The organism is Streptomyces hiroshimensis (genome assembly GCF_014650335.1).
GTDB lineage: Bacteria > Actinomycetota > Actinomycetes > Streptomycetales > Streptomycetaceae > Streptomyces > Streptomyces hiroshimensis.
Genome location: NZ_BMUT01000002.1, coordinates 462140 through 573287, shown reverse-complemented (window position 1 = coordinate 573287; position 111148 = coordinate 462140). Strand labels below are relative to the sequence as shown.

The window sequence follows — 111148 nt, the reverse complement described above, 5'->3', positions numbered from 1 at the left end:
CCACTGGCATGCACCGGACCCACACCGGACCGCCCCACTGGCACACAGAGGGCACAATGAATCAAGAACTTGAACTTGCAAGTATCGATTAGGGGTACCTAACCTGGTCTCCTCATCGTTCCTGTCCCCGATACGAGGAGCCCCTGTCATGCCCCCCACGCCCACCGCCGCCTCCCCCTCAGCCCCGGCGCCCACCGCCCCCGAGAGAACCTCGGCGGCCGCGGTCCCGGCCCTGACGCAGCGGCTCGACGCGGCCCGCCCGTACGCCCTGTCCGCCTTCCGCGTCGTGGTCGGCCTGCTCTTCGCCTGCCACGGCATCGCCTCCCTCTTCGGCGTCCTCGGCGGCGCGGCCGGCACCAACGGCGGCACCATCGCGGTCGGCACCTGGCCGGGCTGGTACGCGGCCGCCATCCAGCTCGTCGCCGGCGTGCTCGTGCTGCTCGGCGCGGGCACCCGCACCGCGGCCCTGATCGCCTCCGGCTCCATGGCCTACGCGTACTTCGACGTGCACCAGAGCATGGCGCTGTGGCCGATCCAGAACGGCGGCGAGGCCTCCGCGATGTTCTGCTGGGCCTTCCTGCTCCTGGTCTTCACCGGCCCGGGCGCGCTGTCCCTGGACCGGCTCTTCTCCCGCCGCGGCTGAGCCCGCGGAGCGGGTCCGGACCGCTCCCGGACCCGCACGGGGACCCGCGTGACCCCGTGCGACCCCGCACGGCCCCGCGCACACACATGCCCGGACCCGCCCGGTGCGTGACCTGGCGTCATCGATGTCGTGATCCGTACCGTGATGCGCACAACATCACCACCCCCGCTCACACGTCACACGCGCCCCAGGCGTACGCTGTCCGGTTGTGAAGGCCGCCCCTGCCGCTCCCCTGCGACGTCGCGGCGGGGGACCGTACCGGGAGATCAGGACGTGCTGGAGAAGCTGGGGGCGTTGGCCGACACCCCATGGATCTACGTGATCGTCGGGATCTCGGTACTCCTCGACGTCTTCCTCCCGGTCCTCCCCAGCGGCGTTTTGGTGATCACCGCGGCGACCGCCGCCGCGGGCACCGCGGCCGACGCCGCCGTCGGCGGTGCGGCCCACGGCCACGCCGGCTTCTCCCAGATGCTGCCGCTGGTCATGTGTGCCGCGACCGCGTCCGTCATGGGCGACATGGTCGCCTACCGGCTCGCCTGGCGCGGCGGCGACCGCTTCGACCGGGCCATCGCCCGCTCGCGCCGGCTGACCGCCGCGCAGGCGAAGCTCGGCACGGCGCTGCTGCGCGGCGGCGGCCCCCTGGTGGTCGTCGCCCGCTTCGCCCCGGCCGGGCGGTCGGTCGTCAGCCTCGGCGCCGGTGTGATGCACCGCCGGGTCGCCGAGTTCCTCCCGTGGTCCGCCCTGGCCGGCCTGACCTGGGCCGCGTACAGCGTGAGCCTCGGCTACTTCGGCGGCCAGTGGCTCGGTGCCGGCTGGATCGGCACGGCCGTCTCCTTCTTCGCCCTCTTCGCCGCCGGCGCGGGCGCCGCGTTCGTCGTGAAGCGCCCCGGGGCGCAAGAGGCGTAGCAGGGAGCAAGAGGCGTGGCAGGGCTTGCGGCCCGGCCTCGCCCGCACCTTCGGTAGCACCTGTTACGGCAGCGACCGTACGTCCGGTCGGTGACGGACGGACGACAGGATTCCGCGGTCGCACGAGAGTTCGTACGCCCGGCCGTCCGCTCTTCTACGTCGCACGGCGGGTGGTCTCCGCGCGCAGGACCCGGGCGCAGTGGCGCGCGTACCTGCGCTGGAAAGCCGGCACCAGGGGCCCGGCGGCCCGGGTGAACCACCGTGCCGGGCGGCTGAACGCGGTCACGGCCAGGCGTACGTCCTGCGCGCCGTCGAGGGTGACCACGAAGGACTCCTCGCCGCACTCGGGATGGCCCGGCAGCGTGCCGTAGGCGAAGCCCGCGCGGCGCTCCTCCCGCACGGTCCAGACGACCGCGCACGCCCCCGAGGCCCGCAGGGGGCCGAGGCCGAGGGAGAGGTCCACGGTGACGCCGGGGGCGGCCGGGAGGGTGCCGGCGGGGATGCGGACGCCGGCGGCGCGGTGCATGCGCCAGGACAGGAGCGCGTCGGCCGCGGCCTCGAAGACGGGGCGGCCGCGGCCGATGTAACCCACCTCATACAGGTGGTGGTAGCCGGCGGGGAGCGGGCGGCGCCCGGTGGCGCCGGCCTCCGGGTAGGTGAGGCCAGGGGGCACGTGTGTCATCGGTTCCAGTATGGGCGCACGGGCCGGCCGGCCCGGAGACGGGCGGCGGCCCGGCTCCGCGAGGGAACCGGGCCGCCGGACGGGCAAGAGGCTTACCGAACGGTGGTGAACACTCCCTTGTCGTCCTTCTTGAAGGCCGACAGGCCGTTGGCCCACAGCTGGTTGACCCTGCTGCTCTCGGCGCTGTTCGGGCGGGTGTTCTGACAGGACGTGCCGGGGCCGCCGCCCGACATCAGCTCGCTGCACGGCCCGGAGTAGTGGTCCGGCAGACCGAGGACGTGCCCGGTCTCGTGCGCGGTGACGCGGGTGGAGTTGTACTGCTGGTTCTGCCGGTAGTCGAGGAAGATGTAGCCGCGCCCGTGGCCGTCGGTGCTCGCGTAGGAGCCGCGGGAGTCGTTGCCCTCGTAGTAGCTGAAGTCGGCGTTGCTGCCCGCGCGCAGCTGGACGTTGCGCACGGAGCTGTTCCAGATCTGGGCGCTGGCGGCTATCTGGGAGGCGAAGCTGGGCGCTCTGCTGGGGTCGTAGGTGACCGTGACGGTCTGCAGACCCGGCGACTTCGCGGCCTTGGCCTGCGCCGACTTCATCACCGCGTCGAAGAACGCCTTGTTGCCCGCCTCCTCGGCCGCCGAGCCGGCGTACGAGGACCGGACGGACTGCGTCGCCGTCTGCGATCCCGTGATCGCCGGGGCGGCGGACGCGGGCACTGCCGTCATGGCTGCCGCGATACCGAGGCCGATCGCCGCGGACAGCACAGTCGTGGAGCGTTTCATGTGGGGGACTCCATTCGTGCCGAGGACGTCCGGAGGCGTGGTGGGTACACCGGCCGGATGTCCGTCGGGTGAACTGCTGGTCCCGGAGAGTCTGTGACGAGTTATCAGCGGTGCGGATGATGCCAACTGGCCATAGCACCGTCCAATCACCTACCCTGCCCCGGCATGTGCCTGGTGTGACGTGCGAGGCACAGTTATGCTCCCCCCGTGGAGCTCGAGGTCAGGCACCTCCGCGCGCTTTGCGCCATTGCGGATGCGGGAAGTGTGCGGAAGGCCGCGCTGCAGCTGGGCATGACCCAGCCCTCGCTCACCACTCAGCTCCGCCGCATCGAAGGGGCCGTCGGGGGCCTGCTGTTCACCCGCGGCCAGACGGGCAGCCGCCCCACGCCCCTCGGCCACTCGGTGCTCTCCCGGGCGCGGCCCATCATCGCCGAGATGAGCGCCCTGATGGCGGCGGCCCGCGACGCGGCGGCGGGCGCGGGCGGGGCCCGGCTGCGGGTCGGCAGCATCGGCGGCCGCGTGGTCGCGGGATGGCTGCGGCGGCTGCACGCCCGGCTGCCCGATACGGACATCACCATTCATATCGAGGTCTCTGCAGGCACGTTGCTGCAGCTGCTCGCGACCAACCAGCTCGACGTCGCGTTCGTCCACGAGGCGGAGGGTTTCCCGCTGCACATACCGGCGGGCGTCGAGCAACGGGTCCTGATGGCGCGGGAGCCGAGGTTCGTCGCCCTGTCCGCCACGCATCCGGCGGCGGGCCGCCCGCTGGTCGGCCTCGCCGAACTCGCCGACGACGCCTGGATCGTGGACCCGGCCGCCGACCACGAGTGGTCGGCCCTGCAGCGGGCCTTCACCGAGGCCGGCACCGACCCGCGCCTGGTGCACGTGCGCGACGCCGCCACGGCCGCGGACCTCGTCGCCTCGGGCGAGGCCGTACGCGCCTGCCAGCCCACCGCGGAGGCCACGCCCGGCACGGTGCTCCGCCCCCTCTACGGCGACCCCCTGACCGCCGAACTCTCCCTGGCCACCCGCCCCGGCGCCCTCTCCCTCCCCGAACTCGACGCCGTCTTCGGTGACTTGGAGGACGCCTACCGGGCGCTGGCGTACGCCCACCCGTCCTACCGGTCGTGGCTGCACCGCAACGGCGGAATGCTGCCGGCGGCGTAAGCAGCGCAGGGCCCCGGGGCGGGCGTGACACGCCCGCGACACCCGGACTTCACGGATCTATCGTAATAAAGAGGACAGCTGCTCGTCCCGTCCGAAAGGGGTGGCCGCCATGGGAGAACGCAGCCGCAGTGAGGTCGAGTCGGAGATCAAGGAAGCGCTGGGGCTCGTCCCGCACTTCTTCTCCGGCATCCCCGACGACCTGCTCGAACACGAATGGGAACTCTTCAAGAAGCTCGAACTCGGCGAAACCCTCATTCCGAACAAGTACAAGGAGCTCATGGGAATCGCCCTGCACTCCGAGACCAAGTGCCGGTACTGCACGCTCTTCCACACCGAGGCGGCCAGGATCTTCGGCGCCACGGAGGAGGAGATCCAGGAAGCGGTGCACTACGCGAAGCACAGCCTCGGCTGGAGCGCCTACCTCAACGGCATCCGGGAGGACTACGACGACTTCGCCCAGGAGCTCGGCCAGATCAAGGGGTACCTCGCCTCGCGGGGCTGAGCCACGGGGAAGGACTGACCGATGCAGGTCGAATGGGCCCGCCCGGGCGTCCTGCGGGTGACCTCGCACGCCTACGAGTTCGCGGCGCTGATCGCCGCGGCCCGCTATGTGGCCGAGTCCGCTCCGGCGGACATCAGCGAGGAGGCGCTGGATCAGCTGAAAGAGGTCCTGAACGGCTACGACGCCCAGGCGTCGCGGCTGCACGGCCGTGAAGAGGGAAGAGGCCGTGAGGATGAAAGAGTGGGCACAGACGGATTTGAACCGCCGACATCTGCTTTGTAAGAGCAGCGCTCTACCGCTGAGCTATGCGCCCTGGCACGAGGTGACAGCCTACATGGCACCGCCCGGTTCCCCGCAAATGTCAGGGCGGCGGGGCGCCTGCGGGGGTTATCCCCACCCCCGGTCCGGTAGCAGGCTTCACCTCGGTTCGGTAGCAGGCTTCATCGTGCCCGGGAGAGATCCACTTCTACGCTGATCCCGTACGCACACCGCCCCGCCGACCTGCCTCCCGGAGTTCCGATGAAGCCGCGCTCCCGCGCCCGTTCCGCCGCCCGTATCTCTCTCGTCACGGCCGGTGTGCTGGCCGCCGGGGCGGCGCTGGCCGGCTGCGGGAGCGCCGATGCGAGCGAGGCGAAGCCCGAGCACAAGGCGTTCGCCCTGGCCGGCAAGGAGCTGACCGTCGAGTCCGACAACTCCGCCCTGGAGATCGCGCCCGCCGACGTCAAGGACGTGCAGGTCACGCGCTGGTTCTCGGGGTGGACCCTGGGCGGGACCACCAAGGTCACCTGGGAGCTGGACGGCTCCGTGCTGAAGCTGAAGGAGCAGTGCAGCGGGCTGAGCGCGGACTGCGAGGCCCGGCACAAGATCGAGGTCCCGCGCGGGGTGAAGGTGACCGTGAAGAGCGACAACGGCTCGGTCAGGACCCGCGGCTTCGACACCGACCTCAAGGTCACCTCCGACAACGGCGCGGTGCAGGTCGCCGACAGCAGCGGGGCCCTCGACCTCTTCAGCTCCAACGGCACCGTCCGCACCACCGGCACCACCTCGACCCGGGTGAAGGCCGGCTCGGACAACGGCGCGCTGCACCTCACCCTCGACCGCGTCCCGGACCGGGTGGAGGCCAAGAGCGACAACGGCGCGCTCACCCTCGACCTCCCCCGCGCCGCCTACCGGGTCGACGCGCGCAGCCGCAACGGCGCGGAGCACGTGGACGTGCCGCGCGAGGACGACAGCAAGCACGTCGTCTCCGCGCACACCGGCAACGGCGAGCTGAAGATCCGTACAGCGGGGTAGCGCGAACCAACCGTCCTGTGTGTTCGTCTTTACCGGGTGGGAGAATGGCATCCGGGCCAGGGGCGATCCATCGGGAGAAGGCAAGTGACGGCGACCTTCGCGCAGTCCGCACGACCGGCACACCGCCGTTTCCGGGCTGTCAGGGCCCTCACGGCCGCCGCCCGGGACACCCTCGCCCTCACGCTCCTGCCGCTCCCCCTGCTCGCCGCGGCCGCCGTCACCGCCGCGCCCGCCGCCTTCGCCGGCGGGGGCACGCGCCGCTGGGGCCGGGGCCGCGGCGAAGGACAGCGGGCGGACGCCCAGGCCGCGAAGGACGCCGCCGCAGCCGCCTTCTACGAGCTCGACACCGCCCAGCGCGAACTGCGCATCTCCATCGAGACGATCACGGCGGTGGACTCCTCCCCCGCCGCCCGCAAGGCCGAGGCCGGCTTCGCCGCCCTCGGGCAGCGCATCGACGAGGTCTCCCACACCTACATCTCCGCCGTCGACTCCCACGATATCGACCGCGAGGACCTCGACTCCGGCGCCGCCGCCCGGGCCCGCGCGGACCTCACCGCCGCCAAGGACGAGCTGCTGCGCGCCAAGGCCGAGCTGGAGCGCTTCGGGGAGGGCCTCGGCCCGCTGCTGGCCGCCGCCGAGACGCAGCTCACCCGGCTCGCCCCCGCCGTCGAGCGGGCCCGCCAGGGCCTCCTCGCCGCCACGGTCGCGCTCGACGCCGTACGGGACACGGGCCTCAAGGCGGACGGCCTCGCCGCACGGCTCGCGGCGCTCGGCCCCGAGCTCACCAGGCTCAACCAGGGCGCCGGGCAGCACGGCGTGCGGGAGACGCTGCAGCGCGCGGAAAGGGTCCTGCACGAGGCCGAGGCCGTGCGCGGCGAGGCCGAGGCGCTGCCGGCGAAGGTCGCCGAGATCGACAAGCGGCTGGTGTCCCTGCGCACGCGTGCGCAGGCGCTGACGACCCGCGCCTCGGGCGTCGCGCCGGTCCTGAGCGAGCTGCGCCGCCGCTACAGCGCCGCCTGCTGGCAGGACCTCCAGCAGGTGCCGGAGGAAGCGCAGCGGGCCGTCGCGGCGGCGGAGGAGAAGCTCGCCGAGGCGCGCCGGGCGCGGGACGAGCAGCGGTGGCCGGATGCGCTGGCCCTGCTGTCGACCGTGCGGGCCGTGCTGAGCACGACGGACGAGTCCGTCTCCGCCGCCGGGGAGCGGTTGCGGCGGCTGGACGAGGTGTCCTTCGACCACCAGGGGGAGGTCGAGCGCACGCGGTTCGCGATCCGGGACGCGCAGCGGCTCGCCATGGCCGGGCGCAGCACGCCCGATCCCCGGCATGCGCGGCCGCTCGACGAGGCGGTGGAGCGGCTGGAGCGGGCGGTGGCGGGGCTGGAGGGGCGGCATCCGGACTGGTGGCACTTCCTGACGGAGACGGAGGCCGTGCGGGGGTCTGTGGCCCGGGTGGTCCAGGAGATCCGGGAGGAGCTGGGGCGGTAGGGGGTTGGGCACAACCGCACCCGCCGGCGGCTACAGGGGCTGGCTATGCTGCCCCCATGCCTCGTTACGAGTACCGCTGCCGCGCCTGCGGAGACACCTTCGAGCTCAGCCGGCCCATGGCCGAGTCGTCCGCGCCCGCCTCGTGCCCCGCGGGGCACGAGGACACCGTGAAGCTGCTGTCCGCCGTGGCCGTCACGGGCGGCGGCTCCTCCTCCGCGCCGGCCCCGCAGGGCGGCGGCGGAGGGTGCTGCGGAGGCGGCTGCTGCGCCTAGCCGCTAGGCGCCCACGCGCCGCGCGAGGGTCAGTCCGTCGGCCACCGTGATCATCACGGACTCCATGCGCTTGTCGGCCGCCACGTGCGTGTTGAACTGCCGCACGGCGGCCCCCATGGGGTGGTTCCCCGGGTCGAGGACGGAGCCCATCATCAGCACGTTGTCGACCACGATCAGCCCGCCCGGCCGCATCCGCGGGACGAGCTCCTCCCAGTAGTTGATGTAGTTGTCCTTGTCGGCGTCGATGAACGCGAGGTCGACGTGGGCCTCCTCGGGCATGGCCCGCAGGGAGTCCAGCGCGGGCGCGATGCGCAGGTCGATACGGCCGTCGACGCCCGCCTGCTCCCAGGCCTGGCGTGCGTAGGCCGTCCACTCCTCGGAGATGTCCAGGGTGACGAGGCTGCCGTCCTCGGGCAGGGCCTCGGCCATGGAGAGCGCGGACAGGCCGGTGAAGGTGCCGACCTCCACGATGTGCCGGGCGCCGGTCAGCCGGACGAGGAAGGCCAGCAGCGGCCCCTGCTCCTGGGCGATCTGCTTGATCGCATGGGTGGGGAGAGCCCGCTGGGTGGTCTCGACCAGCCCTCGCTGCACGGGGTCGAGCGGGGGGTTGTGAGCGAGCACGTACGCGTGCAGCTCGGGCGTGACCGAAGTGCCTTTGAACTCTGCCACGGGGGTTCTCCTCGACTCGCCGACGACTTGCCGCAAAACCGCGAACGAGCCTACGCCGCCGCGCCCGTGAAAGCCCGCAGGATCTCCTCGCCCGCGGCCACGCCGCGCGTCTCCAGGGCCGTGACGTGCGGGGCGGACCAGCCGGAGTCGGCGAGCTCGCCGTGGCCGGGCCGCCAGCCGCGGCCGGCGGCCAGCAGCAGATCGGCGTCGAGCAGGGAGTCGCCGGCGGCCAGCACCTCGGAGGCGCCCGTACGCCGCGCGACCTCCGCGACCGCGGCGCTCTTGGTGAGCGGCCGGGGCACGGCGTAGAGCTTGCGGCCCTGCAGGGACACGCTCCAGCCGCGGGCCCCGGCCCACTCGGTGAGCTCCGTGACCCACTCCCCGGGCAGCAGGGAACGGTCCACCACCAGATAGGCGAACAGATCCTCGGCGGTGCGCTCCTTGAGCAGCCACACCGGGTCGGCGGTCCGCACCAGGCGCTCGCGCACCTCGGCGAGCGTGGCGCACTCGGCGGCGATCCGCCGCTCCACACCGGCCCGCCAGCCGCGGTCGGACTCGCCGTGGACGAGCAGTTCGCCGCCGTTGGCGCAGATCGCGTACGCGGCGGGCCGGCCGGGCAGGCTGATGCGCCCGTACTGCTCACGCGTCCGGGTCGTCGTGGGCACGAACGTGACGGAGGCGGTCAGCTCCGCCAGCATGCCGGCCGCGGCCTCGGTCATGTACGACAGCGGCTTGCGGTCGTAGACCTCGACGCACAGCAGCCGGGGCGCAAGGGCGTCGGGCCCGGCGAGATCGAGCGCCGCAGCCGAATAGATGAGGGTCCGGTCGAGATCACTGGCGACGATCACCGGCCCGTCACCGCCTTGCCGTCGGCGCCGGTGGCGCCGCGGGTGTAGCGGGGGTGGATGAGGCCGACGCAGCTGTACGGCAGCCCGTCCACCTCCTCGACGGGCACGCCCCGCTGCCCGGCGAGCAGCCGCACGTGGTCCAGATCCGCCCCGGCCCCGCGCTGGGCGAGGATCTTCCACGGGACACGGCGCAACAGCACGCGGGTGGTCTCCCCCACCCCCGGCTTGACGAGGTTGACGTCGTGAATGCCGTACTCCTCGCTGATCCGCTCCACGGCCGCCCAGCCCGCCCAGGTGGGCGTCCGGTCGGCGGCGGCCAGCTCCTTGGCGTCCCGCGCGACGTCCTCCCCCACCTCGCCGAAACGGCCGGCGACGACGTCGAGGAAGGCCCGGGACACATCGGCCCCGGCCAGCTCGCCGTAGAACTTCGCCCCGTGGAAGTCCTGCGGCCCCACCAGGTCGGCACGCAGGACGGTACGGGAGATCAGCCCGGAAACGGTCGAGTTGAGACAGGCGGACGGGATGAGGAAGTCGTCCCGGGTGCCGTAGGTGTCCACGCACTGCCCCGGGTCGGCCAGCACGGCGATCCGCGGGTCGAATCCGGGGAACTCCTCCAGCGCCTCGGCGAGTTCACGGGTGATCGCCCCCTTGCCCGTCCAGCCGTCCACGAAAACGACGTCACGGGGGTCGTGGTGCTCGGCCAGCCAGCGCAGGGCGACACGGTCGATGCCCCGGCCCCGCACGATGGAGACCGCGTAGTGGGGCAGGTCCAGACCGTGCGCGTGCCGCGCCCAGCGGCGCATCAGCACACCGACGGGCGTCCCGGCCCGGGCCAGCGAGACGAGCACCGGCCGGGGCGAACGCTCGGCGAGCACGGTCTCGGTGACGGCCCCGACGGCACGGGCCATACGCCGCGCCGACGTCTTCAGGGCGGCGTGGAAGAGCGCCTGGTACTGCTCGCTCGGCTGGTACTCGACGGGCAGCGACTCGGCGTAGTGCGCGCCACCGCTCTGAATGGCCTCCTCCCGCTCCTCGGTGGGCGCCTCCAGCTCGACACCGGACAGGTCCTGGAGGAGCCAGCCGACGTCCTCCGGCTCGTAGGAGGAGAAGGCGGGGCCTCTGAGCGGTTCGGGCATGGAGGAAGCGACCTCGGGAACGTAGGAGGGAACGACGGCCAGCAGCACCTGGCCGGTATGCGGGGCGACTGCGTCGAGCAGGCCGCCGGGGGCGTGGAGTTCGGGCGTATCGCCACGGGAGTCGACCACGACGACGACTGCGTCGAAGCCGGCGCCCGCCACGTTGTACGCGTAGCGGTCGCCCGGGCCGTCGTCCGGGGCGTCGTGTGCGGGGAAGGTGATCCGCGATCGGATCGCGTAGCCCGGGTCGTCCACGGGCAGGACGGGTGACCGGGTGGTCGTCGAGAAGAAGACCTCGGCGCCGTCGAGGACGTCGTCCAGCGCCGCGGCGAGGCGCAGGGGTACGTACATCAACTCCTCGTTACCGAGGACGAGGATGCGGCGCGGGGTGCCGCCGTTGTCGCCTGCGGGTGCGGCTTCCCTTAGCGGGGGCTGAGCACCATTGCCGTCTGCGGGTGCGGTTGTGCCCACCCGTGCCGCCCCAGCGGCACGATTGCCCACAACCAGGGTGGTGAGGTCGGCACGATTGCCCACAACCAGGGTGGTGAGGTCGGCACGATTGCCCACAACCAGGGTGGTGAGGTCGGCGCGATTGCCCACAACCAAGGTGGCGCCAAGGCGGGCGGCCATGGCCGGTAGGGCGGCTTCCAGCCTCTCCCTCTGTTCCGGGGTGAAGCCGTGGCGGGCGCCGTCCGGGACTCCGGGCGGCCAGGGGAGGTCTGCGCGGGAGGTGGCGGGGGCGCAGGGGTGGGGGTCCGGGGCGCTGACGTGTATTTGTGGGCCAATCGCCGGTGCCCGTGACGTCCGGGGCGCCGGCCCGTAAATATACGGCCCCGGACCCCCACCCCGGAGCCCCCGGCACCGGACCCCGGACGCACCCGCAGCCGCAGCCGCCTCCCGCTCCCACTCCGCAACCAGCTCCTGCCCCCGCTCCAGCACCCCCTCCGGCAGCCGCACCGTCCCCGAAGCCAGAGCGATCAGGTCCACCCGGGCACCCAGCTCCGCCGCGAAAGCCTCCAGCCGCCCCCGGTCCTCCGCCGACCGCATGTCGACCAGCGCAACGACCACGTACCGCGACCGCGGAAACCCCGCGTGCAGCGCCGCAATCGTGTTCAGAACCGTCCGCCCCGTGGAGAACTCGTCGTCCACCAGGACAAGCGGCCCGTCCCCGCCCAGCAACCCCGCATCCTCGGGCAGCAGCAGGTGCGACGTCGCGTGGCTGTGCTCCTCCTCGAAGCCCCCGACCGGGGCGACGCCCGCCACGGCCCGCCGCGTCGAGTGCAGATACGGCGCAAGCCCCAGCCCGTCCGCCACGGCATGCCCGAGCCCCGTGGCCGTCTCGGCGTACCCGAGGACGACGGCCCGCGCCGCCTCCGCCTCGCCCAGCAGCGCCCGCACCCGCCGCCCGAGCCCCGCTCCGGACTCGTACACCACCGCCGGACGCGCCGGCACGTGCTTGCCCAGCACGTTGGACACCAGCAGATGCGCCCGCTTCGGATTGCGCCGCAGCGCGAGCCCGAGAAGGCCTTCCAGCTGCGCGTCACCGTCCAGCGAGACCCCCAGCCGGTCCGCAACCCACCGCCCCGACCACACAGCGCTCACGCGCCCGCCCCCACACTCGCCGCCAGCAGCTCCACAAAGCTCACGTCCTCCCGCGCGACGCCGAACACCTCGGCGCGCAGCATGATCCGCTCGGCCCAGGCCCGGTGCGGCTTCACTTCGTTCATCTTGTTCGTGTAGGCGGACCGCAGCACTCCGCCCCCGTCCCGCTCGGGCCGCAAAATGTCCTGCGCATCGCTGAACTCCTCATGGCTCACCACAGACAGGGCATGCACAGGGGCAACATGCGAAGGATGAATGCACGTCTTGCCCTGAAGCCCGTTCGCCCGGTCGAGCTGGATCTCCCGCAGGAGCCCGTCCATGTCGTGCTCGATGAGGGCGGTGCGCAGCTCCTCCGCGGGCCCGGCGAAGGGCGTCCGCCGCAGCTGCGGCTTGAACATCCGCTCGTGCTGTCTGAAGTACTCCCACACAGGCCCTGTAACGGTGAACCCGCTGCCGTCCGCCCGCCCCAGCACATTCACCACATCGGCGATCACGGAGGCGACGAGCTGAACGTCGTAAGCGGTCATGTCAGGGGCCCGCCGCAGCCCGTACGCGGAGCAGAAGTCGGTCACGCCGAGCCGCAGCGCGAGCACGCGGCCGCGGTACTTGTCGACGGTGCGGGCGATCCCGGCGAGGGTCTCGCGCCGGGTCTCCAGGTGCAGCAGTCCGGGCGACTCCAGCACCGGCATGGCGAACAGCCGCCGCCCGCACTCCGCTTCGGCCTCGGTGAGCGCCTCAAGGAAGGGGACTCCCCGCTCCTCGGTGAACTTCGGCAGGACGAAGCCGGAGAGCAGCCGGACGGCGGGCCCGAGCCGCCGCACGAGATCGGTGATCTGGCCGGGCTCGCGGACCCGGATGAAGAGCAGGGGCACGGGACCGCCCGCCCCGTCCAGGGCGGCGAACTGCCGGACGAGGTTCTCCTCGGCGGCGACGACGTCGTGATCGCCTATGGAGTCCTCCAGGCAGAGGACCATGGACACGACACCGCGCTCGGCCTGCTTGGCGATGTCCGCCGCGAGGGCCGGCCGCGTGGCGGGGCTGTAGAGCGTGGCGCCGAGGGCGACGGAGAGCGTACGGGCCGGGGAGCCGGCGTCGAAGGCGACCGGCTCCCGGTGGAATAGTCCATTCCGCACTGAGGGCGCAAGGTGTTCGAAATGCCTCATTACTCTCCCCGCGTACCAGACCTCCCACCGGCTCGTCCGGGCAGAAGTGTGGCCGATTATCGTACGTCCGGCGACGGGTCAAGAGTTCCCCAAATGCATGAAAATCTGGGGCCCCACATGAGTCTCCAAAGTGTCAGCACGGGGATCCGGCAGGTGCGCCGTGTGCCGGTTTCGTGATCGTCGGCACCGCCACTGCCCCCTGCGTTGTCCCTCGCAGCCGTGGGAGGGCAGGATTGCGGACATGACGCACGCCATGCTGAAGGGGTCGAACATCCCGCTGGACGCCCGCGCCGTGCGGGCCGTACTGCGCTGGACCCCCGGCCCGGGCGTCCCGGACGTGGATGCCTCCGCCCTGCTCGTGGGCGAGGAGGGCCGCGTCCGCTCGGACGAGGACTTCGTCTTCTACAACCAGCCGCGCCACCCCTCCGGCGCCGTCCGCCATCTGCCCAAGAAACGACTGGTCGAGGGCTTGACGGACGCGATCGAGACCGACCTGACCGCGCTGGAGCCCTCGGTGCAGCGGGTCGTGCTGGCCGCCTCGGCGGACGGCGGCGACTTCGGCCAGGTACGGGACCTGTGCGTCCTGGTCTACGACGCAGCGGCGGTCCCGCCGGGCCAGTCCGGGGAGCCGCTCGCACTGTTCGAGGTCCAGCCGGAGACGGGCTCGGAGACCGCGATGATCTGCGGGGAGCTCTACCGGCGCGGGGAGGGCTGGAAGTTCCGGGCGCTGGGGCAGGGCTACGCCTCGGGGCTGGTCGGACTGGCCACGGAGTTCGGGATCTCGGTCGACGAGTCCGAGGAGGGGGCGTCCGCGCCCGCGCCGACGGGGGCGGCTGCGCCCGCGCCGACGAACGTACCGGGGCCGGCGCCGGCGTCCGAGCCGGTGCACACGTCTGAGCCGACGACGGCGCCGCAGCCGACGCCTCAGCCGCAGCCGCAGCCGCAGGGCGGATACGGCTACCCGCCACCGCCCCCCATCCCGCCGGTGGCACCGCCGCAGCCGGCTCCTCAGCCGACGCCCCAGCCGGCGTACGGCTACCCGCAGCAGCCCGCGCCCGCGGGCGCACCCACGGGCGCACCGGCCTACGGGTATCCGCCGCCGTACCGGCCGGTGCCGGATCCGGCCTTCCGGCTGCCGCCGCAAGGGCCGCAGTTCCTGCCGAACCGCTGACCGCAGCACCGTCCCGGGGCTCTGCCCCGGACCCCGGTCCTCAAGCGCCGGACGGGCTGAATTTTTTACGGCCCCCCGCACCGCGGGACGCCAGGCTCACACCTTCGTCTTGTACCCCCTCCCCCACTGCAACCCCCACCCGTACAGCCGGTCCAGCTCCGCCTGGAACCCATACACGTACTTCATCTCGCGCCGCAGCAGGATCTCGCCCTTGACGTTCTCCAGCATCACCACGGCGCACGACCGCGCCTCCGGCGCCCGCTCGTCGAGCGCGATCTCGATCCGGGGGCCGTTGCCGGGGTAGAGCGTCACCATGGCGTGCGTACGGTCGAACGCCGGGGTGCCGTCGTAGATGTAGACGAAGATCAGCAGTCGCTTGATCTCGGCGCGGTGGTCCATGTTGATGTAGATCGTCTCGCCGGACCCGGAGCCGAACCTGTCGTCGCCGCTGAGCTGGACGTACGGCGGGCTGTTGATGCTGCCCAGTATGTTCCCGAGGGGCTGCACCACGCCTTTGGCGCCGTCCTGGAGCTCGTACATGCAGGCGAGGTCGAGGTCGACGTTCACCATGGCCGGGCCCTGCGCCTGCACCATCTCGGGCCGGAATTTACGCATCGGGTGCCGCAGGCCCTGGACGCGGCCGGGACGGTCGCCGAAGTCCGAGGTGCGCATCCGCCAGGAGAGGTTGACCCGCAGATTGCCGGTGACGGCCCCCTGTTTGGTGAGCGAGAACGAGGGATGACGCTTGGTCAGCTCGACGGCGCCGTTGGCACCGCCGAAGTCGAGCTGCTGCGCGGCCGCGCGCCCCCAGTTGCTGAAGAACCTGTCCCAGACCGCCATGAGAACCAACCCCCACCCTTTTTGCACATTCCCGCTCAACTGCCGCGGGGCGGCCGTGAGGTGAGCCTCACGACCGCCCCGCTGAGAGCGTTCCTCAAATGTGCCAGGGTCACACCCCGGGAAGGGTGACACCCCGCAAAGGATGGGTCACACCCCGCAAAGCCGGGGCCCATCCCGGAGGGGACGGGTCACACCCCGGAAGCGACTTCCGACTTGGCGCCGGAGTCGCTGCCGCCCTCCGCCTCGCTGCGGTTGCGCACCACGGAGGAGAAGAACGACAGCCCGATGAGGACCACACCGATGAGACCGGTGACGACCTCGGGGATCTCGTACTTGATGCTGGCGATCAGGATGACGGCGAGGGCGCCGATGGCGTAGTGCGCGCCGTGCTCGAGATAGACGTAGTCGTCCAGGGTCCCCTTGCGGACGAGGAAGACCGTCAGGGACCGGATGTACATGGCGCCGATGCCGAGACCGAGGGCCATCACGAAGATGTCGTTGGTGATGGCGAAGGCGCCGATGACACCGTCGAAGGAGAAGGAGGCGTCGATGACCTCGAGGTAGAGGAACATGAAGAAGGCGGCCTTGCCGGCGAGGCCGACGACCGAGCCGCCGCCCTTCTTCGCGGCCTCGGCCCCGCTCTTCCCGCCCGCGCCCTCGTCGCCCTCGTCCTCGTCTTCGTCCTCTTCCAGGCGCTCCTCGAAGTAGCCGGAGATGCCGCCGACGATCAGATACGTCACCAGACCGCCGATTCCGGCGAGCAGGACCGTCGAGGCCTTGTCGATCGTGCCCTCACCGTCGTGCACCGGAACGGCGGTGGCGAAGGTGGTGGCGGCGATGATCAGGACGACCAGGGAGACGACGACGGAGAGGGTGTCCAGCTTGCCGAGCTTGGCGAGCGGCTTCTCCAGCCAGGCGAGCCACTTGATGTCCCGGTCCTCGAAGATGAAGTCCAGGAAGATCATCAGCAGGAACATGCCACCGAATGCGGCGATGGCCGGGTGGGCGCTGGTGACCAGCGCCTCGTACCGGTCGTGATCCTGAATGGCGACCTTGACCGCTTCGATCGGCCCCAGCTTCGCCGTGATGGCGACGATGACGACCGGGAACACCAGCCTCATACCGAAGACGGCGATGAGGATGCCCAGGGTCAGGAACATCTTCTGCCAGAACGGGTTCATCTTCCGGAGGATTCCGGCATTGATGACCGCATTGTCGAACGAGAGCGAGATCTCGAGGACGGACAGTATCGCGACGATCGCGAGCCCCTGCCACCCCCAGAGAACACCGGCCAAGGCCAGTCCGGCCGCCGTGATGGCGAACGACCAACCAAAGGTTTTCAGGAGCACTGGCTACCCAATCCTTCGTTATGGGGTTTCCCCCGCGCCGTGCGCGGCTTTACGAAACGTTGACCCCGAAGTCTAGGGCGATGCCGCGCAAGCCCGATGCGTACCCCTGTCCCACCGCCCTGAACTTCCACTCGCCGCCGTAGCGGTAGACCTCACCGAAGATCATCGCCGTCTCGCTGGAGGCGTCCTCGCTGAGGTCGTAGCGGGCGAGCTCGGTGCCGTCGGCCTGGTTGACGACACGGATGTACGCGTTGCTGACCTGGCCGAAGCTCTGGCCGCGGACATCGGCGTCGTGGATGCTGACCGGGAAGACGATCTTGTCGCAGGCGGCCGGGACCTGGGTGAGGTCGACCAGGATCGTCTCGTCGTCGCCTTCACCCTCACCGGTGAGATTGTCGCCAGTGTGTTCGACGGAGCCCTCGGGGCTCTTGAGGTTGTTGTAGAAGACGAAGTACTCGTCGCCGAGCACCCGGCCCGTGGCGCACAGCAGGGCGCTGGCGTCGAGGTCGAAGGGGGCTCCGGTGGTGGAGCGCGCGTCCCAGCCGAGACCGACGGTCACATTGGTGAGGTTGGGTGCGGCCTTGGAGAGGGAGACATTGCCTCCCTTGGCGAGCGTGACGCCCATGATCTTGTTTCCTCCCCGGTCGAGATCCGGCGCCCCCGGGCAGTGGGGGCACCGTGCACGTCCGGCGCCGCACTCCCGGGAAGCGGGGGTGCGGCGCCGGACGCGGATGGCCTGTCGGTCAGACGTTGACGCCGAAGTCCTGCGCGATGCCGCGCAGGCCCGAGGCGTAGCCCTGGCCGATGGCACGGAACTTCCACTCGGCGCCGTGGCGGTAGAGCTCGCCGAAGACCATGGCGGTCTCGGTCGAGGCGTCCTCGCTGAGGTCGTAGCGGGCCAGCTCGGTGTTGTCGGCCTGGTTCACCACGCGGATGTAGGCGTTGCGGACCTGGCCGAAGCTCTGCTGACGGGACTCGGCCTCGTAGATCGAGACCGGGAACACGATCTTGGCGACATCGGCGGGCACGCCGGCCAGGTTGACCTTGATGACCTCGTCGTCGCCCTCGCCCTCACCGGTGAGGTTGTCACCCTGGTGCTCGACGGAGCCGTCGGGGCTCTTGAGGTTGTTGAAGAAGACGAAGTTCTGGTCGTTGGCGACCTTCCCCTGGTCGTTCGTCAGCAGTGCGCTGGCGTCCAGGTCGAAGTCCGTACCGGTGGTGGTACGGGCGTCCCAGCCGAGACCGACGATGACCGCGGTCAGGTTCGGGGCCGCCTTGGTCAGCGAGACGTTGCCGCCCTTGCTGAGACTGACTCCCACGAGTCCTCCATTGGTTCGAGTTCGAGAGGGCAGGTCTCCGCCTGCGCCCCCGTGTGCGATGGCATCCGGTCAACGTGTGGATCCTAGTGACCGGTTCCCACCGATTACATGCTTCTTGCTCAGAGAGCCGCGAGCGCCTTGGTGTACTCGTCCAGGTCACGCGCGTCGGGCAGGCCGTTGACGACGGTCCAGCGCACCACGCCCTCCTTGTCGATGATGAAGGTGCCGCGCACCGCGCAGCCCTTCTCCTCGTCGAAGACGCCGTAGGCGCGGCTGACGTCGCCGTGCGGCCAGAAGTCGGAGAGCAGCGGGTAGGTGAGGCCCTCCTGCTCGGCGAAGACGCGCAGCGAGAACGGGGCGTCGTTGGAGACGGCCAGCAGCTGCACGTCGTCGTTGACGAACTTCGGCAGCTCGTCGCGCAGCGCGCACAGCTCGCCGGTGCACACACCGGTGAAGGCGAAGGGGTAGAAGAGCAGGACGACGTTCTTCTCGCCGCGGTAGTCGGAGAGCCGGACGGTCTCGCCGTGCTGGTTCTTCAGCGCGAAGTCCGGGGCCTTGGTGCCGACCTCGATCGCCATGTTCGCATCCCTCATCTCGGCAGGGGCCGGCCCGGGGGCCGTCGTGCGCCCGGCCCCGGCCACCGGCGGGTAGGGCGCCAGTGTGTCACTGCGCGCCCCGTGCGATGCACCGCGCCCCCGGCATACGACGCACCGCGCCCCCCGTCAGCTGTGCTGTCGGGGGGCGCGGCGGCGGCTTTCGGCGGCGGGCCCAGGGGCCGGCGGTCGGCCCTAGCGCTTGGGGGCGGCCAGGCGGGTGCCGGTCCAGTCCTTGGCCACGCTGATGCTCTTGGTCTGGGAGAGCCCGGCGGTCTGCGCGGCGTCCTGGATGTCGCTCGGCTCGATGTAGCCGTCGCGGCCGGTCTTGGGCGTCAGCAGCCAGATGTTGCCGCCGTCCTCCAGCAGGCCGATGGCGTCCACCAGCGCGTCCGTGAGGTCTCCGTCCTCATCCCGGAACCACAGCAGGACGACGTCGGCCACGTCGTCATAGTCCTCGTCGACGAGGTCCTGGCCGATCAGGGACTCAATACCTTCACGGAGATCATGATCGACGTCGTCGTCGTAACCGATCTCCTGGACCACCTGTCCGGGCTCGAAACCCAGCCTTGCGGCTGGATTGGTCCGCTCCTCCGCGTGGTCCGCGGTCGCGCTCACGGATTTCCTCCTGTCATCCTTCGAGACGTTGCATTCGTCTCGCGCGTACGCGAAACGATGGGCGTAGTCCACACGTGACGGACGGATCGCGCAAGTACCCGGCCATCGAGACCGCCGAAACGTTGACGGACGCGGACGTCCTATGGCAACTCCAACCATGAGGCAGGAGGGGTAAGTGATTCACAACACAGAACTTTGCCCGTTTTGCGAAGTTACTCCATGCGATGACGCCCGCCGACCCCGAACAGCCGTACACGGAGGACCCTCTTTGGGGGCGTAAGGTTGCGATTTGGCCGCCCCGGGCGACCAACAAACGCTGCTTCGTCTCACCAGTGGTGGTTACCGCCCAGTAGAGATGACGTTTCCGCCGCCGCGGTCCACGATGGGACCGGCGCGACATAAAGCAGAGCCATATTTGACCGCGTGCGCAGCAACATCGCGTGCAGAGCACGACCACGACCGAACAGCGAAGGAACAGCGTGGCTTCCGGATCCGATCGCAACCCGATCATCATTGGCGGCCTTCCCAGCCAGGTCCCGGACTTCGATCCCGAAGAGACCCAGGAGTGGCTCGACTCGCTCGACGCAGCCGTCGATGAGCGAGGCCGGGAACGTGCCCGCTACCTCATGCTTCGCCTGATCGAGCGCGCACGCGAGAAGCGCGTCGCGGTGCCCGAGATGCGCAGCACGGACTACGTCAACACGATCGCGACCAAGGACGAGCCGTTCTTCCCCGGTAACGAGGAGATCGAGCGCAAGATCCTCAACGCGACCCGCTGGAACGCGGCCGTGATGGTCTCCCGTGCCCAGCGCCCCGGCATCGGCGTCGGCGGTCACATCGCCACGTTCGCCTCCTCCGCCTCGCTGTACGACGTGGGCTTCAACCACTTCTTCCGCGGCAAGGACGAGGGCGACGGCGGCGACCAGATCTTCTTCCAGGGCCACGCCTCCCCCGGCATCTACGCCCGCGCGTTCCTGCTGGACCGGCTCTCCGAGCGGAACCTGGACTCCTTCCGCCAGGAGAAGTCCAAGGCCCCCTACGGCCTCTCCAGCTACCCGCACCCGCGCCTCATGCCGGACTTCTGGGAGTTCCCGACCGTCTCGATGGGCCTCGGCCCCCTCGGTGCGATCTACCAGGCCCGCATGAACCGCTACATGGAGGCGCGCGGCATCGCCGACACCTCCAAGTCGCACGTCTGGGCGTACCTGGGCGACGGCGAGATGGACGAGCCGGAGTCGCTCGGCCAGCTGTCCATCGCCGCCCGTGAGGGCCTGGACAACCTGACCTTCGTCGTCAACTGCAACCTGCAGCGCCTCGACGGCCCGGTGCGCGGCAACGGCAAGATCATGCAGGAGCTGGAGTCCCAGTTCCGCGGCGCCGGCTGGAACGTCATCAAGCTGGTCTGGGACCGCTCCTGGGACCCGCTGCTGGCGCAGGACCGCGACGGCATCCTGGTCAACAAGCTCAACAGCACCCCGGACGGCCAGTTCCAGACGTACGCCACCGAGACCGGTGCGTACATCCGTGAGCACTTCTTCGGCGACGACCAGCGTCTGCGGAAGATGGTCGAGGGCATGACCGACGACCAGATCCTGCACCTGGGCCGCGGCGGTCACGACCACAAGAAGATCTACGCGGCGTACGCGGCGGCCAAGGCGCACAAGGGCCAGCCGACCGTGATCCTCGCGCAGACCGTCAAGGGCTGGACCCTCGGTCCGAACTTCGAGGGCCGCAACGCGACCCACCAGATGAAGAAGCTCACGGTCGAGGACCTCAAGCGCTTCCGCGACCGCCTCCACATCCCGATCGCCGACAAGGAGCTGGAGTCCGGCCTGCCGCCGTACTACCACCCGGGTCGCGACTCGGAGGAGATCCAGTACATGCACGACCGCCGCAACTCGCTCGGCGGCTACGTGCCCACCCGCGTCGACCGGTCGAAGCCGCTGGCCCTGCCGGACGACAAGGTCTACGCGACCGCCAAGAAGGGCTCCGGCCAGCAGTCGATCGCCACCACCATGGCGTTCGTCCGCATCCTGAAGGACCTCATGCGGGACAAGGAGATCGGCAAGCGCTTCGTGCTGATCGCCCCCGACGAGTACCGCACCTTCGGTATGGACGCGTTCTTCCCGTCGGCCAAGATCTACAACCCGCTGGGCCAGCAGTACGAGTCCGTGGACCGCGAGCTGCTGCTCGCGTACAAGGAGTCGCCGACCGGCCAGATGCTGCACGACGGCATCTCCGAGGCGGGCTGCACGGCCTCCCTGATCGCGGCGGGCTCGGCCTACGCGACGCACGGCGAGCCGCTGATCCCGGTCTACGTCTTCTACTCGATGTTCGGCTTCCAGCGCACGGGCGACCAGTTCTGGCAGATGGCCGACCAGCTGTCGCGCGGCTTCGTGCTCGGCGCCACCGCGGGTCGCACCACCCTGACCGGTGAGGGTCTGCAGCACGCCGACGGCCACTCGCAGCTGCTGGCGTCCACCAACCCGGGCGTCGTCTCCTACGACCCCGCGTTCGGCTTCGAGATGGCGCACATCGTCAAGGACGGTCTGCGCCGGATGTACGGCGAGAACGCCGAGGACGTCTTCTACTACCTGACCGTCTACAACGAGCCGATCCAGCACCCGGCCGAGCCGGCGGACGTGGACGCCGAGGGCATCCTCAAGGGTCTGTACCGCTTCGCGCAGGGCGAGAAGGGCGCGATCCCGGCCCAGATCCTGGCCTCCGGTGTCGCGGTGCCGTGGGCGATCGAGGCCCAGAAGATCCTCGCCGAGGAGTGGGACGTCAAGGCGGACGTCTGGTCGGCGACCTCCTGGAACGAGCTGCGCAGGGACGCCATCGAGACGGAGGAGCACAACCTCCTGCACCCGGAGGAGGAGCTCCGCGTCCCGTACGTGACGCAGAAGCTCCAGGGCGCCGAGGGCCCGTTCGTGGCCGTGTCCGACTGGATGCGGGCCGTTCCGGACCAGATCTCGCGCTGGGTGCCGGGTGCGTACCAGTCCCTGGGCGCCGACGGCTTCGGCTTCGCCGACACCCGTGGCGCGGCCCGTCGCTTCTTCCACATCGACGCCCAGTCGATCGTCCTGGCCGTGCTCACCGAGCTCGCCAAGCAGGGCAAGGTCGACCGCTCCGTGCTGAAGCAGGCGGTGGACCGCTACCAGCTGCTGGACGTCACGGCGGCCGACCCGGGCGCCGCGGGCGGCGACGCCTAAGCGGTCACCCCGTTTCCCTGCCGGTGCCCCCGGGCCAGCGATGCTGGCCCGGGGGCACCGGCGTTTTCAGCGGCGGTCAGTGCTCCCAGACCTTGTACGCCCGGACGACGTACGGGCTCTCCGGGACCCACGTCCCCGACGGGTACGTGTTGAACTCACCCGTCTCCGCGCACGTAGCGCTCTGATACGTAGTGACAGGGCGCCCCGTGCGGTTGACGAGCGAGGACGCGCTGCTGCCCGCCGGTAAGGCCACGCAGTCCTCGATGCCGATGTCCGCGAGTTCGCTCGTGCTGCGCGTCCCGTGGAAGCCGGCCTTCGGCCACAGGCACAGCTGCCCGGCCGCGCAGGAACCGAGCCGCCCCTGGCCGGCCGTGCCCGCGGCGCCTGCGGTGGGCGCGGAGAGCAGGGCCAGAGCGGCGGCCGCGGTCGTCACGGCGGCGGCGGTGCGGATCGTACGCATGAGGATCACTCCCTGTGTCGGCGGTGTTGCATTCCGCATCCTGCACGGGAGTGATCGGAGCTGCCAAGAGGGCCCCGCGGTGCGGGGCCCTGATAGGGGAAGCAGTCCGGACAGGCTCAAATATGACCTGCCCCGGCCGCGGCCCCGGGGCTGGATCCGCGCTTGGTGAACAGGGCGACCACGGCGGCCACGGCCGCGACGACGGCGGCGACGGTGAAGGACAGGCTCATCCCTGACACGAAAGTGTCATGCGCGACGCCCGTGATCTTCCCGGCCGCGTCCGGCGGAGTCCCCGGCGGGATGGGCGGCACACCGACCGCCACGGCGTCGGCCGCCTGCGCCATCTCCTCCGGCCTGCCCGGGGGCAGCCCCGCGCCGGCCCACTTGCCGGGCAGGGCGCTGTCGACCCGGGCGGCCATGACGGCGCCCAGGACGGCCGTCCCGAGCGAGCCGCCCACCTGCATGGCGGCCTGCTGCAGGCCGCCCGCGACGCCCGCGTGCTCCAGCGGTGCGTTGCCGACGATGACCTCGGTCGCGCCGACGAGGACCGGGGCCAGGCCGAGGCCGAAGAGGGCGAACCACACCGACATCACCCCCGTCCCCGAACCGGCCTCCAGGCGGGACATGCCGAAGCACGCGACGGTGGTCAGGAGCATGCCGACGACCAGCGGGACCCGGGGCCCGACCCGGGTGATGATCGCGCCGGCGACCGGCGAGGCGACGATCATCATGCCGGTCAGCGGCAGGAGGTGCAGGCCCGAGTCGACCGGGCTCATGCCGTGCACGTTCTGCAGGTAGAAGGTGACGAAGAACAGCCCGCCGATGAAGGCGAAGGCCATCAGCAGCATCAGGGCGGTGCCCGCGCTCAGCGGGACGGAGCGGAAGAGCCGCAGCGGCAGCAGCGGCTCGCGGGCCCGGCTCTCCCACAGGACGAACAGAATGAGGGCCAGGGCCGCGCCGCCCAGGAACAGCAGCGTCTTCCCGTCCCCCCAGCCCCAGTCCCGGGCCTTGATCAGCGCCCAGACGAGGCAGAACATCCCGGCCGAGAGCAGGCCGATGCCGGGGAGGTCGAAGGAGCGCGGGGCGTGGTCGGACCGGTGGTCCTTGAGGATCACCAGGCCCAGGGCGAGGGCGAGGGCGCCGACCGGCACGTTGATGTAGAAGACGGCCTGCCAGTTGACGTGCTCGACGAGGACGCCGCCGAGGATCGGGCCGCCGGCGGTCGAGACGCCGATCACCATGCCCCAGATGCCGACGGCCATGTTGAGCTTCCCGGCCGGGAAGGTGGCGCGCAGCAGGCCGAGCGCGGCCGGCATCAGCAGCGCACCGCACAGGCCCTGCAGGACCCGGAAGGCGACGACGGCCGACACGCTGCCGGAGAGCGCGATGGCTCCGGAGGCGGCGGCGAAGCCGGTGGTACCTATGAGAAAGGTCAGCCGGTGGCCGAAACGGTCACCCAGCTTGCCCGCGGTGATCAGGGCGACCGCGAGGGCGAGGAGGTAGCTGTTGGTTATCCACTGGACATCGGCGAGCGAGGCGTGGAGGTCATCCCGGATGACGGGATTGGCGACGGCGACGATCGTGCCGTCGAGCGCGACCATCATCACGCCTATCGCCACGGAGAAGAGGGTCAGCCAGGGGTGCCCGCGGAGCCCCTTGCGGGGCCCGAGGTCCGGCTGCGCCTCGGCGACAGCGGTCTGAGACGTCATGGGGAGATTATGTCAGTGCCTGCCAATTGGCCGTCGACCGCATCCGCCGATGCCTGTCACTTTCCTTCACGGCTATCCTGAGCAGCACAAACGTGGCGGAGGAGAGACGAACGATGCCGGCGATCGAGGATGCGGCGGCCCGTACCGCACCGCCGTCCGGGCTGCGCGAGCGCAAGAAGCGGCGCACGCGGGACACCCTCATCCGGTCCGCCCTGGAGCTGTTCGACCGCAAGGGCTACGAGCGCACCACGGTCGACGAGATCGCCGAGGCCGCGGAGGTCTCCCAGCGCACCTTCTTCCGCTACTTCGCGAACAAGGAGGAGGTCGCGCTGGCCATGCAGACCTCCGTGGACGCCCTCTTCCTGTCCACGCTGCGCTCCCGCCCGCCGGCCGAGGCGCCGCTGGCCGCCCTGCGCGGCGCCGTGCTCGCCACCTGGGAGGGCGCGGGCGAGGTCGTCGAGTCGGTCGTGCCGCTCGCCTTGTACATGCGCACCTACCGGATGGTCGAGTCGACGCCCCAGCTGCTGGCGGCCCGGCTGCGGGCGCTCTCGGAGATGGAGGAGCGGCTGGCCCGGGAGATCGCCCTGCGCGAGGGCCTCGATCCGGGCGCCGACCCGCGGCCGCACGTGCTCGTGGCGGCGTTCGGCGGGGTGATGCGCGTCACGGCGAGGATCTGGGGCGAGCGCGGCGAGGACGGTCTGGAAGATCTTCGTTTGCTCACGGTCGCCTATCTGGACCAGCTCGGTCCGGCATTGGCCGGAAACTGGCGCGCCTGATCGAGAAGCCCACGCTTGTGCCCAATTCCCCCCACTCAAACGTGAGATAGCTCACGGACTTCGCAGTCGCCGCCGCGTTTCTCCTACTGTGTTTCGCGGTGACTTCCTTCCCGGAGCTCGGCTCCCCCTCCTCCGTACCGTGGACGACCACGGCCACCGTGTGGCGCGCACTGCTCGCACTGGCCGTGGTGTTCGTGATGCTCGGGACGACCGGCTGGACGGCCGTCCGAAGCCACAAGGCGGCCGGGGACGCCCGTACGGTCTCGCTCAGCGCCTGGCTGCACGACTCCGTGGCGGGCAGACCGCTGCCGGCCCCGGGGACGGCCCCCGACGCCGTGGCCCGCTTCTTCGCCTCCCTCACCGGCGCCCAGCAGGCCCGGCTCGCCGACGACCACCCCTTCGTCGTCGGCAACCTGGGCGGGGCCCCGCCCGCCCTGCGCTACCGCGCCAACCGCGCCGCCCTCGACCAGGCCCGCGCCGTCGAGAAGCGCCGCAGCCACGCGAGCGGCCTCAGCCCGGTGGGCCGCCAGGAGGCCACGCGCCGCATGCACCGCTTCGAGTCCCTGCGGGAGGACGGGCGGCAGATCCTCTCCTTCGACCCCACCGGCGACGGCCGGGTCGCGGAGGTCATCGGCGACCTCGACCGGGCCGAGCGGGTCTCCGTCGTCGTCCCCGGCGTCGACACCAACGTGCTGACCTTCGAGAAGTCCCAGCGGTCCTACAGCGCCCCCGTGGGCATGGCCCGCTCCCTCTACGCCGCCGAGCGCAAGGCGGCCCCCGGCATCCGTACGGCCGTCATCGCCTGGGCCGACTACACCTCGCCCGCCGGCGTGGGCATGGACGCCGCCACCGGCAAGCTCGCCGCCGAGGGCGCCGTGCGACTGCGCGCCGCGGTGCGGGCGCTGCCCGGCACCTCGCGGGTCTCCCTCATCTGCCACAGCTACGGCTCGGTGGTGTGCGGCGTCGCCGCGCGCGAGATGTCCCCCCGGGTCACCGACGTCGCGGTGGCGGGCAGCCCCGGGATGCGCGCCGAGCACGTCTCCGAGCTGCGGACCAGCGCCCGGATATGGGCCATGCGCGACCCCGACGACTGGATCCAGGGCGTCCCCCACCTGGAGGTCGGGGGCCTCGGGCACGGCGCCGACCCCGTCTCGCAGGCCTTCGGGGCGCGGGTGCTGTCCGCCCGCGGCGCGGAGGGCCACGCCGGCTACTTCGAGCCCGGCACGACGAGCCTCGCCAACTTCGCCGGCATCGGCGTCGGCGCCCCGGCGACAGTGGCCTGTGCGGACGCGGACGCCTCCTGCGCCGAGGGCGCCTAGCCCCTGCGCGGCGGACCGGCGGCGCCGGTCCGGGCCCCGCCGCACGGACAACGCGCGTAGCTCCCCTCTCCCCGCAGGGGGGACGCGCGGGCGGGCGACGCATACGATGACGGCATGGGTGATGTGCTGACGGGTTTCCACACCGTCTGGGAGTTCGACACCGACTCCGTGCTCATCCGCTTCGAACGGGGGATCCGCACACCGAAGCTGCTCCAGGCGCTCGGTGAGCGGCGCATCCCCTACGAGGCGCTCGCGGCCGTCGAGCAGGCCCCGGGGAAGCGCGGGACGGTGGTGCTGCGTGCGGTCCCGAGACCGGGCGCCGATCCGCTGATGGACGTCGCCGACGGCCAGCTCAAGGAGGGCAGCGACCCCTACCGGCTGGTGCTGCCCGCCGAGCGCGACGCCCTCGCCGAGTACTACGCCGACGAGATACGGGCCGCGCTGGGCCCGGATGCCGCCGAGCCCGCCCAGCGCCCCCTGGTCGCGGCCCCCACTCCGCCGGCGTCCTTCAAGGCCTACGACGGCAAGGCCTCCTTCGACGGCAGGTCCGTCGCCTTCCGGTGGTTCTGGACCGGCGCGTCCTCCGCCAAGTGGAAGGCCGGCGACCAGCGGTTCGCCGTCGAGGAGCTCTCGGGCGTCCAGTGGCGCTCCCCCGAGATCGCCGGCGGCTATCTGCGGCTCGTGCCGCGCGGCGCCGAGGACCGGCTGCCGGGCCAGGCCGACCAGGATCCGGCGGCCGTCGTCTTCGGCATGGGCTACGGCCTGCTCCACGAGTCGCTGCCGTTCGCCGCGGCCGTCCTGGAGGCCGTCCGCGCCGCGGCCCCGGCCGGGCCTTCCGCGCGCGTCCCGGCCGCCCGCCCCGACCCCGGCGGCATCGCCGACCGCATCCGCCATCTGGGCGCGCTGCACGAGGCGGGGCTGCTCACGGACGACGAGTTCAGCGCGAAGAAGGCGCAGCTGCTCGCCGAGCTGTGACGACCCTCCGTGCCACGCAGGCCGCTGCCACTGGTACTACCGGTGCTACCCCGGTATGACCCGCGAGCCCCCACCCCGGGGTGACGCCACGGCCCGGGCCGCGGCCTAGGCTGAAGGGGTCATGATCCAGTCACCCCCTTCCCCGCTCGCACGGGCGCGCGCCTTCGTGATCGACGTCTGCACCCCCGCCGGGCCGCCCGTACCGCTGTGCGGCCGGTCGCGCCGGGGCTGGGTGCGGAAGCTGCCCTACGTGTTCGCCTGGCTGTTCACCGCCCTGCTGCTGCCGCTGACGGGCTACGTCCTGGGCCGGGAGTACGGCCTGGGCTTCGGTCTCGCGCTGTCCCTCGGCGTCGCCCAGGCCGTGCCGCTGCTCGTCGCCGTCCGCAGGCCCCTGCTCGCCTGGGCGATCGCCTTCGCGGCGGACCTCGTGGCGGCGGTGGCCGTGCTGTCCGAGCCCGTGCACGGCGACTGGCCGTGGCCGTGGCCGCCCATGACCGTCATCGGCATGCTGCTGCTGATGCTCGCGGTCGGCATGCGGGAGCGGCGCCCCACGCTCGTCGCCGTCTGGCTGGCCACGGGCCTTGCGGGCGCGGCCCTGCGGAGCCTGGCGCCGGAGCGCAGCTCCTCCAACGTCTGGATCACCCTGTTCGTGATCGGCGGCATGCTGATGCTGATCGCCGGGGCGCTGCGCGAGCGCGGCGACGCGCGGCGGGCGCTCGCCGAGCAGGAGACCATCAGCGAGGCCGAGCGGGCCCGGCGCACCCTGCTGGAGGAGCGCACCCGCATCGCCCGCGAGCTGCACGACGTCGTCGCCCACCACATGTCGGTGATCACCGTGCAGGCGGACAGCGCCCCGTACCGCATCGAGGGCCTGCCGGAGCAGGCGCGCGAGGAGTTCGGCACGATCGCCGCCACGGCGCGGGAGTCGCTGACCGAGATGCGGCGGCTGCTGGGGGTGCTGCGCAGCGAGGACGCCTCCGGCGGTGCGGGCGGGACCGGCGGGACCGAGCGGGCGCCGCAGCCGGGCGTCGCGCGGATCCCGCAGCTGGTCGAGGCGACCGTACGGTCCGGGCTGCCGGTGGAGCTGGCCGTGCCGGAACCGCTGCCGGACGCCCTTCCGCAGACCGTGGACCTCTCCGCGTACCGCATCGTCCAGGAGGCCCTGGCCAATGTCGTCCGGCACGCGCCGGGGGCGGCCACGCGCGTGTCGGTGTCCGTCGACGAGACCGGCACGGGCCTGATGGTGCTGGTCGTCAACACCGCCGCGGCGGACCGGGACGCGCCGCCGGTGGAGACCGGCGGCACCGGCCACGGCCTGGTCGGCATGCGCGAGCGGGTCCGTCTGGTCGGCGGGACGCTCGACACCGGCCCGCTGCCCGAGGGCGGCTTCCGCGTCGCGGCCCTGCTCCCGTTCACGGCAGAGACAGAGACAGAGACAGAGACGAAGACAAAGGCAGAAGAGGACTCCCCCGCCCCATGACCATCAAGGTGATCATCGTCGACGACCAGGCCATGGTGCGGGCGGGCTTCGCCGCGCTGCTGGCCGCGCAGCCCGACATCGACGTCGTCGGCGACGCCGCGGACGGGCGGCAGGGCGTCGAGCTGGGCCGCAGCGCCCATCCGGACGTCGTGCTGATGGACGTCCGGATGCCCGAGATGGACGGGCTGGAGGCCGCACGGCGGCTCCTCGACCCCCCGCCCGGCGTGCACCACCGCCCGAAGGTGCTGATGCTGACGACGTTCGACGTGGACGACTACGTCTACGAGGCGCTGCGCGCGGGCGCCTCCGGCTTCCTGCTGAAGGACGCCCCGCCCGCGGACCTGATCTCGGCCGTGCGGGTCGTGGCGGCCGGGGAGGCCCTGCTGGCCCCGTCCGTGACGCGCCGTCTGATCGCCGACTTCGCCAAGCAGCGGCCCGCCCGCCGCAGGGGCCCTTCCCTGCGGCTGAACGGGCTCACGCCGCGCGAGACCGAAGTCCTCGAACTCATCGCGCGAGGACTGTCCAACCAGGAGATCGCGGCGTCCCTGGTGCTCGCCGAACAGACCGTCAAGACGCACATCGGCAGGGTCCTGGCCAAGCTGGACCTGCGCGACCGCGCCCAGGCGGTCATCTTCGCCTACGAGTCCGGGCTGGTGGCCCCCGGAGAGCAGTGACGGGACGTCACTCGCGGCCCGCCGAGGTGAACGACATGTCGGCGTACCGGCCGCCCGCGACCTTGCCCGCGATCGGCTCCAGGGCCGTGAGCTCGTCCGCCGTCAGGGTGATGCGGGTCGCGCCCGCGTTCTCCTCCAGGCGCGAGCGGCGGCGCGTGCCCGGGATCGGAACGACCGTCAGGCCGTGCACCTGCGCCTGCTGCTGGAGCCAGGCCAGCGCCACCTGCCCGAGGGAGGCGCCGCGCTGCTGCGCGATCTCCCGGACCGGCTCCAGCAGCGCCGCGTTCACCTCCGCGTTGTCGCCCGTGAAGCGCGGCATGGTGCGGCGGAAGTCGTCGCTCGACAGCTCGCTGTCCGCCCGCACGAACGAGCCGGTCAGGAAGCCCCGCCCGAGCGGGGAGTAGGGCACGAGCGCCACGCCCAGCTCCCGCGCCGCCGGCACCACGTGCGTCTCGATGTCGCGGCTGAAGAGCGACCACTCCGACTGCACGGCGGCGATCGGGTGCACGGCCTGCGCGGCGCGCAGCTCGCCGGCGGTGACCTCGCTGAGGCCCAGGTGCTTGACCTTGCCCTCGGCGACCAGCTCGGCCATGGCGCCGACCGTCTCCTCGATGGGGACGTTCACGTCGCGCCGGTGCATGTAGTAGAGGTCGATCTCGTCGACGCCGAGCCGCTGCAGGCTGGCCTCGACGGCCTGCCGTATGTAGGGGCGGTCGTTGCGGATCGTCCGCACCTGCGGGTTCTCGGGGTCGGCCCAGAGGGCGAACTTGGTGGCCAGGACGACCTCGTCGCGGTGGGCCCGGACGAACGGCGCGATGAACTTCTCGTTCTCGCCGAAGCCGTAGAAGTCGGCGGTGTCGTAGAGCGTGACGCCCAGTTCGAGCGCCCGCTCCAGGACCGCCCGGGCCTCGCCCTGATCGGTCGTCGGGCCGTAGGCGGAGCTCATGCCCATGCAGCCGAGGCCCTGCACGCCCACCTCGGGGCCGCCGGTGCCGAGCGCCGCGGTCGCCATCTTGTCGTTGCTGTTGCTCATCAGTGCTTCAGGCCCCTTCGGCGGCCTCGGCCCGTCGCCGGGCGTCGGCATATATGTCGATCTTGTAGTCCAGTACCTCGAGGGTGCTGCGCAGCTCCGCGATGCGTGAGCGGACGTCCTCGCGGTGCGCGGTCAGCAGCCGTTCCCGCTCGGCCAGCGTGTGCTCGCCCTCGCGGACGAGCCGTGCGTAGCGCACCATGTCGGCCACCGGCATGCCGGTCAGGCGCAGCCGCCCCACCAGGTCCAGCCAGTCCAGGTCCCGGTCCGTGTAGCGGCGCTGGCCGGTGTGCGAGCGGTCCACGTGCGGCATCAGCCCGATCCGCTCGTACCAGCGCAGCGTGTGGACCGACAGGCCTGTGCAGCCCGCCACTTCACTGATCGTGTAGCGGTCGCGCCCCACCGGGCGGCCGTGGCGCTGCTGTTCCAGCACGGTGCACACGGCGGCCGGCGGTGCGGTGTCCAAGACGGCCGGTTCGGTGTCCAAGACGGTCATCGAGCTTCCCCCTGTTCGCGGGCGTTCGCAGTCGTTGCCCTTGCGATGACCACAACGCTAGAGAGTTCGAGTGCACTCCAGGCAAGCGAAGACTTGGGGGAATCTTGGCGGGACCGGCCGGGCGGCGGGGCCGGGATAGGCTCGGAGCCATGGAGAGCCTGCGGATGATCGAGAACTGGCCGGTGGACACCGCTGCGGCGGCGGTCGTACGGGCCGACGGCACGACGGCGGGCGCGCACGGCCCGGTGGAGCACCGCTTCCCGCTGGCCTCCGTCACCAAACCGCTCGCCGCCTACGCCGCGCTCGTCGCCGTCGAGGAGGGCGCGGTCGAGCTGGACGAGCCGGCCGGTCCCGCGGGCTCGACGGTCCGCCACCTCCTCGCCCACACCTCCGGGCTCGCCTTCGACGAGCACCGGGCGATGGCCGAGCCGGGCACGCGGCGGCTGTACTCCAACGCCGGCTTCGAGGTGCTCGGCGACCACATCGCCAAGGCCACGGACATCCCCTTCGCCGAGTACCTGCGGGAGGCGGTGCTGGAACCGCTGGGGATGACGGCGACGGACCTGCCCGGCTCGCCCGCCAAGGACGGCGTCTCGACCGTCGCCGACCTGGCGCGGTTCGCCGCGGAGCTGCAGGCGCCGCGGCTGCTCTCGCAGGAGACCGTGGCCGAGGCGACATCGGTGGCCTTCCCCGGCCTCACCGGGATCCTGCCCGGCTACGGGCACCAGCGGCCCAACGACTGGGGCCTCGGCTTCGAGATCCGCGACGGCAAGTCCCCGCACTGGACGGGGGCGTCGTCCTCACCCCGTACGTACGGTCACTTCGGGCAGTCCGGCACGTTCCTGTGGGTGGACCCCGCCGCGGGCGCGGCGTGCGTCGCCCTGACGGACCGGGCGTTCGGGCCGTGGGCGATCGAGGTCTGGCCGGCTCTGACGGACGCGGTCCTGGCCGAGCTGCGCGCGGCCTGACCTTCATCAGCACGTCCTGGGTGATCGGGCGGGTGGGTGGGCGAAAGCCCGGCGCGAAGCGCCGGGTCACCCGAAGTGCGGCTCGGCGTGCATCTCCCAGGCCAGCAACTCCACCTCGGAGCCGACCGCCTCGACGGTCGCGTCTTCCGCATCGAGGATGCGAACCGAGTCCCCCTCACCCAGCTCCTCCCCGGCCAGCCGCAGGCACCCACGTGTGACGTGCACGTACAACCAGGGCGCCCCCGGCAGGGAACCCCGCTCGCCCGCGCGAAGCCGCCGCACGTGCAGCACCGCCTCCGCCCCCGGCAACACATACGACGCGTCGTCGGCGACGCCCCGCACCACCTCGTACGAGGGCTCCCCGCCGTACTCCGACGGGGTCAGCCACATCTGCACGAAGCGCAGCGGCACCGCGCCCTCGTTCCGCTCCGAGTGGTGGACGCCGGCGCCGGCGCTGAGCCGCTGCACGTCACCGGGCCGCACCAGCTCCACGTGGCCCGTGGAGTCCTCGTGCGTGAGCTCCCCCTCCACCACCCAGGTGACGATCTCGACATCGCGGTGCGGGTGCTCCGCGAACCCCGCGCCGGGGGCGAGCCGCTCCTCGTTGCAGGCGGCGAGCGGCCCGAACCGCACGTTGTCGGGGTCGTAGAAGCCGGAGAAGGAGAAGGCGTGCCAGGTCTCGATCCCGGCGTCCGGGTCCCCGCCGCGGAAGCGTTCACCGGCTCGCTGGACGGACCGCTGTACGTGCGTCATCGGGCTACGGTAGCCCGGCGACCCCGCACCGGACCCGAATAAGGCAGGCTTGTCCCCGTGCCTGAACCCGCCGCTAACACCCCGCATCCGCACAGCGCCACCCTCCGCCGCCTGGAGAAGTCATCCGGCACGCTGGCCGCCGCCGCCATCGCCCGCATGGATGCCCAGCTGCCGTGGTACCGGGCGATGCCCCCGGAGAACCGGTCGTGGATCGGCCTGGTCGCCCAGGCCGGCATCGCGGCCTTCACGGAGTGGTTCCGGCATCCGGAGACCCCGCAGGCCATCAGCACGGACGTGTTCGGCACGGCCCCGCGCGAGCTGACGCGGGCGATCACTTTGCGCCAGACGGTGGAGATGGTCCGCACGACCATCGAGGTCATGGAGTCGGCGATCGACGAGGTGGCGGCCCCCGGCGACGAGGGCGTGCTGCGGGAGGCGCTGCTCGTCTACGCCCGCGAGATCGCCTTCGCCACCGCACAGGTCTACGCGCAGGCCGCCGAGGCGCGGGGCGCGTGGGACGCCCGGCTGGAGTCGCTGGTGGTCAACGCGGTGCTCTCGGGGGAGGCGGACGAGGGCGCGCTGTCCCGGGCCGCGGCCCTCGGCTGGAGCGCCCCGGCGCACGTCAGCGTGGTGCTCGGCACCGCCCCGAACGGGGACAGCGAGCTGACGGTCGAGGCGATCCGGCGCGCGGCGCGGCACGCCAAGGTGCAGGTGCTCACGGGGGTGCTCGGCGACCGCCTGGTGGTGATCACAGGCGGCTCCGACAATCCGCTGCAGACGGCCAAGGCGCTGATCGGGCCGTTCGCGGCGGGCCCGGTGGTGGCCGGCCCGGTGGTGCCGGACCTGCTGTCGGCGACGCGCTCGGCGCAGGCCGCGGCGGCCGGTCTGAAGGCGTGCGCGGCCTGGCCGGACGCGCCCCGTCCGGTGATGGCGGACGATCTGCTGCCGGAGCGGGCGATGGCCGGGGATGCGACGGCGCGCGATCAGCTGGTGGAGGAGATCTACAGACCGCTCCAGGAAGCGGGCTCGGCGCTGCTGGAGACGCTGAGTGTCTACCTGGAGCAGGCGAGTAGTTTGGAAGGTGCGGCACGGATGCTGTTCGTGCATCCCAACACCGTGAGATACCGCCTCCGACGTGTGACGGACGTCACCGGGTGGTCACCCTCCGATGTCCGGTCGGCGTTCACGCTGCGGATCGCGCTCATCCTGGGGCGTCTGGCCGACACGGAGACGGCGCTTTAGCCTTTTGTCGAACGTCAACAATTCCCCTGACGGTTCTTGGTCCCCATCCCCACGGGTGGCCGGAGCCGTCCACGAGAGAGAGTGTGAGGGTGCTCGTACTCGTCGCTCCCGGCCAGGGCGCTCAGACGCCCGGCTTCCTGACCCCCTGGCTCGACCTCCCCGGTGTCGAAGACCGGCTCCGTGAGTGGTCCGCCGCCATCGACCTGGACCTGGTCCACTACGGCACGAAGGCCGATGCGGACGAGATCCGTGACACCGCCGTCGCCCAGCCGCTGCTGGTCGCCTCCGCGCTGGTCTCGGCCCGGCAGCTGTTCCCGGCGGCGGAGGACTTCGCCCGCCTGGTGGGTGCGGCCGCGGGCCACAGCGTGGGCGAGCTCGCCGCGGCGGCGCTGACCGGCGTGCTGCCGGAGCGCTCCGCCATGGAGCTGGTGCGCAAGCGCGGCCTGGCCATGGCCGAGGCCGCGGCCGTCACCGAGACCGGCATGTCCGCGCTGCTCGGCGGCGACCCCGAGGTCGTCCTGCCGCACCTGGAGAAGCTCGGCCTGACCCCCGCCAACGTCAACGGCGCGGGCCAGATCGTGGCCGCCGGCACCGCCGCGCAGCTCGCCGCGCTGGCCGAGGACAAGCCCGAGGGCACCCGCAAGGTCGTGGCGCTGAAGGTCGCGGGCGCGTTCCACACGCACCACATGGCGCCTGCCGTGTCGGCCCTGGAGGCCGCCGTGCAGGAGCTGTCCCCCGCCGAGCCGCACACCCGCTACGTCTCGAACAAGGACGGCGGCGTCGTCGCCTCGGGCGCGGAGATCGTGCAGCGGCTGGTCGGCCAGGTGGCCAACCCGGTCCGCTGGGACCTGTGCATGGAGACCTTCAAGGAGCTCGGCGTCACGGACCTGATCGAGGTGGCCCCCGGCGGCACCCTGACCGGTCTGGCCAAGCGCGCCCTGCCCGGCGTGAAGACCCTGGCCCTGAAGTCGCCGGCCGACCTCGACGCAGCCCGTGAGCTGATCGCCGAGCACGCCGCACCCGCCGGGTCCCCGGCCGAATAAGGAGCCTCAGAGCATGACCTCGAAGATCAAGCCGAGCAAGGGCGCCCCGTACGCCCGCATTCTCGGCGTGGGCGGCTACCGCCCCACCCGGGTGGTGCCGAACGAGGAGATCCTGAAGTACATCGACTCCTCGGACGAGTGGATCCGCTCCCGCTCCGGCATCGCGACCCGCCACTGGGCCGGTCCGGAGGAGACGGTGTCCGCGATGTCGGTCGAGGCGGCCGGCAAGGCCATCGCCGACGCGGGCATCACCCCGGAGCAGATCGGTGCCGTGGTCGTCTCGACGGTCTCGCACTTCCACCAGACCCCGGCCGTCGCGACCGAGATCGCGCACAAGATCGGCGCGGGCAAGCCGGCCGCCTTCGACATCTCGGCGGGCTGCGCGGGCTTCGGCTACGGGCTGACGCTCGCCAAGGGCCTGGTCGTCGAGGGCTCGGCGGAGCACGTTCTGGTGATCGGCGTCGAGCGGCTGTCGGACCTGACCGACCTGGAGGACCGCGCGACGGCCTTCCTCTTCGGCGACGGCGCGGGCGCCGTGGTCGTCGGCCCCTCCGACGAGCCGGCCATAGGCCCGACGGTGTGGGGTTCCGAGGGCGACAAGTCGCACACCATCAAGCAGACCCTGGGGTGGGACGCCTACCGCACCACCCCTGTTCCCGGCGGTGACGGCCCCGAGGCCCGCAAGGCCCTCGACGAGCTCCGTTTCCCGGCCATCACGCAGGAGGGCCAGGCGGTCTTCCGCTGGGCCGTCTTCGAGATGGCGAAGGTCGCCCAGCAGGCGCTGGACGACGCCGGGGTCAGCGCCGAGGACCTGGACGTCTTCATCCCGCACCAGGCCAACATGCGGATCATCGACTCGATGGTCAAGACCCTCAAGCTGCCGGAGAGCGTCACGGTCGCCCGTGACGTGGAGACCACGGGCAACACGTCCGCGGCCTCCATTCCGCTGGCCATGGAGCGGCTCCTGGCCACCGGCGCGGCGAAGAGCGGGGACACCGCGCTCGTCATCGGTTTCGGGGCGGGTCTCGTCTACGCCGCCACGGTCGTTACCCTCCCCTAGGCGAGATCCGCGCGGCCCGGCCCGGCCGCGTCGCGCGGAACTCACCGCCAGCAGTTCCTTACCACGCAGTTTCACGCACAAATAGAAGGAGCGCCGCACATGGCCGCCACCCAGGAAGAGATCCTCAAGGGCCTCGCCGACATCGTCAACGAGATCGCCGGCATCCCGGTCGAGGACGTCAAGCTGGACAAGTCCTTCACCGACGACCTGGACGTCGACTCGCTGTCCATGGTCGAGGTCGTCGTCGCCGCCGAAGAGGCCTTCGACGTCAAGATCCCCGACGAGGACGTCAAGAACCTCAAGACCGTCGGCGACGCCGCGGAATACATCCTGAAGCACCAGGACTGACCGAAGCGTTCGTCGCCACCCCAGCGGTGGCGGTTTCACCAGCACCTCTACACGTGGAGACAGAATTCCTGTGAGCTCGACCAATCGCACCGTGGTCGTCACCGGTATCGGCGCAACCACACCGCTGGGTGGCGACAGCGCGACGACCTGGGAGGCTCTGCTCGCCGGCCGGTCCGGCGTCAAGCCCCTCGAGGGTGAGCGCTTCGCCGACCTTCCGGTCCGCATCGCCGCTTCCGCGGCGGTGGACCCCGGTGATGTCCTGCCCCGCCCGCTCGCCCGCAAGCTGGACCGCTCGGCGCAGTTCGCGCTGATCGCGGCCCGTGAGGCCTGGGCCGACGCGGGCTACACCGCCATGGCCGGCGAGGACTCGTCCATCGCCCCCGAGCGCCTCGGCACCGTCATCGCCTCCGGCATCGGCGGCGTGACCACCCTGCTCGACCAGTACGACGTGCTCAAGGAGAAGGGCGTCCGCCGCGTCTCCCCGCACACCGTGCCCATGCTCATGCCGAACAGCCCCTCGGCCAACGTCGGCCTGGAGGTGAACGCCCAGGCGGGCGTGCACACCCCGGTCAGCGCCTGCGCCTCCGGCGCCGAGGCCATCGGCTACGCCGTCGAGATGATCCGCAGCGGCCGTGCCGACGTGGTCGTCGCCGGCGGCACCGAGGCGGCGATCCACCCGCTGCCCATCACCGCCTTCGCCAACATGATGGCGATGTCCAAGAACAACGAGGAGCCCGAGAAGGCCTCCCGCCCGTACGACAAGGCCCGCGACGGCTTCGTCCTGGGCGAGGGCGCCGGCGTCGTGATCCTGGAGTCGGCCGAGCACGCCGCCCGCCGCGGCGCGCGCGTCTACTGCGAGGTGCTGGGCCAGGGCCTGTCCGCGGACAGCCACCACATCGCCCAGCCCGAGCCGACGGGCCGCGGCATCGCCGCCGCGCTGCAGAGCCTGCTCGACAGCACCGACCTCAAGCCGTCGGAGGTCGTGCACCTCAACGCGCACGCCACGTCCACCCCGCAGGGTGACGCGGCCGAGATCAAGGCCCTGCGCAAGGTCCTCGGCGACGACCTCGACCACGTCGCGGTCTCCGCGACCAAGTCGATGACCGGCCACCTGCTGGGCGGCGCGGGCGGCATCGAGACGGTCATGACCGTCCTCGCCCTGCACACCCGCACGGCCCCGCCGACCATCAACGTCGACGACCTGGACGAGGACATCGACGCGGACATCGTCCGCGACGTGCCGCGTGCCCTGCCCGCCGAGGGCCCGATCGCCGCGATCAACAACTCGTTCGGCTTCGGCGGCCACAACGTGGTCCTGGCCCTGCGCTCGGTCTGACCGCAGCGCTCCGCCTGACGGCAGCGGCCCGCCCCGGGGATTCCGGGGGCGGGCCGCTGCCGTTTCCGTACCCGTGACGGGCGCCCGCGCTAGCGGCCCGGGGAGGGAGTGGGGTCCGGGGCCGCGGCGGCGGCCGGGCGGTCCTCGTAGAGCTCGTCGTTCTCCTCGTCGGCCTTGTCCATGAGGTAGAGCACGAACATCAGACCGCCGGCGGCCATGACGGTGGCAACACCGCCCAGGATCGTGCCGGCCAGGGCCATCCCCTGGTTCGTCGCCTCGCCGCGCCGGACCAGGCGGAGCGCGAAGAAGCCGAGGACCAGGGCGGTCAGCCCGAGCGGGGCCGACAGGAAGAAGAGGAAGGGGATGAGCCCGATGACCGCGCCGCAGATGCCGACGCTCATCGCCGCGATGCCCAGGCCGTTGCGCGGCTGCGGGGGCGGGTAGGGCGGGTAGTACGCCCCGGGGTAGCCGTGGTGGTGCCCGGGCATGGTCATGCGTGCGTCGTCCTTCGGTCGCGGGTGGGGAACGAATCACCCTATCCAGCCCGTGACCGGCCCTTTACACCAGCTCCCCCGTCAAGGGGCATCGAAGGACGCGTAGTACGAAGCCGCCATGTCCTCCTCGCCGTGGCCCTGTTCGACGGCCCGGTGGAAGCGCTCGGCGCCCGCGGCCGCCACGTCCATCCGCACCCCGGCCTGCTCCCCCGCGGCGACGATGAGCCGGGCGTCCTTCTCGGCCGTCGCGGTGGCGAAGCTGGGGGTGAGGTCGCCGCCGAGGATCAGCGCGGCCTTGGCGCGCAGATAGCCCATGTCGAGCGGGCCCCCGGCGACGGCGTCCAGGAAGCCGGCCGGGTCCACGCCGAGGCCCTTCGCCAGGGCGAGCGCCTCGGCCGTGCCGTGGGTGACGGCCAGCACCCAGCTGTTGATGACGAGCTTGAGCCGGGTGGCCGTGCCACCCGCGGCGTCGTCGCCGAGCCACACCGTCCGGCTGCCGACGGCGGCGAAGACCGGTTCCAGGGCCTTTCGCACCCCTTCCGGCCCGGCGGCCAGGACGGTCAGCTTCCCTTCCTCCGCGGGCTGCCTGGTGCCGAGGACGGGGGCGTCGACGAGGGCGAGCCCGTGCTCGCCCGCGAAGGCGGCGAGGCCCTCGAAGCCCTCCAGGCCGACGGTGCCGGACTGGGCCCAGACCGTGCCGGGCCGCAGGGCGGGGGCGGCGGCGCCCATCGCGGCGAGCGTCGCCGGGCCGTCGTAGAGCACGGTCAGGACGACGTCGGCGGTGCGGACGGCGTCGGCGGGCGTGCCGGCGATCCGCACACCGTCGGCGGCGAGGGGCTCGGCCTTGTCCCGGCTGCGGTTCCAGGCGGTGACGGAGAGCCCGGCGCGGGCGAGGTTACGGGCCATGGCGGCGCCCATGATGCCGGTGCCGAGGACGGCGACGGCCGGTGTGCTCGTTTCGGTCATGCCCCGACGCTAGAGGCTGGAGCGCACTCCAGGGCAAACGTCCGCATGCCCGGCCGTTGCCGCTTCAGACCACCTGGTGCAGCCAGCGGACGGGCGCGCCCTCGCCGGCGTAGCGGAAGGGCTCCAGCTCGTCGTCCCAGGGCTTGCCGAGGAGCTTGGCGACCTCGGCCTCCAGCTGCGTCTCGCCCCGGGCGGCGCGGGCGAGGGCCGCCCGCAGCCGGTCCTCGGGGACGAGGATGTCGCCGTGGATGCCGGTGACCGCGTGGAAGATGCCGAGGTCGGGGGTGGAGCTGTAGCGCTCGCCCTCCGCCGTGGCGCACGGCTCGGCGGTCACCTCGAAGCGCAGGAGGTGCCAGCCGCGCAGCGCGGAGGCGAGCTTGGAGGCGGTGCCGACCTGGCCCTGCCACGAGAATTCGGCACGCCAGGTGCCGGGCGAGGCGGGTTGCCGGATCCAGTCGAGGGTGACCCGCACACCGAGCACGCCCGCGACCGCCCATTCGACGTGCGGGCACAGCGCGCGCGGCGCGGAGTGCACATACAGAACTCCACGTGTCGTCACCGGGACCTCCAGTGCGGTTCGAGGTTCGCCTTCCCCAGCGGCCTCGCACCCGTACCGGTCCCGCCTGGGACAGCGTGAAACATTCTGCCCCAATGGCCACTCCCGCACCAGCTCGCGAGGTTACCAACAGTAAACACCATCGGGAGCATTTCTCCTGAAAGGGACAGGATGTGACGTGTCGTATTTCAGTTGTGCCGGAAGCGCAAAGCCGCCCCGGGGCCCGGCACGACCGCCCCGGGGAAAAGCTACCGTGCGAACGGACCCGCGCGGTGACGTACCGTCGGACCCGAACAGATATCACCCGGCCGGAGGGGAAAAAGCGATGCGCCGCAGCACGGTGCGGAAGGTGCGCGCAGCCGCCAGGGCGGTCGTCGCAACGGTCTCCGCCTTCTCGGCGGCCCTGCTCGTCACGGGCTGTGACAGCGGCGGAGGGGACACCTCCGCGGGAAAGCCGAGCGCCTCGCCCGCCGCCCCCGCATGGAATACCCGCCCGGAGTCCATCGCCTCGCTGGGCGACTCCATTACGCGCGGATTCGACGCCTGCTCGGTGATGAAGGACTGCCCGGAGGTCTCCTGGGCCACGGGCACCCGGGTCGACAGCGTCGCCCGGAAACTGCTGGCCTCGCCGCAGACCAGCAGCTGGAATTACGCGCGGACGGGCGCCAGGATGGCCGATCTCCCGGCCCAGATGCAGTCCGCGATCGCCCACAAGCCGCAGCTGGTGACCGTCCTCCTGGGCGCCAATGACGCGTGCCGCACCGATGTGGCCGACATGACCCCGGCGGCCTCCTTCCGCGCGGACTTCGAGGCCGCGGTGAAGAACCTGCGCACGTCCCTGCCGAAGTCCCAGCTGTACGTGGCCAGCGTGCCCGACCTGCAGCGTCTGTGGTCGCAGGGCCGCACGAACGGCTGGGCCAAGACCGTCTGGAAGCTGGGCATCTGCCCCTCGATGCTCAAGGACTCCGAGTCCGCCGACCCGGCGACGGAGCAGCGCCGCGCCCAGGTCGTCAAGCGGGTCGCCGAGTACAACGCGATCCTGAAGGACGTCTGCGGCCGGGATGCGCTGTGCCGCTACGACGGCACGGTCCACGGCTACGACTTCACGGGCGAGGCGCTCAGTCAGTGGGACTGGTTCCACCCGAGCAAGAAGGGCCAGGGGGAGCTGGCGGCGCTGGCCTACCGGACCATCACCGCGGAGAAGCCCCCGGCCTGAGGCCGGGCCGGAAGACGGCTCGGGGCGGGACCTGTCAGGTGGCCCCGCCCCGGTCAGGCACGGTCGTGCGGACTGCGCGCGGCGCGGACATACGTACCCTCGCTCCGGACATCCGGCACCGCGTGCACACGCACCACGCGCCCCCGGCTCTGGCCAAAGCCATGCCCGGGCGGGCGTCCGCGCCTGCTCATCAGCACGGTATCCGATGAACACACCTTACTCATAAGCAAGTTCACCCCTGCGCGGGTCAACTTCCGTCCCCGGCGGGCACCGACAGGCGCCGGCAGGCACGCAGACGTCGGCCAAGCTTTACCTATCGTCATCCCGGAGGCGTTCCCGAGGCCGCCCGCGTCCCGTGTCCGACCGGTACGGTCTGGCCATGACGGAAATCGACCCGCAGCGCACCGCCCTCGTCCTCGTCGACCTGATGGAGCGCATCGTGGCGCTCCCCCTCGCTCCGCGCAGCGGGGACGAAGTGGTCCGTACGGCGGAGGAGTTGGCGCGGTCGTTCCGGAAGTCCGGGGGCACGGTGGTCGTCGTGCGCACCGAGCGGCCCGGGGTGGCGGAGCAGCCGCCGGGGAGCGGGCTGCTCGCGGGGTTCGCCGAGGAGGGCGACGTCGAGGTGGTGAAGCGGTCGGTCGGCGCCTTCCACGGCACGGACCTGGACGCACGGCTGCGCGAGCGCGGCGTGCGGACGCTGGTCCTCGGCGGGATCGCCACCAACCTGGGCGTGGAGTCGACGGCCCGCGCGGCCGCCGACCACGGCTACGGGCTGGTGTTCGCCGAAGATGCGATGAGCGCGCTGACGGCGGAGGAGCACCGGGCGTCGGTGGCGCTGGACATGCCGCGCCTGGGCACGGTGACCACGGCCGCGGACTTGCGGTTCCCTGCGTAGTCGGCCGACTACGGGTCGCGGGTGACTGGTCGCACAGTTCCCCGCGCCCCTTGCCGGGCGCACCCCGGCAGGCCCGCTCAGGCGCCCGGTTCCAGCATCCGGCGCAGCAGGTCCCGCAGGACCCCGCGCTCCTCGGCCGAGAGGCCGGCCAGCGGCTCACGGGCGAAGTCCAGCGACTCGCTCAGGCGGCCGGCGGTGTCGAGGCCGGCCGGGGTGGCCGCCGCGAGCTTGATGCGGCGGTCGTCGGGGTCGGGGCGCCGCTCGACCAGGCCGCGCGCCTCCAGGCGGTCGACGATGCCGGTGACGTTGGACGGCTCGCACTTGAGGAGCTGGGCGATGCGGCGCATCGGCAGGGGCTCGCGCGCGAGCAGGGCGAGGACCTTGGCCTGGGCGCCGGTGAGCGCGTGCTTGGCCGCCGCCTCCTCGTACTCCTCGTGATAGCGGGCCACGACGGCCGCGATGAGATCGACGACCTCACGGGTCAGGGCATCGGTTCGGGGGACCATGACTCCAGGTTAGCGCGTTGCTTGACAACATGAAATATCGAGGAGCATGGTTGTTTCAGTTGCTTAACCTTTTGCTTGACCATCAGGAGGTCGCGTTCCATGTCCGTCACGCCCACCACCAGCCGTGAATGGCACCTCGTCGCCCGCCCGCACGGCTGGCCGAAGCCCGAGGACTTCGCGCTGCGCGAGGCCGCCGTGGCCGAGCCCGGCGAGGGGCAGATCCTGGTGCGCAACATCCACATGTCGGTGGACCCGTACATGCGCGGCCGGATGAACGACGTCCGCTCCTACGTCCCGCCCTTCGAGCTCGACCGGCCCATGGAGGGCGGCGCCGTCGGCGAGGTCGTCGCCTCGCGCAGCGACGCCTTCAAGCCGGGCGACCACGTCCTGCACAGCCTCGGCTGGCGGGAGTACGCCCTGGTCGAGGCCGCGCACGCGGTCAAGGTCGACCAGGAGCTCGCGCCGCTGTCCACCTACCTCGGCGTGCTCGGCATGCCGGGCCTGACCGCCTACGCGGGCCTGCTGGAGGTCGCCTCCTTCAAGGAGGGCGACGCCGTCTTCGTCTCCGGCGCCGCGGGCGCGGTCGGCCTCCAGGTCGGCCAGATCGCCCGGCTCAAGGGCGCCTCGCGCGTCGTCGGCAGCGCGGGCACGGACGAGAAGGTCAAGGCCCTCGTCGAGGAGTACGGCTTCGACGCCGCCTTCAACTACAAGAAGGGCCCGGTCGCCGAGCAGCTCAAGCAGGTCGCGCCCGACGGCATCGACGTCTACTTCGACAACGTCGGCGGCGAGCACCTGGAGGCCGCGATCGGTGCGCTCAAGCTGCACGGCCGCGCCACGCTCTGCGGCGCCATCGCCGGCTACAACGACACCGTGCCCCAGCCCGGCCCGCACAACATGATCTCGATCATCGGCAAGCGGCTGCGCCTGCAGGGCATGATCGTCCGCGACCACCAGGCGCTGCAGCCGCAGTTCGTCCAGGAGGTCGGCGGCTGGGTGCGCTCCGGCGAGCTCAAGTACCGCGAGACGGTCGTCAACGGCGTCGAGAACGCCGTGGACGCATTCCTGGGCATGCTGCGCGGCGAGAACACCGGCAAGATGATCGTGACGTTCTGATCCGGGGCCGCACCTGCGGCGGGAGGGGGCGCGGAGGCCCGCGCCCATGATCCCGCCGCCGCGGATACCCTTCCCGCCATGCGAGATCTCATGGCGGGACTGACGTACCTCGGCAAGGGCCAGCGCTGGGTGGCGCGCAACCGGCGGCAGTGGGGCTTCGGCCTGCTGCCCGGGCTCATCACCCTCGTCGGCTACGCGGCGGCCGTCGTCTGCCTCGCCCTGTACGCGGACGACGCCGTCGCCTGGGCCACGCCCTTCGCCGACGGCTGGTCCTCCCCCTGGGCCGGCCTGCTCCGGGGCGGGCTGACCGTCCTCCTCTTCGGCGGCGGCCTGCTGCTGGCCCTCATCTCCTTCACCGCCGTGACCCTGCTGGTCGGCCAGCCCTTCTACGAGGAGCTGTCCGAGCGCGTCGACCGCTCCGAGGGCGGCGACGTCCCCGAGTCCGGGCTGCCGCTCTGGCGCGAGCTGTGGATCGCGGCCCGCGAGAGCCTCGCGGTGCTCGTGCGCGTCGCCGTCTGGGGCGTCCTGCTCTTCGCTCTGGGCTTCGTGCCCGTCGTCGGGCAGACCGTGATCCCGGCCCTCGGCTTCTGCGTCTCCGGCTACTTCCTCGCCGAGGAGCTCACCGCCGTCGCCCTGCAGCGCCGCGGCGTGCCGCTGCGCGAGCGGCTGCGGCTGCTGCGCTCCCGCAAGCTGCTCGCGCTGGGCTTCGGGGTGCCGCTGACCCTGCTCTTCCTGGTGCCGGTCGTGGCGGTGTTCGTGATGCCGGGCGCGGTCGCCGGTGCGACGCTGCTCGTCCGGGACCTCATGGGGGAAGGGGCCGCGGAGGACACCTCCGACGGCCCCCGGGCACAGGACGAGAGCGCCCTCAGCTGAGGGACAGCCCGGCCGTCACCAGCTCCGCCTCCGTGTCCGCGCCCTCCGCGAGGACGGTGCCGTCCGGCGCCCACACCGCGCTGAGGCCGCAGGCGTCGTACGGGCCCGACGGGCCGCAGTGGTTGGCCAGCAGGACGTGGAGGCCGTGGGCCTTCGCCAGCGCGGGGAAGATCTCCATCCGCTCCTGCGCGCCGCCGCCCCGCCCGTACAGCGAGCCGGCGAGCAGCACACTGCACCCGTCGGCGGCGGCGCGGGCCGCGCACTCGGGAAAGTGGGCGTCGTAGCAGATGACGTGCGCGAAGCGGACGCCGTCCAGCGTGAAGCGGCCCTCGCCCGTCCCCGCCGCGAAGCCCGCGGCCCGCTCCGTGTCCGTGACGTGCACCTTGTCGTAGCGGGTGAGGAGGGCGCCGTCCGGGCCGTAGACGTAGCTGCTGATGGTCGGGCCCGCACCGCTCCGGCCGGCGCAGTTGACCACGGCCGCGACGCCCGCCGTGCGGCACGCGTCCCGCACAGGGGCGAGCCGGGGGTCGTCGGGGTCCATGACCAGCCGGTCCGCGCCGGCCACGATCGCGTCCAGCTCGTAGCCGGTGGCGGCGAGCTCGGCGAAGACGACGAGCGCGGCGCCGCGCTCCCCCGCCTCGGTGACGAACGCGGCCATCCGGGCCGCGTTCGCCTCGATGTCGCACGGCTGGGCGGTGAACTGGGCTGCAGCGATGATCATCCGCCCATCATGGCGTCCGGCCCGCCGCGACGGCCACCGCTGTGACCGACCGCACCTGCGCGACGATCGCGAGCCGGTTGCGTACGAACTCGGGGTCGGTGACCGTGCCGGTCGCCGGATCGGTGTTGCCCTGGCCGAACTGCAGCACCGGGGTGTGCAGGTGCCCGCCCGGCACGCGCAGGCCCACCGCGTCGCGCAGCAGGGTGGCCCGGTAGGCGATCTCGTTGGAGAGGTAGTCGCCCCCGCCGCCCGCGCGGGCGGTGGAGCCCGGGGTCGGCCCGTCCGGCCGGTCGACCGGCTCGTCGGCACCTGCTGGGATCTCCGTGACCTCGGTGTTGTCGTGCACGGGGAACGGCCCGGTGGCGGCCGCGGCGATCGCCGCGTACGGCAGGCTGGTCGTCGTCCACTGCGGCTGCGGGTGCACGGTGGGGACGCCGGGCGGCACGGGCACGGTCTCCGTGCGGGAGACGTTCGCGTTGTCCGGGTAGCCGCCGCGCCAGGCGCCGTTGGTGCGCTCGACGTCGAAGCGGCCGGGGCGGCCCTGGCTGATGGTGGTGAAGACGTCCACCCGGCGCGGGCCCGGCAGGAAGTGCGGCAGCAGCGTGCGCTCCACCGTGCCCTCGGCGAAGTCCGCCCAGCGGACGGGGAAGACGGCGGCCTCGATGCGCGCCGGGCCGGCCGGCGTGTCGATCGTCGTGCCGTCCAGGGCGAGCGCGGCCGCACCCGAGGGGTTGGAGCGGCGGGGGTCCGCGTCGAGCTGGAACGGGTCGAAGCCGGTGATGAGGACGCGCTTGACCTGCTCGCCGGCCGGGAGGTCGACGGAGTCCTGGCCGCGCGAGGAGCGCTCGACGCGGCCGGTGAGCTCCGCGCGCTGCGGCCCGGACAGCCGGAAGGCAGGCTTCCATTCCCGCAGGGCGCGGGTCATGCCGAGCCGCGCCCAGTACAGCGGGCGGTCGTCGTCCCGGCTGAGGTCCCCGGCGCGCTCCGGGCCGGGCCCGCGGCCCTGCGCCCGGTCCACGGCCCGCCGCCACAGCCGCTGCCCCTCGGCGGTCGCGAGCCGCTGCGCCTGCGGCAGGGTGCGCGTACGGGCGAGGGCGGCGGCGAAGTCCGGGGCCGCGTCCGCGAAGCCGCCGCGGCGCAGGATCTCCTGCGGCACGGGGCCGGACAGGCGCTGCTCCTCGGTGGTGAGGGCGGTGAGGGCGGTGGGAGCGGGCGCCGGGGCGGCGGTGGCGGGCGGGACGGCCACGGCGGCGGTTGCGGTGGTGGCGGTGGCGGCGAGAAGGGCGGCGCCGAGCGCCGCACCGAGGGGTATTCCGCCAAGTCTCAAGGGATTCATGAGCCGGAAGGTATCCACTGCGCCTGGTCGTACGATAGAGGGGTGTCAACTCCCTTATGAGACAGTGGATTTCAAGCCACAATGAGGCATGAACACCGTGCAGCACATTGCGGCTCCCCTGTTCGATCCCGGTAGCGGTCAAGGTGCCCGGCAGTTCGCCGAGTTAGGGCTCGCGCTGCTGTTCTCCTCGCTCATCGGCCTGGAGCGCGAGTTACAGCAGAAGAGCGCCGGGCTGCGCACCCACACCCTCGTCGGGGTGGGCAGCGCCCTGTTCATGGAGGTCTCGATCCACGGCTTCGGCGCCGTGGCCGACCTCGTCGGCGCCCGCCAGGACCCCTCGCGCGTGGCCGCCCAGATCGTCTCCGGCATCGGCTTCATCGGCGGCGGCCTGATCTTCGTGCGCCGCGACGCCGTGCGCGGCCTGACGACGGCGGCCACGATATGGCTGACCTGCGCGCTCGGCATGGCCTGCGGCGGGGGCCTGCCGCTGCTCGGCGCCGCCGCGACGCTGGTGCACTTCCTGGTGGTCCGCGGCTTCCCCGTGATCACCCGGCGCATGGCCCTCGTGCCGGGCGACCGCGTCGAGCTGCACCTGGCGTACCGCACCCGCAAGGGGCTGCTGCCGCGGGTGCTGGAGCTGTGCACGAAGCGCGGCTTCCGGGTCACGGACGTGCACATCGAGCCGGAGCAGGCGGCGGCGACACCGGACGGCCGCGAGAAGGGCAAGCCCAAGGAGACGGGCGTCGTGCTGAGCCTGGAGGGCAAGGGACCGGCCTACCCGATCGTGGAGGAGCTGACGTACTGGGACGGGATCATCGGGGTCGGGCTGCGGGCGCACCAGGACGCCGGGGAGTAGCCCCGTGCGACCTGCGCCGACGGGCGATTGTCAGTGGCGGGTGTCACGCTGGCTTCGCAAAGGATCCGCGAAGGGAGATCGCTTCCATGATCACCACCGACTTTGTCCCCGGCTCCCCCTCCTGGCTCGACCTCGGCGCGCCCGACGTCCCGGCCGCGACCGCCTTCTACGGCTCGGTGTTCGGCTGGGAGTTCCGGTCCGAGGGCGGGGAAGCGAGTGACTACGGCGTCTTCCGGCTGGACGGCAAGTCCGTCGCCGGCATCGGCCCGCTCACCGAGGAAGGCGCCCGCTCCGCCTGGATGATCTATTTCGGGACCTCCGATGCGGACGCCACGGCCGAGGCCGTCGAGCGCGCGGGCGGCACGGTGCGGGTGGCGCCGATGGGCCCCGCCGAGGGCGAGGGCCGGATGGCCCAGTTCACCGATCCCCAGGGCGGCCAGTTCGCCGTCTTCCAGCCCGGGACGTACCGCGGCCTGGAGGCGGCCGACACCCCGGGCACCCTGTCCTGGACCGAGCTGTACACCACCGACGCGGCGGCGGCGAAGGAGTTCTACGGCGCGGCCCTCGGCTGGACGGCGGAGGACACGCCGCTCCCGGGCGGCGGAGGGACGTATGTGCTGCTCACCCCGGCGGGGCGGGACAAGGAGTTCATGCACGGCGGCCTGATGCAGCTCCCCTCCGAGCACCTCGCCCTGAACGGCGGCCGCCCGTACTGGCACCCGGTCTTCGCCACCGCGGACTGCGATGCGACGGTCGCGAAGGTCGTCGAGGGCGGCGGCACGGTGCAGATGGGCCCGGAGAACGCGAAGGGCGTCGGCCGGCTGGCCGTCTGCCTGGACCCGGCGGGGGCGGACTTCGTGGTGCTGCAGCCGGAGCCCGAGGGCTCGGACGGCTGAGGGCCGGGCCGGGGTCAAGGTCAGGGCCATGGCCAGGGCGGCCGGAGAAAGGGCTCGCGCGGACCGTACGGGCATGGGCATGATCACCGGATGACGTGGACAGCACCCGAGGTCACCCGCCCCGCCGGATCGCTCGCGGCCGGCGAACGCACCCTGCTCACCGGCCTGCTCGCCTGGCACCGCAGCACCCTGCTGCACAAGTGCGCGGGCCTGACCGGTGAGCAGCTGGCCGAGCGGAGCGTGCCGCCGTCGGACCTGTCGCTGCTGGGGCTGATCCGCCACATGGCGAAGGTCGAGCGCATCTGGTTCCGCGAGCGGTTCGCCGGACAGGACCTGCCCCGGCTCTACGCCACGGAGGAGAACGGGAACGCCGACTTCGAGGGCGGGGACCCGGCCCGTGCCGCCGCGTACTACGCGTGCCTGCTGGAGGAGCAGCGGCTGGCCGACGAGGCGGTCGCGGGGGCGTCCCTGGACGACACGTTCACCGTCGACGGCGAGATGTGTTCGCTCCGCTTCGTCCACCTCCACCTCATCGGCGAGTACGCCCGCCACAACGGGCACGCGGACCTGCTGCGGGAGCGGGTGGACGGCGTCACCGGCGGCTGAGCGGGGAGGGGCGGAGGGCCGGGGGTGGCCCCGCCGGGTGGGGCAGTGACCCGGCGGGGCCACGGGGTGGGGCAGTGACCCGGCGGGGCCGCCCGGGCGGTCTGCCCGGGCGGGGCCGCCGCCTCAGCCGAGGGCGCCGTCGGCCAGGGCGAGGGTGAATCCGTTGTTGATGACGAAGTGGTGGGCGTGGTTGAACGTTTGGGTGCCACGGCCGAGTTCGGTCTCATCGGAGGGGTGGAAGAGACCGCTGACCGTGGCGCCCTCACCCGCTTCGCGCACCCTGTTCCCGAGCGTCGGCACGAACGTCCTGGCTTCGGTCAGCCGGGTCACGGCGCCGGTGTTCCAGGTGATCTTGTCGCTGGTCGTGGTCTCCACGATGTCGTCGGAGACGGTGGGCAGGCCCGTCATGCTGATGACCGCGGAGGTGAGCTCGGGGTGACCGGGAGCCCTGCAGTCGCTGAGCGTGCCGCTCCCGATCGCCGAGGCGTTGACGTCCATGGTGAAGCCGCCGCCGGTGCAGCGGACGAGCGTGAGTTGCTGGGCCGATGCGGCGGTGCTGCCGAAGGTCCCGAGCCCGAGCGTGAGTGCCCCGGCGAGTGCGGCCGCGCCGGCCGTCAGCCGGCGCTGCGTGGATGAGAACATGCCGTCCTCCTTCGTTTCGAGGGGCAGCCCGGCAAGACGGCATTCCGGAAGCCCCTGTTGGAGGGAGGGTGCGCACCATCCTGCCCAGAGTGTGCTCGCGTCAGCAGCAGTTACGGAATCACCCGTTCAGGTGAAGCTCGCGGCGGCGCCCCGCTCCGGGCGCACTGGACGGAGCGGGGCGCCTTTCAGGGTGGACCGGACCACCGGGTGGATCAGGGGATCAGGGGACGTTCAGCGAGAGCGCGTAGACGCCGAGGCTGAAGGTCCTGATGACACCGGTCTGGGACGACGTACCCACGCCCGAGTCGGCCAGGCGGGACGGGTGGAAGAGCCCGCCGCTGGTGGAGCCCGAACCCTGCTCGGCCGTGCGCCCCGGGAAGTTCACGAACGTCCGGGTGACGGGGTTGAGCGTGGTGCTCTGGCCGGTGTTGTAGGTGAGCCGGTCCGCCGTCCTGGTCTGCACCACGCTGCCCGAGCCGGCCGCCGAACCCGCCAGCTGCAGCGTGGCCGAGTTGATCAGCGGCTGACCCGCCGCCGAGCATCTCAGGTTGCCGAACCCCGAGACCACACCCGTCGAGGTGTTGACCTGCACCGTGAGGTTGCCCGCGCAACTCAGCACCGCAGCCATCGTGTCACCGTCCGCCGCGGTGGCGGTCGTGACACCCAGCCCGAGCGTGAGCGCACCGGCGGCGGCAGCCGCAGCGGCGGCCACGCGGCGGGTGGCGGATGAGAACATGGGTCCTCCTTCACTTCGCTGCGATCCCGGCGGAACAGCGGCCGGGAGCTTCGGTGGAGGAGGCGCGCGCCGCCCTGCTTCAGAGTCTGCTCTCGTCAACTCCCGGCCGGAATCGCCCGTTCGGGCGACTATGTCCGGATCGGAAACGCCTGTGACCAGCGCGAAGTGTGCCGTCTCACGTCAACTTCAGTGACGCACCAGCCGGTCCGCCGACCACGCCGCGAAGGTGAGCAGGCCCGCCGTCAGCACGGCTGCCACGGACGCCACATCGGCCACGGCACCCCCGTCGAGCCCCCGTCCCAGCGCCTTGTGCAGGGCGATCCCCAGACCGCCCACCGTCACCAGCGGCCCCGCCGCGTACCAGCCGAGGAAGAGGAACACGCCGGGGTCGCCCATCGGCGTGCTGATGCCGGTGGCCATCAGGTGCGTACGGGCCGGGCCCCGGCACGCCGCGAAGACCGCCGCCGCCGCGAACGGCACCGCGCACACCGGCATCAGCAGCAACGCCCAGGGCGCACCCGACACCGCGAACGGCACCGCCGCGAGCAGCGCCGTCAAGGCGCCCAGCACCGCCGGCACCACCGCGTGCTGGAGCATCAGCGTGCGGAAACGGAACGGGGACCAGGCCGCGCGCCGCACGTCGTCCGTCTCCAGCCGGGCCGGTTCGGCGAGCGCACCCACGCCGACGTAGCCGAGCAGCAGCGCGGCCACGAGGCAGATCACCCGCTCCGGACCGCCGAACTGCATCCCCAGGGCGGCCGCCGCCGTGGCACACACCACCCACATCAGGGCCTTCGCCGGGCGCGCGGGCGCCCTCAGCAGCGACAGCAGGTCCCGCCACACCACCACGAGATACTTGCTGCGCGGGCGCGGCAGCCGGACCCGGCGGGTGCTGCCGGTGCCCGTGGCGTCCGCCAGGGCCAGCTTGGCGGCCCGCAGCTCCACCGAGTACATCACCGAGGAGACCGTCTGGGCGGTCGCCGCACGCCGCCGCAGGTGGGTGGTGGGCACGCGCGCGGCGTCCCGGTTCCCCTGGACCAGACCCGCGGCCGCCAGCAGCGCCAGCAGGACCACCGCGACGGGCCAGGCGGGCGCGTGCCCGCCGGTCACGGCGACGACGGGCTGGGCGGCCCAGCCCCACGGCCCGGACCACAGCTCCGCCTGCTCCAGCACCGCGATCCGGTGCCCGTACGCCGCGGCCGCGACCTGTCCGGCGAGCAGCATCAGCACGAGGACGGCCAGGGGCGAGAAGCGGCGTACGAGGCGCGCGAGCCCGGCCCGGTGCTCCACCGCCATGCCGACCGCGACGGCCAGCAGCGGCAGGCACAGCGCGGCCGGCAGCAGCGCGAGCAGCGCTCCACCGAGCGGGGCGAGGTCCATGACGCGCAGGACGACGGCCGCGGCGGCGGCCACCACCAGCGCCGGGACGACCGACACTCCGGCCGACAGCCGGAACCACGGGCGCAGGACGGCGGCGCGGCGCACGGGATGCGCGAGCAGCCAGCCGACCGAGGGGGCGGGGACGACGACGGGGCCGCGCCACAGGGCGTCGCGCGCGGCGAGCAGGGCCAGGGCCGCGGTCAGGAGCGTGAACAGGGCCGGGAGCGTGTCCTGGACGCGCTCGCCGAGGCCGCCGTAGCCGGCGCCCAGGCGGGCCCGCTGCAGGAAGTGGAGGGCGTAGCTGCTGCCGTAGACGGCGACGACGAGCACGATCGAGTAGAGGTAGACGGCGAGGTCGCGGCCCTTCTGCCGGCGGTGGGCCTTGCGCTTCTCGCGCAGCCAGGCCAGCGTCTCGGCGGTGCGGTCGTCCTCCTCCTCGGTCCACGTGGGCTCGTCGGCGTCGATACCTCTGCCGGTGTCGGTACCTCTGTCAGTGTCGGTACCTCTGTCAGTGTCGGCGGCCGGGACCCCGCCCGGTGCCTCGCCGCTCATCCGCGCAACCCCAGCGCGCCCAGGACCTCCGCAGGCGGGCCCTCGGCGATCACCCGGCCGTCCTCCAGGGCGATCATCCGGTCCGCGACGGACTCCGCCAGGTCGGCCTGGTGGGTCGCCAGCAGGACGGCCACGCCGTCGCGCTTCTCGCCGTTCAGCAGCTCCGCGAGGCGGATGCGGGCGTCCGGGTCGAGCCGCTGCTCGGGCTCGTCAAGGATGAGCAGGTCGCGGGGGCGGACGAGCGCGGCGGCCAGCAGCAGGGACTGCAGCTGGCCGGAGGAGAGCGAGCCGGGCAGCGCCTGCGCGTGGTCGGACAGCCGGCGGTCGGCGAGCACGTGGTCGATCCAGGCTCCGGCGTCCTCCACGGCGTGGGCGACGGTGACGAGTTCGAGGTGCTCGCGCACGGTCAGGTCCGGGTAGGTGGCCACGGTGTCGCCCACGACCGCGACCCTGGCCCGTACCTCCGGGTCGTCCTCGGAGATCTTGCGGCCCGCGAACTGCGCGGTGCCGCCGGTGGGCTCGTCCCGGCCGACGGCGATGCGCAGCAGCGTGGACTTGCCCGATCCGTTGTGGCCGAAGAGGGCGGTGCAGCTCCCCGGCTCCAGGTCGAGGTCGAGCGGGTGCAGGGCCTTTCGCTCCCCGTAGGTGCGGCTGATCCCGCGCAGCCGCAGCAGCGGGGCCGGGCTGCCGCTCCGCGGGGCCTTCGAGCCGGACATCAGAAGCCTCCGTACGCCGGTGATCACTCGCCTCGACCTTAATGAGCGGGCGGTGCCCGGTCCGCCGCCGGGTGCGCGACCATGGCCTTCATGAACCCGGCCACCGACTCCTTCGGCCCCCTCGGCTTCCAGCTCGTCCTGCTGCGGCGGATGGCCGACCACCAGCCCGGCCTGGTCGAGGAGGCCCTGCGCGAGCTCGGCGTCGGGCGGGGCGAGATGCGGGAGGCCAACCGCCGCTGGCAGGCCATGGTGCACTCCCCCGGGCGGCGCGGGGCCGGCGCGCGCTACCGCTCGGTGCTCGGGCCGCCCGAGGCCACCGGCGAGCGGCGCGTCGGCGACCTGACGTTCGAGGCGGCGACGTGGCGGCTGCCGCTCTGGCCCGGCCTGCGGTTCGAGGTGCTGGCGGCGCCCGGCGGCGCCGTCTGGAACGAGTGGCTGATCCGCGCCCCGGGTGTGCCGGGCCCCGACCTGCGGACCGTGGAGGACCTGAAGCCCTGGTCGTGCACCGTGGACGAGGTGGCGCGCGCCTTCGCCCCCGCCCGGCCGCTGGAGGGCACGGCCCCCACCCGCTGGCGGCTCGCCTTCACGGCGCCGGACACCGCCGGTGAGCGGCGCGAGTACGTGGCCGAGTTCACGTGGGGGCTCCTGCAACGGTTCGTATAGGACGAACCGTCGGTACGAGGATGGTGGTCAGTGCTTCAAACCTGAACCGTCCTCATCCTTTGGGGGGAGACAGAACTGGCCGTTCACCCGAGGCCCCGGGCCCCGGCCGGTACCTAGCGTGGACGCGTACCACGACCGGATCCCCCACACCGGACGGAAACCCCATGCTTCGCAGGCTTCGCAGGCCCTCTTCCGTACCCACCCTCATGGCGGCCCTGATCCTGCCCGCAGCGCTCGCCGCCGTCCTGCTCACCGCCTGCTCGTCCGGCACGACCGGCAGCACGGCCGCCAGCGGCACCCCGGCCTCGGCGCAGGAGCCCGCCCGCGTCTCGATCCCGTCCATCGGCGTGGACAGCGCGCTGCTGCGGCTCGGCAGGAACGGCGACGGCACCGTGCAGGTGCCGCCGCCGGAGAAGGGCGGGACGGCCGGCTGGTACACGGGCGGGGCGATGCCCGGCGAGCCCGGCGCCGCCGTCCTCATCGGCCACGGCGACACCCGCGAGGGCAAGGCCGTCTTCCACGACCTCGGCAAGGTGGACGAGGGGACCGCCGTCGTCGTCCGGCGGGGCGACGGCAAGGTGCTGCGCTTCTCCGTCACCGGGAAGGAGACGGTCGACAAGTCCGCCTTCCCGACACAGAAGGTCTACGGGGAGACGAAGGAGCGGGTGCTGCGCCTGGTCACCTGCACGGGCGACCTCGACGCGGACGGGCACCCGGCGCGGAACCTGATCGTCTACGCGGCCCTGACGACGTAACGCCGTAGGCAGGGCCGCGGAGCGCGAAAAGGCAAAGGGGGGCCAGGGGTCAGATCAGCTCGGCCGTCAGCGTGATCGTCGTACCCGTGAGGGCCTGGCTGACGGGGCAGTTCTTCTTGGCGCCCTCGGCGGCCTCCTGGAAGGCGTCCGCGTCCAGGCCCGGCACCTCGCCGCGCACGGTGAGGTGGATGCCGGTGATGCCCTCGCCCGGCTGGAACGTGACGTCGGCCTTCGTCTCCAGGCGGGCGGGCGGGTTGCCCGCGCCCGTCAGGCCGTGCGAGAGGGCCATGGAGAAGCAGCTGGAGTGCGCGGCCGCGATCAGCTCCTCCGGGCTGGTCTTGCCGTTGGCCTGCTCGGCGCGCGACGGCCACGACACCGGCTGCGAGCCGATGCCGGACGAGTCGAAGCTGACGGTGCCGCTGCCCGTGAGCAGCTCACCTTCCCAGACGGTGTGCGCGGTGCGGGTGGTAGCCACGGATGCGTCCTCCAGTCACTGTTCGGTTCTCGGGGATCACAGCTTATGGGCTCGGGCCCGGGCCGGGCCCCGTGGTGCGCCCGGCACGGCGCGAAGCGGCGTGCCGGATCAGGCCGACGGCAGGTTCCAGGCCGCGAGCGCGGGGCGGCCGTGCTCGGTGCCGATCCGGCTGAGGGTGGCGGTGTCCAGGCGGAAGAGCGCGCCCGCGGCGGGCGGCAGGCCGAGCCTGCGGGCGGTCAGCACGCGCAGGAAGTGACCGTGCGCCACCAGCACCACGTCGCCCTCGTCCCCGTGCTCCCCGTCCAGCCAGGGCGTGATGCGCGCGAGGACGCGGTCGGCGCGGGCGCCGACCTCCTCCGGCGTCTCCCCCGGGTGCTCCGGCGGCCCGGGGACGACCCCGTCGTCCCACAGGTACCAGTCCGGCCGGGTGCGGTGGATCTCCGCGGTCGTCACGCCCTCGTAGCCGCCGTAGTCCCACTCGTGGAGGTCGGGGTCGACCTCGGCGCCGTCCAGCCCGGCGAGCTCGGCCGTGCGCAGCGCCCGCTTCATGGGGCTCACCAGGATCTTCCCGACCGTACGGCCCGCGAGCAGCGGCCGCAGGGCCTCCGCCTGGCGCTCACCGCGGCCGGTCAGGGCCACGTCCGTGAAGCCGGTGTGCCGTCCGTCACGGCTCCACTCGGTCTCGCCGTGCCGGACCAGCAGCAGCTCACTCACCGGTGGGCTGCCCCTCGCCCTGCGCCGGCTGCCCGGCCTTCGCCTGCTCCTCGGCGACGGAGGCGCGCACCTCGTCCATGTCGAGCGCGCGGGCCTGCTTGATGACGTCCTCCAGGGCGGCCTCCGGCAGCGCGCCCGGCTGTGCGTAGATCGCGATGTTGTCCCGCACGACCATCAGCGTGGGGATCGACCGGATGTCGAACGCGGCCGCCAGCTCGGGCTGGGCCTCGGTGTCGACCTTGGCGAAGACCAGGTCCCCGTGGCGCTCCGCGGCCCCTTCGTACACCGGCGCGAACTGCCGGCAGGGGCCGCACCACGACGCCCAGAAGTCGATGAGGACGAATCCGTTGCCGGAGACGATCTCGTCGAAGTTGTCCTTGGTGAGCTCCACCGTGCTGCTGCTCATGCGTCGCTACCTGCTTCCGCTGTGCGTCGGGTGACCGTCGGACCGGCCCAGCAGCGCCAACAGGATGAAGCCGGACCGTATTCCGCCGCATACCCGCGCCGGGACGGGGCAGACGGACGGCGTGGCCGAAGACGTACGGCGCCCGGCCCCCGACAGCACGAAGCCCCGCCGGGTCGTTCCTGTCCGGAACCGGGCGGGGCATCGAAAACGCTGGTCGCATCGTTTCTGCACCAACGTCACGCGTGTGGGGCGGGTGGGACTCGAACCCACGGCCGACGGATTATGAGTCCGCTGCTCTAACCGGCTGAGCTACCGCCCCGTTCACGGCGCGTCGCGCACATCTGTGCGCGCCGTCTGCCGCAGCATAGCCGCTCATACGATCTGCTGCCCCTGAGGGGGCGTATTGCGTGACCGACCTGACCATGAGGACTTCGATCACGCCGGGACGGTTCCCTCCGGAACCCTTGAAGATACGAAAAAGGACCCCCGAAGGGGTCCTCGATCGCTTGCTCCTCCGACTGGACTCGAACCAGTAACCTGCCGGTTAACAGCCGGCTGCTCTGCCAATTGAGCTACAGAGGATCGCGCTCCCCCGACTGGACTCGAACCAGTAACCTGCCGGTTAACAGCCGGCTGCTCTGCCAATTGAGCTACAGGGGATTGCTGCGTTTGCCACGAATGCTGTGCCGTCCGGACGTCCGGGCGGCGTGCGCTCGCTGCGAGACATACATTAGCGCAAGCAGGGGGGTGCTCCGCCAATCGGTTCCCCGGGAGTGACCTTCGCACCCGGCGGGTAGGCGGCGACCACAGCGTCCGAGGGAAGGGTGGAGCGGGATGCGCTACCGGCTGACGTTCATGATCGGGGCAGCCGTCGGGTACGTACTGGGCGCACGGGCCGGCCGCGAGCGGTACGAGCAGCTGCGCAAGGGCGCCCGGCAGATCGCCCAGAACCCCGCGGTCCGCAATACGGTCGAGTCCGCGGCCCAGAACGGCAGGGCCATGAGCTCCCGGGCCTTCGCGAAGGTGGGCGACCGGCTGCCGGATTCGGTGAGCGAGCGGGTGCGGTCGCTGCGCGAGCGGGGGCAGGGCTCCGAGGACGACTGGGGCACCAGTAACATCTGACCCGGCCGTAGGCCCCTGACCCGGCCGCCGTTGGGGCCGTTCGACACCCGACCGGGGGACGGAGCATGCCCCGGGGTTTGGCATCATCTCGGCATGGGCATAGTCGCGGGCTTGGACAGTTCCACCGAGAGCACACGGATCGTCGTCTGCGATACGGACACGGGGGCCGTGCTCCGCCAGGGGTACGCCCCTCATCCGCACACCGACGGTGACCCCCAGGCATGGCTGATCTCCCTCGGCGAAGCCGCCGCCGGAGGCCTTCTGGAGGGCGTCCAGGCCATCGGGGTCTCCGCGCAGCAGAACGGACTGCTCGCGCTGGACGCCGGCGGGGTGCTCGTGCGGCCCGCGATGCTCGGCAACGACAAGCGGATGCAGCCCTCCGCGGCCGATCTGACCGACGCGCTGGGCGGCCGCGCCGCCTGGGCCCAGGCCGTCGGCTCCGTGCCGCAGCCCGGCCAGATGGTCGCGAAGCTGCGCTGGCTCGCCCGCAACGAACCCGAGTCCGCCCAGCGCATCGCCGCCCTGCTCCAGCCGCACGACTGGCTCGTGTGGCAGCTGCTCGGACGCCCGCTGCGGCGCACCACCGACCGCGGCGACGCCTCCGGCACCGGCCTGTGGTCCGCCGCGACCGCCTCCTGGCGGCCGGACCTGGTGGAGCTGGCCCTGGGCCACCCGGCCGTGCTCCCGGACGTGCTCGCGCCCGCCGAGCCCGCCGGGCACACCCCCGAGGGGCTGCTGATCTCCGCCGGCACCGGCGAGACGATGGCGGCCGCCTTCGGGCTGGGCGTGGGGCCGGGCGACGCGGTGGTCTCCCTGGGCGCATCGGGCTCGGTCTTCGCCGTGCACCACGAGGCGCTCGTGGACCCCTCCGGGACGATCACGTCCTACGCCGACGCCACCGGCATGCACCTGCCCGTGGTGCACACCCTCAACGCCGTACGGGTGCTGCGCGGCACGGCGGAGATGCTGGGCACGGACCTGGCGGGCCTGTCGGAGCTGGCCCTGCAGTCGAGCCCGGGCTCGTACGGGCTGGTCATGCTGCCGTACCTGGAAGGCGAGCGGACCCCGCACCTGCCGCACACCGCGGGCACGCTGGCGGGGCTGCGGCGCGAGAGCATGAAGCCCGAGCATCTGGCGCGGGCCGCGTTCGAGGGCATGCTGTGCGGGCTCACGGACGCGCTGGACGTGCTGCGGGGGCGCGGGGTGCAGGTGCGCCGGGTGTTCCTGCTGGGGGCCGCGGCGGAGCTGCCGGCCGTGCAGGCGGCCGCTCCCGCGCTGTTCGGCACGCAGGTCGTCGTGCCCCAGCCGGCGGACTACGCGGCCCTGGGCGCGGCCCGGCAGGCCGCCTGGGCGCTGGGCGTCCAGCAGGGCTCTCTGGGCCCCCACGAGCCGCCGCTGTGGCCCGCGGCGGCCAGCCAGGTGTTCGAGCCGGGTGAGGACCTGCCGGTGGGTCAGGCGGTGCGGCAGCAGTACGCGGCCGTGCGCGAGCAGACCCATCCGGGGGCGTTCGACGCCGCCGGCTGACCGGCGCTCCCCCGGTCGGTCGGTCAGTCGGTCAGTCGAGGTAGCCGCGGAGCTGGTCGGCGAAGGCGTGGTCGCGCAGCTTGTTGAGGGTCTTGGACTCGATCTGGCGGATGCGCTCGCGGGTCACGCCGAAGATGCGGCCGATCTCCTCCAGGGTGCGGGGGCGGCCGTCGACCAGCCCGTAGCGCAGCTGCACCACCTTGCGCTCGCGCTCCCCGAGCGTCGACAGCACCGCCTCCAAGTGCTCGCGCAGCAGCAGGAAGGCGGCCGATTCGACGGGGGACGCCGCGTCGCCGTCCTCGATCAGGTCGCCGAGGGCGACGTCGTCCTCCTCGCCGACCGGCGCGTGCAGCGAGACCGGCTCCTGGGCCAGCCGCAGGACCTCGCTGACCCGCTCCTGGGTCAGGTCGAGATGGGCGGCCACCTCGTCGGCCGTGGGCTCGTAGCCGCGCTCCTGCAGCATGCGGCGCTGGACGCGGACGACGCGGTTGATGAGCTCCACGACGTGCACCGGGACGCGGATCGTACGGGCCTGGTCCGCGAGGGCGCGCGACATGGCCTGGCGGATCCACCACGTCGCGTATGTGGAGAACTTGTAGCCGCGGGCGTAGTCGAACTTCTCGACGGCCCTGATCAGGCCCAGGTTGCCCTCCTGGACGAGGTCGAGCATGGTCAGGCCCCGGCCGATGTAGCGCTTGGCGACGGAGACGACGAGGCGCAGGTTGGCCTCGATCAGCCGCCGTTTGGCCATCCGGCCGAGCACGACGAGGCGGTCGAGGTCGAGGGCGAGCTGGGAGTCGAGGTCGGAGGCTCCGGCGAGCTTCTCCTCCGCGAACAGGCCGGCCTCCACGCAGCGGGCGAGCTCCACCTCCTCGGCGGCGGAGAGCAGCGGGATGCGGCCGATCTCGCGCAGGTACTGCCGGAAGAGGTCGGAGGAAGGGCCGCCGGTGTCGGCGCGGACGGATTCGGAGTGCTCGGCGCGCGCGGCCCGGGGGGACGCGGTCTCTTCGGCCTCGGCCGCCGCCGGTTCGCCTCCCGCCGGGTCCGGCGAGGGGTCCGGCAGGGGCCCCGGCAGGGGCGGCTCGTCGGAGAGGCTCTCGGCCTGGGGCGCGGCGGGCTGCCGGGGGACGCCCTGGGCCGGGGCGGCCGCGGGCCGTGACGGGAGCCTGGTCGGTGTCCGGGTCTGCACGGGGGCGACCTCCAAGGTGATCGCTGCCGGTTTCGGGGCGGCATGCGCCGGAGGGGCGGCAGCGGCCTGGCCGCCGGCCGTCCCGGGGATCAGGAGCGGCTTCGCGAAGGGTTCCGAGTTCCGGGTCCGAGCGGCCGGGCCTGCCGCGTCCGAGGACTCAGGCACCGCCCACCAGTGTGGGGTACGACGCGGGCCCGCCACGAGGGGCTTGCGGGCACTTTCTGAGTCCGTTCCGTGACCGGGGGTTACGACCTCCGCTTCCGCGGCGGTGGGGGGCCGGGGCCAGGCCCCTCACTCCCGGAGCACCGCTCCCTCGAATCCGCCGCCACGGCGGAGACCGGCGGTGCCTCACGAAGCTCCCGGCCGGTTCGGCACCGCCGGGTCACGCCCTGGGGGTTGCTCGCCGCGGCGGCGGGATCGAAGGGCCGGGCCCTTCACCCGCGTGACCGGCGGAGGGGCACGCGTCGCTGCGGCCGGTTCGAGGGGACCGGGCCCCTTCAGGGCGTATCACCGGCCGGCACTTTTGAACCGCCGCCGCGGCGATCAGCCGACACCGCGCAGATCGGCGGTGCCCGACGAAGCTTCCGCGCGGCTCGGCACCGCCGGACAGCGCCCTGGGGGTTGCTCGCCGCGGCGGCGGGATCGAAGGGCCGGGCCCTTCACCCGCGTGACCGGCGGAGGGGCACGCGTCGCTGCGGCCGGTTCGAGGGGACCGGGCCCCTTCAGGGCGTATCACCGGCCGGCACTTTGAACCGCCGCCGCGGCGATCAGCCGACACCGCGCAGACCGGCGGTGCCCGACGAAGCTTCCGCGCGGCTCGGCACCGCCGGACAGCGCCCTGGGGGTTGCTCGCCGCGGCGGCGGGATCGAAGGGCCGGGCCCTTCACCCGCGTGACCGGCGGAGGGGCACGCGCCGCTGCGGTGGAAGTGAAGGGGCCGGGGCCCTTCGGGGGCCGGGGCCCTAGAGGGCCGCTGCCCCGCGGTCCTTCAGGGAGCGGGCGTACTGCTCCAGGACCCACAGTTCGTTCTGGACGGCGGCCAGGTGCTCCGGGTCCGGCCGGCTGCCCAGGCGGATGAGGCTGCCCTGGACCTCCTGGATGCGGCGTTCGACGGCGCGCAGGCGGACCTGGACGAGCTGGATGCCCGCGTAGACCTCGTCGACGTTCTTGTGCCGGATCGCCTCGACCGCCAGCTCGGTGATCATCGCCCGGACGGTGTCGTCGGGGGCGGCGTCCCGGACGCGGGTGAGGTAGTCGGCGGGGGCGCCGGTGACGCCGCCGGCCTCCTCGACGGCGCGGCGCACGGCCACGTAGGGCACGGCGGTGAACTCGTCCTCGCCGTAGGCGTCGAAGGCGGGGGCGACGAGCTCGGGCCGCTGCAGGGCGAGCTTGAGCAGCTCGCGCTCGGTGAGCGCGGCGGGGCTGCGCAGATTGAGCGCGGGGCCGCGGACGGCCTGCGGCCCGCCGGTCCGGCGGTGGTCGGGCCCCGCCGCGGACCCGGCGGCGGGCCCGGGGGCCGGCGCGCCGGCCCGGCCTGCGGAGCGCTGCTGGGGGCCGCCGCGCTCCCCGCGCTCGCGCGCCCAGCGCGCCAGCTGTCCCACGCGCATGACGACGAACTGGCTGTCGAGGATGCCCAGCAGTCCGGCGAGCCGGACGGCGTACTGGTGCCGGATGGAGCCGTCCTTGATGTTCGCCACGATGGGCGCGGCCTCCTCCAGGGCGGCGGCCTGTCCCTCGGGCTCCTCGACGGCGTGCCGGGCGACCACGGAACGGATCGCGAACTCGAAGAGGGGGGTGCTCTCCTCGACCAGTCGCCGTACGGCGTCGTCGCCGTCGGCGAGGCGGAGCTCGCACGGGTCCATCCCGCCGGGACTGACAGCGATCTTGGTGCTCGCGGCGAACTTCTGGTCGTCCTCGAAGGCCCGCAGGGCCGCGCGCTGCCCGGCGGCGTCACCGTCGAAGGTGAAGATCACCTTCGCGCCGGAGTTGTCCATCAGCAACCGGCGGAGGATCTTGATGTGGTCGCCCGCGAAGGCGGTCCCGCAGGTGGCGATGGCGGTGGTGACGCCGGCCAGGTGGCAGGCCATGACGTCGGTGTAGCCCTCGACGACGACGGCGCGGCTGGTCTTGGCGATGTCCTTCTTGGCGAGGTCGATGCCGTAGAGGACGTGCGACTTGCGGTAGAGCGGCGTCTCGGGGGTGTTGAGGTACTTGGGGCCGTTGTCGTCGTCGCGGAGCTTGCGCGCGCCGAAGCCGATGACCTCGCCGGTGATGTCGCGGATGGGCCACATCAGGCGGCCGCGGAAGCGGTCGATGGGCCGGCCGCCGCGGCTCTCCTGGGCGAGGCCGGAGAGGATCAGCTCCTTGTCGCTGAAGCCCTTGCCGCGCAGGAAGCGGGTGAGGTGGTCCCAGCCGGCGGGGCTGTAGCCGACGCCGAAGTGCTCGGCGGCCTCCTGGCCGAAGCCGCGGCTCGCGAGGAACTGCCGGCCGATCTCGGCCTCGGCGCTGCCCAGCTGCTCGGCGTAGAACTTCGCGGCGTGCTTGTGGGCCTCGACGAGGCGGATGCGCTCGCCCTGCTGGCGGCCCGGGGTGTAGCCGCCCTCCTCGTAGCGCAGGGTGATGCCGGCCTGGGCGGCCAGCCGCTCGATCGTCTCGGCGAAGGAGAGGTGGTCGATCTTCATGACGAAGTCGACGGTGTCCCCGCCCTCCTGGCAGCCGAAGCAGTAGAAGAGGCCCTTGGCCGGGCTGACCTGGAAGGACGGGGACTTCTCGTCGTGGAAGGGGCACAGGCCCTTGAGGTTGCCGCCGCCCGCGTTGCGCAGCTGGAGGTACTCGGATACGACGGCGTCGATCGGGACCGCGTCCCGTACCGCCTTCACGTCGTCGTCGTTGATCCGTCCTGCCACGCGTGAATTCTACGGGCGGGGGCCGTCGGCGCGGGACCGTCAGGACTGCGCGGGGCTGGGCAGCAGGGCGTCGAGGGGCACGGCGGGGTCGGCGAGGGCCTCGGGGTCCAGCGGGGCACCGGAACGGATGAGCTTCTGGACGGTCTCCGTGACATCCCACACATTGACGTTCATCCCGGCGAGGAGGCGCCCCCCGGCGAGCCAGAAGGCGATGAACTCGCGCTTGCCGACGTCGCCGCGGCAGACGACCTGGTCGTAGGAGCCGGGCGGGGCGTAGCCGGAGTACTCCAGGCCGACGTCGTACTGGTCGGAGAAGAAGTAGGGCACCCGGTCGTAGGCGATCTCCTGGCCGAGCATGGCGCGGGCGGCGGCGGGGCCGGTGTGGAGGGCGTTGGCCCAGTGCTCGACGCGGAGCCTCGTACCCAGCGAGGGGTGCTCGGCGGCGGCGACGTCGCCCGCGGCGTAGATCTGGGGGTCGGAGGTGCGCAGGGAGGCGTCGACGGCGATGCCGCCGCCGTCGGCGCGGTCGACGAGGGCGAGGCCCGCGGCCTCGGCGAGGGCGGTGCGGGGGGCGGCGCCGATGGCGGCGAGGACGGCGTGGGCGGGGTGCTCCTCGCCGTCGTCGGTACGGGCGGCCAGGACCATGCCGTCCTGGCCGGCGATCTCGGTGAGGCGGGCGCCGAAGTGGAAGCGGACGCCGTGCTCGCTGTGCAGGTCGGTGAAGAGCTGGCCGAGCTCGGGGCCGAGGACGGGGTGCAGCGGCGTGGGCTCGGGCTCGACGACGGTCACCTCGGCACCGTAGGAGCGGGCGGCGGCGGCGACTTCGAGGCCGATCCAGCCCGCGCCGGCGATGACGAGGTGGCCGTTGTCGCGGCCGAGGGAGGCGAGGACGCCGCGCAGCCGCTCGGCGTGGGCGAGGCGGCGCAGGTGGTGGACGCCGGCGAGGCCGGTGCCGGGGATGTCGAGGCGGCGGGGCTCGGCGCCGGTGGCCAGCAGCAGCTTGTCGTAGTGGACGAAGGTGCCGTCGCCGAGGCGGACGGAGCGGGCCGCGCGGTCGAGGTGGACGGCGGGCTGGCCGAGGTGCAGCTCGACGTCGGCCTGGGCGTACCAGCCCGGCTCGTGGACGAAGACGCTGTCGCGGTCCTCCTTGCCCGTCAGGTAGCCCTTGGAGAGCGGCGGGCGCTCGTAGGGGTGCTCGCGTTCGTCGCAGATGAGGATCACCCGGCCGGTGAAGCCCTCCGCGCGCAGGGTCTCCGCGGCCTTCGCCCCGGCCAGGCCCCCTCCGACGATGACGAACGTCTGGTTCGCGTCGACCACTTGCTGCCTCCTCGCTGCCACGCAGTGCGTCTGCAGTGCGTCTGCGGTGAACCGCCCCCGGCCGGAATCGCCCGTGCAGAGGTTGCCGCACGGGGCCCGCCGCCGGAAGAGGGACTACCCCGGACGGGTCAGTACCCGCAAGGTGTGGGGGAAGTCCTCGGATTCTGTGGACATTCGGTCACCCTTCTGCCACAGCACGTCCGTCGGTGAGGCGGGCGAGGAGGGAGCGCGCGGAGACGTCGGTCAGGGCGGCGATCTGGTCGACGACGGCGCGCTGGCGTCCGGCGTCGTCCGCGGCGGCCGCGTAGAGGGAGCGGAACTGCGGGTCGAGGCCGTCGGGGGCACGGGCGGTGAGGGCCTCGGCGAGCTCGGCGATGACGACGCGCTGGTCGGCGCGGAGCTTCTCCTGGTCCGGGCGCTGCATCACATAGCGGTCGGCCACGGCCTTCAAGACGGCGCATTCGAGGCGGGTTTCGCGGGGGACGACGAGCTCGGCCCCGTAACGCGTGAGCCGACCGGGCCCTCCCCCAGAGCCTGAACGGCCTGGGAGGTACCCCCATGCGGCGCGTGTGGCGCTCTCCGCGGCCAGGCAGAAGCGGCCGATGAGCTGGCTGGTGGCGTCCTTGAGGCGGGCCTGGGCGACGGCGGATCCGTCGTAGCCGTGCGGCCACCACTCCTGCTCCAGCAGGCGGTCGAGGGCCTCGGCGAGCTCTTCGGGCCCGGCCCCCGGGGCGTAGCGGCCGGCGGCGACGGCGAAGACGTCCTGCCGCTCGGGCTCGGCCAGCAGCACATTGGGGTCGAGGTGGCCGGCGTGCAGGCCGTCCTCGACGTCGTGCACGGAGTAGGCGACGTCGTCGGACCAGTCCATGACCTGGGCCTCGAAGCTCTGCCGCCCCTCGGGGGCGCCCTGCCGCAGCCAGGTGAAGACGGGGAGGTCGTCCTCGTAGACGCCGAACTTGCGGGAGGCCGGGTCGGTGGGGTGGCCGCCGCGCGGCCAGGGGTACTTGGTGGCGGCGTCGAGAGCGGCCCGGGTGAGGTTGAGGCCGACGCTGACGAGCTCGCCGGTGCGCTCGCTGGGGACGAACCGCTTGGGCTCCAGGCGGGTGAGCAGGCGCAGCGACTGGGCGTTGCCCTCGAAGCCGCCGCACGGAGCGGCGAATTCGTTGAGCGCCTCCTCGCCGTTGTGGCCGAACGGGGGGTGGCCCATGTCGTGCGCGAGGCAGGCGGCCTCCACCAGATCGGGGTCGCAGCCGAGCGCCGCGCCGAGCTCGCGGCCCACCTGGGCGCACTCCAGGGAGTGCGTGAGGCGGGTGCGGGGGCTGGCGTCCCAGGCCTGGGCGCTGACGCCGGGCGTGACGACCTGGGTCTTGCCGGCCAGCCGGCGCAGGGCCGCCGAGTGCAGCACGCGGGCCCGGTCCCGCTGGAAGGCGGTGCGCCCGGGGCGTTTGTCCGGCTCGGGGGCCCAGCGCTCCAGGTCCTGCTCGTCGTATCCGGCGATGACGGGCTTCTCGCCGGGTGTGCGTGCCGCTGCGTTCATACCCCGACGGTAACCGGCGGGTGTGACAGCAGCGACGGCGTGAGCTGGGGCGGAGCGGGAACCCGGCCGGGGCGGAGCGGGAACCCGGGGGGCCTTTGGGACGTCCTTACCGGTCGACGGGGAGGATGATCGACATGGTGCGGGGCCGCGTACTGCGGATGCGGGTGCGGATGCCGCGGACGCGGCGGGAGAGACGGCGGCTGCTGTGGGCGGCCGTGGCCGGCTGCGTGCTCGGGCTGCTGCCGGTGACGTGGGTGTACGCGGCGGCGGAGCCGCGTCTGCGGACCGTTGCGGACGTGCCGGCGGCGCCGGTCGCCATCGTCTTCGGCGCGGGCCTGTGGGAGGGCGAGCCCTCCCCCTATCTGGCGCACCGCCTGGACGCGGCCGTCGAGCTGTACCGGGCGGGCAAGGTCCGCGTCGTGCTGGTCACCGGCGACAACAGCCGCGCGGAGTACGACGAGCCGGATGCGATGCGCAAGTACCTGACGGACCGCGGGGTGCCCTCGGGGCGGATCGTGAGCGACTTCGCGGGCTTCGACACCTGGGATTCGTGCACACGCGCCGTCCGCATCTTCGGGGTGAAGAAGGCGGTGCTGGTCACCCAGGACTTCCACATCCGGCGGGCGCTGGCGCTGTGCGGGGCCGCGGGCGTCGACGCGTACGGGGTGGGCGTGACCGCCAAGCACGACGTCACCTGGTACGCGGGCGGTGCGCGCGAGGTGTTCGCCTCGGGGAAGGCGGCGCTGGATGCGATCGTGCGGCCGGGGCCGCAGTTCCTGGGGCCGCGTGAGCCGGGAGTGCAGCAGGCGCTGGCGGACGGGCCGGCGCGCTAGTCGGCGCACCGGTCAGCGCACTGGCCGGCTCGGCCACTGGTCGGCGCGCTAGTTCCTGACCGGCTCCCGGCCGTTTATGGCGTCCAGGTACAGCTTGAAGATCTCGTCGTCGTTGACCGGGCTGTAGGAGATCTGCGCGCTCTCCTCCCCCTCCGGCCCGCCGCCGTTCAGACCGCCGAGGACCCCGACGAGGTCGCCCGTCTTCGTGCGCTCGTCGAAGTGGGCGAGCCAGGGGCTGCCGGAGGTGCCCGAGACGTAGCCGTCGCAGCGCATCCTCAGCTGGCGGCGGTCGTCGAGGCGGGTGGTCATGGCCGTGCAGCGGATCGCCTGGTCGGCGGGGTCGTCGTCGGCGTCGGGATAGCCGATGACCGTGACCCGGTTGACGTAGCCGGGGGTGCGGACCAGGCGGTTGGCGCCGGTGACGCGCTCCACCTGGCGGCCGCGGCCGTCGGGTCTGAGGGTGGCGAAGGCGAAGTCCAGGTCGGAGCCCTCGCCCGCGTCGGAGCGGCGGGGGTCGGTGAAGGCGCGGTCCACGGCCCACACCCCGTACGGCTGGCGGTCGGCGCCGGCCCGGTAGCCGGGGACGAACGCGGCGTCGGAGCCGACGGAGCAGTGCCCGGCCGTGACGATCAGATTGCCCTTGGGGCTGTGCACCACGCTGGCCGTGCAGTGGTGGTCGCGCATGTCCTCGCCGACGGAGAACAGCACGCCCACGGACGGCACGCCGTCGAAGTGGCGGGCGCTGCCGGTGATGCGCTGTGCGGGGGGCGCGGCGTCACCGTCGGCGTCGTCGTCACTGCTGCCGCCGCTTTTGACGGACTGCTCCATCCGCGTCGGTCCCCAGAACCGGCGGGCCTCCTCGCTGGACCAGCTGCCCTCCCGGCCATGGCCTCCGGCCCCCCGGGGCACGGCCGCCGCGAGGGTGACGACATAGAGCCCCGCGAGCACGGCCCGGACCCATCGGACCCGGCCCCACCGGGAGAAACGCACGAGAACCCCCACCACGTCAGGAAGGTAGTCGACAGGCTAACCGCATCTGCTGTGGACGGGATCGCGCCGGGCCGATTTCCCTATCGCTTTACCTCCTGCTTTACCTCCCGCTGTCCTCCGGTCAGCCGCCCCACTGGTCGTAGCCCAGCTTGCACACCAGCGATACGACCACCACGAGGAGCACCGCCCGGACGAAGCCGCTGCCCCGCTTGAGCGCCATCCGGGCCCCCACCGCGCCGCCGGTGAGGTTGAACAGCGCCATGGGCGCGGCGACCTGCCAGATCACGGAGTCGTGGAGGGAGAAGGTGACGAGGGCGCCCACGTTGGTGCAGACGTTGACGATCTTGGCGGTGCCGGAGGCCGTCACCAGGTCCATGTGGAGGATCCCGGCGAGGGTGAGCACGAGGAAGGTGCCGGTGCCCGGCCCTATGAGGCCGTCGTAGAAGCCGATGCCGAGGCCGGCGACGAGGACCGCGGCGAGGGCGCGGCGCCGGGAGACCGGCTCGGTGGAGGGCGCGGTCGTGCCGAAGGTGGGGCGCAGCAGCACGAAGGCGAGCACGGCCAGCAGGATGGCCATGATCAGGGGGCGCAGGACGGCGTTGCTGATGCCGGTCGCGAAGACCGCCCCGGCGAGCGAGCCGCCGAGCGCGGCCAGGCCGATGCGCAGGGCCGTGCGCGGGTTCACCGGCGCGCGCCGGGCGTAGGCGACGGCCGCCGCCGCGGTGCCGCAGATGGCCACGGCCTTGTTGGTGCCGAGGACGTGCGCGGGCGGCACGTGCGGCAGGCCCACCATGAGCGCCGGGAGCTGCAGGAGGCCGCCGCCGCCCACCACCGCGTCGATCCACCCCGCCGCGGCCGCGGCGAGGCAGAGCACGAGCAGGGTCGACAGCGATATGTCGGTGGTCACCCCGGCGATCGTACGGGCTCCGCCCAACTCGCCCGCGGAACAGGGCCGCAGCCCCGGCGGGACTCGGACACACGAACGACACGGCGGCGGTGAAAAGGTGTGCCACGGTGGCGACAGACGGCGGCGGCTGTGCCACAGTTCTGGGCACTCCGCAGCCCGCTCCCCCACCGTCCCTGTCCGCTCTCCCGAAGGGACCTCCCGCGATGACCGTCGCACCCGAGCAGCTGCCGCACGTGCCCGCACCGGTGGCCGCACCGGCCTCTGCTTCCGCAGCCGTATCCGCAGCCGTGTCCGTACGCGTCGAAGCGCTCCTGGGGGGCCGGTGGCACGCCTTGTGCGAGCTGGGCGATCTGCGGCCCGGGCGGGGCGTGGCGGTCCTGCTGCCGGACGGCCAGCAGGCCGCCGTCTTCCTCGACCGGGCCGGACGGGCGTACGCGATAGGCAACCAGGACCCGTTCAGCGGCGCGTACGTCCTCGCGCGCGGGCCGCTCGGCTCGGCGGGCGGGCGGGCGTACGTCGCCTCGCCGCCGGCCGGGCGCCGCTTCGACCTGACGGACGGCAGGTGCCTGGACGACGCGGCGGTCTCGGTCCCGGCGTATACGGTCCGGCTGCGCTGAGCGGGGGCGCCCCGCGCGCGGGCCACCGTATCGGGCGAATGCCCGTCCTGCACGGCCGCGGCCTCGCCTACGCTGGGACCTACGAGGGCTACTGACGCGTATGGGCCGGGTGCGGACCGCAGAGGAGCGCAGCAGACGTGACTGGATGGAACGCGAGCGAGATCCCCGACCAGAGCGGCCGCACGGCGGTGGTCACCGGCGCCAACAGCGGCATCGGCCTCGTCACCGCCCGCGAGCTGGCCCGCCGCGGCGCGCGGGTGATCCTGGCCTGCAGGGACGCCACGCGCGGCAAGGCGGCCGAGGAGCGGGTGCGGGCGGCGGCGCCCGGCGCCGACGTGCAGTTCGCCCCGCTGGACCTCGCGGACCTCTCCTCCGTCCGGGCCTTCGCGGCGGACCTCCCCGGCGACCGGCTGGACCTGCTGATCAACAACGCCGGGGTGATGGCGCTGCCGCAGCGCCGCACGGTCGACGGCTTCGAGATGCAGTTCGGCACGAACCATCTCGGCCATTTCGCGCTGACCGGGCTGCTGTTGCCGAGACTGCGGGAAGCCGGGCACGGCGCGCGGGTCGTCACCGTCTCCAGCGGGCTGCACGTCCTGGGGACGGTCGACCCGCGCGATCTCAACATGGAGCACCGCTACCGCCGCTGGATCGCCTACGGCCGCTCCAAGAGCGCCAACCTGCTCTTCACGCACGAGCTCGCGCAGCGGCTGACGGCGGAGGGCTCGCGGGTCGTCGCCGTCGCCGCGCACCCGGGCTACGCGGCGACCAACCTGCAGACGGCCGGGGTGCGGATGGAGGGCCGGGAAGTCGCCGAGCGCATCGTCGAGCTCGGCAACCGGCTCTTCGCGCAGAGCCCGGAGAACGGCGCCCTGCCCACGCTCTACGCGGCCACGTCGCAGGACGTCCGGCAGGACGACTACTTCGGCCCGCGCTTCGAATTCCGCAGCCGGACGCCTACGCGGCGGGCGGTCCGGGCGCCCTGGACGCGTAACGACCGTGCGAGCGCGGGCCTTTGGGCCGCGTCGGAGCGGCTGACGGGCGTGACGTACACCTGGGTGTGACCGGGGCTCCGCCCCGGGCCCCGTTGCCCTCATGAGCCGGGCAGGCTGGAGAAGCCACAGCTGTCCAGCAGCCGCCGCGCTCCCTCGCCGTCGATCCGTTCCGTGAGCTCCGCCAGCGCCGCCCCGCCTTCCCGCAGCAGCCCGCTCTGCCGTGAGCGGCGGGCCCCCGCGTCCAGCCGGTGCCACAGCAGCGGGTTGGCGACGAGGACTTGCGGGTCCAGCTCCACACGGCCGCCCCCGGCGTCCCGCAGCACGAGGCGCGGTGTCATGCCGTCCGCGCGGCGCACCTGCGTCAGCAGGTCGGTGCGGACGCGCTTCTCGCCCAGCACGCCGCGCACGGCGAGCCAGCCGTCGCCGGCGGTGACCCGGTGCGGCAGCAGCACGGCCACGAGCAGGGCCCCGAGCACGGTCCAGCAGGCGCCGCGCGGCCCGTCGAGGCTGCCCCGGCCGAGGTCGGCGAGGACGAGGACGCCCGCGAGGCCTGTTCCGCAGTACCAGGCGGCCCGCGCCTCGCGCAGCCACTCGCGGTCGTGGGCGAGGACCTCGCCGCCCGGCGGCTGCGCCTGCGTCCGCCGTACGTGCGTGCCGTGCCCGCCTGCCCGCACCCTCAAGGGCTGTCGCCGTCCCATGCTCGTGACGCTAGGCCCGGGCCGGGGGCGGACCGCCCGCTGTTGACGGAGCGCTGACGCTGTTCGGGCCAACCCTTACGCCCTGCTGACGTAATCCGGCCCGGGCCGTCAAGAACGCGTGAAGATCCCCCCGGAACCCGCCAAGAGGCCGCCAAGGCCGTGCGCACGCGCGCGGGAGCGGCTGCACGCTGGGCGTCCCACTCACGGAGGTACGAACAGAATGTCCCTGCTCGCGCATGCGAACCAGCGGCCCGGGGGGGCCGACGAGGAACCGCCGGATACCGGCGCCGCGCGGCCGTCCGCCGAGGACCGGCACCGGCTGACGGCCACTCAGGGACTCGCGGCCCTGTCCCTGGACGCGATGGCGTCGGTGGCCTACGGCCCCGAGTCGATCGTCCTGGTGCTGGCCGCGGCGGGTGCGTACGGGCTGGGCTTCACGCTCCCGGTCACGCTCGCGATCGCCGCCCTGCTGGCGGTGCTCGTCGCCTCCTACCGGCAGGTCATCGCGGCGTTCCCGGACGGCGGCGGCTCGTACGCGGTCGCCAAGCGTCATCTGGGCCGGCGCACCGCCCTGGTGACCGCGGCCTCCCTGGTGCTGGACTACGTGCTGAACGTGGCCGTGTCGGTCACGGCCGGCGTCGCGGCCCTGACCTCCGCCTTCCCCTCCCTCTACGGCGACCGGCTGTGGATCTGCCTGGCCGTGCTGGCCCTGGTGACCGGGGTGAACCTGCGCGGCATCGTGGAGTCCGCGAAGTGGTTCATGGTGCCGACGGCCGTCTTCGTCGGCTCGGTCCTGACGATGATCGTGGCCGGGCTGCTGCGGGACGCGCCCGCGAGCACCGAAGCCGCTGCCGGGCACGCCTCCGTGCTCACCGGCAACGCCACGTCCGTCGGCGCGCTGCTGCTCCTGAAGGCCTTCGCCGCGGGCTGCTCCGCCCTGACCGGCGTGGAGGCCGTGGCCAACGCCGTGCCGTCCTTCCGCGCCCCGGCGCAGCGGCGGGCCCAGCGCACGGAGGTCGCGCTCGGCGCCCTGCTGGGCGTCATGCTGATCGGCCTGTCGGTGCTGATCGGCCGCTTCCACCTGCAGCCGGCCGAGGGCGTCACCGTCCTCGCCCAGCTCGCCGACGCCTCGCTCGGCCACAACTGGGCCTTCTACGTGGTGCAGTTCGCCACCGTCGTCCTGCTGGCGCTGGCCGCGAACACCTCCTTCGGCGGGCTGCCGGTCCTGATGGCCCTGCTGGCCCGGGACAACTACCTGCCGCACGTCTTCGGCCTCAAGGCCGACCGGCAGGTGCACCGGCACGGCGTGCTGGCCCTGGCCGCCGTGTCCGCGCTGCTGCTGGTCTTCTCCGGCGGCGACGTCAACACCCTCGTGCCGCTGTTCGCGATCGGGGTGTTCGTGGGCTTCACCATCTGCCAGGTGGGCATGGTGCGGCACTGGCGGCGGGAGCGCTCGGCCGGCTGGCGCGGCAAGGCGTGCCTCAACGGCTTCGGCGCGCTGCTGACGGGCGTGTCGGCGGTCGTGGTCACGGCCACGAAGTTCGAGGAGGGCGCCTGGCTGATCGTCCTGGCGCTGCCGCTGATCGTGCTGGCCTTCGAGACCGTCCACCGCGCGTACGGGCGGATCGGCGAGCGGCTGGGGCTCGGCCGGGTGCCCGAGGCGCCGCGCCGCTGCCACAGCGTGGTCGTCGTGCCCGTCTCCTCCCTCTCCCGGCTGACCAGCAAGGCCCTGACCGCCGCCGTGTCGCTGGGCGACGAGGTGGTCGCGGTGACCGCCGTCCAGCCCGACGCGGAGGGGGCGCGGGCCGCCGAGTCCCTGCGGCGCGACTGGGAGCTGTGGAACCCGGGCGTCGACCTGGTCGAACTGCCCGCGCCCACGCGCGCGCTGGGCCGCCCCATCGTCGACTACGTCCACGAGCTCACCGCCCGGCACCCCGACAACCGCGTCACGGTCCTGATCCCCGAGGTCGAGCCCGCCCACATCTGGCAGCGGCTGCTGCAGAACCAGCGCGGCGCGGTCGTGGCGCACGCGGTGCGCCGGGACACGGACGCGGTGATCTGCCGCCTCCGCTTCCGCATCGGCGCGGAACCGACCGCCCGGCGGACCGTCACGCGGCGCTAATCACCCTGTCTTGACGTGCTCCCCGGCCTAACGACCGGGGACTCCTGCCACGGCCTTACGGCCGTCTCGATGGCTTCCTGCTTCACCACGCTGTGCCGGGACTCTCACCCCGGTCTTACCTGCGCTCTGCCAGGCGTTTAGCCTGTCCGCGCTTTCCCCCTAAAGATCGGCCTCGTGTGTCACGATAAACGTCATGCGACTGTGCGGGAAGGACTGTGGAAGGCCGACGCCCAAGGACAGTGATCGATACTGCCGCGAGTGCCGGAATGCCTACAACCGAGAGTGGCGCAAGGCCAACCCAGCCAAAAGGAGTACCTACCACCGCAAGTGGCGGAACAGGCAGACACTTCTGGATCGATGCCACAAATGCACCCGCCCCATCTGCGAGTTCTCCACAGATCGCTGCTTGATCCACTACCTTGCGCGCCGAGCACGAAAGGCCCTGGGGGCCGAAACAGTGGCGGGAGCGAAAGCCCTGATCGCGGCATTTGAACGCCAAGAGGGACTTTGCCCCTATACCGGACGGAAGCTTACTTACGGGACTGCTGAGATCGACCACGTACACCCTCGGTCGAAGGGGGGACGTGAGGCGCTGACCGCAGACAACATTGAGTGGGTTCACCCAGACGTGAATCGAGCCAAGTCAGGCATGTCTCGTGAGGAGTTCATTGCCCTCTGCCGCGACATCGCGGTGCGGCTTGGTCCGCGCAGCTAAACAGGCGGCGCAGCAGGAACGGGCCGGGACCACCTGACCTTGATGTCACCGACCTTGGCCACGTACACCGAGCCGTCCGGTTGGAGAGAGAAGGCGTTGGTGTTCAGGCGGACGGACTGCCTTCCGTCCTTCTTCGACTTGAACCGGGGCAGGGCCGCCTTCGGCCCCTTGCGTTTGCCCCTCATCGAATCGAAGAAGTTCTTGTAGGCCGTGTCCAGATCTCGCAGGGACTGCTGGAGCACCACCGCTGACACCTCGGCGAGCCATGCGCGCTCCTCGGTGCGCTTGGCCTGGGTGATGCATCGCCTCGACAGTTCACCGGACGTCACGTAGGACAGCCCGGCCTCATGCGCTTCCTTGCGGGCCCGTAGGCAGTCGTTCCACACCACCCGGGCACACCCGAACGCCCGCGCCAGTGCACGGCACTGACCGCCGTCCGGATACACCCGGTAGTTGTAACGGAGTTGCATCGGCACGATGGTACTGAAGCTGGTCCTGTGGGTACGGAGAACGACGTTCTTACAGGCACCCTCCGTCGTCAGCCCCTGCGGCGTGCGATCGCATACGCCGCGCCCCACGGCACAGGCGCATCGACGCGAGCAAGGGGAGAACCGAACATGCCGATCAGCCGCAGACTGCTCTTGGCCGGGGGTGCGGGCATCGCACTGACCGGGTGCGGGTCCAACACGGGGCGCGGCGGGGAGGGTTCGGGGCGGCCCCGGCTGTCCCACTGGTACCACCAGTACGGGGAGGCGGGCACCCGGCAGGCCGTGGGCCGGTACGCCGCCGCGTACGACAAGGCCGGCGTGCGGGTCGAGTGGCGGCCCGGCAACTACGACCAGCAGACCGCCGCCGCCCTGCTGACGGACTCCGGGCCGGACGTCTTCGAGGTCAACGGCCCGACCCTGGACCAGATCCGCGGCGGGCAGGTCGTCGACCTCACCGGCCTGCTGGAGGGCGTCAAGGGCGACTTCAACCGGGCCGTCCTCGCCCCCAAGACCTGGGACGGGCGTGTGTGGGGCATCCCGCAGGCGATCGACACACAGCTGCTCTACTACCGCCGGAGCCTGCTGGAGAAGGCCGGGGTGCGCCCGCCGCGGACCCTGGACGAGCTGGTCGACGCCGCGGGCAGGCTCACCGCCGGCCCGGTCAAGGGCCTCTTCCTCGGCAACGACGGCGGCGCGGGCGTCCTCGGCGGCACGCCCCTGTACGCGGCGGGCCTCTCGCTCGTCACCGACGACGGCAAGCCGGGCTTCGACGACCCGACCGCCGCCCGCACCCTCGGCAAGCTGCACCGGCTCTACGCCGGGAAGTCCCTGCTGCTGGGCGCGCCCGCCGACTGGTCCGACCCGGCGGCACTCATCCAGGGCCTCACCGCCATGCAGTGGTCCGGGCTGTGGGCGCTGCCGCAGGTGAAGAAGGCGCTCGGCGACGACTTCGGGGTGCTGCCCTTCCCCTCCGACGGGCCCGCGGGCAAGCCGGCCGTGCCCGTCGGCGCGTACGCCGCGGCGGTCAGCGCCCGCAGCGGGCGGCGGGAGGAGGCGAAGGCCTATGTGAAGTGGCTGTGGGTCGAGCGCACCGACCACCAGGAGGACTTCGCGCTCTCCTACGGCTTCCACATCCCCGCCCGCACCTCGCTGGCCGCGAAGGCGGCGAAGCTCAAGGAGGGCGCGGCGGCCGAGATCGTAGGGTTCACCAACGATTACGGCTACGCCCAGCCGCTGCTGTGGACGGTCGCCGCGCAGACCGCCTACCAGGACGCGCTCAGCCGGATCATCAAGGAAGGGGCCGATCCGGAGCGCGAGGTGAAGGCGGCCGTCCGCCGGACCGCGGAGGAGCTGCGGCGCGCCGGGAAGAAGTCCTGACGTGGCGGCGGCGTACGGTGCGGCGCGCAGGCGGCGGCAGGCCCTGTGGTTCTGGGTGTTCACCGGCCCCTTCGTGCTCGGCCTCGCCCTCTTCACGTACGTGCCGCTGGCCTGGAGCGTCTGGCTCGGCTTCTTCGACGCGCACAACACCGTCTCCCCCACCGACTTCACGGGCCTGGACAACTACCGGGAGGTGCTCGGCGATCCGGCCTTCCGCTCCGCGCTCGGCACGTTCGTGCTGTTCACGGCCTTCATCGTGCCGGCCACGTACGTGCTGTCGCTGGGGCTCGCGCTGGCGGTGGGGCGGCTGCGGGCCGCGCAGGCCTTCTTCCGGTCGGTGTTCTTCCTGCCGACGGCCTGCAGCTATGTGGTGGCGGCGCTGGTGTGGAAGCTGTCGGTCTTCAACGGCGTGCGGTTCGGGCTGGCCAACACCGTGCTGGGCTGGTTCGGCGCCGAGCCGGTGGCCTGGCTGTCGGCCACCGACCCGCCCTGGTACTGGCTGGTCGTGGTGACCGTCCGGCTGTGGCTCCAGGCGGGCTTCTACATGGTGCTCTTCCTCGCCGGACTGCAGCGCATCCCGCCGCAGCTGTACGAGGCGGCGGCCGTCGACGGGGCGCGGCCGGGGTGGCAGACCTTCCGGCACATCACCTTCCCGGCGCTGCGGGCCACGTCGGTCGCGGTGGTGCTGCTGCTGGTCATCAACGCCTTCCAGGCGTTCGACGAGTTCTACAACCTCCTGTCGGACGCGCGCGGCTATCCGCCGTACGCCCGGCCGCCGCTGGTCTACCTCTACTACACGGCGCTCGGGCAGGGGCAGAACCTGGGGCTGGGCAGTGCGGGCGCGGTCGTGCTGGCGCTGGTGATCGCGGTGGTGTCGGTGGTGCAGGTGCGCTGGTTCGGCCTGGGCAGGCGGGAAGCGTGACGGGGGGCATGACGGGAGGTACCGGGGGAGGCGCGAGGCGGACGGACGACGCCCTCGTACGGGCCGGGCGGGCGCTGCGGCTGGTCCTGCTGATCGCGCTGGCCGTGCTGTTCCTCGTCCCCTTCTACCTGCTGGTGCGCAACGGGCTCGCGGCCGAGGAGGACATCACCTCGCCGGAGTGGACGTTCTTCCCGTCCGAGGTGCACTGGTCGAACGTACGGGAGCTGTTCACCGACCCCGACGTGCCGATGGCGCACGCGCTGCTGAACTCCTCGCTGATCGCGGTGGCCACCACGCTCGGCACGCTGCTCCTCGCCTCGCTCGCCGGCTACGGCCTGGCCCGCATCCCCTACCGGCACGCCGACGCCGTCCTCTACGCGGTCCTGGGCACGCTGCTGGTGCCGGCGGCGGTCACCTTCGTGCCGTCGTTCGTGCTGGTGTCGTCGCTGGGCTGGGTCTCCAGCCTGCGCGGTCTGATCGTGCCGACGCTCTTCAGCGCCTTCGCGTGCTTCGTCTTCCGCCAGTACTTCCTCGGCTTCCCGCGGGAGCTGGAGGACGCGGCGCAGGTGGACGGACTGGGCCCCTGGCGCACGTACTGGCTCGTCGTCGTGCCCAACTCCCGCCCGGTGTTCGCGGCAGTCGGCACGATCGTCTTCATCGGGGCCTGGAACTCGTTCCTGTGGCCCTTGGTCATCGGCCAGGACCGCGACGCGTGGACGGTCCAGGTGGCCCTGTCGACGTTCACCACCGCCCAGTCGGTAAAGCTGCACGAACTGTTCGTGGCAGCGGCCGTGTCGGTGCTACCGCTGCTGGTGGTGTTCCTCGTGCTGCAGCGCTACATCGTGGCGGGGGTGGAACGCTCCGGGATCGACGGCTGAGGCGGCGAGCACCCCGACCCCCGGCTGGGGGTCCGGGGGTTACCCCCCGGGAGATGCAGCATCGGGGCCTGGAACTCGTTCCTGTGGCCCTTGGTCATCGGCCAGGACCGCGACGCGTGGACGGTCCAGGTGGCCCTGTCGACGTTCACCACCGCCCAGTCGGTGAAACTGCACGAACTGTTCGTGGCAGCGGCCGTGTCGGTGCTACCGCTACTGGTGGTCTTCTTGGTGCTGCAGCGCTACATCGTCGCAGGGGTCGAACGCTCGGGGATCGACGGCTGAGGCGGCGAGCACCCCGACCCCCGACTGGGGGTCCGGGGGTTACCCCCCGGGAGATTGCAGCATCGTTGCCGGGGTGGAACGCTCGGGGATCGACGGCTGAGGCGGCCTCGGTGCGAGCTGCGTCGTCCTGTGGCCGCCGCGCAGGAGGGCCGCGCCCAGGGGTGTCAGGGTGTGCATCACGGCGCTGCCGTTGCGCAGGGTCAGGACGAGGCCGGCCTCGCGGAGCACGCCCGCGTGCTGGCTGGCGGAGGCCGCCGAGACCCCGACGCGGCGGGCGAGTTCACTCGTGGTGCAGCCGCCGCCGATGGAGCCGAGCACCGCCGAGCGGGTGTGCCCGACGAGCTTGCCGAGCGAGCGCGGCGCGGTCTGCACGGCGGGCGCGGACTCCGACATGTGCCGGGCGGGATAGACGAGGACGGGGGTGAGGTCGGGGTCCCGGTAGGTGACGGGCGTGCGCCGGCAGAAGAAGGAGGGAACGAGCAGCAGGCCGCGGCCGTTCAAGTGGACGTCGCGGTCGACGGGGTAGTCGGCCTCCAGGACCGGGGCGCGCCAGCGCATCATCGGCGGCAGCGAGGAGAGCAGGGCGTCGGCGCCGCCGTCCAGCAGGGCCCGGCCGCGCACGGCGCGGTCGGCCTCGATCTGGGCCTGGATGTGCTGCCAGTAGGGGGCTATCGCGGCTTCGTGGTACGCCTGGAGCGCCCCGGTGAGCTTGGCGAAGGCACGGTCGTCCCCCTCGGCCATGGATCGTATCCAAGCGGGGAGCGTGCGGGCCGTGGAGAGGCGCCCGAGCTCGCGGTGCACCCGCTCCCCCGGCGTCTCGCGCAGGGCCTGCATGCCGGAGTCGAGTCCGAGTACCCCTTCGGGGGGTGTGAGGAAGTCCGGAAAATACCCGCGGGAAGGCACCAGCGGGGCGAGAAGCCGAGTTTCACCATTCAACCTGGTCCGGGTTTCCGAGCGCCAATCCCCGAAGATCGACTCGCCTTGTTTGTCCCGGAGCCGGTGGAGGCTCAATACGGTTTCCCAGAGTGCGTCCGGGTCTCCGGCCAGGCGCAACCGGGCCAGATCGAGTCCAGTGAAATGGACGCGCAGCACCAAACCCCCACATGAGACATCCGCAACCACCCCCCGCTCACTGAGTATGCACACCGATACGAGCTGTTACCACGCCCTTTTGGCCACAGTTGAAAGGACTCGCGGGGAACGTGGGGGAAGCGAAATGCTATTCACGCACTCGGGGCCGCCCCCGCTCGTTCCCGTGGGGGGTGGCGAGCGAAAAAGCGGCCGCTGAGTATGCGAGTTGCCGCCCGAGCCGATGCGGGCGGCAACAACTCCCGGTGGGGGAGTAAAGAGGGGCGGCGCTCCCGCACGGGCGCCGCCCCTTCGCCCTGTCCGGCACCGGCATGACCACAGGTCAGCCACAGGCCGGGCACATCTCGGGCGCAGGATCACCACAGGTCGATCACCTACCGGTAACCCCGGCGTCATGTGCCGGAGACACCGGCGCCCCACCGCACGCCCCACAGGCCCCACGCGAGGGGCGATTTTCCGCCATCGGCCCTTCGGCCGAGGGGGCTTGGTACGTACCGAACGGTCGTCCCGGCATCGCACAGGGCGCCCGCCCGTCTACCGTACGCAACCGCCGCGCACGGACGAAGGGGCGGCCCCCCGCACGGGTGCCGCCCCTTCAGGATCCGGAGCCGTCGCCGGGGCTGAGGGTCGGGTTGCCTCGGCGACGGCTCCGCCGCGGCGACCCGGTTCGTGCCAGGTCGCCGCGGCCGCCGCATCAGCGGCTGTCAGAGCCCCCGGCGCCGAGCGCGGCCGCACGGCCGGCCTCCAGGCGCGCCACGGGGATGCGGAACGGGGAGCAGGAGACGTAGTCCAGGCCCACCTCGTGGAAGAAGTGCACCGACTCGGGGTCGCCGCCGTGCTCGCCGCAGACGCCGAGCTTGAGGTCGGGGCGGGTGGCCCGGCCGGCCTTGACGGCGGACCGCACCAGCGAGCCGACGCCGTCCCTGTCGATGGTCTCGAAGGGGCTGACGCCGAAGATGCCCTTCTCCAGGTACGCGGTGAAGAAGCTCGCCTCGACGTCGTCGCGGGAGAAGCCCCACACGGTCTGGGTCAGGTCGTTGGTGCCGAAGGAGAAGAACTCGGCGGCCTCGGCGATCTGACCGGCCGTGAGCGCGGCGCGCGGCAGCTCGATCATGGTGCCCAGCGGCAGCTTGAGGCCGGTGCCGGTCGCGGCCTCGACCTCGGCGATGACCCGCTCGGCCTCCTCGCGGACGATCTCCAGCTCCTGGACGGTGCCCACCAGCGGGATCATGATCTCGGCGCGCGGGTCGCCGCCCGCGGCCACGCGCTCGGCCGAGGCCTCGGCGATGGCCCGCACCTGCATGGCGAACAGGCCCGGGATGACGAGGCCGAGACGGACGCCGCGCAGGCCGAGCATCGGGTTCTGCTCGTGAAGCTTGTGTACGGCCTGCAGCAGGCGCAGCTCGTTCTCGTGCGGCTCGCGGCGGGCCTCGGCGAGCGCGACCCGCACCGACAGGTCGGTGATGTCGGGCAGGAACTCGTGCAGCGGCGGGTCCAGCAGGCGGACCGTGACCGGCAGCCCGTCCATGGCCTCGAAGAGCTCGACGAAGTCGGCCTTCTGCAGCGGCAGCAGGGCCCCGAGGGCCTCGTCCCGCTCGGCGTCGGTGTCGGCGAGGATCAGGCGCTCGACCATCTCGCGGCGCTCGCCGAGGAACATGTGCTCGGTGCGGCACAGGCCGATGCCCTGGGCACCGAAGCGGCGGGCGCGGGCGGCGTCCTCGGCGTTGTCGGCGTTGGCCCGGACCTGCAGCCGGCGGCCGCCGTCGGCGTAGGTCATCATCCGGTGCACGGCCTGGACGAGCTCGTCGGTGCTGTCCGCACCCCGCTCGCGGCCCTCGAAGTACTCGACGACCGGGGACGGGACGACGGGCACCTCGCCGAGGTAGACCTTGCCGGTCGAGCCGTCGATGGAGACGACCTCGCCCTCCTCGATGACCACCCCGCCGGGGGCGGTCATCCGGCGGCGCTTGGTGTCGACCTCCAGCTCCTCGGCGCCGCAGACACAGGTCTTGCCCATGCCGCGGGCGACGACGGCCGCGTGCGAGGTCTTGCCGCCGCGCGAGGTGAGGATGCCCTCGGAGGCGATCATGCCGTCGAGGTCGTCGGGGTTGGTCTCGCGGCGGATGAGGATGACCTTCTCACCCGAGCGCGACCACTTCACGGCGGTGTAGGAGTCGAAGACGGCCTTGCCGACGGCGGCGCCGGGCGAGGCGGCGATGCCGCGGCCGAGCAGCTCGGTCTTCGCCTTCTCGTCGAAGCGCGGGAACATCAGCTGCGCGAGCTGCCCGCCCGTGACGCGCTGCAGCGCCTCGGCCTCGTCGATCAGGCCCTGGTCCACCAGCTGCGTGGCGATGCGGAAGGCCGCGCCCGCGGTGCGCTTGCCGACGCGGGTCTGCAGCATCCACAGCTTGCCGCGCTCGATGGTGAACTCGATGTCGCACAGGTCCTTGTAGTGCGTCTCGAGCGTCTCCATGATCTGCATCAGCTGGTCGTAGGACGCCTTGTCGATGCGCTCCAGGTCGGCGAGCGGCACGGTGTTGCGGATGCCCGCGACGACGTCCTCGCCCTGGGCGTTCTGCAGGTAGTCGCCGTAGACGCCCTGGTGGCCGCTGGCGGGGTCGCGGGTGAAGGCGACGCCGGTGCCGGAGTCGGGGCCGAGGTTGCCGAAGACCATGGAGCAGATGTTGACGGCGGTGCCGAGGTCGCCGGGGATGCGCTCCTGGCGGCGGTAGAGCTTGGCGCGGTCGCCGTTCCACGAGTCGAAGACCGCGCGGATGGCGAGGTCCATCTGCTCGCGCGGCTCCTGCGGGAAGTCCCGGCCGGTCTCCTTGGCGACGATGGCCTTGAACTCCTCGACCAGGCGCTGCAGGTCGGCGGCGGCGAGCTCGACGTCGGTGGTGACGCCCTTGGCGCGCTTGGCCTCGTCGAGGGCCTCCTCGAAGAGGTCGCCGTCGACGCCGAGGACGGTCTTGCCGAACATCTGGATGAGGCGGCGGTAGGAGTCCCACGCGAACCGCTCCTCCCCGGCCTGGGCGGCGAGCCCGGCCACGGAGGCGTCGGAGAGCCCGATGTTGAGGACGGTGTCCATCATGCCGGGCATGGAGAACTTGGCGCCCGAGCGGACCGAGACCAGCAGCGGGTCGTCCGCCTGCCCCAGCTTCTTGCCCATCTGCTTCTCGAGGGCCTCGAGGTGGGCGGAGACCTCGTCGCGCAGGGCGACGGGCTCGGTGCCGCTGTCGAGGTAGACCTTGCAGGCTTCGGTGGTGATGGTGAAGCCGGGGGGGACGGGCAGACCGAGGTTGGTCATCTCGGCGAGGTTGGCGCCCTTCCCGCCGAGCAGGTCCTTCAGGTCCTTGTTGCCCTCGGTGAAGTCGTAGACGAACTTCTGCTGATCTGTGGTTTCCGGCACGGGACTCGACTCCTCACTGGGGTCCCCCCGTACACAGTTGGGGGAAGGCGTGCTCAAACGTGCTGACGGCGGGGAGCGTACCCAGATCGAAGGCTTATGAGGAGGTCCACCCCCCGGCCATATGGGCGTAACCGCCTGTCAGCCAGCAGATCGAAAGTCACGCCCCGGTAAAGGGTCCGAAAGCCGATTGTTCGACTTCTGAAGACAGGATGACCGGCTGAAGTCTAAGCAACACGGAGCGTCGACCAAATGGAGGATGCGACATCAAGTCATGAACGCAAGAGGGGTGGCACGCAGTGCCACCCCTCAAGAGATGCACCCCTGTGTATACCGCTCATCTGAGCGAGCACCTGATCAGGGGTGGCGAGAATCACGCCGCCGGACGACGCATCAGCCGCCGGATGTGTCGAGTTCGGCGTCCGCACCGACGGCCGCGCAGTCGTACGGGTCGTCCAGCCAGCCGTCCGGGAGCACCACGCGGTTGCGGCCCGACGTACGGCCACGGGGGCCGTCGGCACCGGCCGGCCAGGACTGGTCCAGATCCAGCTCGCTCAGATGAGCGTTCAGCTCGTCCAGGGACGAGGTGACCGCCAGCTTCTTGCGCATGTCCGAGCCGACGGAGAAACCCTTGGTGTACCAGGCCACGTGCTTGCGGAAGTCGATGACGCCGCGCTCCTCGCTCTCCAGCCACTCGCCGAGGAGCGTCGCATGGCGCACCATCACGGCGGCCACCTCGCGCATCGTGGGCGCGGCGGGGGTGCCGCCGCCCTCGAAGGCCGTGACCAGGTCGCCGAAGAGCCACGGGCGCCCGAGGCAGCCGCGGCCGACCACGACGCCGTCGCAGCCGGTCTCGCGCATCATCCGCACGGCGTCGTCCGCCGACCAGATGTCGCCGTTGCCGAGCACGGGGATCTCCGGCACGGCCTCCTTGAGGCGGGCTATGGCCTCCCAGTCGGCGGTGCCGCCGTAGTGCTGGGCGGCCGTGCGGCCGTGCAGGGCGATGGCGGTGACGCCCTCCTCGACGGCGATCCGGCCGGCGTCGAGGAAGGTGATGTGGTCGTCGTCGATGCCCTTGCGCATCTTCATCGTCACCGGGAGGCTGCCGGCGTTGCCGACGGCCTCGCGCAGGATCGAGCGCAGCAGGTTGCGCTTGTACGGCAGGGCCGAGCCGCCGCCCTTGCGGGTGACCTTGGGGACCGGGCAGCCGAAGTTGAGGTCGATGTGGTCGGCCAGGTCCTCGTCCACGATCATGCGGACGGCCTTGCCGACGGTGACCGGGTCGACGCCGTAGAGCTGGATCGAGCGGGGCTTCTCGGTGCCGTCGAAGTGGATCAGCCGCATGGTCTTGGCGTCGCGCTCGACCAGGGCGCGGGTGGTGATCATCTCGCTGACGAACAGCCCCTTGCCGCCGGAGAACTCGCGGCACAGCGTGCGGAAGGGCGCGTTGGTGATGCCCGCCATGGGGGCGAGGACCACCGGCGGCCACACGGTGTGCGGGCCGATCTGGAGCGGCGTGGCGGCGTCATTCGTCATGGCCCCATTGTCGCGTACCGCGACCGGAAGTTTAGTTGTACTCTTAAAATCATTGGAGATGTACAACCATCTGTTGTGCGCCCACTCCCCAGGGGGTCCCCAGTGCCTGAGCTCTCCCGGCGCCGCCGGCTGCTGATCCTCGCCATCTGCTGCACGAGCCTGCTGATGGTGAGCCTCGACAACACGATCCTCAACGTGGCGCTGCCCTCCATGCAGCGGGAGCTCGACGCCTCCGTCTCCGGGCTGCAGTGGACGATCGACGCCTACACCGTCGTCCTCGCCTCGCTGCTGATGCTCGCCGGCTCCACCGCGGACCGGCTGGGTCGCAGACGCGTCTTCCAGACCGGGCTCGTGCTCTTCACCGCCGGATCCGTGCTGTGCAGCCTGGCGCCGGGGCTCGGCTGGCTGGTCGTCTTCCGCATGGTGCAGGCCGTGGGCGGCTCCATGCTCAACCCCGTCGCCATGTCGATCATCACGAACACGTTCACCGACCCCCGCGAGCGGGCCCGCGCGATAGGCGTGTGGGGCGGCGTCGTCGGCATCAGCATGGCCGCCGGGCCGATCATCGGCGGCGCGCTCGTCGAGACGACCGGCTGGCGGGCCATCTTCTGGATCAACCTGCCGGTGGGGCTGGCCGCGCTCGCCATGACCGCGCGGTACGTCCCCGAGTCGCGCGCCGCGACGGCCCGCCGGGCGGACCCCGTGGGCCAGCTGCTGGTGATCGCGCTGCTCGGCTCGCTCACGTACGGGATCATCGAGGGCGCCGCCGCGGGGTGGGGCTCGCCGCTGATCCTCGGCTGCTTCGCCGTCGCCGCCGCCTCCCTGGCCGTGCTCGTCCCCTACGAGCGGCGCCGCGCGGAACCCCTGATCGAGCCGCGGCTCTTCCGCAGCGCGCCCTTCAGTGGCGCCACCGTCACCGCGGTGTCCGCCTTCGCCGCGCTCGGCGGCTTCCTCTTCCTCAACACCCTGCACCTGCAGAACGAGCGCGGGCTCTCGGCCCTCGACGCCGGCCTCTACATGCTGCCCATGGCCGTCATGTGCCTGGTCTTCGCGCCCCTGTCGGGCCGGCTGGTCGGGGCCCGCGGGCCGCGGCTGCCGCTTCTGCTCGCGGGAGTGGCGATGACGGCGAGCGGCCTGCTCTTCGCGGCCTTCGACGCGAGCTCCTCCGACGCCCTGCTGCTGACCGCCTACGTTCTCTTCGGCATCGGCTTCGGCCTCGTGAACGCGCCCATCACCAACACGGCCGTCTCCGGCCTGCCGCGCGCCCGGGCCGGGGTCGCCGCCGCCGTCGCCTCGACCAGCCGGCAGGTCGGCAGCTCGCTGGGCGTCGCCGTGATCGGCGCGACGGTCGCCGCGGGGCTGCAGGAGACCGGCTGGTGGATCGTCGCCGGGTGCGGGGCGGCCGTCCTCGTGGTCGGTACGATCACCACCGGCCGCTGGGCCGCCCGGACCGCCGAGCGCGCCGCGGCCCGCCCCGACCCCCACGCCGAGCGGAGCAGGATCCCGGTGACCACACCATGACCACGCACGACACACACGAGGCGGCGGCGCAGCGTGCCTGGATGCAGCTGCGGGAGATCGTCCTCGGCGGCAACGAGCGGCGCAAGGAGGTCGTCGACGCGCTCGGCATGAGCTTCTTCCGCATCAAGGCGCTGCGGCGGATCGCCCGGGGCCCGCTCACCCTCCGGGAGCTGGCCGAGCAACTGCTGACGGACCGCCCGTACGCGACGCTGGTCGTGGACGACCTGGCAAGCCGCGGCCTGGTGGAACGCACCGCGAACCCGGCCGACCGCCGCTCGAAGATCGTCTCGGCCACACCGGAGGGCCGGAAGGCGGCGGCCCGGGCGGAAGCCATCCTGGGCACCCCGCCGCCGTCCCTCCTCGCCCTCCCGGCGGAGGACCTGGCGGCACTGGACCGCATCACGGCCCATATGGCGGGCCTGACAGAGCGGCACCCCACGGGGTGATCCCACGGGCCGGCTGGGGGGCCGGTCCGGCACCGCCGGGATCCACGACCGTGGTCGCCCGCCGCGGCGGCGGCAGAAAGTCCGCCGCGACGGCGAGACCCCGAACGGTGCCGCGGATGGTGGCTCACCGCCACCGCGGAAAAATACCCGCCGCAACGGCGAGAACCCGGACGGCGCTGTCCGGCGGTGGTGCCACACGGCCCAGGCCGGAGGCCGGACCGGCACCGCCGGATTCCACCGCCGTGGTTGCTCACCGCGGCGGCGGCAGAAAGTCCGCCACAGCGGAAAAGTGCACGCTGCGGCGGCAAGAACCCGGACGGAGCGCTCCGGCGGTGCCACGCGACCCAGGCCGGAGGCCGGATCGGCACCGCGCCGGAGGCCGGTCCGGCACCGCCGGAATCCACCACGGTGGTTGCTCGCCGCGGCGGCGGCAGAAGATATCCGCCGCAACGGCGAGATGTTGAACGGCGCTCTCCGGCGGTGCCGAACCAGCCCGCGCCTCCGGCCGGGGCGGGCCGGTCCGGCCTCCGGCCGGAGGCCGGGCCCGACCGCTGAGGGTGGCTAGCCGCGCGTCAGTGCGGCCAGGCGGGCGCGGGTCTCCTCGTCCGCCGGGGTGAACGTCACGACGCGGCCGCCCGGGTGCGGGCCGGTCCACAGGCTGGTGTGGTTCAGGCGCAGCTCGCCCGTCCGGGCGTGCCACAGCGTGCGCACCCGGTACGCCGTGACCGGGGCGACCTCGTGCCGGGCCCACAGCACCCGGAACTCCGGCGACGCCCGCAGCAGCTTCGCCAGCAGGTTCTTCCACGCCGGATCGGCGAGGTGCTCGGCCATCGCCGCGCGGAACTTCGCCGCCATCGCCCGGATCGTCTCCTCCCGGTCGACGAACGTCGCGCGCACCTCGGCGTTGGTGAAGGCGAGCCACATGCAGTTGCGCTCCTCGGGCGGCAGCTTGTCGAGGTCGCACATCAGCGCGCTGTAGGTGCGGTTGTAGGCGAGGATGTCGTAGCGCGAGTTCTGGATGCAGGCGGGGAACGGCTCCAGCTGTTCCAGCATCATCCGCAGGTCCGCGGAGACCCCGGGGCAGTCGGTCTCCGGCAGCGGATCGACCGCGCCCGCGAGGGCGAAGAGGTGGCTGCGCTCGCTGCGGTCGAGCTGCAGGGCGCGGGCGACGGCGTCGAGGACCTGCGGGGAGACCTTGATGTCGCGGGCCTGCTCCAGCCACGTGTACCAGGTGACGCCCACGGCGGCGAGATGGGCGACCTCCTCCCGGCGCAGCCCGGGCGTGCGCCGCCGGGGCCCGCGCGGCAGCCCGGCCTGTTCGGGGGAGACGCGCTCGCGGCGGCTGCGCAGGAAGGCGGCGAGCTCCCCGCGGCGTACGTCGTCGGGAGTGGGCGCGGGCGCGGGCGCGGGGGCGAGGAGGGGAGCGGGGACGGCCCGGGACTCCTGCAGCATCGTGGTCATCTCTCCAGCGTGCGCGAGCCGGGCGGCCCGTTCCAGGTAGTGCTGGTACCAGGATAAGGACGCTCTGGTACCGGGCTGGGCGGCCGGGCATCGTCAGGACGGTGAGCGATACCCGAATAACCTCCCCGGCCTCCGCGGCCGTTGCCGCCCCTGCCCCCGTCACCGCCCCCGTCACCACCCCCGTCACCACCCCCCATCCCGTCCTGACCCCCCTGGGCCTGTTCACCGTGCTGACCGGCGCGGCCCTGCCCATGGTCGACTTCTTCATCGTCAACGTCGCCCTGCCCGCCATCGACCACGACCTGCACGCGGGCCCGGCGCTCCTGGAGATGGTGGTGGGCGGCTACGGGGTCGCGTACGCCGTCCTGCTGGTGCTCGGCGGACGGCTGGGCGACATGGTGGGGCGGCGCCGGCTGTTCCTGTGGGGCACGGCGGCGTTCGGTGTGACCTCGGTGGCGTGCGGCCTCGCGCCGGGCGCCTGGGAGCTGGTGATCGCGCGGATCGCGCAGGGCGCGGCGTCCGCGCTGATGCTGCCCCAGGTGCTGGCGACGATCCAGGCCACGACGAGCGGGGCGGCCCGGTCCCGGGCGCTCAGCTTCTACAGCGGCACGGCCGGGGTCTCCGCCTCGGTCGGCCAGGTGCTGGGCGGGGTGCTGGTCGCCGCCGACGTCGCGGGCAGCGGCTGGCGGTCGATCTTCCTGGTGAACGCGCCGGTCGCGGCGGTCGCGCTGCTGCTGGCGGGCCGTGCGGTACCCGAGACCCGCTCGGCGCGCCCGACGCGGGTGGACGTCCTGGGCACGGCGCTGCTCTCGCTCTCCCTCATCTCCCTGCTGGTGCCGCTGACGGAGGGCCGGGCGACGGGCTGGCCGGTGTGGTCGTGGGTGCTGCTGGCGGTCTTCCCGTTCGCGGCGGTGGCGTTCGCCGTCACGGAGCGGCGCCTGGAGCGGTCGGGCGAGGAGGGGCGTACGCCGCTGGTGCCGCCGTCGCTGCTGCGGGTGCGGTCGGTGCGTACGGGGCTGACGGTGCTGGTGCCGTTCTCGCTCGGCTGGGGCGGCTTCATGTTCGTCCTGGCGGTGGTGCTGCAGGAGGGGCTGCGGATGGGTCCGCTGTCGGCGGGGCTGTCGCTGCTGCCGATGTGCCTGACGTTCTTCGCGGGCTCGCTGGCCGGGCCACGGCTGTTCAGCCGCTACGGGCGGCGGGTCGTGACGGCCGGGGCGCTGATCCAGGGGGCGGGGCTGCTCGCGGTGGCGGCCGCCTTCTTCTGGGGCTGGGACGGGCCGGGCGTGTGGGGCCCGTGCGCGGGGCTGGCCGTCCAGGGGCTGGGCCAGGGGCTGCTGCTGCCGCTGACGCTGCGGACGGTGCTGAGCGAGGTGCCGGTGGCGCAGGCGGGCGTGGGCAGTGGGGTCATGGTCACCACGCAGCAGTCGTTCATGGCGCTGGGCGTGGCCACGCTCGGGTCGCTGTTCCTGTCGCTGTCGGATGCGATGGGGATGCGGGATGCGCTGGCGGTGACACTGGGGGTGCAGTTGGTGACGGTGGTGGCGACGGTGCTGCTGACACTGCGGATGCCACGCACGGAGGGATGACACGGAGGGAAGACACGGAGGAAAGACACAGGGGAAAGACACATGGACTGACAGATATTGAAATCTGTCAGTCCATGTGTCACTCTTCAGGGGAGCCCGCAATCCGGCTTACCCCTTTCAAGGCGGATTGCTCCCTTTTTCCCGCTTCCCCTTTGAAGGAGCCCCCGTGCAGCACCGCACCCTCGGCACCACCGGCCCCCAGGTCTCCGCCCTCGGTCTCGGCGCGATGGGCATGTCCGCCCTCTACGGCGAGGCCGACCGCGCCGAGTCGATCGCCACGATCCACGCCGCGCTCGACGCCGGCGTCACCCTGATCGACACCGGCGACTTCTACGGCATGGGCCACAACGAACTGCTCATCGGCGAGGCCCTGCGCACGACGAGCGAGGCCGACCGCGCCAAGGCGCTCACCAGCGTCAAGTTCGGCGCCCTGCGCGACCCGGACGGCGGCTGGTCCGGCTACGACGGCCGGCCCGCCGCGGTGAAGAACTTCGCCGCCTACTCCCTGCAGCGCCTGGGCACCGACCACATCGACGTCTACCGCATCGCCCGCGTCGACCCCGACGTGCCGGTCGAGGAGACGATCGGCGCCATCGCCGAGCTCGTCGAGGCCGGCCACGTGCGCCACATCGGCCTCTCCGAGGTGAGCGCCGACACCCTGCGCCGGGCCGCGGCCGTGGCGCCCATCTCCGACCTGCAGATCGAGTACTCGCTGATCTCCCGCGGCATCGAGGAGCAGATCCTGCCCACCGCGCGCGAGCTGGGCATCGGCATCACCGCGTACGGCGTGCTCTCGCGGGGCCTCATCAGCGGCCACTTCAGCCGTGACCGGCAGCTCGGTGCGGGCGACTTCCGCGGTATGAGCCCGCGCTTCCAGGGCGAGAACCTGCAGCGCAACCTCGACCTGGTCGACGCCCTGCGCAAGGTCGCCGAGAGCAAGGGCGCGAGCGTCGCGCAGACCGCCATCGCCTGGGTCCTCGCCCAGGGCGAGGACATCGTCCCCCTCGTCGGCGCCCGCCGCCGCGACCGCCTCGATGAGGCGCTCGGCGCGCTCGACCTGACCCTGGACGCCGCCGACCTCACCGCCATCGAGGAGGCCGTCCCGGCCGGCGCCGCGTCCGGAGCGCGCTATCCGGAGTCCCAGATGGCCCACCTCGACAGCGAGCGGTGAGCCCTGCGGGCGGCTCGCCCGACCCCCGGCCCGGGGTGCCTCCGGCACCACCGGACGCCGCCGCGGCGGCGGAACCCTGTGTCCGCCGCAACGGCGGGAAGCCGGACGGCGCGTCCCGGCGGTGCCACACGGCCCGAGCCGGGCTCGGCACCGCCGAAATCCACCACGGTGGTTGCTCACCGCGGCGGCGGAACAGAGAGGCACAGCCTCACTACGCCCCCTGCCCCCGGCAGGAAAACCCGCCGCAACGGCGAGAAACCCGGACGGCACGTCCCGGCGGTGCCACACAACCCAGGCCCCGGGGCCGGCCCGGCACCGCCGAACTCCACCGCGGTGGTTGCTCACCGCGGCGGCGGGACAGAGACGCGCGGCCTCTCTACGCCCCCTGCCCCCGGCAGGAAAACCCGCCGCAACGGCGAGAAACCCGGACGGCACGTCCCGGCGGTGCCACACAACCCAGGCCCCGAGGCCGGCCCGGCACCGCCGGACTCCGCCGCGGTGGTTGCCCGCCGCGGCGGCGGGACAGAGACGCGCGGCCTCTCTGCTCTCCCTGCCCCCGGCAGGAGAACGCGCCCGGCGCCGGGCAGGTACCGTCCATCTGGGCGTACGTCACTCCCGGACCGCCCGCCCCTAGCCGAAAGGTACGAGCCCGTATGCCGCCCGCGCCGCTGACCCCCGAACGCATCCTCGAAGCGACCGAGGACGTGCTGCGCCGCTACGGCCCAGCCAAGGCGACCGTGGTCGACGTCGCCCGCGCGCTGGGGGTCAGTCACGGCAGCGTCTACCGTCACTACGGCAGCAAGGCCGCCCTGCGCGAGGCGGTCACCCAGCGCTGGCTGGACCTGTCGCACGCCGAGCTGTCGGCGATCGCCGACGCGGACGGCCCCGCCGGCCCGCGCCTGCGCTCCTGGCTCGCCGCGCTGTTCGCCGCGAAGCGGCGCAAGGCGGGGGACGATCCCGAGCTGTTCGCCACGTACATGGTCCTCGTCGGCGAGAACAGCACCACCGTCGACCGGCACATCGAGACGATGATCGGGCAGCTGGCCCGGATCGTGGAGGGCGGCGTCCGCCGCGGCGAGTTCGCCGCCGCCGACCCCGCCGCCACCGCCCGCGCCCTGTGGGACGCGACCAACCGCTTCCACGACCCGGCCTACGCCGCGGACTGGTCGGCCCCGGGCATCGAGGCGGCGTTCGACACCGTGTGCGATCTGCTGCTGCGCGGGCTGGAGGCCTAGCGGCAGCGGGACGGCAGCGGGGCGTCAGCCCACGCCCAGGAAGCGCAGGACCGCCAGCACCCGCCGGTGGTCCGCATCCGCCTTCGGCAGGTCCAGCTTCGCCAGGATCGAGTTGATGTGCTTGGCGACGGCGCTCTCGCTGACGACCAGCCCCTCCGCGATCCCCGCGTTCGACCGCCCGGACGCCATCAGCTCCAGCACGTCCCGCTCGCGCGGCGTGAGCCGGTCCAGCGGATCGCTGTGCCGGCGCAGCAGCAGCTGCGAGACCACCTGCGGGTCGAGCGCGGTGCCGCCGCCCGCCACACGCCGCAGGGCGTCGATGAACTCCTCCACGTCGGCGACCCGCTCCTTGAGCAGATAGCCGACGCCGCGCGTGTCCCCGGACAGCAGGTCGGCGGCGTAGCGCTCCTCCACGTACTGGGAGAGCAGCAACACCGCCGTGTCCGGCCACTGCTTGCGGATGACGAGCGCGGCGCGCACGCCCTCGTCGGTGAAACCGGGAGGCATGCGCACGTCGAGGACGACCAGGCCGGGCCGGTGCTCCTCCACCGCGGCCAGCACCGCCTCCGCGTCGCCGGTCTCCGCGACCACGTCGAACCCGGCCGCCTCCAGGACCTTCACCAGGCCGATCCGGAGCAGGACGGAATCCTCGGCGATCACGGCGCGCACGGCAGCTCCACAGTCACTACGGTCGGGCCCCCCACGGGGCTGCTGATCGAGAACGTGCCGTCGACCGACGCGACCCGCTTGGCCAGTCCGGCCAGCCCGCTGCCGCCCGTAGGGTCGGCCCCGCCCACGCCGTCGTCGGTGACGACGACATGAAGTATCCCCCCACGCCGTTCGACGCGGACGTCGGCCCGGCTCGCCCGGGCGTGCTTGACGACGTTGGCGAGCGCTTCGGAGACCACGAAGTAGGCGACGGCCTCGACGGTCGGGGCGGGCCGGTCGGCGAGTTCGACCGTCAGCCCGACGGGCAGGGGCGTCCGCTCGGCGATGCCGGACAGGGCGGCGTCGAGGCCGCGGTCCTCCAGCACGGCCGGGTGCAGGCCGCGGACGAGGTTGCTGAGCTCGGCGATGGCCTCCTTCGCCTCGCGGTGCGCCTCGTCGATGACCTGGCGGGCCTCCTCGGGCAGGTCCTTGAGCGTCGCCTTGGCCAGCCCCAGGTTCACCGCCATCGATACGAGCCGCTGCTGCGCGCCGTCGTGCAGGTCGCGCTCGATGCGGCGGCGCTCGGCGTCGGCGGCGTCCACGACGCCGGCGCGGCTCTCGGTGACCTCCTCGACGCGCTGCTCCAGCAGGTCGGCGCGGCTGGGGCCGAGGCGGGCCGCGCCAGCGCGGGTGTCGATCCGGGCGAGCGCGCGGGAGAGCCACGCAGCCCCGTACAGCCCGGCGAGTCCGGCGGCGGTGGCGTAGGCCGCCTGCGTGGTGTAGCCGAAGTTCGCGACGCGCGTCTCCGGCGGCAGCGCCCAGACCCAGACGTAGACCGTCGCGGCGACGCCGGCCGCCGCCCACAGCAGCAGCGTCAGTGCGCCGCCCAGTGCGATCAGCGGCCCGGCCGCCAGGTGGTAGCCCAGCTGCCGCCACGACCAGGGCTGCCCCGCGCCCGGTATCTCCACCCCGAACCACGCCCGGAACCGCGCCCGCTGCATCCGGCTCAGCACGGGACAGGCGGCCCCGAGGACGGCCACCATCACCGCGACGGCCAGCAGACAGCTCGACGCCTTCGTCGGCCCGCCGTCCAGCCACGGCACCGCCAGCACGAAGAGCGCCCCGGTCTGGACGAGCACGCCGACGGCGAGAAAGGCGACGGCACGGCCGGCCCCGTCGAAGGGGCGGCGGAGGGGGGTGGGGATTCGCATGGTCACACGGTAAGTGCGCAGGTCAGGGCGGGCGATGGTACGGGTACCCGGGCTGTTGGTACAGCCAGTGCCACCATCGGATGAACGTGCGAGGGAATGAGGCTCGAAGGCCCCCTGGGCGTCGCTACGTTGAGTGTCTGACCACCCGTGCAGAGAAGGAGGCGCATCATGGCAGTCATGGTTGAGACACCGCCGCCCCAGACGATAAGCCCCGCCCGAGACCCGTACGGGTTCGAGGGACTGTGCCGCGTCCTGGAGATCGTCGACCAGAACCTCCCGGATGGCTTTCGATCGGAGATCATCAGGGGGAGAATCGTCGTGTCACCGTGGCCCAAGGCCAAATACCGTCCCATTCTGATCAGCCTGACGCGTCAGCTGGAGCCGCACGTACCCGAAGGCCACATTGCGGACAGGTCCCCGCTGCTCTTCCGGTTCCAGGGCCACAGCAGGAGCTACGGCCCCGACGTCCACGTCTCGGACGAAGAGCTGTCGAAGGTGGACAGCATCCATACTCCCGGCGAGACGCTCTCCCTGGTCGGCGAGCTGACGTCCGATTCGACGGCCGACTTCGACCGTCGCGACAAGGTCGAGATCTACGGCAAGGCCGGGGTACCGGTGTACGTCCTGGTCGACATCATCAATACGACCGTCACCGTGTACTCCGACCCCAGCCCCGAAGACGGCTACCGGAGGCACACCCAGGTCAAGTTCGGCGACAAGGTCGACGTCCCAGCCCCCTTCAGCTGCGAGCTCGACACCGCCGGCTGGAAGGCCTGACAACAGCCGGAGGCCCCGGCCCCCCGCCAGACGCGGGGAGCCGGGGCCTCCGGAAAACGCAGGGGCAGCAGCCTGCCCGGGCGTCAGCAGCCCAGCAGACGCGAGCCCAGGTAACCCTCGATCTGGTCGAGAGACACCCGCTCCTGCTTCATGGTGTCGCGCTCGCGCACCGTCACCGCGTTGTCGTCCAGCGTGTCGAAGTCGACCGTGACGCAGAACGGCGTGCCGATCTCGTCCTGGCGGCGGTAGCGGCGGCCGATCGCGCCCGCGTCGTCGAACTCGATGTTCCAGTTCTTGCGCAGGTCCGTCGCGAGGCCCTTGGCCTTCGGGGACAGCTGCGGGTTGCGGGACAGCGGCAGGACGGCGACCTTGACCGGGGCCAGGCGCGGGTCGAGGCGCATCACGACGCGCTTCTCCATGACGCCCTTGGCGTTGGGGGCCTCGTCCTCGTTGTACGCGTCGAGCATGAAGGCGAGCATGGCGCGGTTCAGGCCGGCCGCCGGCTCGATGACGTACGGGAACCAGCGCTCGCCGGCCTCCTGGTCGAAGAAGGTCAGGTCCTGGCCGGAGGCCTGGGAGTGCGCCTTCAGGTCGTAGTCCGTGCGGTTGGCGATGCCTTCCAGCTCGGAGAACTCGGTGCCGCCGAAGTTGAAGCGGTACTCGATGTCAGTGGTGCGCTTGGAGTAGTGGGAGAGCTTCTCCGCGGCGTGCTCGTACCACCGCATGTTCTCCTCGCGCATGCCGAGGCCGGTGTACCAGCTCCAGCGCTGCTCCATCCAGTACTCGTGCCACGTCTCGTCCTCGCCCGGCTTGACGAAGAACTCCATCTCCATCTGCTCGAACTCGCGGGTGCGGAAGATGAAGTTGCCCGGCGTGATCTCGTTACGGAAGGACTTGCCGGTCTGGGCGATACCGAACGGCGGCTTCTTCCGCGAGGTCTGCTGAACCTGGGCGAAGTTGGTGAAGATGCCCTGCGCGGTCTCGGGGCGCAGGTAGCTGACCGAACCGGAGTCCTGCGTCGGGCCCAGGTGGGTGGACAGCAGGCCGGAGAACAGCTTGGGCTCGGTGAAGGCGCCCTTGGTGCCGCAGTGCGCGCAGTTGAGGTCGGCGAGGCCGTTCTCGGGCAGCTTGCCGTGCTTGGCCTCGTACGCCTCCTCCAGGTGGTCGGCGCGGTAGCGCTTGTGGCAGGAGGTGCACTCGGTCAGCGGGTCCGTGAAGGTCGCGACGTGGCCGGACGCCTCCCAGACCTCACGGGCCAGGATCACCGACGAGTCGAGACCGACGACGTCGTCGCGCGAGGTGACCATGGAGCGCCACCACTGGCGCTTGATGTTCTCCTTGAGCTCCACGCCGAGCGGACCGTAGTCCCAGGCGGCACGCTGTCCGCCATAGATCTCACTGCACGGATAGACGAAGCCACGGCGCTTGCTCAGGCTGACGATGGTGTCGATCTTGTCGGCGGCCACGGTGCTCTCTTCATTGCGACGACGAACAGCGAATGATTCAGGTTACCGGCGCTGCACCCCCTCTCATCAAATCGGCTCTGGCCTTGGCTTGACCACGCCCCTCCGCCACCCGCTTTGCCCCCCTCTTACCCCTCTCTTGTTGACAATCGTTTCCATTTTTGTTGAAAATGACTGTCATGAACGTAAGCCGCCTCCACCCCGCGCTCGCTCCCCGAATACGCACCGCCGCCGTCGCCGCGACCGCCGCGCTGGGGCTGCTCGGCCTCACCGCCTGCTCCTCCTCGGACGACGCGGGCAAGGCCGCCGACGGCAAGCTCGCCGTGGTGGCGTCGTTCTACCCCATGCAGTACCTCGCCGAGCAGATCGGCGGCGAGCACGTCAGCGTGTCCAACCTGACCAAGCCCGGTGTCGAGCCGCACGACCTGGAGCTCAAGCCCAAGCAGATCGGCTCCCTCGCCGACGCGGGCGCGATCGTCTACCTCAAGGGCATCCAGCCCGCCGTGGACGAGGCGATCAAGCAGTCGAAGAACAAGCACGCCGTGGACGTGGCCTCCCTCACCGAGCTGGAGGAGCACGGCACCGAGGTCGACGGCCACCACCACACCACGGGCGACAACCACTCGCACTCCGAGTCCGAGGGCGGCGCCGACCCCCACATCTGGCTCGACCCGGTGAAGTACGCCGAGGCCGCCAAGGGCGTCGCCAAGACCCTCGCCGAGGCCGACCCCGATCACAAGGGCGACTACGAGAAGAACGCCGACGCCCTGGTGAAGAAGCTGGGCGCCCTGGACACCAAGTTCAAGGACGGCCTGAAGAACCGCGCCTCGGACACCTTCATCACCACCCACGCGGCCTTCGGCTACCTCGCCGAGCGCTACGGGCTGACCGAGGAGGCCATCAGCGGCCTCGACCCCGAGTCCGAGCCCAGCGCGGCCCGCATCAAGGACCTGCACAAGCTCGCCGAGGAGCACCACGTCTCGACGATCTTCTTCGAGACCCTCGCCAGCCCGGCGACCGCGAAGACGCTGGCCAAGGACCTCAAGCTGAAGACCGACGTCCTGGACCCCCTTGAGGGCATCACGGACGCGTCCAAGGGCCACGACTACGTCGAGGTCATGGAGGCCAACCTGGCCGCCCTGCAGAAGGCGCTCGGTACCAAGTGAGCGCGCCCGAGGAGATCACCATGGAGCAGCCCGTCATATCCCTGCGGGGCGCCACCGCGAGCCTGGGCGGCCGCCCCGTCCTGCGCGGCGTGGACCTGACCGTACGGCGCGGCGAGGTCGTCGCCCTGCTCGGCGCCAACGGCTCGGGCAAGTCCACGGCCGTGCGCAGCATCGTCGGCCAGGTGCCGCTCACCGGCGGCGAGCTGGAGCTCTTCGGCACGCCCCGGCGGCGCTTCCGCGACTGGGCCCGCGTCGGCTACGTGCCGCAGCGCACCACCGCCGCCGGCGGGGTCCCCGCGACCGTGCGCGAGGTCGTCTCGGCCGGGCGGCTCGCCCGCACCCGGTTCGGGATGATGCGCAAGGCCGACAAGGAGGCGGTCATAGGCGCCCTGGAGCTCGTCGGCATGGACGACCGGCTCGGGGACTCCGTCGACGCGCTCTCCGGCGGCCAGCACCAGCGGGTGCTCATCGCCCGCGCCCTGGCCGGCGAACCCGAGCTGCTGATCATGGACGAGCCGATGGCCGGCGTGGACCTCGCGAGCCAGGAGGTCCTCGCCGAGGCCCTGCGCGCCCAGGTCGCCCGCGGCGCCACCGTCCTGCTCGTGCTGCACGAGCTCGGCCCCCTGGAGCCGCTGATCGACCGGGCGGTCGTGCTGCGCGACGGCTGCGTCGTGCACGACGGCCCGCCGCCGGAGGCCGTCGGCCAGCACGCCCTCCCCGGCCACGACCATGTACACCCGCACGCCGGACCGGCTGCGGAACCGATTCGGACAGGGCTGCTGACCTGATGGACATCCTCGACCTCGCCTTCATGCAGCGGGCCCTGCTCGCGGCGCTCCTCGTCGGCGTCACCGCGCCCGCCATCGGCACCTACCTCGTCCAGCGCCGCCAGGCGCTCATGGGCGACGGCCTCGGGCACGTCGCCCTCACCGGCGTCGGCCTCGGCTTCCTGCTGAACGATAGCCCCGTGTGGATGGCCACGGCCGTGTGCATCGTGGGCGCCGTGGTCATGGAGCTGATCCGCTGGTACGGGCGGACGCGCGGCGACATCGCCCTCGCCATGCTCTTCTACGGCGGCATGGCCGGCGGCGTGATGCTGATGAACCTCTCCGACAGCGGCTCCAGCGCCAACCTCAGCAGCTACCTCTTCGGCTCGATCGCCACGGTCTCGGAGGAGGACATCGTCGCGATCTGCATCCTGGCCGCCTTTGTGATCCTCACCACGGTCGGGCTGCGCCGTCAGCTTTTCGCCATCTGCCAGGACGAGGAGTTCGCGCGGGTCACCGGGCTGCCGGTGCGGCTGCTGAACCTGCTCGTCGCCGTCACCGCCGCCGTCACCGTCACCGTCGCCATGCGCGTCGTCGGCCTGCTGCTCGTCAGCGCCCTGATGGTGATCCCGGTCGCCGCCTCGCAGCAGATCGCCCGCAGCTTCAAGGCCACCTTCGCCCTCGCGGTCGGCATCGGCGTCACGGTGACCGTCTCCGGCACCGCCACGTCCTACTACGCCGACGTGCCCTCCGGTGCGACCATCGTGCTCTTCGCCATCGGCCTGTTCGTCCTCCTCACCGCGCTCGCCGCGCCCCTGGCCAAGCGGCGCGCGGGGAAGGCCCAGGCGGCCGCCGAATGCACCCTGGACGTGCCGGGCGCGCGCACGGCGGCGGACGACGTCAAGGTCTGACGCACGTCCGGGCTTGCCCACCCGGCCGCGCGGACTGGCACAATTGCCGTGCGACATGTGCGGATGGGTGTTCAGGCGAGCTGGAGGAGGCAACTGTGGCGACCGCGGGTCCCCCCGTACGCGGCCGGTCCACCAAGCAGCGGGCAGCGGTGGCGGCCGCGCTCGACGAGGTGGACGAGTTCCGTAGCGCGCAAGAGCTCCATGACATGCTCAAGCACCGCGGTGCGTCGGTCGGTCTGACCACCGTCTACCGCACGCTGCAGTCCCTGGCCGACGCCGGCGAGGTCGACGTGCTGCGCACCAGCGAGGGCGAGGCGGTCTACCGCCGCTGCTCCAGCGGGCACCACCACCACCTGGTGTGCCGGGTGTGCGGCAAGGCCGTCGAGGTGGAGGGCCCCGCCGTCGAGAAGTGGGCGGACTCCATCGCCGAGGAGCACGGCTTCGTGGACGTCGCGCACACCATCGAGATCTTCGGCACGTGCGGGGAGTGCGCCGCGAAGCGCTGAACCCACCGTGTGCATGAGGGCCCCGGGCGATGCCCGGGGCCCTCATGTTGTTCTGATCCGCGCTCAGCTCACGCGGAGCCCTGCTCCCCCGCGAGCTGCTCCTCGTTGGGGATCGCCCCGCCGAACCGGCGGTCCCGCGACGCGTACTCCAGGCAGGCGCGCCACAGGTCGCGGCGGTCGAAGTCCGGCCAGAGCACGTCCTGGAAGACCATCTCGGCGTAAGCGCTCTGCCAGATCAGGTAGTTGGACGTGCGCTGCTCGCCCGAGGGGCGCAGGAAGAGGTCCACGTCCGGCATGTCCGGGTAGTAGAGGTACTTCGCGAAGGTCTTCTCGCTGACCTTGGACGGGTCGAGGCGGCCCGCCTTCACGTCCTCCGCCATCGCCTGCGCGGCGTCCGCGATCTCCGCGCGCCCGCCGTAGTTCATGCAGAAGTACAGCGTGAGCTTGTCGTTGCCCTTGGTCTGCTCCTGGGCGATCTGGAGCTCCTTGGCCACCGACCGCCACAGCTTGGGCATGCGGCCCACCCAGCGCACCCGGATGCCGAGCTCGTCGAGCTGGTCGCGGGTCTTGCGGATGAAGTCGCGGTTGAAGTTCATCAGGAAGCGCACCTCGTCGGGCGAGCGCCGCCAGTTCTCGGTGGAGAAGGCGTACAGGGAGATGCTCCCGACGCCCATCTCGATCGCGCCCTGCAGCACGTCCAGCACGCGCTCGGCGCCGACCTTGTGGCCCTCGGTGCGCGGCAGGCCGCGGTCCTTGGCCCAGCGGCCGTTGCCGTCCATGACGATCGCGACGTGCTCGGGGACCAGCTCGCCGGGGATCTTCGGCGGCCGCGCCCCGGACGGGTGCGGGTCGGGTGTGCGGTACTCGCGTCGGGAACGGCCCAGAATCCCGCGTCGTGCCATGCGTGCCACTACTCCTTGGTCCCTGTTTCCCTATTTCTCGACATACCGGAGCGAACGGAGACCGCGCTCCAGGTGCCAGTGCAGATACGCCGCGACCAGGCCGCTGCCCTCCCTGACGTGGCGCGCCTCGCAGGCGTCCGCCGTCGCCCAGTCGCCCGTCAGCAGCGCGCCGAGCAGCCCGATCGCCTCCGAGGAGGGTACGACGCTTCCGGGCACCCGGCACTCCCCGCAGACCACGCCGCCCGCGGCCACCGAGAAGAACCGGTTCGGACCGGGCATTCCACACCTGGCACAGGCGTCGAAGCTGGGCGCGTAGCCGTTGACGGCCAGGGAGCGCAGCAGGAAGGCGTCCAGGACGAGGCCCGGGGCGTGCTCGCCCGCGGCGAGCACGCGCAGCCCGCCGACGAGCAGCAGGTACTGCTGCACGGCCGGTTCGCCCTCGTGGTCGGTGAACCGCTCGGCGGTCTCCAGCATGGCCGTGCCGGCGGTGTAGCGCGCGTAGTCGGCGACGATCGGCCCGCCGTACGCGGCGATGGTCTCGCTCTGCGTGCACAGCGGCAGGCTCCGCCCGACGAGCTCGCTCCCCCGCGCGAAGAACTGCACGTCGACGTGCGAGAACGGCTCCAGGCGCGCCCCGAACTTCGACTTGGTCCGCCGCACCCCGCGCGCGACGGCGCGCACACGGCCGTGGCCGCGCGTGAGGAGGGTGATGATGCGGTCGGCCTCACCGAGCTTCTGGGTGCGCAGGACGACGCCGTCGTCGCGGAAGAGACTCAACGCGCACCCCCGCGGGTGTCCGGCCGGGGGTCCGGGGGTTGCCCCCCGGGAAGAAGCAGCATGATGCGGTCCGCCTCACCGAGCTTCTGGGTGCGCAGGACGACGCCGTCGTCGCGGAAGAGGCTCATGCAGTTATTGTCCCGTACCGACGAAGGCTGAACGTCCGCGCCTCCGGAGGCACAATGTGACCCCCATGTCGATCTTCCTCCCCCCAGTGAGTACCCGGTGACCCCCATCCGCCGCCGACGCCGCAGGCGCCACCCCGTCCGTTCCACCGCCGCCGCGGCCCTCGTGTGCGTGCTCGCCGCGCTGTTCCTGCTGTTCGTCACCGTGCCGGACAAGCGCGCCGACAGCCGGGCCTTCGCCACGGCGCCCGCGTGCGTGGGCGACGAGCCGGCCCTGGAGTGCCGCAAGGTGGTCGAGGGTGCGGTGAAGCACACCGAGACCGCTCCGCAGGGCAAGAAGACCCACTACTGGCTCACGTTCACGGGGCGCGACGGCTCCACCCACCACGCGGACATGAACGGGCCGCTCTCCGTCTTCGGCAAGGTCAAGCCCGGCGACAAGGTGCGTGCCACGTACTGGCGCGGCAAGATCCGCTTCGTCGACTTCCGCGGCACCGTGCAGCTGACGGCCGACCAGCCGAAGGACGCCTACCGCGTGCCGTTCGCCTGCGGCCTGGGGCTGCTCGTCCTGGGTGCGACGTTCGCCGGGATCGCCTACTGGATGGTCCGGCACTCCCCCCGCGCCCCCGAGCGGTACACCTGGCAGACCACCGTGCCCATGTGCGCGGGGGTCCTGATCGCCGCCGTCGCGGTCGTCGCGGCCCTGGTCACGGACACGGTGCCGACGGCCGTGACGCTGACCGGCGCGGGCGCGGTGCCGATCGTGCTCGGCGCCCTGTGGCGGGTGCGGGTGCGGCGGCGGCCGGCGGAGACCGGGCTCGCCCCGGCCGTCCCCGGCAAGGAGGAGTGCGTCGAGGGCGGGGTCGCGGCGGACACCGCGTACGGTCCCGAGCTCATCGGCCCGTATCTGGTGGCGGGCCCCGGCCTGCTCGCGGTGACCCCCGATCCGAAGGGCCGCACCCTCCGCAGGCCCCTGCCGCGCACGCTCGTCGTGGAGAGCATCCGCGTGCCCTACCGGTCGGACCCGGCGCGCGTCACCGCGGAGGCCGGCGGCCGGCGCAGGGCGCTTCGCCAGGTGGTCCTCGTCTGCCGCGACGGCGACGGGGAGGTGCTCATCGGCGTGCAGCGCAAGCACGCGCCGTGGGTGCTCGGCGCCCTCCAGGAGCCCGCCCGGGCCGGGGAAGGCGCGCAGGAGGCCGTCCCGCTGTCCGGGTACGGCTCCTGAGCGGCGGGGGCCTGCAGGCGGGCGCCGCTCCCTACGAGGGCGTCCGCGCCGCGGCCAGCAGCCGGTCCGTGTCCTCCGGACAGAGCATGAGCGCCCGGCCCACCGTGGCGAGCACCTCGCGCTCCGCGGGCCGGTAGGGGCCGTCGGCGAGGGCGATGCGGGCGCCCTGCAGCAGGATCGATTCGCGGCCGGCGGGGGCGAGGTGGGGGGCGAGGGGCTCCAGCGCCTCGTGGAGCTCGATGGCGAGGGCCGTACCCCGGGGGTCGAAGCCGTCACGCCCGGCGTAGGGGGACGGCGTGCCCAGGTCGGTGCCGTAGGCGCCGGGCAGACGGCCCGTGTCGGCGGCGAGGGCCTCGATCAGGGTGATCAGCTGTTCCTCGCTGCAGTCCACGAAGCCCGCGGCCCGGACGGCACCCACGGCGGCTCTTCGGACCGTACGGGCCTCGGTGCCGCCCGCGGCGAGGACGGCGAGGGCGACGGTGTGCACGGCGTCGCGCAGCATCGCGGAGAAGCGGATCGTGGTGGGGTGGTCGAGAACGTCCGTGCCGTAGCGGGCGCGGCACGCGGAGCACTCCACGACCGGTCCGACGGGGCCGCGCGGCAGCAGCGGCAGGCCGAAGGCCACGAGGCGGCGGCGCCCGGTGCGGCGGCGGTAATTGCGGTCGCCGCCGCATCCGGGGCAGTAGAACTCGCCGTCGCCCACCGTGCGCCATACGGTGCGTACGCCCACCACACAGCGGTCCCGGCCGGGTCGGCCCTGCGCGTGCATCACGGCGCACACCTCCATAACGCCACGGCCTCGTCGCCGCGTTGACGTGATGTTAGCCACATCGATGATGCGACGTCAGTACCCCGTGCGCAGACTGCGGGCGTCATACGGGGGATCTCGCCACGAGGCCACCGGATACGGTGGTTTTCCCCGGGGCCTCTTGACGACGCGCCGCACCGGCACCGAGCACTCCGCTGGAAGCGCGGTCCACTGCGGGCCGGTGGGGGCTTGTCGCGCAGTTCCCCGCGCCCCTTACAGGGCGCGGTACGCCCGGTTCACCGCCGAGACCACGGCCTTGATCGAGGCACGCGTGGTGTTCGGGTCGATGCCGATGCCCCACAGCACCTTTCCGTCGATCACGCATTCGATGTACGAGGCGGCGCGCGCGGCGGCGCCCTCGCTCATGGTGTGCTCGCTGTAGTCCAGGACCCGGGCGTCCACGCCGATCGCGGCCAGTGCGTCGACGAAGGCCGAGATCGGACCGTTGCCGGTACCGGTCAGCACGGTGTCGGCACCGTCCACGACCGCCTCGACGGTCAGGGCGTCGCCGCCCTGGCTCGTGGTGGACGTCTGGGTGGAGCGCAGCGCGATCCGGCCCCAGGGGTTGCCGTCGGTGGGCAGGTACTCGTCCTGGAAGACCGACCAGATCTCGGCGGGGGTGACCTCGCCGCCCTCGGCGTCGGTCTTGCCCTGGATGATCTTCGAGAACTCGATCTGCATCCGGCGCGGCAGGTCCAGCTTGTGGTCGTTCTTCAGGACGTACGCGATGCCGCCCTTGCCGGACTGCGAGTTCACGCGGATGACGGCCTCGTAGGAGCGGCCGACGTCCTTGGGGTCGATCGGCAGGTAGGGGACGGCCCACTCGATGTCGTCCACGGTCTTGCCCTCGGCGGCGGCGGTGCCGGCCATCGCCTCGAAGCCCTTCTTGATGGCGTCCTGGTGGGAGCCGGAGAAGGCGGTGTAGACCAGGTCGCCCGCGTAGGGGTGGCGCGGGTGGACCTCCATCTGGTTGCAGTACTCGGCCGTGCGCCGTACCTCGTCGATCTGCGAGAAGTCGATCATCGGGTCGACGCCCTGGGAGAACAGGTTCATGCCCAGGGTGACCAGGTCGACGTTGCCGGTGCGCTCGCCCTGGCCGAACAGGCAGCCCTCGATCCGGTCGGCCCCGGCCATGACCGCCAGCTCGGCGGCGGCGACGGCGGTGCCCCGGTCGTTGTGCGGGTGCACGGACAGGCAGATGTGCTCGCGGCGCGACAGGTGCCGCGACATCCACTCGAAGCGGTCGGCGTGGGTGGAGGGCGTGGAGCGCTCGACGGTGGCCGGCAGGTTCAGGATGATCTCGCGGCCGGCCTCGGGCTGCCAGACGTCCATGACGCCCTCGCAGACCTCCAGCGCGAAGTCCAGCTCGGTGTCGGTGAAGATCTCCGGGCTGTACTGGAAGCCGAAGACCGTCTCGTCGCCCAGGATCTTGTCCGCGTACTCCACGACCAGGCGCGTGCCGTCGACCGCGATCTGCTTGACCTGCTCGCGCGAGCCGCGGAAGACGACGCGGCGGAAGACGGGCGCGGTGGCGTTGTACAGGTGGACCGTGGCGCGGCGGGCGCCGCGCAGGGACTCCACCGTGCGCTCGATCAGCTCCTCGCGCGCCTGGGTGAGGACGGAGATCGTCACGTCCTCCGGGATCGCGCCCTCCTCGATGATCGAGCGGACGAAGTCGAAGTCGGTGGCGCCGGAGGAGGGGAAGCCGACCTCGATCTCCTTGTAGCCCATGCGGACCAGCAGGTCGAACATCTCGCGCTTGCGGGCCGGGGACATCGGGTCGATCAGGGCCTGGTTGCCGTCGCGCAGGTCGGTCGACAGCCAGCGGGGGGCCTTGGTGATCCGCCGGTCCGGCCAGGTGCGGTCGGGGATGTCCACGGCGTCGTAGGGGCGGTACTTGTGCACCGGCATCCCGGAGGGGCGCTGGGTCACCGTGGCCGCGGTCAGGGGGGTGGGACGGCCTACGGAAGCGGGGATCTCGGGCATCTGCGGGGGCTCCTCGTATGTCCTGAGACGGGATTCCGCCCGGCTCGCTGCGAGCTCGGGGGAGGCCGACGGGCAGGTCACCGCGGGTGACCGCAACGCCTCACACCGCGGGGAGGGGGTCGGCCGATCGACTACAGACCCTCGCCGCGGCAGCTAAGAAGAAGCAGCCCGAAACGCATGATGCACAGCACGGTAGCCGAGCCGGACGGGATGCGGTACGGGCGTTCCAGCATGCGGGACACGGCCCGGCACACGGAACGGTGCCACTCGATTGTGTTAATCGGTGCGCCGGGGCCTGACAAGGCCGGGGGCCGCTGTCAGATTCGGGCCATGAGTGACACCGTGAAGAGCGTTTTCTGCACCATCGTCCCGCCGCACGTGCTCGACAGGCTCGCGCAGGCCGACGACGCCGCGCGCGCCGATCTCGCGCAGCGCACCCTCGAACACGACTCCCTGCAGCGCACCCGGCGCCGGGTCACCGCCCTGCGCGGCGTCGCCGCCCCTGCGGGCACCCCCTCCGACAGCCCGCAGCGGACGATCTACGACGCCGGGCACCGGGCTACCCAGCCGGGCAAGAAGGTGCACAGCGAAGGCGACGCGCCCTCGAAGGACGCGACGGTCAACCGCGCCCACGCCGGGCTCGGCGCCACCTTCGACCTCTACCTCAAGGCCTACGGCCGGCACTCCATCGACGACGCGGGCCTGCCGCTGGACGCCACGGTCCACTACGGCCAGGGGTACAACAACGCCTTCTGGGACGGCAGCCAGATGGTCTTCGGGGACGGCGACGGGGACGTCTTCCTCGACTTCACCATCCCGGTGGACGTCATCGGCCACGAGCTCACCCACGGTGTCACCCAGCACACGGCCAACCTGGAGTACTACGGCCAGTCCGGCGCGCTGAACGAGTCGGTCTCGGACGTCTTCGGCTCACTGATCAAGCAGTACGCCCTCGGGCAGTCCGCCGACCAGGCCGACTGGCTGATCGGCGCGGGGCTGCTGGGGCCGGGCATCGACCACGGGGTGGCCCTGCGCTCCATGAAGGCGCCCGGCACGGCCTACGACGACGACGTCCTCGGCAAGGACCCGCAGCCGGCGACGATGGACGACTACGTCCGCACCTCGCGCGACAACGGCGGCGTGCACATCAACTCGGGCATCCCCAACCGGGCCTTCTACCTCGTGGCCACCGCGCTCGGCGGCAACGCCTGGGAGCGGGCCGGGAAGGTCTGGTACGCGACGCTGACCGGCGGCGAGCTGGCGTCCGACGCCCAGTTCGCGGACTTCGCCCGGCTGACGGTGGCGTCGGCGAAGTCGCTCTACGGCGAGGGCGACGAGGTCCAGGCCGTCCTCAAGGCGTGGTCGCAGGTGGGCGTACCCGCCTCGTAAGGGCCGCCCGCCGGGGCGAGAATGGCGCCATGCGGATCGTCATCACCCGGACCGGCGGGTTCGCCGGCATCGAGCGCCGGGCCGAGCTGGACACGAACGGCCGGCCCGACGCCACCCATGTGCAGGCCCTGGCCCACCGCGCGCTCGCCGCGTCGCCCGCCGAGGCGGCGAGCGTGCGAGGCGTGCCGGACGGCTTCCACTACGAGATCGACGTGGACGGCCGCACGGTGCACTGCGCGGACCCTCATGTCAGCCATGATCAGCGTGAGCTGATCAGGCTGGTGCTACGGGAAGGCGCGTAGCGCCCGGCCGCCCAGGGTCTAGAACCCCAGCTTCCGCAGCTGCTTCGGGTCGCGCTGCCAGTCCTTGGCGACCTTCACATGCAGGTCGAGGTAGACCGGGGTACCCAGGAGCGCCTCGATGTGCTTGCGGGACTTCATGCCCACCTCCTTGAGGCGGGCGCCCTTCGGGCCGATACCCCTCTATCTCGGCCGCCCTCGCGGGCGCTTCGCTGGCTTCGGACGGCGACGGCGCACCCCGAACGCCCTAGAACCCCAGCTTCCGCAGCTGCTTCGGATCCCGCTGCCAGTCCTTGGCGACCTTCACATGCAGGTCGAGGTAGACCGGGGTACCCAGGAGCGCCTCGATGTGCTTGCGGGACTTCATGCCCACCTCCTTGAGGCGGGCGCCCTTGGGGCCGATGATGATGCCCTTCTGGCTGGGGCGCTCGATGTAGACGTTGGCGTGGATGTCCAGCAGCGGCTTGTTCGCCGGCCGGTCCTCCCGCGGCAGCATCTCCTCGACGACGACGGCGATGGAGTGCGGCAGCTCGTCCCGGACGCCCTCCAGCGCGGCCTCGCGGATCAGCTCGGCCACCATGACCTGCTCGGGCTCGTCGGTGAGGTCGCCCTCGGGGTAGAGCGGCGGGCTCTCCGGCAGCATCGGCGCGATCAGGTCCGCCAGCAGCGACACCTGCTTGTCGCCCACCGCGGAGACCGGGACGATCTCCGCCCACTGGATGCCCAGCTCCTCGCCCAGCTGCTGGATGGCGATCAGCTGCTCGGCGAGCGCCTTGGAGTCCACCAGGTCCGTCTTGGTGACGATGGCGATCTTCGGGGTCTTCTTGATCCCGGCCAGCTCGCTCGCGATGAAGCGGTCACCCGGGCCGAGCTTCTGGTCGGCGGGCAGGCAGAAGCCGATGACGTCGACCTCGGCCCAGGTGGTGCGGACCACGTCGTTGAGCCGCTCGCCCAGGAGCGTGCGCGGCTTGTGCAGACCGGGGGTGTCGACGAGCACCAGCTGGGCGTCGGGCCGGTGGACGATGCCGCGCACGGTGTGGCGCGTGGTCTGCGGACGGTTGGAGGTGATCGCGACCTTCGTCCCCACCAGTGCGTTGGTCAGGGTCGACTTGCCCGCGTTGGGGCGGCCGACGAAGCACGCGAAGCCCGCGCGGTGGGGGGCCTGGGAGGGGGACGAGGCGTTATCCATACCGGCCATTCTCCCCGATCCCGGCCCACCCGCCGACCAGCGGCCCGGACGGGCTCAGGCGCGCCGCGTGCGCCGCCCCGCCAGCGCGGCGGCGAGCCACACGACCCCGGCGGCGGGCAGCAGCAGGGCGGCGGCGAGGGCGAACCAGTTGGCGCTCTCCCCGCGCGTCCAGCCGAGGACGAGGCCGGTCCACAGGACGGCGGTGGCCAGGAACAGGCTCCAGGACCCGGCGGCGTGGGCGCGGTCGGCGGCCCGGCGGCGGCCGCGTGCGCGCAGCAGGTCCCTCAGGGCGTGCGGCCACAGGACGATCAGCCAGGCGGCCGTCATCCAGTCGAAGCCCTCGCCGCCGGCCCAGTCGACGACCAGGGTGAGCGTGAGGGCGGCCGTCACCGCGGTCATGAGCCAGGCGAAGCCGGCCGGGGTCTCGTTGCGGGCCACGGCTCAGCCCGCGTCGACCCTGCTGCGCAGCGCGCCGTCCGGCCCAGCGAGGAGCACGGGGGTCGCGGCCCCGCCCAGGTCCCGTACGGCGGCCCGGTCCTCGTCGGAGACGGCGCCCGCCTCGGAGACGACCGCCGCGGCCTCCAGCGACTTCGCCCCGCTGGCGACGGCCATGGCGACGGCGGTCCGCAGCGCGCTGAGCCGCAGCGAGTCGAGCGCGACCGTGCCGGCCACGTACGTCCGGCCCGTCTCGTCGCGCACGGCGGCGCCCTCGGGCACGGCGTTGCGGGCGCGCGCGGAGCGGGCCAGCGTGATGAGCTTGCGGTCTTCGGGGTCCAGCGTCGTCTCCGTCATACCGGGGAGCATAAGCAGCGCCGCCCCGCCCGGCCGCCGCGGGATCAGGCCTTGCCGCCGGCCTTCCGCTGCGCCTGCTGCACCTTCTCCACGGCCTTGCGCAGCGACGTCTCGAAGGCGGCGGTGTCGGCGGTGGTGAAGCTGGCCTGGGAGACGGTCACGACGGTGCCGCCGACGCGGACGGCCGCGATGTCGTGCTGGATGCTCACGCCCTGCTCGGTCGCGGCGAAGACCACCCGCACGCCGCGGGCCTCGTCGCCGAGCGCGGGCACGGTCAGCTCGCTGCCGGCCGCCTCGTCCGTGCTGCCGTCGGCGCCCTTGACCGTGAACTTCCCGCAGGCGGCGAGGTCGGTCTTCCGCTGCATGACCTTGACGGCCTCGGCCTCCTGGTAGGAGGTGACGCCCTGGGTCATCTGGATCCCGGTCTCGCCGGCCTGCTTGAGGTCGGTCATGGCGTGGGCCTGTGCCTTGGGGCCGTTGTCCGCGCCGACGAAGACGTCGAGCAGGGGCTGGCACGCGGCCTTGCCGGCCTTGCCGAACTGCATGCCGGTCGCGCCGACGTCGTAGGCCGGGATGTCCTTGTTCACCTCCCAGCCGGAGGGCAGGTCGGCGGGGGTGAGCAGGGCCGCCTTGGCCTGCTCGGCGGTCAGGGGACGGGACCCCTTGTCCGGGGCGGGGGCGGCGCCGGCCGTGTCCTGCGCGGCGGACGGCTTTCCGTCCTCGCCCTTCTTGTCGCCGTCTCCGCAGGCGGAAAGGGTCAGGAGGGAGGCGGCGGCGAGGGCCGCGAGCGCACCACGGCGCAGGAAAGCGGACACGACGAAGATCCTTAAGTAAAGGGAATGCATGCCAAAGGCATGCCAATAGTAAAGATCCCCGTTCTCGTGTCCGCGTCAGCCCGCCACGGAGTACATGCCTCCCCGCCGGCCCTCCGGCGAGACGAGCCACTCCAGCCTCGCGGCCGTGCCCGTGTCCGGCACGGGGTTGTGCATGACGATCGTCAGGTCCGGCCGGGCCGGCACACGCAGCTGCGTGCTCTCCAGGTACAGCTCCCCGGCCACCGGGTGGTCGAACTCCTTGATCAGCTGGCCGCCCGCCTGCACGTCGCCCTGCGCCCACAGCTCCGTGAACTCCGGGCTCGCCGCGGACAGCTCCGCCACGATCTCCTGGAACCCCTCGTCGTCCGGGCGCTCCGAGCACGCGGCGCGGTACTGGGCGACGACCCGCCGGGCGTTCTGCTCCCAGTTGGCCGCGCGGGCGCGGTAGGCGGGGTCGGTGAAGAAGTCGACCAGGCAGTTCGGCCGCGTCTTGCGGCGGAAGCCGATGACCATGCGGGCCGAGTCGTTGAAGGCGACCAGGTTCCAGTACGGGTCCATGATGTGCGCCGGGTACGGCATCCAGCCGTCGATCAGCCGCTGCAGGCCCTCGCACAGGTAGTCCGGGTCGTACGGGGACTGCGGCTGCGGCGGGTTCAGCCCGGCGAGCACGTAGAGGTGCCGGCGCTCGTCGCCGCTCAGCTTCAGCACGTTCGCCACGGCGTCCAGCACCTGCGGCGAGACGGTGATCTCCCGCCCCTGCTCCAGCCACTGGTACCAGGAGGCGCCCACGCCCGCGAGGACCGCGACCTCCTCGCGGCGCAGCCCGGGCGTGCGCCGGCGTCCCCCGCCGTCCGGCAGGCCCACGTCGGCCGGGGACACCCTGGCCCGACGGCTCATCAGGAAATCACGCAGCTCTTGACGGCGACGCGGCTGTGCGGTCGACCCGGTCAACTTTCTCCCCCTTGCCTGGTGGTGCGGCCACCACCATAAGCACGCTCTCCCCACGTTTCTTCCGCGCGCCGGAAGCTGAGCGCATGGCGATCGACTCCCCTTCCCGTACGACCCCTCCCCGTACATCCCCTGCCGGTGCGGCCACCGCGGCCGGGCCCGGCATGTCCGCCCGCGACAAGCTGGTCCTGCTCGTGCTGTGCGCCGCGCAGTTCATCGTGGCCCTGGACTTCTCCATCCTGAACGTGGCCCTGCCCGTCCTGGGCGACGACCTCGGCATGGGCCAGGCCGACCTGCAGTGGGCGGTCACCGCCTTCGCCCTGCCCTCCGGCGGCTTCCTGCTGCTCTCCGGCCGGATCGCCGACCTCTACGGGCGCCGCCGCGTCTTCCTCGCCGGCCTCGCGCTCTTCACCGCGTCCTCCGTGCTCGCCACGCTCGCCTGGGCCCCGGCCGTCTTCCTCGCCGGGCGCGCCCTGCAGGGGCTCGGCGCGGCCGTCATCGTGCCGACGGGCATGTCGCTGCTGACCACGACCTTCGCCGAGGGCCCGCAGCGCGAGCGTGCCCTCGGCATCAGCAGCACGCTGCTCTCCCTCGGCTTCACCATCGGCATGGTGCTCGGCGGCGTCATGACCGACACACTGGGCTGGCGCTCGACGATGGGCCTGCTGGCCGTGGCCGGCCTCGGCATCCTCGCGCTCGCACCGGGCCTGCTCGCCGAGTCCCGCCCCGCTGAGCGGCCCCGGATCGACATCCCGGGCGCGGTGACCGTCACCGGCGGCCTGCTGGCCCTCATCTACGGGCTGTCGACCGCGGCCCAGCGCGGCTTCGGCGGCGCGGACGTCCTCGTCTCGCTCGTCCTGGGCGTCGCGCTGCTGGTGGCCTTCGTGGTCGTGGAGTCCCGCGCCGCGCAGCCGCTGGTCTCGCTGCCGATGCTGCGGCGGCCCACGGTCGCCTGGGGGAACCTGGCCGGCCTGATCACCTTCGCGATGATGAGCAGCGTCGTCTTCCTGCTCACGCTCTACCTGCAGGAGGTGCTGGAGCTCTCGGCGTTCCGCACCGGGCTCGTCTTCGGCGTGCAGGGCGTCTTCGCCGTCGTCGCCGGCATGACCGCGCCGAAGATCATCGCCCGCTTCGGCACCCGCACCACGCTGCTGGCCGGCCTGGCCGTCCAGGCCGTCTTCACGGCCGCGCTGCTGGCCCTGGGGCAGGACTCCTCCGGCGCGTGGCTGGCCCTGGTGGCGGCGAGCGTCGCCTGCGTCGGGCACCTGTGGGCGATCGTCGCCTACGGGGTGACGGCGACGTCGGGCCTGCCGGACACCGAGCAGGGTCTGGCCACGGGCCTGGTGACGAGCTCGCAGCAGGTCGGGCTCACGATCGGGATCCCGCTGCTGAGCGCGGTGGCCTCGGCCCGTACCGCTGCGCTCTCCGAGGGCGGCTCGGGCTTCGCGGCCGCGACGCTGGGCGGCATCCGGGTGGGGCTGGGCGTGGACGCCCTGATCGTCGCGGTGGTGGCGGCGGCGGTCGCGGTGGGCCTGCGGAAGCGGCGCGCGGCCTGAGAAACACGCGGAGGGGGCGGGCCGGAGATTCCGGCCCGCC

Annotated in this window: 106 protein-coding genes, 4 tRNA genes and 3 pseudogenes; 53 read left to right on the top strand and 60 right to left on the bottom strand. The window is 72.3% G+C overall.

Features of this window, described 5'->3' with window-relative positions; translation table 11 throughout:
* Positions 1-232: 232 nt before the first annotated feature.
* Together IE241_RS07930 and IE241_RS07925 are read left to right on the top strand one after the other, a co-directional pair.
* Positions 233-643, top strand: coding sequence for a DoxX family protein (locus IE241_RS07930; protein WP_190021091.1), 411 nt, complete (start codon positions 233-235; stop codon positions 641-643).
* 273 nt (positions 644-916) lie between these two features.
* Positions 917-1549, top strand: a complete 633-nt coding sequence (locus IE241_RS07925) for a DedA family protein (RefSeq protein ID WP_190020888.1) — start codon at positions 917-919, stop codon at positions 1547-1549.
* Between the two features lie 154 nt (positions 1550-1703).
* Here IE241_RS07925 and IE241_RS07920 read toward each other — a convergent pair whose 3' ends face one another.
* Together IE241_RS07920 and snpA are read right to left on the bottom strand one after the other, a co-directional pair.
* On the bottom strand, positions 1704-2231 hold the full coding sequence (locus tag IE241_RS07920) for a DUF1990 domain-containing protein (protein ID WP_190020887.1): 528 nt from the start codon (positions 2229-2231) through the stop codon (positions 1704-1706).
* 92 nt (positions 2232-2323) lie between these two features.
* The gene (gene snpA / locus IE241_RS07915; RefSeq protein ID WP_190020886.1) at positions 2324-3001 is read right to left on the bottom strand and encodes a snapalysin; all 678 of its coding nucleotides are present in this window, start codon (positions 2999-3001) and stop codon (positions 2324-2326) included.
* 207 nt (positions 3002-3208) lie between these two features.
* Between snpA and IE241_RS07910 the strand changes: the two genes are divergently transcribed.
* Together IE241_RS07910 and IE241_RS07905 are read left to right on the top strand one after the other, a co-directional pair.
* A complete protein-coding gene (locus IE241_RS07910) occupies positions 3209-4168 on the top strand; it encodes a LysR family transcriptional regulator (RefSeq protein WP_190020885.1) in 960 nt (319 codons plus the stop codon).
* 109 nt (positions 4169-4277) lie between these two features.
* On the top strand, positions 4278-4670 hold the full coding sequence (locus IE241_RS07905) for a carboxymuconolactone decarboxylase family protein (protein WP_190020884.1): 393 nt from the start codon (positions 4278-4280) through the stop codon (positions 4668-4670).
* 241 nt (positions 4671-4911) lie between these two features.
* On the opposite strand, the gene IE241_RS07900 is transcribed toward IE241_RS07905, so the two are convergent.
* Positions 4912-4983 (bottom strand) — tRNA-Val (locus IE241_RS07900).
* 206 nt (positions 4984-5189) lie between these two features.
* Between IE241_RS07900 and IE241_RS07895 the strand changes: the two genes are divergently transcribed.
* The 3 genes from IE241_RS07895 to IE241_RS07885 all read left to right on the top strand — a co-directional run bounded on the left by IE241_RS07895 (position 5190) and on the right by IE241_RS07885 (position 7717).
* Positions 5190-5963, top strand: coding sequence for a DUF4097 family beta strand repeat-containing protein (locus tag IE241_RS07895; protein WP_190020883.1), 774 nt, complete (start codon positions 5190-5192; stop codon positions 5961-5963).
* A gap of 84 nt (positions 5964-6047) precedes the next feature.
* Positions 6048-7445, top strand: coding sequence for a hypothetical protein (locus IE241_RS07890; RefSeq protein WP_190020882.1), 1398 nt, complete (start codon positions 6048-6050; stop codon positions 7443-7445).
* Between the two features lie 56 nt (positions 7446-7501).
* Complete coding sequence (locus IE241_RS07885; protein ID WP_190020881.1) at positions 7502-7717, top strand: FmdB family zinc ribbon protein; 216 nt, start codon at positions 7502-7504, stop codon at positions 7715-7717.
* A 3-nt stretch (positions 7718-7720) separates the two neighbouring features.
* Here IE241_RS07885 and IE241_RS07880 read toward each other — a convergent pair whose 3' ends face one another.
* The 4 genes from IE241_RS07880 to IE241_RS07865 are packed head-to-tail and all read right to left on the bottom strand — an operon-like array spanning position 7721 to position 13135.
* Positions 7721-8386 (bottom strand): O-methyltransferase, encoded by a 666-nt coding sequence (locus tag IE241_RS07880; protein ID WP_190020880.1) that lies wholly within the window; start codon positions 8384-8386, stop codon positions 7721-7723.
* A gap of 50 nt (positions 8387-8436) precedes the next feature.
* Complete coding sequence (locus IE241_RS07875; RefSeq protein ID WP_190021090.1) at positions 8437-9231, bottom strand: HAD family hydrolase; 795 nt, start codon at positions 9229-9231, stop codon at positions 8437-8439.
* A complete protein-coding gene (locus IE241_RS07870; RefSeq protein ID WP_190021089.1) occupies positions 9231-11963 on the bottom strand; it encodes a phosphoribosyltransferase in 2733 nt (910 codons plus the stop codon). The genes IE241_RS07875 and IE241_RS07870 overlap by 1 nt, the downstream gene beginning before the upstream one ends.
* A gap of 5 nt (positions 11964-11968) precedes the next feature.
* Entirely contained in the window at positions 11969-13135 is a 1167-nt protein-coding gene (locus IE241_RS07865) for an HpcH/HpaI aldolase/citrate lyase family protein (protein WP_190020879.1), read from the bottom strand.
* 241 nt (positions 13136-13376) lie between these two features.
* Between IE241_RS07865 and IE241_RS07860 the strand changes: the two genes are divergently transcribed.
* Positions 13377-14306, top strand: coding sequence for a TerD family protein (locus tag IE241_RS07860; protein ID WP_190020878.1), 930 nt, complete (start codon positions 13377-13379; stop codon positions 14304-14306).
* Positions 14307-14402: 96 nt separating this feature from the next.
* Here IE241_RS07860 and IE241_RS07855 read toward each other — a convergent pair whose 3' ends face one another.
* The 6 genes from IE241_RS07855 to IE241_RS07830 form a co-directional block, all read right to left on the bottom strand.
* Complete coding sequence (locus IE241_RS07855) at positions 14403-15146, bottom strand: TerD family protein (protein ID WP_190020877.1); 744 nt, start codon at positions 15144-15146, stop codon at positions 14403-14405.
* A 188-nt stretch (positions 15147-15334) separates the two neighbouring features.
* Positions 15335-16495: a DUF475 domain-containing protein gene (locus IE241_RS07850; RefSeq protein WP_190020876.1), complete on the bottom strand. Its 1161-nt coding sequence runs from the start codon at positions 16493-16495 to the stop codon at positions 15335-15337.
* Between the two features lie 49 nt (positions 16496-16544).
* On the bottom strand, positions 16545-17120 hold the full coding sequence (locus IE241_RS07845; RefSeq protein ID WP_190020875.1) for a TerD family protein: 576 nt from the start codon (positions 17118-17120) through the stop codon (positions 16545-16547).
* A gap of 118 nt (positions 17121-17238) precedes the next feature.
* Complete coding sequence (locus IE241_RS07840) at positions 17239-17814, bottom strand: TerD family protein (RefSeq protein ID WP_030369882.1); 576 nt, start codon at positions 17812-17814, stop codon at positions 17239-17241.
* Between the two features lie 119 nt (positions 17815-17933).
* Positions 17934-18392 carry a peroxiredoxin gene (locus IE241_RS07835; protein WP_190020874.1) on the bottom strand — a complete coding sequence of 153 codons (459 nt, stop codon included), beginning with the start codon at positions 18390-18392 and terminating at the stop codon, positions 17934-17936.
* 210 nt (positions 18393-18602) lie between these two features.
* Positions 18603-19025, bottom strand: a complete 423-nt coding sequence (locus IE241_RS07830; protein WP_190020873.1) for a DUF3052 domain-containing protein — start codon at positions 19023-19025, stop codon at positions 18603-18605.
* Between the two features lie 479 nt (positions 19026-19504).
* Here IE241_RS07830 and aceE point away from each other — a divergent pair, with 479 nt between their 5' ends.
* A complete protein-coding gene (gene aceE, locus IE241_RS07825; RefSeq protein WP_190020872.1) occupies positions 19505-22237 on the top strand; it encodes a pyruvate dehydrogenase (acetyl-transferring), homodimeric type in 2733 nt (910 codons plus the stop codon).
* Positions 22238-22313: 76 nt separating this feature from the next.
* Here the strand turns inward: aceE and IE241_RS07820 are convergent, their stop codons facing one another.
* Both IE241_RS07820 and IE241_RS07815 read right to left on the bottom strand, forming a co-directional pair.
* Positions 22314-22697, bottom strand: coding sequence for a peptidase inhibitor family I36 protein (locus tag IE241_RS07820; protein WP_190020871.1), 384 nt, complete (start codon positions 22695-22697; stop codon positions 22314-22316).
* A 116-nt stretch (positions 22698-22813) separates the two neighbouring features.
* A complete protein-coding gene (locus tag IE241_RS07815; RefSeq protein WP_190020870.1) occupies positions 22814-24406 on the bottom strand; it encodes an MFS transporter in 1593 nt (530 codons plus the stop codon).
* Between the two features lie 113 nt (positions 24407-24519).
* Here IE241_RS07815 and IE241_RS07810 point away from each other — a divergent pair, with 113 nt between their 5' ends.
* From IE241_RS07810 to IE241_RS07790, 5 genes are all read left to right on the top strand, one after another.
* On the top strand, positions 24520-25182 hold the full coding sequence (locus IE241_RS07810) for a TetR/AcrR family transcriptional regulator (protein WP_190020869.1): 663 nt from the start codon (positions 24520-24522) through the stop codon (positions 25180-25182).
* Between the two features lie 98 nt (positions 25183-25280).
* Positions 25281-26501: an alpha/beta hydrolase gene (locus IE241_RS07805; protein ID WP_190020868.1), complete on the top strand. Its 1221-nt coding sequence runs from the start codon at positions 25281-25283 to the stop codon at positions 26499-26501.
* 114 nt (positions 26502-26615) lie between these two features.
* Positions 26616-27476: a DUF4429 domain-containing protein gene (locus IE241_RS07800; protein WP_190020867.1), complete on the top strand. Its 861-nt coding sequence runs from the start codon at positions 26616-26618 to the stop codon at positions 27474-27476.
* A 121-nt stretch (positions 27477-27597) separates the two neighbouring features.
* Positions 27598-28956, top strand: coding sequence for a sensor histidine kinase (locus IE241_RS07795; RefSeq protein WP_190020866.1), 1359 nt, complete (start codon positions 27598-27600; stop codon positions 28954-28956).
* On the top strand, positions 28953-29630 hold the full coding sequence (locus IE241_RS07790) for a response regulator (protein ID WP_190020865.1): 678 nt from the start codon (positions 28953-28955) through the stop codon (positions 29628-29630). Before IE241_RS07795 ends, IE241_RS07790 begins: the two co-directional genes overlap by 4 nt.
* 7 nt (positions 29631-29637) lie before the next feature.
* Here the strand turns inward: IE241_RS07790 and IE241_RS07785 are convergent, their stop codons facing one another.
* Together IE241_RS07785 and IE241_RS07780 are read right to left on the bottom strand one after the other, a co-directional pair.
* Positions 29638-30663 (bottom strand): aldo/keto reductase, encoded by a 1026-nt coding sequence (locus tag IE241_RS07785; protein WP_190020864.1) that lies wholly within the window; start codon positions 30661-30663, stop codon positions 29638-29640.
* Positions 30664-30670: 7 nt separating this feature from the next.
* Complete coding sequence (locus IE241_RS07780; protein WP_190020863.1) at positions 30671-31156, bottom strand: MerR family transcriptional regulator; 486 nt, start codon at positions 31154-31156, stop codon at positions 30671-30673.
* 149 nt (positions 31157-31305) lie between these two features.
* On the opposite strand from IE241_RS07780, the gene IE241_RS07775 reads away from it, so the two are divergent.
* Positions 31306-32124, top strand: a complete 819-nt coding sequence (locus tag IE241_RS07775) for a serine hydrolase domain-containing protein (protein WP_190020862.1) — start codon at positions 31306-31308, stop codon at positions 32122-32124.
* A 66-nt stretch (positions 32125-32190) separates the two neighbouring features.
* Here the strand turns inward: IE241_RS07775 and IE241_RS07770 are convergent, their stop codons facing one another.
* Entirely contained in the window at positions 32191-32877 is a 687-nt protein-coding gene (locus IE241_RS07770) for a pirin family protein (protein ID WP_190020861.1), read from the bottom strand.
* Positions 32878-32934: 57 nt separating this feature from the next.
* Between IE241_RS07770 and IE241_RS07765 the strand changes: the two genes are divergently transcribed.
* The 5 genes from IE241_RS07765 to fabF all read left to right on the top strand — a co-directional run bounded on the left by IE241_RS07765 (position 32935) and on the right by fabF (position 37906).
* On the top strand, positions 32935-34119 hold the full coding sequence (locus IE241_RS07765) for a PucR family transcriptional regulator (RefSeq protein ID WP_190020860.1): 1185 nt from the start codon (positions 32935-32937) through the stop codon (positions 34117-34119).
* A gap of 89 nt (positions 34120-34208) precedes the next feature.
* Complete coding sequence (locus IE241_RS07760) at positions 34209-35162, top strand: ACP S-malonyltransferase (RefSeq protein WP_190020859.1); 954 nt, start codon at positions 34209-34211, stop codon at positions 35160-35162.
* Positions 35163-35175: 13 nt separating this feature from the next.
* The gene (locus tag IE241_RS07755) at positions 35176-36222 is read left to right on the top strand and encodes a ketoacyl-ACP synthase III (protein WP_190020858.1); all 1047 of its coding nucleotides are present in this window, start codon (positions 35176-35178) and stop codon (positions 36220-36222) included.
* A 99-nt stretch (positions 36223-36321) separates the two neighbouring features.
* A complete protein-coding gene (locus tag IE241_RS07750; protein ID WP_190020857.1) occupies positions 36322-36570 on the top strand; it encodes an acyl carrier protein in 249 nt (82 codons plus the stop codon).
* 70 nt (positions 36571-36640) lie between these two features.
* Entirely contained in the window at positions 36641-37906 is a 1266-nt protein-coding gene (gene fabF, locus IE241_RS07745) for a beta-ketoacyl-ACP synthase II (RefSeq protein ID WP_190020856.1), read from the top strand.
* Positions 37907-37995: 89 nt separating this feature from the next.
* Here fabF and IE241_RS07740 read toward each other — a convergent pair whose 3' ends face one another.
* From IE241_RS07740 to IE241_RS07730, 3 genes are all read right to left on the bottom strand, one after another.
* On the bottom strand, positions 37996-38400 hold the full coding sequence (locus tag IE241_RS07740) for a DUF4190 domain-containing protein (RefSeq protein WP_190020855.1): 405 nt from the start codon (positions 38398-38400) through the stop codon (positions 37996-37998).
* An 81-nt stretch (positions 38401-38481) separates the two neighbouring features.
* Entirely contained in the window at positions 38482-39366 is an 885-nt protein-coding gene (locus tag IE241_RS07735; protein WP_190020854.1) for an NAD(P)-dependent oxidoreductase, read from the bottom strand.
* A 64-nt stretch (positions 39367-39430) separates the two neighbouring features.
* On the bottom strand, positions 39431-39925 hold the full coding sequence (locus IE241_RS07730) for a DUF3145 domain-containing protein (protein WP_190020853.1): 495 nt from the start codon (positions 39923-39925) through the stop codon (positions 39431-39433).
* Between the two features lie 322 nt (positions 39926-40247).
* On the opposite strand from IE241_RS07730, the gene IE241_RS07725 reads away from it, so the two are divergent.
* Both IE241_RS07725 and IE241_RS07720 read left to right on the top strand, forming a co-directional pair.
* Positions 40248-41138 (top strand): SGNH/GDSL hydrolase family protein, encoded by an 891-nt coding sequence (locus tag IE241_RS07725; protein WP_190020852.1) that lies wholly within the window; start codon positions 40248-40250, stop codon positions 41136-41138.
* A 379-nt stretch (positions 41139-41517) separates the two neighbouring features.
* Positions 41518-42033: an isochorismatase family protein gene (locus tag IE241_RS07720; RefSeq protein ID WP_190020851.1), complete on the top strand. Its 516-nt coding sequence runs from the start codon at positions 41518-41520 to the stop codon at positions 42031-42033.
* 77 nt (positions 42034-42110) lie between these two features.
* On the opposite strand, the gene IE241_RS07715 is transcribed toward IE241_RS07720, so the two are convergent.
* A complete protein-coding gene (locus IE241_RS07715) occupies positions 42111-42539 on the bottom strand; it encodes a MarR family winged helix-turn-helix transcriptional regulator (protein ID WP_190020850.1) in 429 nt (142 codons plus the stop codon).
* A 99-nt stretch (positions 42540-42638) separates the two neighbouring features.
* On the opposite strand from IE241_RS07715, the gene IE241_RS07710 reads away from it, so the two are divergent.
* Complete coding sequence (locus IE241_RS07710) at positions 42639-43652, top strand: NADP-dependent oxidoreductase (protein ID WP_190020849.1); 1014 nt, start codon at positions 42639-42641, stop codon at positions 43650-43652.
* A 78-nt stretch (positions 43653-43730) separates the two neighbouring features.
* Positions 43731-44525, top strand: a complete 795-nt coding sequence (locus tag IE241_RS07705; RefSeq protein WP_190020848.1) for an EI24 domain-containing protein — start codon at positions 43731-43733, stop codon at positions 44523-44525.
* On the opposite strand, the gene IE241_RS07700 is transcribed toward IE241_RS07705, so the two are convergent.
* Both IE241_RS07700 and IE241_RS07695 read right to left on the bottom strand, forming a co-directional pair.
* A complete protein-coding gene (locus IE241_RS07700; RefSeq protein WP_190020847.1) occupies positions 44518-45246 on the bottom strand; it encodes a carbon-nitrogen hydrolase family protein in 729 nt (242 codons plus the stop codon). The genes IE241_RS07705 and IE241_RS07700 overlap by 8 nt on opposite strands.
* Before the next feature lie 7 nt (positions 45247-45253).
* Positions 45254-46582, bottom strand: coding sequence for a PA0049 C-terminal domain-containing protein (locus tag IE241_RS07695; protein ID WP_190020846.1), 1329 nt, complete (start codon positions 46580-46582; stop codon positions 45254-45256).
* Positions 46583-46670: 88 nt separating this feature from the next.
* On the opposite strand from IE241_RS07695, the gene IE241_RS07690 reads away from it, so the two are divergent.
* From IE241_RS07690 to IE241_RS07680, 3 genes are all read left to right on the top strand, one after another.
* Complete coding sequence (locus IE241_RS07690; protein ID WP_190020845.1) at positions 46671-47438, top strand: MgtC/SapB family protein; 768 nt, start codon at positions 46671-46673, stop codon at positions 47436-47438.
* Positions 47439-47524: 86 nt separating this feature from the next.
* A complete protein-coding gene (locus IE241_RS07685) occupies positions 47525-48334 on the top strand; it encodes a VOC family protein (protein WP_190020844.1) in 810 nt (269 codons plus the stop codon).
* A 90-nt stretch (positions 48335-48424) separates the two neighbouring features.
* Positions 48425-48940, top strand: coding sequence for a DinB family protein (locus tag IE241_RS07680; RefSeq protein ID WP_190020843.1), 516 nt, complete (start codon positions 48425-48427; stop codon positions 48938-48940).
* Positions 48941-49063: 123 nt separating this feature from the next.
* Here the strand turns inward: IE241_RS07680 and IE241_RS07675 are convergent, their stop codons facing one another.
* From IE241_RS07675 to IE241_RS07660, 4 genes are all read right to left on the bottom strand, one after another.
* The gene (locus IE241_RS07675; RefSeq protein WP_190020842.1) at positions 49064-49582 is read right to left on the bottom strand and encodes a hypothetical protein; all 519 of its coding nucleotides are present in this window, start codon (positions 49580-49582) and stop codon (positions 49064-49066) included.
* Between the two features lie 220 nt (positions 49583-49802).
* Positions 49803-50318: a hypothetical protein gene (locus tag IE241_RS07670; protein WP_190020841.1), complete on the bottom strand. Its 516-nt coding sequence runs from the start codon at positions 50316-50318 to the stop codon at positions 49803-49805.
* Between the two features lie 186 nt (positions 50319-50504).
* The gene (locus IE241_RS07665) at positions 50505-52250 is read right to left on the bottom strand and encodes a DUF6297 family protein (protein ID WP_190020840.1); all 1746 of its coding nucleotides are present in this window, start codon (positions 52248-52250) and stop codon (positions 50505-50507) included.
* Positions 52247-52966, bottom strand: a complete 720-nt coding sequence (locus tag IE241_RS07660) for an ABC transporter ATP-binding protein (protein ID WP_190020839.1) — start codon at positions 52964-52966, stop codon at positions 52247-52249. The genes IE241_RS07665 and IE241_RS07660 overlap by 4 nt, the downstream gene beginning before the upstream one ends.
* Positions 52967-53056: 90 nt before the next feature.
* On the opposite strand from IE241_RS07660, the gene IE241_RS07655 reads away from it, so the two are divergent.
* Entirely contained in the window at positions 53057-53629 is a 573-nt protein-coding gene (locus IE241_RS07655) for a hypothetical protein (protein ID WP_190020838.1), read from the top strand.
* 164 nt (positions 53630-53793) lie between these two features.
* Entirely contained in the window at positions 53794-54384 is a 591-nt protein-coding gene (locus IE241_RS07650; RefSeq protein WP_190020837.1) for a class F sortase, read from the top strand.
* Positions 54385-54433: 49 nt separating this feature from the next.
* Here IE241_RS07650 and IE241_RS07645 read toward each other — a convergent pair whose 3' ends face one another.
* The 6 genes from IE241_RS07645 to IE241_RS07620 all read right to left on the bottom strand — a co-directional run bounded on the left by IE241_RS07645 (position 54434) and on the right by IE241_RS07620 (position 56639).
* Positions 54434-54859 carry an OsmC family protein gene (locus IE241_RS07645; RefSeq protein WP_190020836.1) on the bottom strand — a complete coding sequence of 142 codons (426 nt, stop codon included), beginning with the start codon at positions 54857-54859 and terminating at the stop codon, positions 54434-54436.
* Positions 54860-54967: 108 nt separating this feature from the next.
* The gene (locus IE241_RS07640; protein WP_190020835.1) at positions 54968-55573 is read right to left on the bottom strand and encodes a histidine phosphatase family protein; all 606 of its coding nucleotides are present in this window, start codon (positions 55571-55573) and stop codon (positions 54968-54970) included.
* On the bottom strand, positions 55566-55979 hold the full coding sequence (gene trxA, locus IE241_RS07635; protein ID WP_190020834.1) for a thioredoxin: 414 nt from the start codon (positions 55977-55979) through the stop codon (positions 55566-55568). Before trxA ends, IE241_RS07640 begins: the two co-directional genes overlap by 8 nt.
* 245 nt (positions 55980-56224) lie before the next feature.
* Positions 56225-56298 (bottom strand) — tRNA-Ile (locus tag IE241_RS07630).
* 190 nt (positions 56299-56488) lie between these two features.
* Positions 56489-56561, bottom strand: a tRNA-Asn gene (locus IE241_RS07625).
* Positions 56562-56566: 5 nt separating this feature from the next.
* Positions 56567-56639: transfer RNA gene (locus IE241_RS07620), tRNA-Asn, on the bottom strand.
* A 174-nt stretch (positions 56640-56813) separates the two neighbouring features.
* Between IE241_RS07620 and IE241_RS07615 the strand changes: the two genes are divergently transcribed.
* Entirely contained in the window at positions 56814-57101 is a 288-nt protein-coding gene (locus tag IE241_RS07615) for a YtxH domain-containing protein (protein ID WP_190020833.1), read from the top strand.
* Positions 57102-57194: 93 nt separating this feature from the next.
* Entirely contained in the window at positions 57195-58625 is a 1431-nt protein-coding gene (locus IE241_RS07610; RefSeq protein WP_190020832.1) for an FGGY family carbohydrate kinase, read from the top strand.
* A 31-nt stretch (positions 58626-58656) separates the two neighbouring features.
* On the opposite strand, the gene IE241_RS07605 is transcribed toward IE241_RS07610, so the two are convergent.
* The 4 genes from IE241_RS07605 to IE241_RS07590 form a co-directional block, all read right to left on the bottom strand.
* On the bottom strand, positions 58657-59979 hold the full coding sequence (locus tag IE241_RS07605) for an RNA polymerase sigma factor (protein WP_190020831.1): 1323 nt from the start codon (positions 59977-59979) through the stop codon (positions 58657-58659).
* 796 nt (positions 59980-60775) lie between these two features.
* Positions 60776-62719: a DNA primase gene (dnaG, locus tag IE241_RS07600; RefSeq protein WP_190020830.1), complete on the bottom strand. Its 1944-nt coding sequence runs from the start codon at positions 62717-62719 to the stop codon at positions 60776-60778.
* 39 nt (positions 62720-62758) lie between these two features.
* Entirely contained in the window at positions 62759-64036 is a 1278-nt protein-coding gene (locus tag IE241_RS07595; RefSeq protein ID WP_190020829.1) for an NAD(P)/FAD-dependent oxidoreductase, read from the bottom strand.
* A gap of 178 nt (positions 64037-64214) precedes the next feature.
* Positions 64215-65573, bottom strand: coding sequence for a deoxyguanosinetriphosphate triphosphohydrolase (locus IE241_RS07590; protein WP_190020828.1), 1359 nt, complete (start codon positions 65571-65573; stop codon positions 64215-64217).
* Between the two features lie 134 nt (positions 65574-65707).
* Between IE241_RS07590 and IE241_RS07585 the strand changes: the two genes are divergently transcribed.
* Positions 65708-66406: a SanA/YdcF family protein gene (locus IE241_RS07585; RefSeq protein WP_229898899.1), complete on the top strand. Its 699-nt coding sequence runs from the start codon at positions 65708-65710 to the stop codon at positions 66404-66406.
* Between the two features lie 48 nt (positions 66407-66454).
* Here the strand turns inward: IE241_RS07585 and IE241_RS07580 are convergent, their stop codons facing one another.
* Positions 66455-67411 (bottom strand): trypsin-like serine peptidase, encoded by a 957-nt coding sequence (locus tag IE241_RS07580; protein WP_229898897.1) that lies wholly within the window; start codon positions 67409-67411, stop codon positions 66455-66457.
* A gap of 106 nt (positions 67412-67517) precedes the next feature.
* Complete coding sequence (locus tag IE241_RS07575) at positions 67518-68303, bottom strand: sulfite exporter TauE/SafE family protein (protein WP_190020826.1); 786 nt, start codon at positions 68301-68303, stop codon at positions 67518-67520.
* A 203-nt stretch (positions 68304-68506) separates the two neighbouring features.
* Between IE241_RS07575 and IE241_RS07570 the strand changes: the two genes are divergently transcribed.
* Both IE241_RS07570 and IE241_RS07565 read left to right on the top strand, forming a co-directional pair.
* Complete coding sequence (locus tag IE241_RS07570) at positions 68507-68920, top strand: nitrite reductase small subunit NirD (RefSeq protein ID WP_190020825.1); 414 nt, start codon at positions 68507-68509, stop codon at positions 68918-68920.
* Between the two features lie 137 nt (positions 68921-69057).
* A complete protein-coding gene (locus IE241_RS07565; protein ID WP_190020824.1) occupies positions 69058-69984 on the top strand; it encodes an oxidoreductase in 927 nt (308 codons plus the stop codon).
* A gap of 29 nt (positions 69985-70013) precedes the next feature.
* Here IE241_RS07565 and IE241_RS07560 read toward each other — a convergent pair whose 3' ends face one another.
* On the bottom strand, positions 70014-70613 hold the full coding sequence (locus tag IE241_RS07560; RefSeq protein WP_229898894.1) for a hypothetical protein: 600 nt from the start codon (positions 70611-70613) through the stop codon (positions 70014-70016).
* A 220-nt stretch (positions 70614-70833) separates the two neighbouring features.
* Between IE241_RS07560 and IE241_RS07555 the strand changes: the two genes are divergently transcribed.
* On the top strand, positions 70834-72735 hold the full coding sequence (locus tag IE241_RS07555; RefSeq protein ID WP_190020823.1) for an APC family permease: 1902 nt from the start codon (positions 70834-70836) through the stop codon (positions 72733-72735).
* A 720-nt stretch (positions 72736-73455) separates the two neighbouring features.
* Here IE241_RS07555 and IE241_RS07550 read toward each other — a convergent pair.
* Positions 73456-73920, bottom strand: a pseudogene (locus IE241_RS07550) (RNA-guided endonuclease InsQ/TnpB family protein); the annotation flags it as partial.
* Positions 73921-74067: 147 nt separating this feature from the next.
* On the opposite strand from IE241_RS07550, the gene IE241_RS07545 reads away from it, so the two are divergent.
* The 4 genes and pseudogenes from IE241_RS07545 to IE241_RS07530 all read left to right on the top strand — a co-directional run.
* Entirely contained in the window at positions 74068-75315 is a 1248-nt protein-coding gene (locus tag IE241_RS07545; RefSeq protein WP_190020822.1) for an ABC transporter substrate-binding protein, read from the top strand.
* A gap of 1 nt (position 75316) precedes the next feature.
* Entirely contained in the window at positions 75317-76237 is a 921-nt protein-coding gene (locus IE241_RS07540; protein ID WP_190020821.1) for a carbohydrate ABC transporter permease, read from the top strand.
* Positions 76238-76245: 8 nt separating this feature from the next.
* Positions 76246-77115 carry a carbohydrate ABC transporter permease gene (locus IE241_RS07535; protein ID WP_190020820.1) on the top strand — a complete coding sequence of 290 codons (870 nt, stop codon included), beginning with the start codon at positions 76246-76248 and terminating at the stop codon, positions 77113-77115.
* 60 nt (positions 77116-77175) lie between these two features.
* Positions 77176-77397: pseudogene (locus tag IE241_RS07530) on the top strand (carbohydrate ABC transporter permease); the annotation flags it as partial.
* A gap of 39 nt (positions 77398-77436) precedes the next feature.
* Here the strand turns inward: IE241_RS07530 and IE241_RS07525 are convergent.
* From IE241_RS07525 to dusB, 3 genes are all read right to left on the bottom strand, one after another.
* Positions 77437-78489, bottom strand: coding sequence for an ArsR/SmtB family transcription factor (locus IE241_RS07525; RefSeq protein ID WP_190020819.1), 1053 nt, complete (start codon positions 78487-78489; stop codon positions 77437-77439).
* 691 nt (positions 78490-79180) lie between these two features.
* The gene (ppdK, locus tag IE241_RS07520; protein WP_190020818.1) at positions 79181-81895 is read right to left on the bottom strand and encodes a pyruvate, phosphate dikinase; all 2715 of its coding nucleotides are present in this window, start codon (positions 81893-81895) and stop codon (positions 79181-79183) included.
* A 390-nt stretch (positions 81896-82285) separates the two neighbouring features.
* A complete protein-coding gene (dusB, locus tag IE241_RS07515; RefSeq protein WP_190020817.1) occupies positions 82286-83428 on the bottom strand; it encodes a tRNA dihydrouridine synthase DusB in 1143 nt (380 codons plus the stop codon).
* A gap of 102 nt (positions 83429-83530) precedes the next feature.
* Between dusB and IE241_RS07510 the strand changes: the two genes are divergently transcribed.
* Together IE241_RS07510 and IE241_RS07505 are read left to right on the top strand one after the other, a co-directional pair.
* Entirely contained in the window at positions 83531-84949 is a 1419-nt protein-coding gene (locus IE241_RS07510; protein ID WP_190020816.1) for an MFS transporter, read from the top strand.
* Positions 84946-85395, top strand: coding sequence for a MarR family winged helix-turn-helix transcriptional regulator (locus tag IE241_RS07505; protein ID WP_190020815.1), 450 nt, complete (start codon positions 84946-84948; stop codon positions 85393-85395). Before IE241_RS07510 ends, IE241_RS07505 begins: the two co-directional genes overlap by 4 nt.
* Positions 85396-85956: 561 nt before the next feature.
* Here the strand turns inward: IE241_RS07505 and IE241_RS07500 are convergent.
* Positions 85957-86856, bottom strand: a complete 900-nt coding sequence (locus tag IE241_RS07500) for a helix-turn-helix transcriptional regulator (protein ID WP_190020814.1) — start codon at positions 86854-86856, stop codon at positions 85957-85959.
* Positions 86857-86957: 101 nt separating this feature from the next.
* On the opposite strand from IE241_RS07500, the gene IE241_RS07495 reads away from it, so the two are divergent.
* The 3 genes from IE241_RS07495 (at position 86958) to IE241_RS07485 (ending at position 90848) form a co-directional block, all read left to right on the top strand.
* The gene (locus tag IE241_RS07495) at positions 86958-88442 is read left to right on the top strand and encodes an MFS transporter (RefSeq protein WP_308433644.1); all 1485 of its coding nucleotides are present in this window, start codon (positions 86958-86960) and stop codon (positions 88440-88442) included.
* Between the two features lie 166 nt (positions 88443-88608).
* Positions 88609-89613 (top strand): aldo/keto reductase, encoded by a 1005-nt coding sequence (locus IE241_RS07490; protein WP_190020813.1) that lies wholly within the window; start codon positions 88609-88611, stop codon positions 89611-89613.
* A 653-nt stretch (positions 89614-90266) separates the two neighbouring features.
* Positions 90267-90848, top strand: coding sequence for a TetR/AcrR family transcriptional regulator (locus IE241_RS07485; RefSeq protein ID WP_190020812.1), 582 nt, complete (start codon positions 90267-90269; stop codon positions 90846-90848).
* A 24-nt stretch (positions 90849-90872) separates the two neighbouring features.
* Here IE241_RS07485 and IE241_RS07480 read toward each other — a convergent pair whose 3' ends face one another.
* Both IE241_RS07480 and IE241_RS07475 read right to left on the bottom strand, forming a co-directional pair.
* Complete coding sequence (locus IE241_RS07480; RefSeq protein ID WP_190020811.1) at positions 90873-91517, bottom strand: response regulator transcription factor; 645 nt, start codon at positions 91515-91517, stop codon at positions 90873-90875.
* Positions 91505-92707 carry a sensor histidine kinase gene (locus tag IE241_RS07475; protein WP_190020810.1) on the bottom strand — a complete coding sequence of 401 codons (1203 nt, stop codon included), beginning with the start codon at positions 92705-92707 and terminating at the stop codon, positions 91505-91507. The genes IE241_RS07480 and IE241_RS07475 overlap by 13 nt, the downstream gene beginning before the upstream one ends.
* Positions 92708-92875: 168 nt before the next feature.
* Between IE241_RS07475 and IE241_RS07470 the strand changes: the two genes are divergently transcribed.
* Positions 92876-93484 (top strand): Uma2 family endonuclease, encoded by a 609-nt coding sequence (locus IE241_RS07470; protein ID WP_190020809.1) that lies wholly within the window; start codon positions 92876-92878, stop codon positions 93482-93484.
* Between the two features lie 83 nt (positions 93485-93567).
* Here IE241_RS07470 and IE241_RS07465 read toward each other — a convergent pair whose 3' ends face one another.
* Complete coding sequence (locus tag IE241_RS07465) at positions 93568-94950, bottom strand: glycine--tRNA ligase (RefSeq protein ID WP_190020808.1); 1383 nt, start codon at positions 94948-94950, stop codon at positions 93568-93570.
* A 176-nt stretch (positions 94951-95126) separates the two neighbouring features.
* Here IE241_RS07465 and IE241_RS07460 point away from each other — a divergent pair, with 176 nt between their 5' ends.
* From IE241_RS07460 to IE241_RS07445, 4 genes are all read left to right on the top strand, one after another.
* Entirely contained in the window at positions 95127-96113 is a 987-nt protein-coding gene (locus IE241_RS07460) for a metal ABC transporter substrate-binding protein (RefSeq protein WP_190020807.1), read from the top strand.
* 20 nt (positions 96114-96133) lie between these two features.
* The gene (locus tag IE241_RS07455) at positions 96134-96901 is read left to right on the top strand and encodes a metal ABC transporter ATP-binding protein (RefSeq protein WP_190021085.1); all 768 of its coding nucleotides are present in this window, start codon (positions 96134-96136) and stop codon (positions 96899-96901) included.
* Positions 96901-97791 (top strand): metal ABC transporter permease, encoded by an 891-nt coding sequence (locus tag IE241_RS07450; protein ID WP_190020806.1) that lies wholly within the window; start codon positions 96901-96903, stop codon positions 97789-97791. Before IE241_RS07455 ends, IE241_RS07450 begins: the two co-directional genes overlap by 1 nt.
* Before the next feature lie 95 nt (positions 97792-97886).
* On the top strand, positions 97887-98297 hold the full coding sequence (locus IE241_RS07445) for a Fur family transcriptional regulator (RefSeq protein WP_179080809.1): 411 nt from the start codon (positions 97887-97889) through the stop codon (positions 98295-98297).
* A 68-nt stretch (positions 98298-98365) separates the two neighbouring features.
* On the opposite strand, the gene IE241_RS07440 is transcribed toward IE241_RS07445, so the two are convergent.
* From IE241_RS07440 to IE241_RS34920, 3 genes are read right to left on the bottom strand one after another with little or no spacing between them, the layout of a single operon-like run.
* Complete coding sequence (locus IE241_RS07440) at positions 98366-99199, bottom strand: isoprenyl transferase (RefSeq protein WP_190020805.1); 834 nt, start codon at positions 99197-99199, stop codon at positions 98366-98368.
* A 30-nt stretch (positions 99200-99229) separates the two neighbouring features.
* Positions 99230-99976 (bottom strand): DNA repair protein RecO, encoded by a 747-nt coding sequence (gene recO / locus IE241_RS07435; RefSeq protein ID WP_190020804.1) that lies wholly within the window; start codon positions 99974-99976, stop codon positions 99230-99232.
* Positions 99973-100104: a hypothetical protein gene (locus tag IE241_RS34920; protein ID WP_373300601.1), complete on the bottom strand. Its 132-nt coding sequence runs from the start codon at positions 100102-100104 to the stop codon at positions 99973-99975. Before IE241_RS34920 ends, recO begins: the two co-directional genes overlap by 4 nt.
* Before the next feature lie 97 nt (positions 100105-100201).
* Between IE241_RS34920 and IE241_RS07425 the strand changes: the two genes are divergently transcribed.
* A complete protein-coding gene (locus IE241_RS07425) occupies positions 100202-101326 on the top strand; it encodes a hypothetical protein (protein WP_190020803.1) in 1125 nt (374 codons plus the stop codon).
* Positions 101327-101357: 31 nt separating this feature from the next.
* Here IE241_RS07425 and IE241_RS07420 read toward each other — a convergent pair whose 3' ends face one another.
* Positions 101358-102095 (bottom strand): tellurite resistance TerB family protein, encoded by a 738-nt coding sequence (locus tag IE241_RS07420; protein WP_190021084.1) that lies wholly within the window; start codon positions 102093-102095, stop codon positions 101358-101360.
* Positions 102096-102347: 252 nt separating this feature from the next.
* Positions 102348-104120, bottom strand: coding sequence for a 2-isopropylmalate synthase (gene leuA, locus IE241_RS07415; RefSeq protein ID WP_190020802.1), 1773 nt, complete (start codon positions 104118-104120; stop codon positions 102348-102350).
* A gap of 330 nt (positions 104121-104450) precedes the next feature.
* Here leuA and IE241_RS07410 point away from each other — a divergent pair, with 330 nt between their 5' ends.
* Positions 104451-105509 (top strand): M4 family metallopeptidase, encoded by a 1059-nt coding sequence (locus IE241_RS07410; protein WP_190020801.1) that lies wholly within the window; start codon positions 104451-104453, stop codon positions 105507-105509.
* Between the two features lie 29 nt (positions 105510-105538).
* Complete coding sequence (locus tag IE241_RS07405; RefSeq protein WP_190020800.1) at positions 105539-105811, top strand: protealysin inhibitor emfourin; 273 nt, start codon at positions 105539-105541, stop codon at positions 105809-105811.
* A gap of 18 nt (positions 105812-105829) precedes the next feature.
* On the opposite strand, the pseudogene IE241_RS07400 reads toward IE241_RS07405, so the two are convergent.
* From IE241_RS07400 to IE241_RS07375, 6 genes and pseudogenes are all read right to left on the bottom strand, one after another.
* Positions 105830-105985 (bottom strand): annotated as a pseudogene (locus IE241_RS07400) (KH domain-containing protein); the annotation flags it as partial.
* A gap of 70 nt (positions 105986-106055) precedes the next feature.
* Positions 106056-106997, bottom strand: coding sequence for a GTPase Era (era, locus tag IE241_RS07395; protein WP_058044522.1), 942 nt, complete (start codon positions 106995-106997; stop codon positions 106056-106058).
* Positions 106998-107051: 54 nt separating this feature from the next.
* Positions 107052-107435: a hypothetical protein gene (locus IE241_RS07390; RefSeq protein ID WP_190020799.1), complete on the bottom strand. Its 384-nt coding sequence runs from the start codon at positions 107433-107435 to the stop codon at positions 107052-107054.
* Between the two features lie 3 nt (positions 107436-107438).
* Complete coding sequence (locus IE241_RS07385; protein ID WP_190020798.1) at positions 107439-107789, bottom strand: cytidine deaminase-like protein; 351 nt, start codon at positions 107787-107789, stop codon at positions 107439-107441.
* Positions 107790-107833: 44 nt separating this feature from the next.
* The gene (locus IE241_RS07380; RefSeq protein ID WP_190020797.1) at positions 107834-108604 is read right to left on the bottom strand and encodes a hypothetical protein; all 771 of its coding nucleotides are present in this window, start codon (positions 108602-108604) and stop codon (positions 107834-107836) included.
* A 75-nt stretch (positions 108605-108679) separates the two neighbouring features.
* On the bottom strand, positions 108680-109501 hold the full coding sequence (locus tag IE241_RS07375) for a helix-turn-helix transcriptional regulator (RefSeq protein ID WP_229898892.1): 822 nt from the start codon (positions 109499-109501) through the stop codon (positions 108680-108682).
* Between the two features lie 137 nt (positions 109502-109638).
* Here IE241_RS07375 and IE241_RS07370 point away from each other — a divergent pair, with 137 nt between their 5' ends.
* Complete coding sequence (locus IE241_RS07370) at positions 109639-111108, top strand: MFS transporter (RefSeq protein ID WP_190020795.1); 1470 nt, start codon at positions 109639-109641, stop codon at positions 111106-111108.
* Positions 111109-111148 lie beyond the last annotated feature (40 nt).

Bases quoted from the DNA above. Each gene is read 5' to 3' on its own strand.
- IE241_RS07920 (WP_190020887.1), bottom strand. From the start codon at position 2,231: ATGACACACGTGCCCCCTGGCCTCACCTACCCGGAGGCCGGCGCCACC.
- snpA (WP_190020886.1), bottom strand. From the start codon at position 3,001: ATGAAACGCTCCACGACTGTGCTGTCCGCGGCGATCGGCCTCGGTATC.
- IE241_RS07905 (WP_190020884.1), top strand. From the start codon at position 4,278: ATGGGAGAACGCAGCCGCAGTGAGGTCGAGTCGGAGATCAAGGAAGCG.
- IE241_RS07895 (WP_190020883.1), top strand. From the start codon at position 5,190: ATGAAGCCGCGCTCCCGCGCCCGTTCCGCCGCCCGTATCTCTCTCGTC.
- IE241_RS07885 (WP_190020881.1), top strand. From the start codon at position 7,502: ATGCCTCGTTACGAGTACCGCTGCCGCGCCTGCGGAGACACCTTCGAG.
- IE241_RS07865 (WP_190020879.1), bottom strand. From the start codon at position 13,135: ATGAGGCATTTCGAACACCTTGCGCCCTCAGTGCGGAATGGACTATTC.
- IE241_RS07860 (WP_190020878.1), top strand. From the start codon at position 13,377: ATGACGCACGCCATGCTGAAGGGGTCGAACATCCCGCTGGACGCCCGC.
- IE241_RS07855 (WP_190020877.1), bottom strand. From the start codon at position 15,146: ATGGCGGTCTGGGACAGGTTCTTCAGCAACTGGGGGCGCGCGGCCGCG.
- IE241_RS07845 (WP_190020875.1), bottom strand. From the start codon at position 17,120: ATGGGCGTCACGCTCGCCAAGGGAGGCAATGTCTCCCTCTCCAAGGCC.
- IE241_RS07835 (WP_190020874.1), bottom strand. From the start codon at position 18,392: ATGGCGATCGAGGTCGGCACCAAGGCCCCGGACTTCGCGCTGAAGAAC.
- IE241_RS07820 (WP_190020871.1), bottom strand. From the start codon at position 22,697: ATGCGTACGATCCGCACCGCCGCCGCCGTGACGACCGCGGCCGCCGCT.
- IE241_RS07815 (WP_190020870.1), bottom strand. From the start codon at position 24,406: ATGACGTCTCAGACCGCTGTCGCCGAGGCGCAGCCGGACCTCGGGCCC.
- IE241_RS07810 (WP_190020869.1), top strand. From the start codon at position 24,520: ATGCCGGCGATCGAGGATGCGGCGGCCCGTACCGCACCGCCGTCCGGG.
- IE241_RS07800 (WP_190020867.1), top strand. From the start codon at position 26,616: ATGGGTGATGTGCTGACGGGTTTCCACACCGTCTGGGAGTTCGACACC.
- IE241_RS07795 (WP_190020866.1), top strand. From the start codon at position 27,598: ATGATCCAGTCACCCCCTTCCCCGCTCGCACGGGCGCGCGCCTTCGTG.
- IE241_RS07790 (WP_190020865.1), top strand. From the start codon at position 28,953: ATGACCATCAAGGTGATCATCGTCGACGACCAGGCCATGGTGCGGGCG.
- IE241_RS07785 (WP_190020864.1), bottom strand. From the start codon at position 30,663: ATGAGCAACAGCAACGACAAGATGGCGACCGCGGCGCTCGGCACCGGC.
- IE241_RS07780 (WP_190020863.1), bottom strand. From the start codon at position 31,156: ATGACCGTCTTGGACACCGAACCGGCCGTCTTGGACACCGCACCGCCG.
- IE241_RS07775 (WP_190020862.1), top strand. From the start codon at position 31,306: ATGGAGAGCCTGCGGATGATCGAGAACTGGCCGGTGGACACCGCTGCG.
- IE241_RS07770 (WP_190020861.1), bottom strand. From the start codon at position 32,877: ATGACGCACGTACAGCGGTCCGTCCAGCGAGCCGGTGAACGCTTCCGC.
- IE241_RS07755 (WP_190020858.1), top strand. From the start codon at position 35,176: ATGACCTCGAAGATCAAGCCGAGCAAGGGCGCCCCGTACGCCCGCATT.
- IE241_RS07750 (WP_190020857.1), top strand. From the start codon at position 36,322: ATGGCCGCCACCCAGGAAGAGATCCTCAAGGGCCTCGCCGACATCGTC.
- IE241_RS07740 (WP_190020855.1), bottom strand. From the start codon at position 38,400: ATGACCATGCCCGGGCACCACCACGGCTACCCCGGGGCGTACTACCCG.
- IE241_RS07735 (WP_190020854.1), bottom strand. From the start codon at position 39,366: ATGACCGAAACGAGCACACCGGCCGTCGCCGTCCTCGGCACCGGCATC.
- IE241_RS07725 (WP_190020852.1), top strand. From the start codon at position 40,248: ATGCGCCGCAGCACGGTGCGGAAGGTGCGCGCAGCCGCCAGGGCGGTC.
- IE241_RS07720 (WP_190020851.1), top strand. From the start codon at position 41,518: ATGACGGAAATCGACCCGCAGCGCACCGCCCTCGTCCTCGTCGACCTG.
- IE241_RS07715 (WP_190020850.1), bottom strand. From the start codon at position 42,539: ATGGTCCCCCGAACCGATGCCCTGACCCGTGAGGTCGTCGATCTCATC.
- IE241_RS07710 (WP_190020849.1), top strand. From the start codon at position 42,639: ATGTCCGTCACGCCCACCACCAGCCGTGAATGGCACCTCGTCGCCCGC.
- IE241_RS07705 (WP_190020848.1), top strand. From the start codon at position 43,731: ATGCGAGATCTCATGGCGGGACTGACGTACCTCGGCAAGGGCCAGCGC.
- IE241_RS07700 (WP_190020847.1), bottom strand. From the start codon at position 45,246: ATGATCATCGCTGCAGCCCAGTTCACCGCCCAGCCGTGCGACATCGAG.
- IE241_RS07695 (WP_190020846.1), bottom strand. From the start codon at position 46,582: ATGAATCCCTTGAGACTTGGCGGAATACCCCTCGGTGCGGCGCTCGGC.
- IE241_RS07690 (WP_190020845.1), top strand. From the start codon at position 46,671: ATGAACACCGTGCAGCACATTGCGGCTCCCCTGTTCGATCCCGGTAGC.
- IE241_RS07685 (WP_190020844.1), top strand. From the start codon at position 47,525: ATGATCACCACCGACTTTGTCCCCGGCTCCCCCTCCTGGCTCGACCTC.
- IE241_RS07680 (WP_190020843.1), top strand. From the start codon at position 48,425: ATGACGTGGACAGCACCCGAGGTCACCCGCCCCGCCGGATCGCTCGCG.
- IE241_RS07675 (WP_190020842.1), bottom strand. From the start codon at position 49,582: ATGTTCTCATCCACGCAGCGCCGGCTGACGGCCGGCGCGGCCGCACTC.
- IE241_RS07670 (WP_190020841.1), bottom strand. From the start codon at position 50,318: ATGTTCTCATCCGCCACCCGCCGCGTGGCCGCCGCTGCGGCTGCCGCC.
- IE241_RS07665 (WP_190020840.1), bottom strand. From the start codon at position 52,250: ATGAGCGGCGAGGCACCGGGCGGGGTCCCGGCCGCCGACACTGACAGA.
- IE241_RS07660 (WP_190020839.1), bottom strand. From the start codon at position 52,966: ATGTCCGGCTCGAAGGCCCCGCGGAGCGGCAGCCCGGCCCCGCTGCTG.
- IE241_RS07655 (WP_190020838.1), top strand. From the start codon at position 53,057: ATGAACCCGGCCACCGACTCCTTCGGCCCCCTCGGCTTCCAGCTCGTC.
- IE241_RS07650 (WP_190020837.1), top strand. From the start codon at position 53,794: ATGCTTCGCAGGCTTCGCAGGCCCTCTTCCGTACCCACCCTCATGGCG.
- trxA (WP_190020834.1), bottom strand. From the start codon at position 55,979: ATGAGCAGCAGCACGGTGGAGCTCACCAAGGACAACTTCGACGAGATC.
- IE241_RS07615 (WP_190020833.1), top strand. From the start codon at position 56,814: ATGCGCTACCGGCTGACGTTCATGATCGGGGCAGCCGTCGGGTACGTA.
- IE241_RS07610 (WP_190020832.1), top strand. From the start codon at position 57,195: ATGGGCATAGTCGCGGGCTTGGACAGTTCCACCGAGAGCACACGGATC.
- IE241_RS07590 (WP_190020828.1), bottom strand. From the start codon at position 65,573: ATGAACGCAGCGGCACGCACACCCGGCGAGAAGCCCGTCATCGCCGGA.
- IE241_RS07585 (WP_229898899.1), top strand. From the start codon at position 65,708: ATGGTGCGGGGCCGCGTACTGCGGATGCGGGTGCGGATGCCGCGGACG.
- IE241_RS07570 (WP_190020825.1), top strand. From the start codon at position 68,507: ATGACCGTCGCACCCGAGCAGCTGCCGCACGTGCCCGCACCGGTGGCC.
- IE241_RS07560 (WP_229898894.1), bottom strand. From the start codon at position 70,613: ATGGGACGGCGACAGCCCTTGAGGGTGCGGGCAGGCGGGCACGGCACG.
- IE241_RS07555 (WP_190020823.1), top strand. From the start codon at position 70,834: ATGTCCCTGCTCGCGCATGCGAACCAGCGGCCCGGGGGGGCCGACGAG.
- IE241_RS07545 (WP_190020822.1), top strand. From the start codon at position 74,068: ATGCCGATCAGCCGCAGACTGCTCTTGGCCGGGGGTGCGGGCATCGCA.
- IE241_RS07535 (WP_190020820.1), top strand. From the start codon at position 76,246: ATGACGGGAGGTACCGGGGGAGGCGCGAGGCGGACGGACGACGCCCTC.
- dusB (WP_190020817.1), bottom strand. From the start codon at position 83,428: ATGACGAATGACGCCGCCACGCCGCTCCAGATCGGCCCGCACACCGTG.
- IE241_RS07505 (WP_190020815.1), top strand. From the start codon at position 84,946: ATGACCACGCACGACACACACGAGGCGGCGGCGCAGCGTGCCTGGATG.
- IE241_RS07500 (WP_190020814.1), bottom strand. From the start codon at position 86,856: ATGACCACGATGCTGCAGGAGTCCCGGGCCGTCCCCGCTCCCCTCCTC.
- IE241_RS07485 (WP_190020812.1), top strand. From the start codon at position 90,267: ATGCCGCCCGCGCCGCTGACCCCCGAACGCATCCTCGAAGCGACCGAG.
- IE241_RS07475 (WP_190020810.1), bottom strand. From the start codon at position 92,707: ATGCGAATCCCCACCCCCCTCCGCCGCCCCTTCGACGGGGCCGGCCGT.
- IE241_RS07470 (WP_190020809.1), top strand. From the start codon at position 92,876: ATGGCAGTCATGGTTGAGACACCGCCGCCCCAGACGATAAGCCCCGCC.
- IE241_RS07460 (WP_190020807.1), top strand. From the start codon at position 95,127: ATGAACGTAAGCCGCCTCCACCCCGCGCTCGCTCCCCGAATACGCACC.
- IE241_RS07455 (WP_190021085.1), top strand. From the start codon at position 96,134: ATGGAGCAGCCCGTCATATCCCTGCGGGGCGCCACCGCGAGCCTGGGC.
- IE241_RS07450 (WP_190020806.1), top strand. From the start codon at position 96,901: ATGGACATCCTCGACCTCGCCTTCATGCAGCGGGCCCTGCTCGCGGCG.
- IE241_RS07440 (WP_190020805.1), bottom strand. From the start codon at position 99,199: ATGGCACGACGCGGGATTCTGGGCCGTTCCCGACGCGAGTACCGCACA.
- IE241_RS34920 (WP_373300601.1), bottom strand. From the start codon at position 100,104: ATGAGCCTCTTCCGCGACGACGGCGTCGTCCTGCGCACCCAGAAGCTC.
- IE241_RS07420 (WP_190021084.1), bottom strand. From the start codon at position 102,095: ATGCACGCGCAGGGCCGACCCGGCCGGGACCGCTGTGTGGTGGGCGTA.
- leuA (WP_190020802.1), bottom strand. From the start codon at position 104,120: ATGCCCGAGATCCCCGCTTCCGTAGGCCGTCCCACCCCCCTGACCGCG.
- IE241_RS07410 (WP_190020801.1), top strand. From the start codon at position 104,451: ATGAGTGACACCGTGAAGAGCGTTTTCTGCACCATCGTCCCGCCGCAC.
- IE241_RS07405 (WP_190020800.1), top strand. From the start codon at position 105,539: ATGCGGATCGTCATCACCCGGACCGGCGGGTTCGCCGGCATCGAGCGC.
- era (WP_058044522.1), bottom strand. From the start codon at position 106,997: ATGGATAACGCCTCGTCCCCCTCCCAGGCCCCCCACCGCGCGGGCTTC.
- IE241_RS07385 (WP_190020798.1), bottom strand. From the start codon at position 107,789: ATGACGGAGACGACGCTGGACCCCGAAGACCGCAAGCTCATCACGCTG.
- IE241_RS07375 (WP_229898892.1), bottom strand. From the start codon at position 109,501: ATGAGCCGTCGGGCCAGGGTGTCCCCGGCCGACGTGGGCCTGCCGGAC.
- IE241_RS07370 (WP_190020795.1), top strand. From the start codon at position 109,639: ATGGCGATCGACTCCCCTTCCCGTACGACCCCTCCCCGTACATCCCCT.